At 38.8% G+C, this 96,500-nt stretch carries 86 protein-coding genes and 5 tRNA genes (1 of these 91 only partly in view); 46 read left to right on the top strand and 45 right to left on the bottom strand.

Translation table 11 applies throughout. The features are described from left to right. Nucleotides 1-111 precede the first annotated feature (111 nt). Nucleotides 112-1,857, top strand: a complete 1,746-nt coding sequence (locus B4Z47_RS08435; RefSeq protein WP_115046822.1) for a M61 family metallopeptidase — start codon at nucleotides 112-114, stop codon at nucleotides 1,855-1,857. Between the two features lie 58 nt (nucleotides 1,858-1,915). On the opposite strand, the gene B4Z47_RS08430 is transcribed toward B4Z47_RS08435, so the two are convergent. Next, a complete protein-coding gene (locus B4Z47_RS08430) occupies nucleotides 1,916-2,416 on the bottom strand; it encodes a hypothetical protein (protein WP_070566042.1) in 501 nt (166 codons plus the stop codon). 260 nt (nucleotides 2,417-2,676) lie between these two features. On the opposite strand from B4Z47_RS08430, the gene B4Z47_RS08425 reads away from it, so the two are divergent. Continuing rightward, nucleotides 2,677-4,443 (top strand): AMP-dependent synthetase/ligase, encoded by a 1,767-nt coding sequence (locus B4Z47_RS08425; RefSeq protein WP_070566044.1) that lies wholly within the window; start codon nucleotides 2,677-2,679, stop codon nucleotides 4,441-4,443. A 35-nt stretch (nucleotides 4,444-4,478) separates the two neighbouring features. Beyond that, nucleotides 4,479-5,483 (top strand): YihY/virulence factor BrkB family protein, encoded by a 1,005-nt coding sequence (locus B4Z47_RS08420; RefSeq protein ID WP_070566046.1) that lies wholly within the window; start codon nucleotides 4,479-4,481, stop codon nucleotides 5,481-5,483. Between the two features lie 2 nt (nucleotides 5,484-5,485). Here B4Z47_RS08420 and B4Z47_RS08415 read toward each other — a convergent pair whose 3' ends face one another. Both B4Z47_RS08415 and B4Z47_RS08410 read right to left on the bottom strand, forming a co-directional pair. Beyond that, on the bottom strand, nucleotides 5,486-6,172 hold the full coding sequence (locus tag B4Z47_RS08415) for a hypothetical protein (RefSeq protein ID WP_070566050.1): 687 nt from the start codon (nucleotides 6,170-6,172) through the stop codon (nucleotides 5,486-5,488). A 63-nt stretch (nucleotides 6,173-6,235) separates the two neighbouring features. Next, nucleotides 6,236-6,847, bottom strand: coding sequence for a WbqC family protein (locus B4Z47_RS08410; protein ID WP_070566052.1), 612 nt, complete (start codon nucleotides 6,845-6,847; stop codon nucleotides 6,236-6,238). Between the two features lie 87 nt (nucleotides 6,848-6,934). Here B4Z47_RS08410 and B4Z47_RS08405 point away from each other — a divergent pair, with 87 nt between their 5' ends. From B4Z47_RS08405 to rplI, 7 genes are all read left to right on the top strand, one after another. Beyond that, nucleotides 6,935-7,801 carry a lysophospholipid acyltransferase family protein gene (locus B4Z47_RS08405; RefSeq protein ID WP_070566054.1) on the top strand — a complete coding sequence of 289 codons (867 nt, stop codon included), beginning with the start codon at nucleotides 6,935-6,937 and terminating at the stop codon, nucleotides 7,799-7,801. Next, the gene (locus B4Z47_RS08400) at nucleotides 7,798-8,829 is read left to right on the top strand and encodes a glycosyltransferase family 2 protein (RefSeq protein WP_070566056.1); all 1,032 of its coding nucleotides are present in this window, start codon (nucleotides 7,798-7,800) and stop codon (nucleotides 8,827-8,829) included. The genes B4Z47_RS08405 and B4Z47_RS08400 overlap by 4 nt, the downstream gene beginning before the upstream one ends. A 119-nt stretch (nucleotides 8,830-8,948) precedes the next feature. After that, nucleotides 8,949-10,973, top strand: a complete 2,025-nt coding sequence (ligA, locus tag B4Z47_RS08395) for an NAD-dependent DNA ligase LigA (protein ID WP_115046820.1) — start codon at nucleotides 8,949-8,951, stop codon at nucleotides 10,971-10,973. A 37-nt stretch (nucleotides 10,974-11,010) separates the two neighbouring features. After that, nucleotides 11,011-11,889: a 4-hydroxy-tetrahydrodipicolinate synthase gene (gene dapA / locus B4Z47_RS08390; protein ID WP_070566060.1), complete on the top strand. Its 879-nt coding sequence runs from the start codon at nucleotides 11,011-11,013 to the stop codon at nucleotides 11,887-11,889. Between the two features lie 148 nt (nucleotides 11,890-12,037). Next, nucleotides 12,038-12,406, top strand: a complete 369-nt coding sequence (gene rpsF, locus B4Z47_RS08385) for a 30S ribosomal protein S6 (protein WP_046671750.1) — start codon at nucleotides 12,038-12,040, stop codon at nucleotides 12,404-12,406. Then, the gene (gene rpsR, locus B4Z47_RS08380) at nucleotides 12,406-12,669 is read left to right on the top strand and encodes a 30S ribosomal protein S18 (protein ID WP_028071347.1); all 264 of its coding nucleotides are present in this window, start codon (nucleotides 12,406-12,408) and stop codon (nucleotides 12,667-12,669) included. The genes rpsF and rpsR overlap by 1 nt, the downstream gene beginning before the upstream one ends. Before the next feature lie 15 nt (nucleotides 12,670-12,684). Next, the gene (gene rplI / locus B4Z47_RS08375; protein WP_046671751.1) at nucleotides 12,685-13,128 is read left to right on the top strand and encodes a 50S ribosomal protein L9; all 444 of its coding nucleotides are present in this window, start codon (nucleotides 12,685-12,687) and stop codon (nucleotides 13,126-13,128) included. 539 nt (nucleotides 13,129-13,667) lie between these two features. Here the strand turns inward: rplI and trxA (B4Z47_RS08370) are convergent. Both trxA (B4Z47_RS08370) and dnaE read right to left on the bottom strand, forming a co-directional pair. Continuing rightward, on the bottom strand, nucleotides 13,668-13,988 hold the full coding sequence (gene trxA, locus B4Z47_RS08370; RefSeq protein ID WP_046671752.1) for a thioredoxin: 321 nt from the start codon (nucleotides 13,986-13,988) through the stop codon (nucleotides 13,668-13,670). 125 nt (nucleotides 13,989-14,113) lie between these two features. Beyond that, a complete protein-coding gene (gene dnaE, locus B4Z47_RS08365; RefSeq protein WP_115046818.1) occupies nucleotides 14,114-18,532 on the bottom strand; it encodes a DNA polymerase III subunit alpha in 4,419 nt (1,472 codons plus the stop codon). A gap of 649 nt (nucleotides 18,533-19,181) precedes the next feature. On the opposite strand from dnaE, the gene B4Z47_RS08360 reads away from it, so the two are divergent. After that, nucleotides 19,182-19,964, top strand: coding sequence for a Cof-type HAD-IIB family hydrolase (locus B4Z47_RS08360; protein WP_088162791.1), 783 nt, complete (start codon nucleotides 19,182-19,184; stop codon nucleotides 19,962-19,964). On the opposite strand, the gene B4Z47_RS08355 is transcribed toward B4Z47_RS08360, so the two are convergent. Continuing rightward, nucleotides 19,961-20,560, bottom strand: a complete 600-nt coding sequence (locus B4Z47_RS08355; protein ID WP_115046816.1) for a hypothetical protein — start codon at nucleotides 20,558-20,560, stop codon at nucleotides 19,961-19,963. The genes B4Z47_RS08360 and B4Z47_RS08355 overlap by 4 nt on opposite strands. Before the next feature lie 45 nt (nucleotides 20,561-20,605). On the opposite strand from B4Z47_RS08355, the gene B4Z47_RS08350 reads away from it, so the two are divergent. Then, nucleotides 20,606-21,508 (top strand): pirin family protein, encoded by a 903-nt coding sequence (locus tag B4Z47_RS08350; protein ID WP_088162793.1) that lies wholly within the window; start codon nucleotides 20,606-20,608, stop codon nucleotides 21,506-21,508. Nucleotides 21,509-21,647: 139 nt separating this feature from the next. Here the strand turns inward: B4Z47_RS08350 and B4Z47_RS08345 are convergent, their stop codons facing one another. Together B4Z47_RS08345 and B4Z47_RS08340 are read right to left on the bottom strand one after the other, a co-directional pair. Next, nucleotides 21,648-22,247, bottom strand: coding sequence for a DUF502 domain-containing protein (locus tag B4Z47_RS08345; RefSeq protein WP_088162794.1), 600 nt, complete (start codon nucleotides 22,245-22,247; stop codon nucleotides 21,648-21,650). Nucleotides 22,248-22,291: 44 nt separating this feature from the next. Further along, entirely contained in the window at nucleotides 22,292-24,733 is a 2,442-nt protein-coding gene (locus tag B4Z47_RS08340; RefSeq protein WP_088162795.1) for a bifunctional UDP-N-acetylmuramoyl-tripeptide:D-alanyl-D-alanine ligase/alanine racemase, read from the bottom strand. Between the two features lie 77 nt (nucleotides 24,734-24,810). On the opposite strand from B4Z47_RS08340, the gene B4Z47_RS08335 reads away from it, so the two are divergent. The 3 genes from B4Z47_RS08335 to B4Z47_RS08325 all read left to right on the top strand — a co-directional run bounded on the left by B4Z47_RS08335 (nucleotide 24,811) and on the right by B4Z47_RS08325 (nucleotide 25,574). Beyond that, nucleotides 24,811-25,299 carry a regulatory protein RecX gene (locus B4Z47_RS08335; protein WP_088162796.1) on the top strand — a complete coding sequence of 163 codons (489 nt, stop codon included), beginning with the start codon at nucleotides 24,811-24,813 and terminating at the stop codon, nucleotides 25,297-25,299. Between the two features lie 112 nt (nucleotides 25,300-25,411). Next, a tRNA-Gly gene (locus B4Z47_RS08330) sits at nucleotides 25,412-25,484 on the top strand. A gap of 5 nt (nucleotides 25,485-25,489) precedes the next feature. Beyond that, nucleotides 25,490-25,574 (top strand) — tRNA-Leu (locus B4Z47_RS08325). Between the two features lie 138 nt (nucleotides 25,575-25,712). On the opposite strand, the gene chrA is transcribed toward B4Z47_RS08325, so the two are convergent. The 3 genes from chrA to B4Z47_RS08310 form a co-directional block, all read right to left on the bottom strand. Further along, nucleotides 25,713-27,041: a chromate efflux transporter gene (gene chrA, locus B4Z47_RS08320; protein WP_115049411.1), complete on the bottom strand. Its 1,329-nt coding sequence runs from the start codon at nucleotides 27,039-27,041 to the stop codon at nucleotides 25,713-25,715. Nucleotides 27,042-27,244: 203 nt separating this feature from the next. Next, nucleotides 27,245-27,766: an OmpA family protein gene (locus tag B4Z47_RS08315; protein ID WP_075994015.1), complete on the bottom strand. Its 522-nt coding sequence runs from the start codon at nucleotides 27,764-27,766 to the stop codon at nucleotides 27,245-27,247. A gap of 97 nt (nucleotides 27,767-27,863) precedes the next feature. Further along, nucleotides 27,864-30,050, bottom strand: a complete 2,187-nt coding sequence (locus B4Z47_RS08310) for a glucoamylase family protein (RefSeq protein ID WP_088162797.1) — start codon at nucleotides 30,048-30,050, stop codon at nucleotides 27,864-27,866. 160 nt (nucleotides 30,051-30,210) lie between these two features. On the opposite strand from B4Z47_RS08310, the gene B4Z47_RS08305 reads away from it, so the two are divergent. Both B4Z47_RS08305 and B4Z47_RS08300 read left to right on the top strand, forming a co-directional pair. Further along, nucleotides 30,211-31,164, top strand: a complete 954-nt coding sequence (locus B4Z47_RS08305; protein ID WP_115046814.1) for an acetyl-CoA carboxylase carboxyltransferase subunit alpha — start codon at nucleotides 30,211-30,213, stop codon at nucleotides 31,162-31,164. A 266-nt stretch (nucleotides 31,165-31,430) separates the two neighbouring features. Continuing rightward, nucleotides 31,431-31,503: transfer RNA gene (locus B4Z47_RS08300), tRNA-Lys, on the top strand. Nucleotides 31,504-31,920: 417 nt separating this feature from the next. Here the strand turns inward: B4Z47_RS08300 and B4Z47_RS08295 are convergent. Beyond that, nucleotides 31,921-33,819, bottom strand: a complete 1,899-nt coding sequence (locus tag B4Z47_RS08295; RefSeq protein WP_088162798.1) for an alpha-L-fucosidase — start codon at nucleotides 33,817-33,819, stop codon at nucleotides 31,921-31,923. A gap of 381 nt (nucleotides 33,820-34,200) precedes the next feature. Here B4Z47_RS08295 and B4Z47_RS08290 point away from each other — a divergent pair, with 381 nt between their 5' ends. The 4 genes from B4Z47_RS08290 to B4Z47_RS08275 all read left to right on the top strand — a co-directional run bounded on the left by B4Z47_RS08290 (nucleotide 34,201) and on the right by B4Z47_RS08275 (nucleotide 36,976). Then, complete coding sequence (locus B4Z47_RS08290) at nucleotides 34,201-34,653, top strand: SRPBCC domain-containing protein (RefSeq protein ID WP_115046812.1); 453 nt, start codon at nucleotides 34,201-34,203, stop codon at nucleotides 34,651-34,653. A 108-nt stretch (nucleotides 34,654-34,761) separates the two neighbouring features. Continuing rightward, the gene (locus B4Z47_RS08285; protein ID WP_088162799.1) at nucleotides 34,762-35,190 is read left to right on the top strand and encodes a DUF1801 domain-containing protein; all 429 of its coding nucleotides are present in this window, start codon (nucleotides 34,762-34,764) and stop codon (nucleotides 35,188-35,190) included. Nucleotides 35,191-35,198: 8 nt separating this feature from the next. Then, entirely contained in the window at nucleotides 35,199-36,128 is a 930-nt protein-coding gene (locus tag B4Z47_RS08280) for a DUF1801 domain-containing protein (protein WP_115046810.1), read from the top strand. A gap of 23 nt (nucleotides 36,129-36,151) precedes the next feature. After that, nucleotides 36,152-36,976 (top strand): VOC family protein, encoded by an 825-nt coding sequence (locus B4Z47_RS08275; protein WP_115046808.1) that lies wholly within the window; start codon nucleotides 36,152-36,154, stop codon nucleotides 36,974-36,976. Between the two features lie 75 nt (nucleotides 36,977-37,051). Here the strand turns inward: B4Z47_RS08275 and B4Z47_RS08270 are convergent, their stop codons facing one another. Together B4Z47_RS08270 and B4Z47_RS08265 are read right to left on the bottom strand one after the other, a co-directional pair. Further along, on the bottom strand, nucleotides 37,052-37,471 hold the full coding sequence (locus tag B4Z47_RS08270) for a SufE family protein (RefSeq protein ID WP_075994020.1): 420 nt from the start codon (nucleotides 37,469-37,471) through the stop codon (nucleotides 37,052-37,054). Between the two features lie 12 nt (nucleotides 37,472-37,483). Further along, entirely contained in the window at nucleotides 37,484-38,707 is a 1,224-nt protein-coding gene (locus B4Z47_RS08265) for a cysteine desulfurase (RefSeq protein ID WP_115046806.1), read from the bottom strand. 190 nt (nucleotides 38,708-38,897) lie between these two features. Here B4Z47_RS08265 and B4Z47_RS08260 point away from each other — a divergent pair, with 190 nt between their 5' ends. Further along, complete coding sequence (locus tag B4Z47_RS08260; RefSeq protein WP_075994021.1) at nucleotides 38,898-39,890, top strand: acyl-ACP desaturase; 993 nt, start codon at nucleotides 38,898-38,900, stop codon at nucleotides 39,888-39,890. Nucleotides 39,891-39,968: 78 nt separating this feature from the next. On the opposite strand, the gene B4Z47_RS08255 is transcribed toward B4Z47_RS08260, so the two are convergent. From B4Z47_RS08255 to B4Z47_RS08220, 8 genes are all read right to left on the bottom strand, one after another. After that, nucleotides 39,969-41,498 (bottom strand): peptide MFS transporter, encoded by a 1,530-nt coding sequence (locus B4Z47_RS08255; protein ID WP_115046804.1) that lies wholly within the window; start codon nucleotides 41,496-41,498, stop codon nucleotides 39,969-39,971. A gap of 54 nt (nucleotides 41,499-41,552) precedes the next feature. Then, a complete protein-coding gene (locus tag B4Z47_RS08250; protein WP_115046802.1) occupies nucleotides 41,553-43,325 on the bottom strand; it encodes a peptide MFS transporter in 1,773 nt (590 codons plus the stop codon). 137 nt (nucleotides 43,326-43,462) lie between these two features. Continuing rightward, nucleotides 43,463-43,792 carry a helix-turn-helix domain-containing protein gene (locus B4Z47_RS08245; RefSeq protein ID WP_046671770.1) on the bottom strand — a complete coding sequence of 110 codons (330 nt, stop codon included), beginning with the start codon at nucleotides 43,790-43,792 and terminating at the stop codon, nucleotides 43,463-43,465. Nucleotides 43,793-43,858: 66 nt separating this feature from the next. After that, a complete protein-coding gene (locus B4Z47_RS08240; protein WP_088162804.1) occupies nucleotides 43,859-45,229 on the bottom strand; it encodes a Mur ligase domain-containing protein in 1,371 nt (456 codons plus the stop codon). Nucleotides 45,230-45,236: 7 nt separating this feature from the next. Beyond that, nucleotides 45,237-46,076 carry a 50S ribosomal protein L11 methyltransferase gene (gene prmA / locus B4Z47_RS08235; RefSeq protein WP_088162805.1) on the bottom strand — a complete coding sequence of 280 codons (840 nt, stop codon included), beginning with the start codon at nucleotides 46,074-46,076 and terminating at the stop codon, nucleotides 45,237-45,239. A 9-nt stretch (nucleotides 46,077-46,085) separates the two neighbouring features. After that, nucleotides 46,086-46,853 carry a triose-phosphate isomerase gene (tpiA, locus tag B4Z47_RS08230; RefSeq protein ID WP_115046800.1) on the bottom strand — a complete coding sequence of 256 codons (768 nt, stop codon included), beginning with the start codon at nucleotides 46,851-46,853 and terminating at the stop codon, nucleotides 46,086-46,088. 11 nt (nucleotides 46,854-46,864) lie between these two features. Then, complete coding sequence (locus tag B4Z47_RS08225; RefSeq protein WP_115046798.1) at nucleotides 46,865-48,031, bottom strand: putative sugar nucleotidyl transferase; 1,167 nt, start codon at nucleotides 48,029-48,031, stop codon at nucleotides 46,865-46,867. A 78-nt stretch (nucleotides 48,032-48,109) separates the two neighbouring features. Further along, entirely contained in the window at nucleotides 48,110-48,358 is a 249-nt protein-coding gene (locus B4Z47_RS08220) for a type B 50S ribosomal protein L31 (RefSeq protein WP_046671774.1), read from the bottom strand. Between the two features lie 225 nt (nucleotides 48,359-48,583). Here B4Z47_RS08220 and B4Z47_RS08215 point away from each other — a divergent pair, with 225 nt between their 5' ends. Further along, nucleotides 48,584-48,922, top strand: coding sequence for a DUF2853 family protein (locus B4Z47_RS08215; protein ID WP_075994026.1), 339 nt, complete (start codon nucleotides 48,584-48,586; stop codon nucleotides 48,920-48,922). 23 nt (nucleotides 48,923-48,945) lie between these two features. On the opposite strand, the gene B4Z47_RS08210 is transcribed toward B4Z47_RS08215, so the two are convergent. Both B4Z47_RS08210 and B4Z47_RS08205 read right to left on the bottom strand, forming a co-directional pair. Next, nucleotides 48,946-49,590 (bottom strand): carbohydrate-binding family 9-like protein, encoded by a 645-nt coding sequence (locus tag B4Z47_RS08210; protein WP_075994957.1) that lies wholly within the window; start codon nucleotides 49,588-49,590, stop codon nucleotides 48,946-48,948. 79 nt (nucleotides 49,591-49,669) lie between these two features. Then, nucleotides 49,670-50,776, bottom strand: coding sequence for a phosphotransferase enzyme family protein (locus B4Z47_RS08205; RefSeq protein ID WP_115046796.1), 1,107 nt, complete (start codon nucleotides 50,774-50,776; stop codon nucleotides 49,670-49,672). 230 nt (nucleotides 50,777-51,006) lie between these two features. On the opposite strand from B4Z47_RS08205, the gene B4Z47_RS08200 reads away from it, so the two are divergent. Both B4Z47_RS08200 and B4Z47_RS08195 read left to right on the top strand, forming a co-directional pair. Beyond that, the gene (locus tag B4Z47_RS08200; RefSeq protein ID WP_075994028.1) at nucleotides 51,007-52,353 is read left to right on the top strand and encodes a Gfo/Idh/MocA family protein; all 1,347 of its coding nucleotides are present in this window, start codon (nucleotides 51,007-51,009) and stop codon (nucleotides 52,351-52,353) included. Nucleotides 52,354-52,497: 144 nt separating this feature from the next. Beyond that, complete coding sequence (locus tag B4Z47_RS08195; RefSeq protein ID WP_075994029.1) at nucleotides 52,498-53,790, top strand: hemolysin family protein; 1,293 nt, start codon at nucleotides 52,498-52,500, stop codon at nucleotides 53,788-53,790. Between the two features lie 97 nt (nucleotides 53,791-53,887). Here the strand turns inward: B4Z47_RS08195 and B4Z47_RS08190 are convergent, their stop codons facing one another. From B4Z47_RS08190 to B4Z47_RS08155, 8 genes are all read right to left on the bottom strand, one after another. Beyond that, nucleotides 53,888-55,477 carry a peptide MFS transporter gene (locus B4Z47_RS08190; RefSeq protein WP_075994030.1) on the bottom strand — a complete coding sequence of 530 codons (1,590 nt, stop codon included), beginning with the start codon at nucleotides 55,475-55,477 and terminating at the stop codon, nucleotides 53,888-53,890. Between the two features lie 83 nt (nucleotides 55,478-55,560). Continuing rightward, nucleotides 55,561-57,135: a peptide MFS transporter gene (locus tag B4Z47_RS08185; RefSeq protein WP_083663750.1), complete on the bottom strand. Its 1,575-nt coding sequence runs from the start codon at nucleotides 57,133-57,135 to the stop codon at nucleotides 55,561-55,563. Between the two features lie 274 nt (nucleotides 57,136-57,409). After that, nucleotides 57,410-58,300, bottom strand: a complete 891-nt coding sequence (locus B4Z47_RS08180; protein WP_046672364.1) for a TIM barrel protein — start codon at nucleotides 58,298-58,300, stop codon at nucleotides 57,410-57,412. 22 nt (nucleotides 58,301-58,322) lie between these two features. Beyond that, nucleotides 58,323-59,051: a (Fe-S)-binding protein gene (locus B4Z47_RS08175; RefSeq protein WP_070566110.1), complete on the bottom strand. Its 729-nt coding sequence runs from the start codon at nucleotides 59,049-59,051 to the stop codon at nucleotides 58,323-58,325. Between the two features lie 20 nt (nucleotides 59,052-59,071). Then, nucleotides 59,072-60,370: an MFS transporter gene (locus B4Z47_RS08170; protein WP_075994031.1), complete on the bottom strand. Its 1,299-nt coding sequence runs from the start codon at nucleotides 60,368-60,370 to the stop codon at nucleotides 59,072-59,074. Between the two features lie 10 nt (nucleotides 60,371-60,380). After that, nucleotides 60,381-61,700 carry a D-alanyl-D-alanine carboxypeptidase gene (locus B4Z47_RS08165; RefSeq protein WP_159333289.1) on the bottom strand — a complete coding sequence of 440 codons (1,320 nt, stop codon included), beginning with the start codon at nucleotides 61,698-61,700 and terminating at the stop codon, nucleotides 60,381-60,383. A gap of 124 nt (nucleotides 61,701-61,824) precedes the next feature. Further along, on the bottom strand, nucleotides 61,825-63,540 hold the full coding sequence (locus B4Z47_RS08160; protein ID WP_075994033.1) for a RagB/SusD family nutrient uptake outer membrane protein: 1,716 nt from the start codon (nucleotides 63,538-63,540) through the stop codon (nucleotides 61,825-61,827). A 33-nt stretch (nucleotides 63,541-63,573) separates the two neighbouring features. Continuing rightward, the gene (locus B4Z47_RS08155; protein WP_236560272.1) at nucleotides 63,574-66,876 is read right to left on the bottom strand and encodes a SusC/RagA family TonB-linked outer membrane protein; all 3,303 of its coding nucleotides are present in this window, start codon (nucleotides 66,874-66,876) and stop codon (nucleotides 63,574-63,576) included. 431 nt (nucleotides 66,877-67,307) lie between these two features. Between B4Z47_RS08155 and mqnC the strand changes: the two genes are divergently transcribed. The 3 genes from mqnC (at nucleotide 67,308) to B4Z47_RS08140 (ending at nucleotide 69,317) form a co-directional block, all read left to right on the top strand. Then, entirely contained in the window at nucleotides 67,308-68,432 is a 1,125-nt protein-coding gene (gene mqnC / locus B4Z47_RS08150) for a cyclic dehypoxanthinyl futalosine synthase (RefSeq protein WP_075994034.1), read from the top strand. Between the two features lie 9 nt (nucleotides 68,433-68,441). Next, nucleotides 68,442-69,002: an SMC-Scp complex subunit ScpB gene (scpB, locus tag B4Z47_RS08145; RefSeq protein WP_075994035.1), complete on the top strand. Its 561-nt coding sequence runs from the start codon at nucleotides 68,442-68,444 to the stop codon at nucleotides 69,000-69,002. Nucleotides 69,003-69,155: 153 nt separating this feature from the next. Then, nucleotides 69,156-69,317: a hypothetical protein gene (locus B4Z47_RS08140; protein ID WP_167450446.1), complete on the top strand. Its 162-nt coding sequence runs from the start codon at nucleotides 69,156-69,158 to the stop codon at nucleotides 69,315-69,317. A gap of 87 nt (nucleotides 69,318-69,404) precedes the next feature. Here the strand turns inward: B4Z47_RS08140 and trxA (B4Z47_RS08135) are convergent, their stop codons facing one another. Genes trxA (B4Z47_RS08135) through B4Z47_RS08125 form a run of 3 tightly spaced genes read right to left on the bottom strand, consistent with a single transcriptional unit; the run spans nucleotide 69,405 to nucleotide 71,289 of the window. After that, the gene (gene trxA / locus B4Z47_RS08135; protein WP_088162818.1) at nucleotides 69,405-69,701 is read right to left on the bottom strand and encodes a thioredoxin; all 297 of its coding nucleotides are present in this window, start codon (nucleotides 69,699-69,701) and stop codon (nucleotides 69,405-69,407) included. Then, entirely contained in the window at nucleotides 69,701-70,432 is a 732-nt protein-coding gene (locus B4Z47_RS08130; protein WP_115046792.1) for a rhodanese-like domain-containing protein, read from the bottom strand. Before B4Z47_RS08130 ends, trxA (B4Z47_RS08135) begins: the two co-directional genes overlap by 1 nt. Before the next feature lie 8 nt (nucleotides 70,433-70,440). After that, complete coding sequence (locus tag B4Z47_RS08125) at nucleotides 70,441-71,289, bottom strand: glycoside hydrolase family 25 protein (protein WP_115046790.1); 849 nt, start codon at nucleotides 71,287-71,289, stop codon at nucleotides 70,441-70,443. A 67-nt stretch (nucleotides 71,290-71,356) separates the two neighbouring features. Between B4Z47_RS08125 and B4Z47_RS08120 the strand changes: the two genes are divergently transcribed. From B4Z47_RS08120 to B4Z47_RS08095, 6 genes are all read left to right on the top strand, one after another. Beyond that, nucleotides 71,357-72,241: a bestrophin family protein gene (locus B4Z47_RS08120; protein WP_115046788.1), complete on the top strand. Its 885-nt coding sequence runs from the start codon at nucleotides 71,357-71,359 to the stop codon at nucleotides 72,239-72,241. A 95-nt stretch (nucleotides 72,242-72,336) separates the two neighbouring features. Continuing rightward, nucleotides 72,337-72,421 (top strand) — tRNA-Ser (locus tag B4Z47_RS08115). Between the two features lie 264 nt (nucleotides 72,422-72,685). Beyond that, nucleotides 72,686-73,582: an alpha/beta fold hydrolase gene (locus B4Z47_RS08110; RefSeq protein WP_115046786.1), complete on the top strand. Its 897-nt coding sequence runs from the start codon at nucleotides 72,686-72,688 to the stop codon at nucleotides 73,580-73,582. A gap of 4 nt (nucleotides 73,583-73,586) precedes the next feature. Next, complete coding sequence (locus tag B4Z47_RS08105) at nucleotides 73,587-74,081, top strand: RNA polymerase sigma factor (RefSeq protein WP_088162822.1); 495 nt, start codon at nucleotides 73,587-73,589, stop codon at nucleotides 74,079-74,081. Further along, nucleotides 74,068-74,664: a hypothetical protein gene (locus tag B4Z47_RS08100; protein WP_115046784.1), complete on the top strand. Its 597-nt coding sequence runs from the start codon at nucleotides 74,068-74,070 to the stop codon at nucleotides 74,662-74,664. The genes B4Z47_RS08105 and B4Z47_RS08100 overlap by 14 nt, the downstream gene beginning before the upstream one ends. 277 nt (nucleotides 74,665-74,941) lie before the next feature. Next, nucleotides 74,942-75,026 (top strand) — tRNA-Ser (locus B4Z47_RS08095). Nucleotides 75,027-75,091: 65 nt separating this feature from the next. Here the strand turns inward: B4Z47_RS08095 and B4Z47_RS08090 are convergent. Beyond that, nucleotides 75,092-75,982, bottom strand: a complete 891-nt coding sequence (locus B4Z47_RS08090) for a winged helix-turn-helix domain-containing protein (protein ID WP_115046782.1) — start codon at nucleotides 75,980-75,982, stop codon at nucleotides 75,092-75,094. Nucleotides 75,983-76,154: 172 nt separating this feature from the next. On the opposite strand from B4Z47_RS08090, the gene B4Z47_RS08085 reads away from it, so the two are divergent. Beyond that, on the top strand, nucleotides 76,155-76,697 hold the full coding sequence (locus tag B4Z47_RS08085) for a hypothetical protein (RefSeq protein ID WP_115046780.1): 543 nt from the start codon (nucleotides 76,155-76,157) through the stop codon (nucleotides 76,695-76,697). A gap of 318 nt (nucleotides 76,698-77,015) precedes the next feature. Beyond that, nucleotides 77,016-77,552 (top strand): ExbD/TolR family protein, encoded by a 537-nt coding sequence (locus B4Z47_RS08080; RefSeq protein WP_115049407.1) that lies wholly within the window; start codon nucleotides 77,016-77,018, stop codon nucleotides 77,550-77,552. Between the two features lie 187 nt (nucleotides 77,553-77,739). Here the strand turns inward: B4Z47_RS08080 and B4Z47_RS08075 are convergent, their stop codons facing one another. After that, entirely contained in the window at nucleotides 77,740-78,306 is a 567-nt protein-coding gene (locus B4Z47_RS08075) for a hypothetical protein (protein ID WP_088162826.1), read from the bottom strand. A gap of 187 nt (nucleotides 78,307-78,493) precedes the next feature. Between B4Z47_RS08075 and B4Z47_RS08070 the strand changes: the two genes are divergently transcribed. Further along, entirely contained in the window at nucleotides 78,494-78,886 is a 393-nt protein-coding gene (locus B4Z47_RS08070) for a group III truncated hemoglobin (protein ID WP_115046778.1), read from the top strand. A gap of 100 nt (nucleotides 78,887-78,986) precedes the next feature. Here the strand turns inward: B4Z47_RS08070 and B4Z47_RS08065 are convergent, their stop codons facing one another. From B4Z47_RS08065 to fbaA, 3 genes are all read right to left on the bottom strand, one after another. Then, the gene (locus B4Z47_RS08065) at nucleotides 78,987-79,655 is read right to left on the bottom strand and encodes a sterol desaturase family protein (protein WP_232475606.1); all 669 of its coding nucleotides are present in this window, start codon (nucleotides 79,653-79,655) and stop codon (nucleotides 78,987-78,989) included. A gap of 234 nt (nucleotides 79,656-79,889) precedes the next feature. After that, nucleotides 79,890-80,564, bottom strand: a complete 675-nt coding sequence (locus tag B4Z47_RS08060) for a head GIN domain-containing protein (protein WP_088162828.1) — start codon at nucleotides 80,562-80,564, stop codon at nucleotides 79,890-79,892. A 135-nt stretch (nucleotides 80,565-80,699) separates the two neighbouring features. After that, on the bottom strand, nucleotides 80,700-81,779 hold the full coding sequence (fbaA, locus tag B4Z47_RS08055) for a class II fructose-bisphosphate aldolase (protein ID WP_046672381.1): 1,080 nt from the start codon (nucleotides 81,777-81,779) through the stop codon (nucleotides 80,700-80,702). A 315-nt stretch (nucleotides 81,780-82,094) separates the two neighbouring features. On the opposite strand from fbaA, the gene B4Z47_RS08050 reads away from it, so the two are divergent. The 6 genes from B4Z47_RS08050 to B4Z47_RS08025 all read left to right on the top strand — a co-directional run bounded on the left by B4Z47_RS08050 (nucleotide 82,095) and on the right by B4Z47_RS08025 (nucleotide 88,158). Continuing rightward, nucleotides 82,095-82,442, top strand: coding sequence for an ArsC family reductase (locus B4Z47_RS08050; RefSeq protein WP_088162829.1), 348 nt, complete (start codon nucleotides 82,095-82,097; stop codon nucleotides 82,440-82,442). 169 nt (nucleotides 82,443-82,611) lie between these two features. After that, the gene (locus B4Z47_RS08045) at nucleotides 82,612-84,558 is read left to right on the top strand and encodes a M1 family metallopeptidase (protein ID WP_236560273.1); all 1,947 of its coding nucleotides are present in this window, start codon (nucleotides 82,612-82,614) and stop codon (nucleotides 84,556-84,558) included. A gap of 166 nt (nucleotides 84,559-84,724) precedes the next feature. Further along, entirely contained in the window at nucleotides 84,725-85,366 is a 642-nt protein-coding gene (locus tag B4Z47_RS08040; RefSeq protein WP_201649534.1) for a carboxypeptidase-like regulatory domain-containing protein, read from the top strand. 115 nt (nucleotides 85,367-85,481) lie between these two features. Continuing rightward, the gene (locus tag B4Z47_RS08035; RefSeq protein ID WP_070566147.1) at nucleotides 85,482-85,895 is read left to right on the top strand and encodes an Rrf2 family transcriptional regulator; all 414 of its coding nucleotides are present in this window, start codon (nucleotides 85,482-85,484) and stop codon (nucleotides 85,893-85,895) included. Nucleotides 85,896-85,902: 7 nt separating this feature from the next. Then, nucleotides 85,903-86,550 (top strand): NAD(P)-dependent oxidoreductase, encoded by a 648-nt coding sequence (locus B4Z47_RS08030; protein ID WP_070566149.1) that lies wholly within the window; start codon nucleotides 85,903-85,905, stop codon nucleotides 86,548-86,550. Nucleotides 86,551-86,682: 132 nt separating this feature from the next. Continuing rightward, on the top strand, nucleotides 86,683-88,158 hold the full coding sequence (locus B4Z47_RS08025; RefSeq protein ID WP_070566151.1) for an amino acid permease: 1,476 nt from the start codon (nucleotides 86,683-86,685) through the stop codon (nucleotides 88,156-88,158). Nucleotides 88,159-88,233: 75 nt separating this feature from the next. Here the strand turns inward: B4Z47_RS08025 and B4Z47_RS08020 are convergent, their stop codons facing one another. Continuing rightward, nucleotides 88,234-88,776 carry a DUF1543 domain-containing protein gene (locus tag B4Z47_RS08020; RefSeq protein WP_046672388.1) on the bottom strand — a complete coding sequence of 181 codons (543 nt, stop codon included), beginning with the start codon at nucleotides 88,774-88,776 and terminating at the stop codon, nucleotides 88,234-88,236. Nucleotides 88,777-88,932: 156 nt separating this feature from the next. On the opposite strand from B4Z47_RS08020, the gene B4Z47_RS08015 reads away from it, so the two are divergent. Beyond that, a complete protein-coding gene (locus B4Z47_RS08015; protein ID WP_115046772.1) occupies nucleotides 88,933-89,802 on the top strand; it encodes a serine hydrolase in 870 nt (289 codons plus the stop codon). Nucleotides 89,803-89,897: 95 nt separating this feature from the next. Here B4Z47_RS08015 and B4Z47_RS08010 read toward each other — a convergent pair whose 3' ends face one another. The 4 genes from B4Z47_RS08010 to B4Z47_RS07995 form a co-directional block, all read right to left on the bottom strand. Further along, a complete protein-coding gene (locus B4Z47_RS08010; protein WP_115046770.1) occupies nucleotides 89,898-90,440 on the bottom strand; it encodes a hypothetical protein in 543 nt (180 codons plus the stop codon). 86 nt (nucleotides 90,441-90,526) lie between these two features. Then, nucleotides 90,527-91,414 (bottom strand): bifunctional 5,10-methylenetetrahydrofolate dehydrogenase/5,10-methenyltetrahydrofolate cyclohydrolase, encoded by an 888-nt coding sequence (locus tag B4Z47_RS08005; protein WP_115046768.1) that lies wholly within the window; start codon nucleotides 91,412-91,414, stop codon nucleotides 90,527-90,529. A gap of 64 nt (nucleotides 91,415-91,478) precedes the next feature. After that, nucleotides 91,479-93,269 (bottom strand): translation elongation factor 4, encoded by a 1,791-nt coding sequence (lepA, locus tag B4Z47_RS08000; RefSeq protein ID WP_046672392.1) that lies wholly within the window; start codon nucleotides 93,267-93,269, stop codon nucleotides 91,479-91,481. Nucleotides 93,270-93,414: 145 nt separating this feature from the next. Beyond that, on the bottom strand, nucleotides 93,415-94,404 hold the full coding sequence (locus B4Z47_RS07995; RefSeq protein WP_046672393.1) for a cation diffusion facilitator family transporter: 990 nt from the start codon (nucleotides 94,402-94,404) through the stop codon (nucleotides 93,415-93,417). Nucleotides 94,405-94,670: 266 nt separating this feature from the next. On the opposite strand from B4Z47_RS07995, the gene B4Z47_RS07990 reads away from it, so the two are divergent. Both B4Z47_RS07990 and B4Z47_RS07985 read left to right on the top strand, forming a co-directional pair. After that, nucleotides 94,671-95,876, top strand: coding sequence for a pyridoxal phosphate-dependent aminotransferase (locus B4Z47_RS07990; protein WP_236560274.1), 1,206 nt, complete (start codon nucleotides 94,671-94,673; stop codon nucleotides 95,874-95,876). 171 nt (nucleotides 95,877-96,047) lie between these two features. Then, a protein-coding gene (locus B4Z47_RS07985) for a M3 family metallopeptidase (protein ID WP_115046766.1) crosses the window boundary here: on the top strand, nucleotides 96,048-96,500 show its start. Its footprint extends 1,578 nt past the window's final position; the window shows 453 of its 2,031 coding nt (coding positions 1-453); it begins with the start codon at nucleotides 96,048-96,050; its stop codon lies beyond the right edge, outside the window.

Genomic DNA, 96,500 nt, shown 5'->3' with positions numbered 1-96,500 from the left:
ATGATGACAGGAAGCAGCTGATTCATAATTGTAGAACCAACAATCTTTTTTTTTGTTTGGTTAAGCGTACGATACTTGTAATTTTGTAAGCTCATACTAAAATCATCTTTCATGGACAGTGACCCTTTCAACATACCCGAAATACATTTTGAGGTATCATTTTCAGAAGCACAAGCTCATTACATCGAAGTAAAAATGAGCATCACAAAGCTCAACCAGCCTTATGTCGATCTAAAAATGCCAGTTTGGTCTCCTGGATCTTATTTAATTCGTGAATATGCTAAAAATGTAGAACGATTTCGATCATTTGACAAAACAGGAAATACGATTTCCTATCAGAAAATTTCAAAAAATACCTGGCGAATACCCACAGAATCTTTGGATCAAATCGAAGTAATCTACGCTGTATACGGTTTTGAAGTTTCTGTGCGTACCAACTTTTTCGATAGTGATCATGCTTTTATTGTGCCTACGGCAACTTTCTTTCATATCGATGGCCGTATAGACAGTCCTTCAACAGTCAGCATAGCACTAAAAGATTCTTGGGCAAGTATATCAACAGGACTCGAACAAATTGAAGAACATAAGTTTTATGCACCAAATTTTGACGTATTATACGATACGCCCATCGAAGCGGGTAACCAAGATGTCTGGAAATTCCAAGCTGCCGGTGTCGAGCATGAATGCGCCATGGTCGGAGGTGGTAGTTATGATAAAGACCGTCTGACGAAAGATATCACACGTATCGTCGAAGAGGAAACCCGCATCTGGGGTTCGAACCCCAATGAGCGATATGTCATTATTACCCACAATTACCAATCTGGAGGTGGAGGCCTAGAACATCTCAATTCAACAGTATTGGGAGCGTCGAGGAATGCGTATTTAAATGAGACAAGCTACAAAAACTATTTGAGTCTCGTTGCGCATGAATATTTTCACTTATGGAATGTCAAGCGCTTACGTCCAAAAGCATTAGGACCGTTTAATTACGATGGCGAGAACTATACCACAGGCCTCTGGATCATGGAAGGATTCACTTCGTATTATGATAATTTAATTATTAAACGCTGTGGATTTTATGATGAAAAAGAGTACCTCGCTTTGCTAGCTAACGATTTCAATATTGTACTGAACCGACCGGGTCATGCGATACAGTCTGCCGCAGCCTCAAGTTTCGATACCTGGATTAAATATTATAGGCCTGATGAAAATTCGATGAATTCAGGAATTTCCTATTACAACAAGGGGGCAATGCTGACAGCATTGTTGGATATTAAAATTATCGCTGCTACAGAAGGTCGACTAAAATTGGATGATGTTATCCGTGAGGCTTATGAGGAGTTCTACCTAAAACTTGATCGCGGATTTGAAGAAAATGAATTGAGAAGCCTTGCTGAACGCATCGCAGGCACGTCGTTAGACGACATTTTCAATGCTGCCCATCAGGACGGAGAACTGGATTATAACGATTATTTTAATCTCGTTGGTTACGAAATTGTGGATACCAATATTGATAACAACACATTGACATTCGGCATTACGACCAACAAAGTGGATGGGTTAATTTCGGTAGCAACAGTGGAAAAAGGCTCTGGTGCGTATGACGCCGGATTGAATGTAAAAGACGAACTGATTGCAATTAATAATAACAGGCTCGACGTGAAAGACAAGGAAATTGATTTCATTGTTCAACATGCCAAAGAGGGGGAAACATTAAACTTCCTGGTGGCACGAGATGGTTTAGTGCGTGAAATCCCTGTTCAGATCAGAAAGAGCAATAAAAAGATCTATGAAATCCGTCCGCTCAAAGAACAAACCTTTTTACAGGAATTGCTGGGTAAAATCTGGATGGCATAACACGAAAGTACTAGTATTAAAATTAAAAAAGAATAGCGGGGTCTCCCGCTATTCTTTTTTAAAATTTATATCTTACCGAAAAACCGATCGGATCAAATAATTTGATACTGGATTCGTTTAGAAAATCGAAATAAGGTTTTACATCCAATGAGATCTGAAATGGAGCTTGGGGAATATTATATTCAATACCAACAATACCGTCGATACTTAAATTGAGTTGTGAGTCAAACGAATGACGTTGACCATCTATAATTTTATCTTTCTCTTTATAAGAGCCTACGCTACCACCGAAACCATAATACCAATTGAATCCTCCAGTCAATGGTTTATAGATTTCATATAAACCAACAACGCGGAAACGGCGGAAATCAGAATTGCTCTGAATGCTCATGATAGCCTCCAATGCATGGTCCGAGTTAAGCGTATGACGATATGTAATTCCCTGAGCAGACCCAAAACGTCCACCAATAGCACCCTTATTGTCCAACTGAGCCATAGCTCTATTGGATAATGCTCCAAACATCAGCATTCCACCGACAGCCAAAAATATTTTTCTCATAAAAATCGTACGCTTTTTTGCTTTACATTTTTTTCAAACATAGATAAATTGCTTTTTATATGCAATATATTGCAGTGCACATAAAAACTATTTACCAGAACTTCCCCTATGAAGGACCTTTTCAATAGGGTAAATATCCACTACAGCTATAACGAAACAATGTTTAATTTGTTATGACAATAATCCCGAATTATCCAACTTTATTTCTGTATATTTAGATCAATACAGCATGTAGTAGTAACCAAATAAACTCAAGTGATATGGGCAGAATTTTTGACTTTATAACCTTATATAAAGAAAAATACGCAAAGGACATCATGGTGGCAGGTCGAGATGGAAACGGCCAGTGGAAAACGTATTCTACCAAAGAGTACACCGACGCGATTGACACCTTAAGCAGGGCGTTACTTAAACTAGGCCTCAAAAAAGGTGATCGGGTCGGAATCATGTCCGGCAACCGTCCCGAATGGAATTTAGTTGATTTTGCCTGCAATCAAATCGGTCTCGCAACTGTTCCCCTCTATCCCACATTATCTGCACAGGATCTTTCATTTATCGTGAATGACTCGGATGTCAATGTACTCTTTGTCAGCAACAGCGAATTGACAGACCGTATTGAACAAGCGATCAGGGAGCACGGTATACACCCACAACTGTATACTTTTGATGCCATTGAAAATTATACCCAGCTAAAAACATTCATCGAAACAGCAAAAGATGACTCAACTGATCTAGCTCCGCTTCGTGATGCAGTCACAGAAGATGATCTGCTAACCTTAATTTACACTTCAGGTACCACAGGACGCCCTAAAGGCGTATACTTGTCCCACAAAAATGTATACAGCAACGTCTTGGCCTGCAATCATCTCATCCGATCAGATTTCAAAACGGCGCTAAGCTTTCTTCCGCTATGCCATATCTTTGAACGCATGGTAGTATATATGTACTATTCGAAAGGAATCCAGATCTATTTTTCGGAAACCTTAGACAATGTCGTTGCCGATATCAACGATGTCAAACCGGATGTCTTCACCACAGTACCGCGTGTACTGGAAAAAGTATACGATAAGATTATTGAAAAAGGGAAAGCCTTAACGGGATTAAAAAAGAAAATTTTCTTCTGGGCTGTTGATCTCGGACTGAAATTTCAAGAACCTGAACGAAATGGACCGCTTTACAATCTCAAACTTGCGATTGCTAGAAAACTCATATTTTCCAAATGGCAAGAAGCTCTTGGCGGAAATATTAAAATTATCGTGTCAGGTGGCGCTGCCCTTCAAGAACGTTTAGCGCGTGTATTCTGGGCTGCTGGACTTAAAGTGCTCGAAGGTTATGGGTTAACTGAAACCTCCCCCGTAATTGCGGTAAACTCGTACTTACCCAATGGATTGAAATTTGGGACGGTAGGGAAACCCCTCAAAAACTTAGAAGTTAAAATTGCTTCAGATGGCGAAATCCTTGTCAAAGGTCCTAGTATCACGACTGGCTATTATAAAAATGAAGAAGCCACGAAAGAGGCTTTTGACGATCATGGATTCTTCAAAACAGGCGACATCGGAGAAATAACATCCGATGGTTTCCTTAAAATCACCGATCGAAAAAAGGAAATGTTTAAGACGGCAGGTGGTAAATATATTGCCCCCCAATCCATTGAAAACAAACTCATGGAATCTACATTAATCGGACAAGTCATGGTTTTCGGAGAAAATAGAAAATTTCCTGGAGCCTTGATTGTTCCTGCATTTGATGTGCTGTCAAAATGGGCAAGCCAAAAAGGTATTTCCAGTGGTTCAAACGAAGAAATCATCAAAAATCCAGAAGTAATCCAAAAATATCAGGAAGAAATTAACCGATTATCTACTAACTTTGGGCATTGGGAAATTGTCAAGAAATTTATTCTTCTTCCAAAGGAATGGACAATCAACGACGGTCAATTGACACCAAAATTGAGTTTAAAACGAAAAATTATTTTAAAAGAGAACGAAGCCGTAATCGACAAATTGTATCAGGAACAAAACCAAGAATAGCAATTTGCACGATTATTGGGGCTGATCATCTTATTATGAAGCACGTTACACTACGAGATTTATTTACACTCGCCTACTGGAAAAACATTTGGCATGTCTTAGTTGATGCCTTTAATGGATTCAATGATGACAAATGTATGAAGAAGAGTGCTTCATTGGCTTACTATACCGTCTTCTCCATCGGCCCACTTCTTATGATTGTGATCTGGTGTATCGGCTTCTTCTACGGAGAACATCTTCAGAGTGGATCTTCGGCGCAGGATCAGGTGTTGGAGGAAGTCATGGTTCTTTTTGGACAGGATGTAACAACGCAGATCCAGTCCTATCTTCAAAAGATAACTTTCGAGAATAAATCCAATATGGGGATCACGATAGGTATTGTTACATTGATTCTCTCCTCTACGACCTTATTCGTTGATATACAAGACTCCATAAACAATATCTGGAAAGTAAAACCGAAACCCAAAAAAGGCTGGTTAAAATTAATCATCAATAGATTGATTTCTTTTTCCATCGTGATCGCCTTGGGCTTTTTACTAATTGCTTCACTCATGATCAATGGAGTTATCGTTGCCGTGACCAATTTAGTTATGACCTATTTCCCCTTTATTCCCATTGCGCTTATCTCGTGGGTAAATACAGGCATCACTTTCTCGGTCATTGTCATTTTATTTGGCTTTATCTTTTCTTTCCTTCCCGATGCCAAAGTAAAATTCAGAGACATGCTCGGGGGAGCAATTTTTACAGGTTTACTTTTCATGTTAGGCCGGTACGGCATTTCAATCTATCTGAATCTCTCTTCCACAGCCAGCTTTTATGGAGCCGCAGGATCGATAATTGTCATGTTATTATGGATCTACTATTCGGCTGCGATATTGTATTTTGGGGCAGAATTCACCAAGTTTTATGCCATTAAATTTGGCGCGGGCATTGTGCCTTCCACATTTGCGGTAGCGGTTGAACAGACGGAAAAAGTTAAAAAAACAGGAAGCGACGCCGAAGCACATGTTGGAGACACCATTCAGGTCTTAAAACAATAAATTTATTTTTTGTCTTTTTTACCACTGATGGAACCGTCTATACCGATGACGTCAATGACTTTGTCTCCAATCTGCGTGATATCGGATTTTAACCCGATCATGACGGTAAAAATATTAACAGGCCTATCCTGTATCTTCCTAAAATTATGGAGATAACCAAGCTCGAGCCCTAAAAAGAAGCCATTAAATTTGTAATCTGCGCCAGCCCCCAATTTACTGGAAAAATTCAGATGATTTTTATTCTCCATCTTGACGAGCTTTTGATCTGCTAGCACACGCGCTCTCGGCTCACTCGCCAGACCAACGCCAGGCCCAGCAAAACCGTAGATATTCAGTCTACGCATCTGTTTCCTAATCCCGCCCGAGAATGAAAAAGTATAGAAATTCGTATTGGCATCTTCTATGCGGTATTCGAAATCGGGATCAATTAAGGGTTGTTTGTACTTAAATGAAAGTGTATAAAGCGTGGGGGATACAAAAAACATAGAATTTTTCAGGGATATATCTAAACCAATACTACCCGAAAACTTTGGCGAAAGTATATCTTTGGTTTTCCCGATCGGAAAACCCATTCCGGTTGTACCCCAATAGTAAACTTTTCGATAATGTATCGTATCAACGCCGCCCTGAGCCCGTATAGAGCTCCAACACAAAGAAAGAAGGAGAAAAGTAAAAAAGAATTGTTTCATTTAAATGCGTTCAATATTGAATAACAACAATATTAAACGCATTTTGTTCAAAAAATCGTCCGACTATAGATAACTTTTTGATTGCGGCCCTTGGTTGAACAACAAATCGATAATACTCAAATCTGGGTAAAATCCATTTTTATCAGAGAAAACCTGATAATATTCTTTTGGATCAGGCCATATACTTTCTTTTTTGGGATGTATAAGGTTGCGGAAATCGATCGCTTCTAACGGCTCGGCCACATACGCTTCTGTAAACCCTATTGTTCGTTTAAGTTTGATTGATTTTAGAATAAGCTCCAGCTGGGCCACATTAAAATCGACGAGATAGTCATATTTACCTTCGTAAAACCGTATAAAATCATCCTCATAATACTCAAAATATGCAGAACTCCGGTAAGCGGTCTGTATACTTAACCAGTGTAAACGTTGCCAGTTAAATTCATAACTTATCCGAATATCTTTCATGGGAACTCGTTCTTTATTGCCATGTTGAATGGGTACGATCAAATCCTGCACACCATTTGCTGAAGCAATGCGTGCCCGCGTACGATAGCTCTGCTTTTGAAAATGCTCGTATTTCTCGATGAACAAAGGAAGATTATGCTCTTGTATTGTATGAAAATAAGATATTGGTGGAAGATAACATGCCGGAAGTAATAACTGCGATTCCATAAAAACTGATGATTTTTGTTATAAGTGACGCAAAAATAACTTAAATTAAGGATATTTGTAAAGAACACTGGGAATTTTAGCTATAGCATGAAACAAAAAGCGTTAAACGCATTAATCTATATCATCTCTCTTCTCCCCTATTGGTTTCTATATTTGATCTCCGATGGGCTTTATTACATACTCTACTATATGATTGGATATAGGAAGAATATTGTATTTCAAAACTTAAAGAATGCTTTCCCAGAAAAAACGGATAAAGAACGCCTGGTTATCGCCAAAAAGTTTTACCGTTTTTTCCCGGATCTCCTTGTCGAATCGATCAAATTGAAAACGATTACGGCTGAGGAAGTCAAGAAAAAGATGACTTTGGAAGATGTAGAAGAATTGACGAGACACCTCGAGGAAGGCAAAAACGTAATCGGGGTGACTTCACATTATGCCAATTGGGAGCTTGGTATTCACCGTTTGAGTTTAATCACAAACTTCCCTACACTGATAGTATACAAACCACTCAACAACAAAGACATTGACACGGTGTACAATGACATGCGGGGACGGTTTGGCGCCGAAATGGTACCAATGAAACAAATACTCCGTCATATCGTCAAGTTGAAGGGCCAGCCCAATATCAGTATACTCGTTGCGGATCAAACACCGCTGTATTCGGATTCCGATTATTTTATTAATTGGCTAAATCAGGAAACATTGGTCTATACAGGAGCCGAAAGACTTTCTAGAATAAGTAAAGCACCTGTGGTCTATTGTTATATCGGAAGAAAGCCCAAAAGAGGGCAGTATTTCTGTAAATTCGTTACTTTAATCGAAGATCCAAGTGGCTTTGGCGAGCATGAAATTACCGATATACACAATCAATTTGCTGAACAGCTTATTCGTGAAAACCCAGAATATTGGTTATGGTCACATAATCGCTGGAAAAGAAAACGTAGAAAATGAGTAAATTACCCAAAGTAGCTGTCGTTATCCTCAATTGGAATGGTCGATTTTTCCTGGAAAAATTTTTGCCATCCGTATATAATAGTTCGTATCCGAATGTCGAATTTGTCATTGGAGACAATGCCTCCGATGATGATTCAATTTCATTTGTGAAACAGTACTATCCGACGATTACTATACTTGAAAATGATAAAAACTATGGCTTCGCAGGAGGTTATAACAAAATACTGCAGCGTGTAGATGCTGATTACTATGTACTCCTGAATTCGGATGTCGAAGTGAGCCAAAACTGGATTGAACCCGTGATTGAATACTTGGAAAGAAACCCTTCCCTGGCAGCAGCACAGCCCAAAATACGTTCATTTCATGACAAGCAGAAGTTTGAACATGCCGGAGCCGCCGGTGGCTATCTGGATTACTTTGGCTTTCCATTCTGCAAAGGGAGAATCCTACATGAAGTAGAAGATGATGCGGGACAGTACGATAAGGAATCTGAGATCTTTTGGGCATCTGGAGCTGCGCTTTTTATTCGCTCAAAAGCCTGGAAGGAAGCAGATGGCCTTGATGAAGATTTCTTTGCTCATATGGAGGAAATCGACCTGTGTTGGCGATTAAAGAAAATGGGCTACGGCATAGGTTATTGCCCTAAATCTGTTGTTTATCATGTTGGTGGAGGAACCCTCAATGCAAGTAATCCCAAAAAGACTTACCTCAATTTTAGGAATAATATGGTCATGCTGCAAAAAAACCTTCCGTTAGGCAAAGCCATATGGATTATTTTCATCAGGCTTTGGTTTGACTTTGCTGCCCTTGCTAAGTTTCTGATCGACAGAAAACCTAAGGATGCTTGGGCAATCAGTCGTGCGCATCAGTATTTCTTCTTGAATATTTTCAAAAATGCTAAAAAACGAAAAAAATACAAGGCGAAAGAAAATACAAAAGGGCATTACAGAAAATCAATTATCATTGATTTCTACACAAATAACAAACATAAATTTTCACAGCTAAATCCAGAGGATTTTAAATAGCATATTATTTTCCCAAAACACAAAATGCAGAAAACCGCATTTTAAAAATAAAGCAGTCATTACAACAAGATTCTTTATTTATTTTATTTAAACGTACTTTTTATTTGTAATTTTGCAAAATGTTGGTGATGGATATTGAAAAAAAGATAAAAGACTTAACGGCAGAGCTCAACCATTATAACTATCAATACTATGTATTGGCGAACAGTGTTATTTCGGACTACGACTTCGACCTCAAATTAAAGGAACTCGAAGCGCTGGAAGCTCAATATCCCAACTTTGCCGACCCCAACTCCCCTACACAGCGTATTGGTGGAGACATTACCTCCCGATTTCAAACGGAAAAACACCGCTGGCCAATGCTTTCATTGGGCAACACATACAATCAGGAGGAATTACTTGACTTCGACCAGCGTATCCGCAAAATCATCGGCGATCAGTTCGAGTATGTTTGTGAATTAAAATTTGACGGTTTATCCATCAGCTTGACTTATGAAAATGGCTTACTAAGTAAAGCTGTTACACGCGGGGATGGTACACAAGGCGATGTTGTCACCAACAACGTTAAAACGATTCGTTCTATCCCGATCAAACTCAAAGAAGGAGATTATCCAGATCAATTCGAAATACGAGGTGAAATATTTATACATAAATCAGCTTTTCTCCGCCTGAATAAGGAACGAGCCGATAATGAGGAGCAAACCTATGCCAACCCAAGAAATTTCGCTTCTGGAACCATCAAACTCCAAGATTCTGCTGAAGTTGCCAAGCGCCCATTGGACTGTTTCCTTTACTTTTTGTACTGCGACAACAGAACAAATCTATTTCACGATCATTGGAATAGCTTAAACCATGTCAAAGACTGGGGATTCCACGTCAGCGAGCATAGCAGAAAATGCAGTACATTAACCGATGTTTTTGCATTTATTGACTATTGGGATGTCGAACGTCACAACCTAGGATATGAAATTGATGGAATCGTTATTAAAGTAAATGATTACGCACAACAGGAAGAGCTTGGCTTTACGGCCAAAAATCCACGTTGGGCAATATCCTATAAATTCAAAGCCGAGCGTGTAGAAACCATTCTTAACTCGATTAGTTATCAAGTTGGACGTACCGGCGCTGTTACACCTGTTGCCAATCTTCAACCTGTACAGCTGGCAGGCACAACCGTAAAACGCGCTTCCTTACACAATGCAAATGAAATCGCACGTCTCGACCTACACGAAGATGACACTGTTTTTGTGGAAAAAGGGGGCGAAATTATCCCTAAAATAATTGGGGTAAACCTCGACAAAAGGTTATCGGGATCGACAAGTTTTGTCTACCCGACTTCCTGTCCGGAATGTGGCACAGTACTTATACGGCAAGAAGGGGAAGCAGTACACTACTGCCCGAATGAAACTGGATGTCCGCCGCAAATTGTTGGCAAAATGCAACATTTTATCGGACGAAAAATGATGGATATCGAAGGAATGGGAGATGAGACCGTGGATACTTTCTTCAAGAAAGGTTTGCTACACAACATCGTTGACATCTATGGCCTGAAAGACCATCAAGATGACCTACAACAACTGGAACGTTTCGGTCAAAAATCAATCGATAACATGCTCAATGGCATTGAAAAATCCAAAGAAAAACCCTTTGAAAAAGTTTTGTTTTCGCTTGGAATACGTCATGTCGGCGAGACAATTGCAAAAAAATTGGCGCAGCATTTCAAAAATATTGATGCGCTAGCCCAAGCCTCAACAGAAGAAATCGAAGGAGTACAAGATATTGGACGCCGTATCGCGGAGAGCGTCAAAGAATACTTAGACAATCCAATTCATCAACAACAGATTGTTGCACTGCGGAATTATGGCTTAAATTTCGAAATTGAGGAAAAGGAGATTATCCTGGCGAGCAATTCACTTGAAGGGAAAACTTTTCTGATTTCCGGTGTATTTGCAGAACATTCACGTGAAGAGCTGGCAGCTGTAATTGAAAGCAATGGCGGAAAGATGTTATCTTCCATTTCTGCCAAACTAAGCTATCTCGTGGCAGGAGATAAAATGGGACCGTCCAAACTAGCGAAGGCTGAAAAATTGGGTATCCCGATGATTAATGATCAAGAACTATTTGAACTCATTAATCCCAAGTAAGTTTTTTTAATTAAATTTATATAAATACAAAAACAAGATGAACGAGCTTCACGGCGCAGGAGTAGCATTAGTCACTCCTTTTAACTCAGATGAATCTGTTGATTTCGAAGCATTAGGTCAGCTAATTGACTTGCAAATCAACGAAGGTATGGATTATTTGGTTTCTTTAGGTACAACTGGAGAAGTTGCCACTTTAACCAATGATGAACGAAAGCGCATCTGGGATTTTACTGTCAAGCGCGTGAACGGTAGACTACCCTTGGTTGCTGGAATTGGTGGAAATAATACAGCCGAAATTGTGGAGCAAATTAAAAACTTTGATCCAACAGGTTTTTGCGCAATTCTATCGGTATCTCCTTACTACAACAAACCAACACAAGAAGGCATTTACCAGCATTATAAGGCTGTTGCAAGCGCCTCTCCACTTCCGGTTATTTTATACAATGTACCTGGACGTACGGGTAGCAATATAACAGCACAGACAACATTGCGACTGGCCAATGATTTTTCGAATATCGTAGCCATCAAAGAAGCTTCCGGCAATTTTGCACAATTCAGCGAAATTCTACGGGATAAACCAGCAGAATTTCTATTGATTTCCGGAGACGATCCGGTTACCTTGCCGATGATGTCGCTTGGCGCTGCTGGTATCATTTCAGTGATCGGAAATGCGTTACCGAAAAAGGTAGCCACATTAGCGAAGTTATGTGCTGAAGGCAATTATGCCGAAGCTAGATCAATACACAATGAACTTCTTAACATCACAGATCTATGTTTTATTGAAGGAAACCCAGCTGGTGTAAAATACATTCTGCAGGAATTGGGGATTGGAAAAGATCAATTAAGGCTTCCTTTAGTGCCTATTAGCGAAAAAATCCAGGCAGCTATCAAAGAAGAATTAAAGAAATTGAACTAAGATATAGTCGAATTTGTTTGAGAAAAAGTTTAGATTCCAGGAAAGGGTCTAAACTTTTTTATTTCAAAGCATTGCAACATAACAATATAATAACTACCTTTGCACTTCCACAAAAGTGGAATTTTAAATAACAAAATTAATTAACAAAATGCAACAGTACGAATCTGTAATCGTTCTTACCCCGTTGCTTTCTGATGATGCTGCGAAAGAAGTAATCGCAAAATTCAAAAACATCTTAACAGAAGGCGGAGCCGAGATTGTCGCTGAAGACAATTGGGGTTTGAAAAAATTAGCGTATCCAATCCAGAAAAAAACTACTGGATTTTATCACTTAACTGAATTCAAGGCTCCAGGTGAATTAATCAATAAATTAGAGGTTGAATACAAACGTGATGAGCGCATTATGCGTTTCTTGACTGTAAGCTTAGACAAACATGCCAAAGCATACAACGAGAAAAAACGTAGCGGTGCATTCAACAAAAAAGCTGAAACTAAAACTGAGGAGGGCGCAAACTAATGGCTAACGAAAATATCCAATACGTAACTGCTCCTAAAGTAGAGGACAACCGTAAAAAATACTGTCGTTTCAAAAAGAATGGTATCAAATATATCGATTATAAAGATGCTAACTTTTTGATGAAATTTGTAAATGATCAAGGTAAAATCTTACCTCGTCGTTTAACTGGTACATCTTTGAAATTTCAACGTAAAGTAGCTCAAGCTGTTAAACGTGCTCGTCACATCGGCTTATTACCTTACTTAGCTGATGCAATTAAATAAGGAGGACGATAGAGAATGGAAGTAATTTTAAAACAAGATATCAAAGGCTTAGGTGAGCAAAACGATATCGTTAATGTAAAACCAGGTTTCGGTCGTAACTACTTAATCCCGCAAGGATTTGCTATCCAAGCGACTGAATCTGCAAAGAAAGTTTTAGCTGAGAACATCAAACAAGCTCAGTTCAAACAAGAAAAAATCAAAAAAGACGCTACTGAATTAGCAGGTAAATTGGAAGCTATCAAACTTTCAATTGGTGCTAAAGCAGGTGAATCTGGTAAAATCTTTGGTAAAGTAAACAGCATCCAAATTGCTGATGCGTTGAAAGCAAAAGGTTTTGATGTAGATCGTCGTCGTATCACTTTCGAAGTTGAACCTAAAGAATTAGGTGAATACATCGCTAACTTAAACTTACACAAAGAAGTGAAAGTTCAAGTTCCTTTCGAAGTAATTGCTGAATAATTCAGTTTATTTAGTCAATAATATAAAGCGGCTATCCTTTCGGATAGCCGCTTTTGTTTTACCCCTACTTTACCCCCAAAAAAAACTCGCGTTACGGAGAGCAACGCGAGGCATAATCTAGGGTATTTGAAAGGGAAAATCTTTATCAATCTCTATTTTTTTCAAAAAAACAACTCTTAAACTATCGAATCATAAAAAAACTATCAAAATCAAGAAAATCGGAACAAATTATTTTCGAAACTCAATTTCAATACTCAAAAGAAGCAAAAAATATTCATTTTTACAAATTAAATTCATTTTTTTTTCTAAAAAAAACACAAATAACTTAAAAAAACAAAAATATCAATAGAAAAATCAGTAAAACTCAAAAAAAACATGAAATAACAAGTGTATAAAATCAAGAAAACACTATAAAAAAAATAAAATCAGTATAAAAACAAACAAAAAATTGTAAAAACAAGATAAAAACAGTAAAAAATTAAAAAAAATAGCCTGAAACACAATGTTTCAGGCTATTTTTTTTTAATTTTTTCGCTAAATTATGCTAATTGTTTTTCCAATTTCTCGTTCAATACTGATTTTGGAACAGCCCCAATTTGTTTATCAACGATTTCTCCATTTTTAAAGAACAATAAAGCTGGAATATTACGAATGCCATAACGAACAGAAATTTCTGGATTTTCATCTACATTCACTTTTCCTACAACAGCTTTACCTTCATAATCCTTAGCCAATTCTTCAACCACAGGACCTACCATACGGCAAGGACCACACCACTCTGCCCAAAAATCGATTAATACTGGTTTGTCTGCTTTTAAGACAACTTCTTCAAAGTTGCTATCTGTAATTTCTAATGCCATAATCTTTTAATTTTATAAACCGAAGTTATATCTATAATACTATTTAATTGCTAAAATCAATAAAACAAAGATAGTAACTACTACCAATGTATTTGTAATCTTAATTACACAAATTCTAATCCAAACTAATTCAATCGGTAATTTATCCCTTCAAACTTATCTATACAGTCCAAAAATTCATTTGTTAGGTTTATTTTCAGACTTTTAGCTGGCATTTCGACAGATATTTCATCTTGGGGATCCCAGATTTTAAACTTTAATTGACAATTTGGCACAACTCCCTCGATCTCATTTTGCGCCAGTATATCCTTGATACCATCAAGAAATGCTTCGTTCAACTTAGGTAAAGGAATATTGATCGTAAAACTCTTCGCCATCTTCTCACGAAGATCCGAAAGCAACTGCACACTGCGTAGCTCAAAGCCCCAATTTCCAACCTGTCTGAAACGCTCCTGTACCAAACCCCGCAATTGCACAAAATATCCCTCTTGCAAATATCCCTTCAACTTGACATATTCTTCACCGAAAACTGCCATATCATAAGAATCACTATAATCCTCGATGATAAATGACGCAAAAGGCTTACCCGTCTTCGTCAATCGATGGTTTGCCGATGCGATAATACCACCAATCACCAATTCTTTGTTCTTGATCCGATTAAACTCAAGCAAAGTCTCTTCATCGACCTCTGCCGCCTTAACCTTATTGATCAAGGCCAAATCTGACACCGAATTCTGACAAAAATGTTCAATCTCAAACCGGTAGGTATCCAAGGGGTGACTGGTCAGATAAATACCGATAACATCTTTTTCATATTTAAGCTTTTCAATCAATCCCCATTGCGGACATGGCGCCAAAACCGGCTCAGGCAATTCTGCAGCCCCTCCTACACCAAACAAGCTCGCTTGGGCCGAACTTTCATTTTCCTTAAAGCGCTGGCCAAATCGGATCGCCTTTTCCATTCCTGTTGAATTTTCATCCGAATGAAAATATTGTGCACGGTGCGTATTCTCAAAACTATCAAAGCCTCCAGCATAAGCCAGACTCTCAAAAGCTTTCTTGTTGACCGCACGAAGATCGATTCGTTTAGCCATATCAAAAACAGATTTATACAATCCTGATTGCCGTGTTTGCACGATAGCGTCTACCGCTCCTGCCCCAACACCTTTCACCGCACCTATTCCAAAACGAATAGCTCCAGATTCATTTACCGTAAACTTATAATAGGATTCATTCACATCTGGCCCCAATACCTGCAAGCCCATTCGTTTACATTCCTCCATAAAGAATGTCACCTGCTTGATATCATTCATGTTATTGGAAAGTACCGCAGCCATGTATTCCGCAGGAAAATGCGCTTTTAAATAAGCGGTCTGATAAGCAACCCAAGCATAACAGGTCGAGTGGGATTTATTAAATGCATAACTCGCAAAAGCTTCCCAGTCGGTCCAAATCTTCTCCAGAACTTTTGCATTATGCCCTTTCTCCTCTGCCTGCGAAACAAACTTCGGCTTCATCTTATCGAGTACAGCCTTTTGCTTCTTACCCATAGCCTTACGCAAGACATCGGCATCACCTTTTGAAAATCCCGCAAGCTTCTGGGACAAGAGCATAACCTGCTCCTGGTAGACTGTAATACCGTAGGTTTCCTTGAGGTATTCCTCACAAGCATCCAAATCGTAAACAATGGGGTCTATACCGTGCTTACGCTTAATAAAACTTGGAATATATTCGATTGGTCCCGGACGATAGAGTGCATTCATCGCAATCAAATCGGCAAATACTGTCGGCTTAAGGTCGCGCATGTATTTCTGCATTCCAGGAGATTCATACTGGAACACCCCTATGGTTTCTCCACGCTGAAAGAGCTCATACGTAAGCTCATCGTCGATCGGAAACTGATCCGGATCCAGCACAATACCATGACTTAATTTGACATTTTCTACCGTATCTTTAATCAGTGTCAGTGTCTTTAAACCCAAAAAGTCCATTTTCAGCAAACCGGCACTTTCAACAACGTGGTTATCGAACTGCGTCACATAAAGATCAGAGTCTTTTGCCAAAGAAACAGGAACGAAATTAGTAATATCGTCTGGTGTAATAATAACACCACAGGCATGGATACCTGTATTTCGTACAGAACCCTCCAAAACCCGGGCCTGTCTGATCGTTTCCGCTTCCAATCCAGCACCATCCGCAATAGATTTCAATCTATTGACGGCTTCAATTTCCTCAGTCCTTAGCTTTTCCCTTAAACCGGCATCATCTAAAGTAAAAATCTTGGATAATTTAAGGTTCGGAATCAGCTTGGCAATTTCATTGGCATCACCCAAAGGTAAGTCCAATACACGCGCTGTATCTTTGATGGATGACTTTGCTGCCATTGTACCATAGGTAATAATCTGGGCAACTTGACTAGCACCATATTTATTGATTACATATTGCATGACACGTCCACGTCCCTCGTCATCAAAATCGATATCAATATCAGGCATGGACACACGGTCGGGATTTAAGAAACGCTCAAAAAGCAAGTCATATTTAATCGGATCGATATTGGTAATTCCCAAACAATAAGCTACTGCCGAACCAGCAGCAGATCCCCGTCCTGGCCCCACGGAAACTCCCATATCCCGGGCCGCCGCAATAAAATCCTGAACAATCAAAAAGTACCCCGGATACCCCGTTTTCTCAATGGTAGCCAACTCAAAGTCAAGACGTTCGCGAATATCATCTGTTATTTCCTCATAACGCTTCTCAGCCCCCACATAACAAAGATGCGCCAGGTATTTATTTTCACCACGTTTTCCCCCATCTTCAAGATCGGCTTCCACCTGAAATTCCTCAGGAATATCAAATTTAGGTAATAGGACATCGCGGTTTAACTTAAATATCTCTACCTTATCGACAATCTCCTGAATATTTAGAATCGCTTCGGGCAAATCTTTAAAAAGGGCCTTCATTTCATCTGAAGATTTGAAATAATATTCCTGATTGGGTAAACCAAAACGGAATCCACGTCCCCTACCTTTTGGAGTCGATAGCTTTTCACCATCTTTCACACAGAGCAAAATATCATGCGCATGTGCATCGCCTTTCTTCTCGTAATATGTATTATTGGTCGCAACAACTTTGACCTGATATTTGCGGGAAAACTTCAGCAAGGTTTGATTCACACGATCCTCATCTTCCTGACCATGACGCATCAATTCCAGGTAAAAATCATCCCCAAATTGTTCTTTCCACCACAGCAAAGCTTCTTCGGCCTGGCTCTCACCAATATTCAGTATTTTATTCGGCACCTCCCCCTGTAAGTTACCTGACAGCGCAATAACATCTTCCTTGTATTGAAGAATAAGATCTTTATCAATCCGCGGAACATAATAGAACCCAGACGTATAAGCAAAAGAAGCCAGTTTAGCCAGATTATGGTACCCGCGTTTATTTTTCGCCAATAACACAATCTGATAACCATTATCCTTCCTGGACTTATCTTTGTGGTTTTCACAAACAAAAAACTCACAACCAACAATTGGCTTTAAAAGCTGACCAGTAGGCTCCTCTCCATTCTCAACTGCCTCCGCATTTTGTGCTTCAACTTCTTTATTATGGCCTATAACACGAGAAACAAACTCAAAAGCCCCCATCATATTTCCGTGATCCGTTAACGCAACAGCAGGCATATTATCCTTGACCGCTGCCGAAACTAACTTATCGTACGACATCGTCGACTGCAGGATCGAAAACTGAGAGTGGTTATGTAAATGGGCAAATTTGGCATCCTTTAAAGCTGCTAACGCGTCCGCATCAACGACAACCTTGACTTCATCTGGCTGAGACCGTTTTCTAATTTCATCAGAAGCTGCTTTTAGGTTGATATGTTTCAGTCCAACAGTGGGTATAGGCCCCGGGTTGTTGGTTTTAAAATCGACAAAGTAGCCCGTATCGACCTGAAGTTCTTCGGCAGTGAATACCTCTCTTCTGACAAGCTCCAGAAAACAACGTGTTGTCGCCTCAACGTCGGCTGTTGCATTATGTGCCTCAGCAAACGGCACCCCGAATAAATAAGAATGCAGCTCGGTCAAATTGGGTAATTTAAAACGCCCACCGCGACCGCCTGGAATTTTCAGCAGTTCAGCTGTTACTTCCGTACAGGTATCCAATACAGGCATATTAGCCATATTGGACGCAACACCATAACGGTAAAATTCACAGCCCATGATATTCAAATCAAAACCAATATTTTGTCCAACAACAAACTTGGCTTTATTCAATGCCACATTAAATTTCTCTAGGACCTCCTGAAGCGGCAATCCCTGTTCTTCGGCCAATGCAGTCGATATGCCGTGTATTTTTTCAGAGTCATAGGGTATATCAAATCCATCTGGCTTAATCAAGAAATCGTGATGTTCGACCAAATTTCCCATCTCATCATGGATCTGCCAAGCCAATTGAATACAGCGAGGCCAATTGTCCGTATCGGTAATTGGTGCGTCCCAACGCTTAGGCAAACCCGTCGTTTCCGTATCGAAAATAATATACATAAAATTCTAACCCTCTTTAATACAATACATTAAATGCAAGACAATTTACATTTTTTTGAACTTGAAATTTACGAAATTATTAGAGAAGATTGTGTCAGATTTTTGCGAAAATCCACTAAAGAAAATCTGGCGTTACACGATATCTTGCAGTTGTTTCGCTTTAACAAGAAACAGTATCATAAACTCCTTTATCTTTCTCTTTTTATTTGCATCGAAAAAGTCAATATCAGGCCAAATCATCAAGCCCTCGAGCTCTTTTTTATCATGTATATCAAAAGATCTAACAGTATACCAACTTCAAATTACCAGTTTTTTTAACACGTACTTCATAGGGACTTTATAGGGACCTCATTCGGACCTCATTCGGATGAACCCCTATAATCTCCCTATTAATCCCCTTGTATCTCCGATTTTATTTCCTTCTAATTATGCGGTTGATATTTATTGCTCTCTCCCCAGTGTGGTAAAAATTCTCATCTAAAACCGCAACTTAGCATCTACAGACCGACTGTTTTCCATTTGGGCATACTTATCCTCAATACAATTAAAAACGAGATAAGCCTATGGGCGATAAAACACCTCAAATTTAATATTGTAATAGTTACACTATCCCAAGTATTTAGTATATTTGATTTTGACCCAAAAATCCATGATTAAAGCTATCTTTTTTGACATCGATGGAACTTTGCTAAGTTTCAAAACACATCAAGTTCCCGAATCTACTCAACAAGCATTTCAATTATTAAAAGAAAAAAACATCAAGGTATTTGTTTCAACAGGAAGATCCTACAATCAGCTGGGGCATATTCGTTACCTCGATTTTGATGGATATATCACCTTCAATGGCGGGTATTGCGTCACGAAGGAACAGGACGTAATTTATAAAAATAACATTCCTCAAAAAGACATTCGCTCCTTATTGGATTATGCTAAAAAGCGTGAAGACCTGACTTTTTCATTCATGTCTGAAAAAGAAATTTCCTTGAACCAGGTTACACCGGAGGTATTCCAAATGTACCAGCAGGTCAATGTCCCCACCCCACCAGTTCGGGATTACGAAAAGGATTTTGATCTTGACTCAGTTATGCAGGTCAATGTTTTCATCAATCCTGAAGAAGAAGCTGAATTTATGGAAAATGTGATGCCAAATTCAGTTGCGTCGAGATGGACGCCCGTTTTTGCTGATGTCAATCCGATGGGGCAAAGCAAAAAAATTGGAATAGATGTTTTTTTAGATCATTTCAACTTCAGCTTGGAAGAAACCATGTCATTTGGCGACGGCGGAAATGATATTACAATGCTAGCGCACACCCATATTGGAATTGCTATGGGTAATGCAAATCCCGAGGTAAAAGAAATTGCAGATTATATAACAGACAGCGTTGATGAAAATGGTATCTGGAATGCATTAAAACACTTCAATATCATCTAAAGTTGGATAGTTAAAGTTATTCGAGAAGTATTGCTGTTGCTATTCATCAGCAAATTATGTTTTTCCGGAAAAAGATAGTCCAATCGGTATCGAAAATCACGTATCAATGTGCTACTAAACTGACTTTCCAGGTAATGGTTCACGCGATAGCTAACTTCCAGCATAATCAGTTTGGATGAGCCCGATAACCGGATCCGAACTGGATGAGAAGACATCGTATTATAACCATTTTCAACAGCATGCTGTACCACAGGAAAAAGAATAAGCGACGGCAACATAATTTCATCCTGAAACTGTAGCTTATTTTCCCATTTGACTGAAAAACCTGCTGGAAGAAAACGCTCAGCCAACTGCAAATATTGGTTCAACAAGTTAAGCTCCACCTGCATAGCCTCAAATCGGTCAACATGAAGCTTAAGCAACTGCTCTTGAAAAGCAAAATAGTCCGCTGAATCTATTTTGTCACGTTGTATAAAATGCCCTATCAAAAAACTGTCCAGCTGACTGTTCCTAAAAGACAACCTATCCGCCAGTGCTAAAAGCTCTTCATTTCTTACACTCTTTTTACCCAAAAAACGATTGATTATACTCGACATTTCTTAAATTGCTGTAGATTAGAAACACAAAAATAAGGAAACATTATGTCAAATATTGCAATAGTTATTGAAGAAAGAGCCGCTGACATAGGCAATTTCTTAGTTGGGCGACTTCTTCCTTTCAGGCAGAAACGTATGGTCGGCCCTTTTATTTTTATCGACCACATGGGACCTGATAACATTGCCGAACCGCACTTTATGGATATTGCTCCACATCCGCATATCGGGTTATCCACATTGACTTATCTATTCGAAGGTAGCATTATGCACCGTGACAGCTTAGGAAATGCCGTGGAGATCAAACCTGGAGCAGTCAATTGGATGACGGCAGGTAAGGGTGTCACACATTCCGAAAGAACTCCCGAACAGCTGAGATCTACCCCGCACGACCTACATGGGCTGCAGATTTGGGTGGCCCTACCAAAAGAACTCGAAAAAATGGAACCTAATTTTGTTCACATAGAAGAACCACAGCTTCCACATTGGACCGAAGAGGGTGTATCTTATCGTTTAATTGCAGGTGAAATTAAAAACCATCGTTCCGAGGTTCCGGTATATAGTCCATTATATCTTATTGAAATCAAAGCAGAACAAGATGCGACCATCAAACTGGGCGATTACCTATATGGCGAAAGTGGATTATATATCCTTCATGGAACTGTTCATGCGGAAGGCCAGGAATTCGGTCCAAAACAGATTTTAGTTGCCAAGGATGCAAAACTATGTGAATTCGAAATGAAGGCGGGTACTTCAGTTTACATTTTTGGTGGTGAACCTTTTCCTGAACAACGATATATCGACTGGAACTTCGTCGCTTCAGACATTGAAACTTTAAAAATAGCGCGCGAAAAATGGGAAAATCACGAATTTCCAAAAGTACCTGGCGATGACGGCTATATTCCAATCCCACCAGTAAATCCGACTTTAGGACAGAAAAAAAATCAATAACAATATCCTGAACCGATAACAACGTGGACGTATAAATTGAAAAAGTCGCACACGTTGAAAGACACAATAGGCAAAAATAAAAATGCTGGAAATCATACAACGACTTCCAGCATTTTTACTTAAGCGATATGAAAGCCGACTAATGGGCTATCCCGCTCACACCACCGGAAACAACGAGTTTCATGGCATCTGTTGGAGACATATCTAATTTTTTCACCTTATCTGCACTGATAATGACAACCTGCCCTGCAAAAGAGTAGGAATATGGAAAATACACCATAACTTCTTCTTCAAGCCCAATGCTTTTTAAATCATGCTGCGTTAAGAAACCTATCTTTTTCAGACCAAACTCATTCACCGTCACGAGGACAGGTTCATTAAATTTCTTTGCATCACCAACAAAGGCCTCCGTAAAATCTTTAATCGAAGAATATAATGTATTTAAAAGTGGAATCCGCTGGATCTGATGATTAATCCACACTTTAATGGGGTCTGTCACAAAATTTGTAAAAATAAGCCCCGCCAGAACCAATACCAAAATAACGGTCAGAATACCTATTCCTGGAATATACAAGGGGTGCCCCCTATCATCCTCCAAAAAATGTTCAGTTAGATTCAATGCCGAATCAACTGATGCAACAATCCAAACTATTAAAAAAATTGCACCAGCTAGAGGAACCACTACCAGGACACCTCGTATCAAATAATTAATAAATCCTCTGATTAATTTGCTAAACATGAATTGAAAATCAAATTTTATTCAAAAATGCAGAATATCCTTTATTATTCATAAAAATATACTCTTTTTACGCGTTGGGAAATACTCGTCAGCAGTTCATAGGGAATCGTCCCTATAGTCTTCGCCGCTGACTTTATATCAGGGTAAACGATAACTTCATCTTCCTCTCCAACTTCCACATCCGTTACGTCCAACATACACATATCCATACATATATCACCTATAGTAGGGACTAAAAAACCGTTTATCAACATTTTACCGACACCGTTACCAAAACGCCTATCGTAACCGTCTGCATAACCAATTTTAATTGTCGCAATCTTACTGTCTCTATACAGGACGCCGTGCCTATTATAACCTACGGTTTCACCTGCTGGGAGGTATTTAATTTGTGTCACATTCGTTTTCAAGGTACTCGCCTCCCTAATGGGTAAATCATGGCGCTCAATATCGATACCATAGAGACCTATCCCCAACCTCACCATATCAAAATACGCATTCGGCCACAATTCAATACCCGATGTTGCTGCAATATGACGTAGAAAAGAATATCCTATACCACTTTCGAGACGCTTTGTAAACTCATCCAGCAGATCAATTTGTCGCTGTGTAAATTCCCGATCCTTTTCATTACCTGCAGACGCTAAGTGGGAAAATGCAGATTTAACCTCTAAAACCGCTTCCGCACCTAACACAGCTATTAAACGATCGACCTCGTCAGGCATAAAACCCAACCGATGCATACCTGTATCTATCTTAATATGAATCGGAAAAGAAGCTATTTGTTTCGTTTTCAGAAAATTCAAAAAGGAGAACAATATTCTAAAGCTATAAATTTCCGGTTCAAGGTTATACTGAACAATGGACTCAAAAGAACTTTCATCAGGACTCATCACTACAATAGGTAATTTTATGCCTGCACCACGCAAATCAACTCCCTCATCCGCAAAAGCAACCGTCAGATAATCCACCCGATTGAATTGCAAAAGATTTGCGATCTCGAAGCTTCCACTACCATAAGAAAAAGCTTTGACCATGGTCATCAGTTTCACTTGTTTCGGCAGGAGCTGTCGATATACGTTCAAATTATTCTCGAGTGCATTCAAATTGATTTCAAGCACGGTATCATGCGATTTTGCAACTAAAAGCTGACTGATACGTTCAAAATGAAACTCACGTCCTCCTTTCAATAATACCGTGGCATTTTCAAAAGAAAGCGACCTAATATCGGCCAAGAAAGCAGTTGTATCGCTATATGAAATAGAAGGCACTTCAAATTGTGCTGCCACTTTAGGCAACACTTCACCTATCAATATCAATTTATCCAAACGATACTCACGAAGCAAACGTTTCAGCTTGGACAAACTTTTTTCATCTTCGATATGGACACCAGGGATATCCGACAATATCAACATCTTGAACGGATGCTGTCCTTGCTGATTTAAAAACTCCAGGGCTATCTGCAGCGCATCTAGATCATTACTATACGAGTCATCGATAATTGAGCTATTCTTTTTTCCTTTTTTTAACTCAAGACGCATCGCCACTGGCTGCAACTCTTTAATCCTCGATGCGATCACTTCATTTTCATAACCAAAACGTAGCATCACCGCTACACAATTTATCGCGTTCTCAACATTTCCTTTATCCACAAACGGCACTTCAACAGCAAAGGTGCGACCGGTATAATAGAACGTGACCATAGTAAATCGGTCGTTAACCTGTTTGATGGAATACACTTCCAAAGAAAGGCCCTCATCAAGCCCCCAAGAAAATTTTCGTGGCCTATAAGGCAATTGAATATTTTCGAGGTAACTGTTTGGAAAAATCATGGTTTCAACATTTTTAAAAAGCTCGAGCTTTTCATAAATCTTTTCCTCCTTAGATTTAAAACCAGCTTTATGGGCAACACCGATGTTGGTCAATAGTCCTATAGTTGGTTTTATCATCTGCTCAAGGCGCAGCATTTCCCCCTTTTCTGAAATCCCCGCTTCGATTAGCGCAAGATTATACTGATCGGATAACCCCCACAAGGACAACGCCACACCAAGTTGAGAATTATAGCTCTTAGGACTTCGGTAAATCTTATATTCAGGAGACATAAGCTGGAAAAGCCACTCTTTTACAATCGTTTTGCCATTGCTCCCAGTAATTCCAATGACAGGAGAATCAAATTTCTGACGATGAAAAGTTGCCAGCTCCTGCATAGCAACTAAACTATCCGCTACCCAAAGAATATTAGCTTCCAAAAGCTCCATTTCCTGTCCCTCATCGGCCTGAAGCACAAAATTACGAACTCCTTTTTCGTAGGCTTCCCGGATATACCGATGACCATCTCTGTTCTTCTGAAGTGCAAAAAAAATCCCGTTGTCCGCCTGAGCAATTTTACGGCTGTCATAAAATAAATGCTGGACAAAAGAATTGGGATCCGTGATAAATGTGCGATTGGGATGTAAAATCTGGGCGATTTCCGATATTTTGTACATTCTCCTGATATATTTTGATTGTGTCAAAACTGAACATTTTTTTAGTTATTTCATATTATTTTTGAAATTTTGACAATATGTTTGACGAAGAAAAAAGAAACAAGAAGATATTAACGCAGCATCAGGCGCAGTTGAAAGCGGAAAGCTATTGCGTCTATCAAGAACGCGCACAGCAAGAAGTACGCGATAAGCTCTACAGCTGGGGACTGAATGAAGTAGAAGTCGAAAATGTATTGGCCAATTTGATCAGCGATAATTTTTTAAATGAAGAACGCTTTGCTATTGCCTACTGTAACGGAAAACTCCGCATGAAAGGCTGGGGTAAAGTAAAAATCAAGCAGGCACTCAAAGCAAAAAGGGTATCCGAACAATTGATAAAAATTGCATTTAAGCAAATCGATCCAGATGAATATGAACAAATCTTAAATCATATCATTGACAAAAAACTCCGTGAAATTAGTGGTAAGAACCACTATGCAGTTAAAAACAAAGTTTATCAGTTTGCACTATCCCGCGGATTTGAAAGTGATTTAATTTTTTCTACACTGAATTCAAAGGAGTTATAAAAAACACAGAAAGAAAGTAAATAAATATTTTGCAATATTGAATTTTCGCTCTATATTTGCATCACCAAAAAGGAACGCAAGGTTCTTTTAAAAATTGAAATAAAATTCCAATGCGAAAATAGCTCAGCTGGTAGAGCACAACCTTGCCAAGGTTGGGGTCGCGAGTTCGAATCTCGTTTTTCGCTCACCTGCCTAGGTGGTGGAACTGGTAGACACGCAGGACTTAAAATCCTGTTCCCGTTAAGGGAGTGCGGGTTCGATTCCCGCCCTAGGTACAAGAAAGCTCATCTAACGATGGGCTTTTCTTGTTTATGCGCGTATATTACCTCGAATGGCCCTATCAAATTCACAAAACGCCCTTCAATCTTTAATAAACTTGCTTGCGAAGCTCATCAGCCAATGGACATTTTATTTTATCGCCATAAAAATAAGAGAAAGCCGTAGGCCAAACTCAACAATATAAGTTTCAACATGCCTATTTTATACTTGAATAAAAGAAAAAGTGAAAATAGCACCCAAACCAGAGCCATCGGCTCAATGGCATACCAAGAACTGACACCACTTGGAAATAGAATCCCTATACCTAAATAACAGGCTAAATTAACGATTACACCAACTACGGATGCAGTCACTAAAGATAGGATAAATTGTATACATGTATTTTTTTGGGTCCGTTCAATCAGTGGTGCCCCAACAAAAATCAAGGCAAAGTTTGGCAAAAAGGTAAAATATGCTGTAGTGATCAAACCTATTGCGGCCATGGAATAGGACTGATGAAAATGATTGAAGCCAGCCATAAAACCAACATAGGCCAAAACAACCACTAAAGGCCCCGGGGTCGTCTCTGCAAGAGCAAATCCATCTATCATCTGGCTCTTCGAAAGCCAAAACAATTTCTCTGTCACAAGAGCTGCAACATAGGGAATGACTGTATAAGAACCTCCAATCGTCAAATACGCAGACTTTGTAAATAAAAAAGAAAGTGTCTTCCAAAATTCCGTGTCGATGGTAAAAAACAGCAAAATGCTCAACGGAATCAACCATAGTAAGAAAAACAGCAACACCTGAAGAGAAATACGACGGTAGGATACCGAAGGAAGTGTTTCGAGCGTATTGACATAATAAGTAGATTCGAACTGCTTGTCTTCATTTTCACGATTAGCATCAATTTTGGAAGTTTTTGACAAGATTGCATATAGTAATAGACCAACAGCGATCACACCCATAATAATCCAGGGCATTGGAACCCCAGCAAAATACGATAGAAGAAAAGCGGCCAATGCTACCAAATAATGCCATGTACTGACAAGAGATTTCTGCCCCACCCGAAAGGTTGCAAATATAATGATCGCAAGAACTGCAGGTTTTAAACCCGAAAATAAAGCAATAAACAATGCGGTGTTGCCATAGTGCGCATATAGTGTACTGAGTCCGCATATAATAAGAAGTGAGGGAACAATAAAAAATACCCCGGCCAACACAGCACCTTTTATGCCGTGCAACTTCCATCCTAAATAAATCGTCAATTGATGCGCTTCCGGTCCCGGCAACAACATACATGCATTAAGTGCCTGAAAAAACTTCCTGTTACTTACCCATCTTTTCTTTTCGACCAAAAAATCGTGCATAATGGTCACATGGCCGGTTGTTCCACCAAAACTTATCCAACCTAACTCAAACCAAAACCACATGGCTTCCCGAAAAATTGGCTTCTGTCTATTATTTTCTTCCTCTAAATTCATCTTTTTCAACGCTATTTGTCTTAGGCCCGGATTTTATCGAAAACAATTTCTGCAGAACAGGCCCCATTCCGATGTCTCCTGTTTTAAAACACCTTGTTTCGGGAGACCATATACAGCGGTGTAAAACCGCCATATAACTGCATAAAAAAAGCGAGATATCTTAAATATCTCGCTTTTTTTATATTAAGAATTGGTCTGATAAACTATTTTTTATCTAAAATAGTAACTTCCACTCTTCTATTTTTTTGACGTCCTTCCGGACTTTTATTATCTCCAACTGGATTTGACTGACCGAAACCTTTTGCCGTAATGCGTGATTCAGCAACCCCTGAATCTACCAAGAACTTCTTAACAGACGCCGCTCTTTTATCGGAAAGCCACTGATTATACTCAACAGTACCCGTAGCATCAGTATACCCATCAACTTTGATCTTATTATTACTTTCCTTCAAGATCAACGCCAATTTACTAACTTCAGTTTTTGCCTTCTCAGATAGGTAAGAAGAGTTTGTTGGAAACAATAAATCAGACGATATACTAAACTTAATCCCTTCATCAGTTCTTTTCGCGTCATTAAAATCCTTCTTCACATTTTTCAAACCATCATCAGTTCCATCTTTTGTTACAACTGCACCTGGATTGACTACAATAGCTTGTTGTTTACAGGAAAATAACGATAAACTTGCACATAAGGTTAAAATTCCCAAATTAATTTTTCTAAGCATGTCGTTTCTAACGTATTTAATATCGATTTAAGCAAGTAAATATAGCGAAAAAAGTCCAATATGACATCCCTTCTACGTCATATCTAACGTAACAAATCTATTTCTTGGTATATACTTTTTCTAAAGTCTTTTTTACCTCAGGAATATTTTCATACAATTTCCAAATCATGCCTGAATTTGCATTCTCGATCATCACAGCAATCGTTGCCTGATTCCTCGCACGATAACTTTCAGAAACATCGTTGTTTTTAATATCAATCCAGCTTCTGAAACCATATTGTGTAAATAACACATCAGCGTATTCTTCGTAAAATTTACGTAATGCTTTTAGACCAATCTCCTTTTCAAATGGGTAAGCTGCAATAGCTATTGCAGGATTCACCAAATACCCCTGATAGGTATCTTCCACATTTTCCACTCCCCAAATATCGGTAAATCGTGTCCCTATACTCATTTCATTATCTCTCCGTTTATAGGCAAGAATATAATTCGATAAATATTTTTTGTAATCTACAAAGTCATCTACTTTCCCTTTAGGATCCATAATCAAAAAGGGACGATAGACAGACATCAATGATTCATTTAAACTGCCGCCTGCAATACTCTTGGCAAAAATAACTTTGTCGTCGGAGTAGATCGAAATTCCGGCATTTCCCCTATCGCCAATTAAAGGGTTTGCACTTATTGAAAGCGCCAAAGAATCATTTAATTTCATTTTGAGTTCAGGAGCCAAATCACTGGAGTCATCCCCAAAATACAATTCGTTGCCTTGATGTTTGGTTGCAAATCCATTGATATAAGCTGAAATAGCTAAAGGGTGGGTAGGTGAAGACATCGCTAGTAAATAGGTACCCAAACTCTCGTTAAATCCCCCCAAAGGCCTCGATCTAGCTGTACTGTCTACAGGCGACCACTTATTCCAGAGTACATCAGGATTCTGTGCGTCGGTAAAATAGTTCCAATTTATGCGTTCCCAGAGCTTCGTAATATTATTTCTCAACGTCTGTTCCTCGGGATCTTCTTTAGAAAAATATTGCCGGGCGATTAAAAGCGATTCCATGATATGGGAGGTTCCGCGCAAATCGTACGTTGGAATTGAATCGCGATAATAAGGCACCCCCGACCGGCCATCGTAAAGCGCTGTAAAGACCCCTTGATGTTGTTGTGCACTGCTCAAAAATTTTACAATCCGTGTTAACCTGACTAAAAGAGCTTGTCGCGAGATCAAGTTATTCTCTCCTGCCACAAGTAGGCCCAAGATCGCATAGCCAGTTTCATTTGTAGATACAATAGCCTGCCTATTGCCTCGATCAGGCAGAAACATACCACTATTCACATCATAGTTGTCTATAAAATAATTCACATGAGCATTCCGGATAAAATTCAACATCTCCGTATCCGTACCTTTTTTTGTCTGTACCTCCCTAACCTCAGAAAAAGGAGATTCAACATAATTATAGTCTACCCAAGCGATCTTATAATAATAAGATTTGTTATATTCATTTACCCTATCTAGCGACTTCTGTACATAGATGGGTAAAATTGCTATCGGCTGAAAATTGAGTTTATCTTCCGAACGATAGATTTTCACGTAGCGAATACTTGGTGTTAGCGGCAATTGCCAGACCAACTCGACTTGTTTATCCACGGAACTGATCTTAGATAAGATAGCTGCTGATGACAGTCTTACCTTTGGATAGTTTTTGGGCAAAAACTCTATTTGATCGATAAATAATTGATTTGTCTGCAGTGCAGTTCCATTCTGTTCAAGAATTAAAGCCGAAACAGGCTTCCCTAATGAAATTCCTACACATTTGGCGACTGGAATGGAAACATTAAGCCAGGTATCATAAGCAAAATCATCGATATAATTTGCGATATCCACAGCATTTGTCCTTGTATCATTTTGCTGTAAGGTGACTTTTGGCAATTGTCCCTTTTCAGTATTGCTTTGAATAAAAAGCTTAAAAGTTAGCTGATCATCCTTAGCAATTAAATAGGGAAATTTCTGTTTATCGTTTAAAATACTTGCCTCCCATTTACCATTAGGAGAAGAAACGTACCGCAAAGAAAGCGAATTGCCTGGCGTAAAAAACAAACTATCGGAAACCGGTAGGCTATAGCTCACATTTTGGATCCATGATTCACCAGTATAATGAGCGATACTCTTAGCATAACTCCCGTTGATAACACTATTGTCAAATAAAACCTCAGGATAACTTTCTGATCGAACAAGTGTAGGTAAGATCAGTAACAAAAGAAAGTAAAAATATTTTTTCAGCATAAGTCAACATTTTTCACAGGCCTACAATCAAAAACTAAGCCACCAGTACGATTATAACGCAAATGTAACAAAGGAATTCCAATGATATTATCCTCCCTAATTTTAATTTCAGAAAAAATGCGCTAAATTAGCCCTCTGAATATTTTCATAAAATAGATATATGAAAACCACGTTTGATTTTGAAAAGCCAATTGCAGACTTGCAATTGCAAATTGAAAAGGTAACTCAAGTTGCCGAAAAAACTCAAGTTGACATGAGCGCAACCGTTCGTGAGCTTGAAGAAAAGCTTGCTTCTACTGAAAAAGAAATATACGGCAATTTAACAGGCTGGCAGAACGTTCAAATGTCACGCCATCCGGATCGCCCTCAGACTTATGATTATATAGAAGCTATCTGCGACGAATTTATCGAGTTGCATGGTGACAGAACCGTTAAGGATGATAAAGCGATTGTCGGTGGTATGGCTTCTATTGATGGTAATGCCGTTATGATCATCGGTCATCAAAAAGGTAAAAACACCAAAGAGCGTCAATACCACAACTTTGGAATGGCCAATCCTGAAGGCTACCGAAAGGCCCTACGTTTAATGAAAATGGCTGAAAAGTTCAATAAACCTGTGATCACTTTAATTGATACGATGGGTGCTTATCCAGGACTTGAAGCTGAAGAACGCGGACAGGGTGAAGCGATTGCACGCAACCTCATGGAGATGGCTGTATTGAAAGTTCCAATCATTTGCATTGTTATTGGTGAAGGAGCTTCAGGTGGAGCTTTGGGTATTGGCGTTGGAAACAGAGTCTACATGATGGAACATACCTGGTATTCGGTCATATCGCCTGAATCTTGTTCTTCTATCCTATGGAGAAGCTGGGATCATAAAGAAAAAGCCGCTGAGGCATTAAAATTGACTTCAGAAGACATGTTGGGCAACGGCTTGATTGATGGTATTATCCCTGAACCGCTAGGTGGTGCTCACCAAGATCCCGCGGCAGCAGCGGCTAATCTAAAAAGCCAGCTGTTGAAAGATCTTGCTGAATTGACGGCTAAAGATAGCGATACATTAGTTACTGAAAGAATTGATAAGTTTAGCAAAATGGGTGTGGTAACTGAATAATGTTAGCAATACAACCCTAAAAAATAAAAAAGTCAGCAGTTAGCTGACTTTTTTTATGGTTATCCTGCATTAAAAATACACCTCCTCGTTCCAAAAAACAGCCTCCATACAAATCAATCCTATCCACAAGTTTCTAAAAGACTTTTTTAATAAAAAATAATTCGGTAATTTTTAAATAGTTACAACTTTAATCAATAAAAAAGACAAAAACATTTTGCGCAAATAACTTATTTTTCTACCTTTGCATCACTTTCAAAAACAGAAAGGATTCCGTAGCTCAGCTGGTAGAGCAATACACTTTTAATGTATGGGTCCTGGGTTCGAATCCCAGCGGGATCACAAAAGAAAAGCTAATCTTACGATTAGCTTTTTTTGCTTTATCGGTATTTGAACCCGAAAGAAGTGTAGACAGGGTTTGATCGGAACATGTTAATCTACATCCCAAAATGTTCTATTACCCCACAATAACGATCGTTTTGTTATCTAAGCGTAGTCCTTTTCTTTTTTAATTTTTAGCTGCACAAATTAGGATCAAGTAGGGACGAAATTCGCTTTTATTACAGTGCTTGTTCAGTGCTCGTTCAGTGATTGCTCAGTGATAGTTCAGTATAGACTGAATAATCACTGAGCAATCACTGTCTAAAAATTGATTGAAAATTGTTATTAGGTATAAGTTGGTATGCGAGACTTAGAGGAAATTAAACCGAGATAGATTTAAACAAAGGATCGACAGATGCTCACCGATCTCAATACAAATTATTCGGGCAGTAATATGACTTCCAAAAACTTCACCATTTCGCCCCCCGCTATAGTATGGGCACGTAATTCAATCACTTGCTTGCCCTTTGGTAATAGCACCGTACCCAATTCAAGTTGATTGTCATGCAAACTGACAGCAGACGACGGATCTATTGTAAAATCCGTATTCTTCCCCCCTAAATTTAAGCCGAGCTTCCCTCCCGTACCTGCAACATCTTTCACATACCGGATAGCCACCTTGAAGCGTCCGCCATTTAACACATTCGTTTCCCATCTCAAACCCTGATTTAAACTAGTCCACCCCGTCACATAGTAGCGATTCCTTTTACCATCTCCAAACTTCATCGGACTACCTATCTGTTTTGCATAAAAGGTCAGTAGCCGGTTTTTATTGATATTATGATCCACATACATTAAATCAGGATTTATTGGATTCGTTATCGTATCCTTCAATTGCACCACCACAACCAGGTCATCCTCCTGAGACGTAATTTGATCTATAGGAATATGCAGTCCATCTTTTTCGGATCTGTATTTTCTGATCGTTTCTCCCGACAGTAACGAAACAGAATTAACCTTAGCAATCAGTCCGCCGACAATAAGATCATTCCGTAGAGGACGTTCGAAAACGTGTAAATACAGGGTATTTTTACGCTGTGTAATGACTCCCCAGGGCTGACGAGGTAAACGAGATGGTCCAACAGCAATGACACTTTCACTACTCCCCCGCATCCAGTGACCTAACCTCTTTAAAATTGCGACGTCAGCACTGTCGATGCTTCCGTCACCTTTTGGGCCAATATTCATTAGAATATTCCCACCCATGGCCCTAGCCTTCGCTAAGAGTTTGATAAAATGAGCGGTCGGTTTATGGCTCTTATCGGTCGACGAATAGCCATAAGATTCATTTGTAGTTGGTATGGCCTCCCAATAAGCGCCAGAAGCAACTGGATAATACTCCTCAGGTCGATCTGCCGTATTCAGATAATCGCCATAATTCTTTTCCTCTGTACGGGCCAATCGACCATTGACTATGATATTCGGATCTGCTGTTCGAATAGCTTTTAAAATTCTCAGGTTTTCAGATAGCGGCAACTTATGAGGTGTATCAAACCACAACAAATCCGGATGATAGCGCTGAATAAGCTCCTCAATCTGTGGAATCGCCTTTTGATCCACATAATGCCTGGCCTTTGTCAACCATTCGGGATGTTTGTCAAACCAATTTGTACCACCCAACAATTTATCCCCACCTGGATTACTGTAATCCCAGTCATTGCCCGGAGCATCCGGATGCTCCCAATCAAAAGCATGCGAGTAATAGAATCCAAACAAAAGCCCATGTTTATGGCAGGCTACTGCTAATTCCGCCAATGGGTCCCTTTTAAATGCGGTGCTTGACAATGAATAATCACTTGAAAATGCGGAAGGGTACATCGCAAAGCCATCATGATGCTTAGCCGTGATGATAAAATATCTCATCCCTGCATTTTTTGCCAACAATACCCATTCCTCTGCATCAAACTTTAAAGGATTAAATCTACGTGCAGAATCAAGGTATTCAGTACGTGGGATTTTCATCACACGCATCAGATGCTCCGCATAGCCCCCTCCCGGCCTCCCCTTCCAAATATTTCCATATTGAGAATAAACACCCCAATGAACAAACATCCCAAATGAGGCTACCTTCCATTTTTCTAGGCGTTGTTCACGAGTTAATGCAGCTTGTTTCCACCAACCAGTTTCTGCTTCAACAATCGCATTTTTATCACGTGCTGTCGCATCATTAAACATATTTGAAGCCTCATTGCCCTCATTTACATTTTTAATCTGTGCGCTCGAAAACAATATTCCCGAAGAAAGTATAAAAAGAAAAAAACACTTGATTTTAAACATAACTTTGGTTTTATGAAGATGGCAAATCCAACCTGAAAGATTTCAGACAGACACCCTTTCTAAATTTATTGAATTATCGTTCCTGGCGACCTAATGGAAGGAATATAGGATCGATTTTAACTATAATCAAAAATAATCTAAAACTACATTTTATAAGTGTACAATTCGTTCGTTTTAGGGGAAATATTGATCCGAGTCCCAAAAAAGAAAACCTATTCTTTAATAGGATGTTTATATCGTATATACATCTTAAAATAAATAAACAGTGATCTAAGCAATAGATTGCTCCATGGTCACCAAAAGATCTTTTAAATATTTTTAACATAATCAGATACAAGCTATCTGTATTTATTGAATATTTGTCTAAAACTTTAAATTAATATGGAAAAACTAACCGCCAAAGCCAGCATCCAAATTCAGAGACCAATCAACGAAGTTTTTGAGGCTATTGTAGATCCTAATAGAATGAATCACTATTTTATAAAATCTTCAACTGGACGTCTAGAGACAGATAAAACGGTAGAATGGACATTTCCAGAATTTCCCGACAGTTTTCCCGTGACAGGAAAAACCATCAGCCCCAATTCTTATATCTCTTTTGACTGGAGCGGGGGACTTCCCAATCAACTGGTAGAAATCACACTATCCACATTCGGAGAAAGCGCGACGGTCATAAAGATTACAGAACACGAAATGAACAACGATGCAGATGGAATTCTGATTATGATGCGACAAACAGAAGGTTGGGCCAACTTTTTAGCGTGTATGAAAGCCTATCTAGAATACGATATCAATCTGAGAACTGGAGCTTTCGATTTTATGTTCCAAAAATAGTGCTATCTAAAAATAGCTGCTCATCGAATTACTTCAAACACAATATATTCAATTAAAGATATTCAATTAAAGTTATCCGAATATCCGGCAAAAGACTTCAACTAATACATGGCAAAAAATAAAACGGCATATACCGAAGCATCTGTCCAAGACTTTATAAAAACAGTTGACGACCCACAAAAACAAATCGATAGTGCAACACTGATACAACTTATGGAAACCACAACGGGTGAGCCGGCTAAAATGTACGGACCAACTATCATCGGATTTGGAAACTATCATTATACCTATGCAAGTGGGCATGAAGGCTATGCTCCTTTGATCGGATTTAGTCCCCGAAAATCAGCAATCTCCCTTTATGTATTTACCGGTGCCGATGAGCACCGACATTTGGTCGATCAGCTAGGGAAATTCAAAATAGGCAAAGCTTGCATATACATCAAGAAATTAAGCGACATCAATATAGAGATACTCCATCAGCTTATGTCCGAAACGATACAGTTTATTGAGAATAAGTATACGAGAATCAAAGAATAGCACAAATTATGGCAACGAGCATCGCAACAATAGACGAATATATCAATCAATTTGAAGAGGAAAAAAAAGAATATCTGATCAAGGTGAGACAGCTTATTGCTGGCCTAGTCCCTCCTTCTGCAGATGAAACGATCTCCTATCAAATGCCGACCTTCAGATACAAGGGTAATATCATCCATTTTGCGATGAACAAAAACCATTTGGGCCTCTATCCAGGACCAGCTGCTATTGCGCACTTCGCTACAGAACTCAAAAATTTTAAAACCACAAAAGGTGCGATACAAATCCCTTTAGATCAACCGATTCCAATACCAATAATTACCGATATTGTCAATTTTAATATTGATAAGCTTAAAGACAAACAAGGCCCTAATTGGTACCAAAGCCGAGGGAACTGGCAGGAGGCCGAAGAACTCATGCAGCAAATCATCCTGCGAACTTCCTTAAAAAAGGAATTCAAATGGGGGAGTTACATCTATACTCATAAAGGAAAAAATGTCATCGGTTGGGGCGGCTTTAAAAATTTCTTTTCCCTTTGGTTTTATAATGGTGTATTCTTAGCCGATCCGGATAAACATCTCATCAGTGCCTCCGAAGGAAAAACGAAAGCATTACGACAATGGCGCTTTGAAAACGTTATGGATATGGATGTCGAAAAAATAGCCGCCTATATCCAAGAATCCATCCAAACCATTGACGAGGGAAAAGAGCTCAAACCAACGAAATCTCCAACGAAGCCCCCCACTGGTCTATTATTAGAAGCGCTACAGGCAGATCCGACCTTCGAGGAAAGTTTCCGGGCTTTAACACCAAGAAAACAGAAAGAATACATCGAGTACATCGATGAGGCCAAGCAAGAAAAAACGAAACAATCCCGTCTTGAAAAAATTAAGCCGTTGGTCCTCGCTAAAAAGGGCTTAAACGACAAATACAAATAGGTGAATGCTAAAACAAAAAGAAAATGATGAATAATTCAATTATCCCATCCATTTGGTTCGATCAAAACGCGCAGGAAGCTTTTGATCTTTACTGTCGCATCTTCCCCGAAAGCCATATTAGTAATAGCTCTCCCATCGTTATTGAAGCTGTCCTAAACGGTGTAAAATTTATTGGAATAAATGGAGGTCCCATATTCAAACCCAACCCCTCCATATCATTTATGGCCATTTGCGAAAGCAAAGAGGAAATTGATCGTATCTGGAATTCACTTTCTGTGGGCGGCAATACCTTAATGCCACTAAACTCCTACCCTTGGAGCCCTTACTACGGCTGGCTGGCCGACAAGTTTGGTGTCAATTGGCAATTATACCTCGGTAAACTAAGCGACACCAACCAACAGGCAATTGTACCAACCTTAATGTATTGCGGAGAGCAACAGGGAAATTGTGAACAGGCTTTAGCATTTTATGCAGAATTATTTCATGATTTTCGAAGCAATGGGATCATGAAATACACAGCAGGTGAATATATCGGATCAATCCAACATACCCAATTTTTAGTCCGGGATTTTACGCTCATGGCAATGGATAGCGGAGTTCCTCAAACTTTCACGTTTAACGAAGGTATTTCACTCACCATCCTCTGTAAAGATCAGCAGGAAATTGATTATTTCTGGAATAATATCACGAAAAAAGGTAAAGAGAGCATGTGTGGCTGGTGTAAAGACGAATTCGGCGTAAGCTGGCAGATCGTACCCGAACAAATTGCAACATTACTACAGCGACCGGAGGCGAATGAAGCGCTCATGAAAATGAAAAAAATCATTATCGAGGAGCTCATAGGATAATTTCAAGAGGAACCTCAAGCTGAGGATAAGAGCTATGTAAAATAGTATTAAGAAAAGGGGATAAATAATCCCCTTTTAAGCTTTCACTTGCAAGGCCAATGCGTACAATTTCATCTGTTTAATCATGGATAGCAAGCCATTTGCCCTTGTCGGTGACAAATGTTCTTTTAACCCTATTTTATCTACAAAATATAAATCGGCATCAACGATCTCCTTGGCGCTATGTCCAGATAGCACTTTGACCATTAAGCTCACCAAGCCTTTTGTGATAATCGCATCGCTATCTGCCGTAAAATACACTTTTCCATCTTTTATTTCCGGGAAAAGCCATACTTTGGACTGACATCCTTTGATGATATATTCATCTGTTTTGTATTGTTCATCAATTAGAGGCACTTCTTTTCCCAGCTGGATGATGTACTCATATTTTTCCATCCAATCCGTAAAGAAAGCAAAATCCTCAATTAATTCATCCTGTATTTCATTAATGGTCATACCTATTTTTTATTAAACCAACATATTGACCGCGCGTTGGATACCAGCGACCAAAATATCTATTTCCTCTTTTGTATTATATACGGCTAAAGAAGCACGAATAGTTCCCGGGATGCCAAACCTATCCATGACAGGTTGGGCACAATGGTGGCCTGTACGCACAGCGATTCCTAATTTATCCAAGATCACACCAACGTCATAAGGATGCGTGCCGTCGATTACAAATGAAATAACGGAACATTTCTTCTCGGCCGTTCCAAAAAACCGCATACCTGGAATTTCAGCCAACTTCTCCGTAGCGTACTGCAACAAATCGTGCTCGTAGGCCTCGATATTTTCCAGACCTATTGAATTGATATAATCGATAGCCTCGTTCAGACAGATACCGGCCTCAATATTGGGCGTACCCGCCTCAAATTTAAAGGGCAGTTCGTTATAGGTCGTTTTTTCAAAAGTAACCTCTTTAATCATATCTCCACCACCTTGATAAGGCGGCATCGCGTTCAATAAGTCCTCTTTACCGTATAACACCCCAACTCCAGTAGGGCCGTACATTTTATGCCCGGAGAATACCAGAAAATCTACATCAAGCTTTTGAACATCAATCTGTATATGTTGAACCGCTTGTGCAGCATCAACTAATACAACTGCACCATGTCGGTGAGCAATTGAAATCATCTCGCTCACAGGATTGATTGTCCCGAGGGAGTTTGAAACATAGGTTACAGCAACTAATTTGGTTTTCTCATTAAACAAATTGCTATAGGCATCCATATCGAGCTCACCTTTATCATTCATCGGAATAACCCGAATTTTACAGCCCTTTTCATCACAAAGCATCTGCCAAGGCACAATATTAGAATGGTGTTCCATCGCTGAGATAATAATCTCATCACCTTCGTGGATAAAAGCTCTGCCATAACAAGTTGCAATCAGATTTATTCCATCTGTTGTTCCTTTGGTGATAATGATTTCCTTATCTTCAGCAGCATTGATGAAAGCCTGAACTTTTTTCCGAGTCACCTCAAAAGCGTCCGTCGATATCTGACTAAGATAATGTACGCCCCGATGCACATTACTATTCATATCTGTATAATAATGTACAATCGAATTGATAACAGAACTCGGCTTCTGTGTTGTCGCGCCGTTATCCAAATAAACCAATGGTTTACCATTGACCTCTCTCTTCAGAATCGGAAAATCGGCACGTATTTTATCTATATTAAATTTTTCCAACGTCGTCTAAATAATTTATACAAAGTTAATAGTATTTTATCGAATACAGGCTGACCAATCTGTTTTTTATGTCATTATCAATGTCGGTTTTCCAAGGTATCCTCAGCCAAAAAAGTAATTTTTGGCATTTTAAACAATTATAGTTCGCTTTTATAATTTATTGATGCTATTTAGTTACCTTTGTAATGATATGCAAGAATTACCTCTAAATTTACCAGAAGGCTCACGTAAAGAAGTGATGGCCTATTTGGAACCGTTCATGCTCAATGAGATGAGCGAATACCTGAAGCCTGTTGAAGACATGTGGCAACCTGCCGATTTTCTTCCAGATTCTTCCAGGGACACTTTTTTTGAGGAAGTAAAAGAGTTGCAGGAAAGTGCAAAAGAACTCTCTTATGATTTAGTCGCAGTATTAGTTGGTGACACCATCACCGAAGAGGCCCTTCCAACGTACGAATCATGGTTGACCATGGTAGAAGATGTTGACAAAAACGAACAGGGTGGATGGATGAAATGGGTACGCGCTTGGACAGCTGAAGAAAACCGCCACGGTGACCTGTTGAACAAATACCTTTATTTGTCAGGCAGAATAGACATGCGCCAATTTGAAATGTCTACACAATATCTTATTCAAGACGGTTTTGATATCGGTACTGGTGCAGACCCTTACCGGAATTTTATTTATACTTCATTTCAGGAATTGGCAACCAACGTTTCCCACCGTCGTGTATCTGGGCTTTCTAAAAAAAGCGGAGATAAACTTTTGGCAAAAATGTGTGGTGTCATCGCATCTGATGAAGCACGCCATGCCAAAGCCTATATGTCTTTTATTTCAAAAGCAATCACAGTAGACCCGAGTGAAGTCATGATTGCATTTGAGGATATGATGCGTAAAAAAATCGTTATGCCAGCCCAGTTCTTAAGAGAAGCAGGCGAGCCCCAAGGAGAAGCATTTGCACATTTCTCGGACGCGGCCCAACGATTGGGAGTATATACTGCTTTGGACTACGTGGATATCTTGAAAGAGCTGAATAGTGAGTGGAAAATAGATCAAGTTACTGGCCTGAATGATAAAGGTGAGAAAGCGAGAGATTATCTACTAAAACTACCCGATCGTTTGGCTAGACTGGCTGATCGGATGAAGGTTCCAGAAAAAGATTATAAATTCAAATGGATTTATTGATATAAAAAAAGCTTGATTATTAAATCAAGCTTTTTTTATATTGAAAGAATAACTTTACTGTGTCAAAATTATTACCGCTTATTTCACGTTACCCATCAATTTACGCACAACAGGCGACAAGGCTATAAGCACCACACCAGCAATCAAAGAATATAAGCCTAATTGTTTATAACTCTCTGTATAAGTCACCAGTTTATCCGCCAATGAACTTCCTTCCTTAGCTTCGGCCATACTAGCACCGATCAAACCTGCTACATACTGACCGTAAGCACTCGCCAAGAACCACATTCCCATCATGATACCTTGCAATCTCGCCGGAGACAATTTCGTCATAATGGAAAGACCAATTGGTGATAGACAAAGCTCCCCAACGGTAATAACAAGCAGCGCAAGGGTAAAGACATCCAATGAGGTCATACCATCGTGAGCGAATAAACGCGTAGCAAATAGAACATAATAACCTAATCCCAAGAAAACAAAACCAAGACCAAACTTAATAATGGTATTTGGCTCAAGTTTACGCTTGCCCAGCCAAATCCAAAAAAGGCCAAAAAGAGGTGCTAATGCAATAATAAATAACGCTCCACCTGAATTGTTAACACCATTTGGATCGAGCGTCATAACGCCCAATAAAGAATCATTCAAATGCTTAGCAGCAAAGATGCTTAAGGAACCGCCACTTTGCTCATATATTCCCCAAAAGATAATCGAGAAAAGAATAAACACCAGGGCAGCAATTAATTTCTTCCGCTCTTCAGCAGTCACTTTAGACATTTCATAGAAAAGATACAACAGCGTCAATGGGCCAATTGTGTACATAAAATAGTCTGTATACTGCGTTTTTGACACCATGATCTGAATAATAGGGATAAAAATCAACGTGGCAATATATACAGCATATTCTACCCATTTTGGTAATGCCTTCGTCTTTACTATGGCCTCAGGATCCCCTGGTTGAAGTCCTATTGGTCCTAAATGCCTTTTGGTAAAGTGAAAATTCACTAAACTAACCAACATTCCTACCGCCGCCAAGCCAAAAGCAACATTCCAACGATGTCCCTCAGAAATAATTGACGTCAGCATATATCCTTTACCGATCGCAACACAGATATATCCGCCTAAGAATGCACCTAAATTTATTCCCGCATAAAACAACGAAAAACCACCATCACGACGAACATCACCTTTTTTATACAGCTCGCCTACCATCGTCGATATGTTGGGTTTAAAAAAACCGGTACCTATTATGATAAATGATAAACCAAAAAAGAAATACTTATGCGGATCTGCAGCAAGAAATAAGCTCCCTACGATCATCAATAAGCCACCCCAAAATAAAGATTTTCTAAAACCAAGAATTTTGTCTGCAAACAGCCCACCTATGAATGTAAACGCATAAACAAATGCCTGTGTCGCTCCATATTGTAAATTGGCATCCTTTTCAGCAAAGTTTAATTGTGTGATCATAAAGAACACCAACATACCGCGCATACCATAGAAACAGAATCTTTCCCACATCTCGGAAAAAAACAAACTCCAGATTTGCTTTGGGTACTTTCCGTCAAAATTTTGAATCTCTTCTAGCGATTCCCTTGTACTAACCTCCATACTAATTTATATTAATCAAAAAAGCTTCTTTCGTAAAAGAAGCTTATATATTTGTTATTTAATTCCGTGCATCAATCGTTTAATCAATGGATTAAACAGCATTACTAACAGGCCTGCTAAGGCAGGAATTGCTGTAAATAAGAAGAAGAAGTAACTCAAGGAGTGTTCCTCTTGAATGGTCTCCACTTGTCCCCCCAATACCGCTGCAACCTTCTGTGCAATAGCAATCGCCAAATACCAGATTCCAAACATAAATGCGAGCATGCGAGCCGGCACCAATTTCGATACATAAGAGAGGCCTACAGGTGAAATAAATAATTCACCCAATGTATGGAACAAATAGGTCAACACCAAAAATACCATCGAGATTTTAGCACCCTGGCTTATTCCTATTGATCCTAATCCAATAATGAAAAATCCTATCGCAACCAAAATCAGACCAAAGCCATATTTAAAGGCTGCCGATGGATTATACTTCGACTCCCAAATTTTGGATACCGAAGAGGCAAGTGCAATAATAAAAAATGAGTTTAAGATAGAGAACCAAGAAACTTTGATTTCTGATGCTTCTTTATTGAACTCATTGTACAACATCCAGATTACTGCTCCCCAAATCAACCCAAAACAGATAAATAATACGATATTTGAAATGGCAATTTTGTGCCAGGTTACTTTTGCCAATTTAATCAGAACCCAAGAAATAATCGAAAGCGGTACAATCGTCAATAAACCATTTACCACATTAAAGGTTGTTAATGCAGCACCAGTAAGTGATCTGTCAATATTATCTCTAGCCACAAGAACTAATGAAGTTGCCCCCTGCTCAAAGCTCATAAAAAAGAAGACCAAGAAAAAAGCCAACAGCACAACTGCGAACATCCGATCCCTTACAACCTTATCATAACGCATAATCCGTGTAACAATAAGATATATGAAAAGAATCAACGCCACAATGACCATTATATACTGCCCTCTTAGAAATGGCGTATCCAAACGAGAAAATACATCAACAATACCATTCTTCGATAAAGGGTCATTAAAAGCGTATACAAAACCAATAATAGAAACTATCGCGATCAATACATAATCCCGTATGGTAAATGGATTTCTTGTATCCGTATCCTCAGCGATAACTTTATGCTCCCCAGAGGTGGACTTATTTAAAACACCAAGATTTCCCATGAGTGGTTTTGCAAAAACAAACTGCAGTGTTCCCAAAAGCATAAAGATACCAGCCAAACCGAATCCCCAATGCCAGCCATAAGTTTCGGCAATATATCCACATAGCATCATACCAAAGAAAGCGCCAGCATTGACCCCCATATAAAATATGGTATAAGCGCCGTCCTTTTTTTCTGGCAGATCTTTATACATCTCACCTAAGATAGATGGCATGTTAGGCTTGAAGAAACCCGTTCCGATAACTAGACACACTAAACCAAGGAAAAACATAATCGAAGTATCAAAGGCCATTGCAGCATGGCCAAGCGTCATAATCGCCGAACCGATGATCACAGCTTTACGTGATCCAATATATTTATCCGCTATAATCCCTCCTATAATAGGAGTTAAATAGAGCATCATGGCATAGGTCCCATAAAGTGCTCCAGCTTGTTGTGCAGTCCAGGACCATCCCGAGAAAGGACTACCTTGAATAACTGCAGCAGTTAAAAACTGCATTAAGAGTACACGCATCCCGTAGAACGAAAAACGTTCCCACATTTCCGTAAAGAAAAGGACAAAGAGCCCTGAACGCTGCCCCAATACATTTGACTTAAAAAAATCAGTCGACGGGCTAGTCGTAATATCCCCGTTTAATCTCCCCATAAATAATCAACCTTTATTTTTTTGATAAAATACTTACAAAGAAACAAAAACAAAATCACTTTTGACCAAAATAAAGTTGCATAAACAAAAAAAGGCAACCCTTTGGATTGCCTTTTCGGTAACAATTTTAATATGCCTTATCTTTTGTGCAATTGCTCATAAAGATCAATAACCTTTTTCTGCAATTCAATTACTTCGCTATCGCGTTGTTGTAATTTTTGCGTCAAAGCATTCACCTCATTTACATACTCTTTGTCTTCTTCAGAATCAGAAGTAGATAAAAGTTGAACAACTGTCAAATTGAATAATTTTGAGATTTGATTCAGGCGAGACAAATTCACATCTGTAATCCCTGTTTCAATTTTAGAAAATGCTGGGATTGAGATATCCAATCGTTTTGCAACATCCTCTTGACTCCACCCCTTTTGGTGTCTAAGTAATCTGATTTTTTTTCCTAATGCATTCATCTGGTAGATATTTTAAACAAAAATAATAAATTACAATTTAATTTACATTAAATTATAATTTTTTCTCTAAAAATCTCTAAAAAACCGATCAGCCAGCACGGACAAATTAACCCCATTATAATTATTTAAACTCATAAGAAGTAAATTGTACCCCTTTGATTTGACACCATCTAAAAATGAATAGAGTCCGTCTAAACTTACAACAACCTCTAAATCAGGATTATTAAAATTATCCTTAATATTATTTGGGACACTTTCAATATCTTTATTAAGTTCTTTACAAGAATTTATATTCACGTAGACCACAGAGACATCCGACTCTTTCATCGAGTTTGCATATTGTAACAAAAAGGAAGAATCTAAACTATCATACGAGTTTAATTCGATAATTGTGACCAATTTCTGATTAGGAAATTGCTCTTTCACGGCGTGAATACTTGACTTCACTTTATCCGCATTACAGGCATAATCCTGATAAACCACCGATCCTTCCGAGCTTGCAACAAACTCCAAATAACGAATCGAAGTATTAAAACTTTTTATAGCCTCAAAGAACTCTTTCTTTTTGATCCCCAACCATTCGCAGATCGTATAGGCCCCAGCAATATTAGATAGGTTGTGCTTACCAAACACTTGCAAAGGAACATCTCCATCCGGTGTATTGATATAGGTTACCCCCTTATTAATTGTATAATCAGGAATCTTATAGCCATGTCTATTGATCTTACAATCTTTCGTATCTTGGAGAACCTTCTGTAACACAACATCTTCCTTATTATAAATTAAGGTACCTTTAGGCGGAATTGAGTCAATAAAATCTTCAAATTGTTTAATATATTCCTCTTGTGATATTTTCGAGTTAAACTCATTCCATACAATACCCGAAATTAAGGCTATATTCGGTTTATAATACAAAAACTTAGACTTCGGATCAATCTTGGATGAAACATATTCATCTCCTTCGATAATAATAATCTTATTATGCTTAGTAATATCGACCAACTTATCAAATCCTCTTAATTGGGCCCCTACCAAATAGTCAAATTCTTTTCCTAGAAATCGCATAACGTGCATCACCATGCTCGTTATGGTTGTCTTACCGTAACTTCCAGCGATAACCACCCGGATTTTATCCTGTGAAAGCTCTTGTATAAATTCCGGAAAAGAATAAATTTTAAGACCTAATTCCTGCGCCCGCCTTAATTCAGGATTATCTACCTGAGCATGAGCACCCAAGATCACAGCATCAATATCCTCCGTCACTTTTTCCTCAAACCAGCCCAATTGATTAGGAAGCAAGCCTGCTTCAATCAAATGAGAACGGGAAGGTTCTACGATCTGATCGTCAGAACCTGTCACTTGATGCCCTTGTTTTGCCAATGAAATAGCAAGGTTATGCATCACACTACCACCTATTGCTATAAAATGAATCCGCATAGCTAAATTATCGCTTCACAAACTTGGCTGCACACCAATTATTTAAAACTTTATTGGAGATAAACTCAAAACCTAATGACGTCGCCGCATCGCTTAAGATTGCTAAATCTTCCTGCTCATAGAAACCACTTAGGTACAGCTCACCCCCTGTACGAATGCTCGATGCATACTGAGGTAATTGTTCTAAAAGAATGTTACGATTAATATTTGCCAAAATCACATCAAAGCCCCGACCTGTTAACACTTCATAAGATCCACAGAGCGTCTCAATATGCTCAACATGATTGAGCACTCTATTTTCGATCACACTTTCGACACATATTTCATCATAATCCACAGCCAACACAGTATTCGCACGTTTTTTTGATGCCAAAATGGCTAGAATCCCTGTACCGCAGCCCATGTCTAAAACCTGCTTGCCATTAAAATCATTCTCCAAGATATACTGAAGCATCATCGAAGTTGTTTGATGATGGCCAGTGCCAAAAGACATCTTCGGATCTATAATGATTTCATAGGGAAACTCAGGTTTTGCCTCATGAAAAGTTGCACGCACATAGCATTGCCCCCCCACCTCAATTGGGTTGAAATTACTTTCCCACAATTTATTCCAATTCTGGTTTTCTATTTCCTGTATCTTATAATCGACCTCTAGGCCTTCATAAGGTTGAAGCATCAAAGTTTCTAATGCTTGCAAGTCAAGATTTGCAGCTGAAATATAAGCTGCAAATCCAGATTCGGTATCCTCAAAAGTATCAAAGCCAATATCAGCCAAATCAGATATCAACAAATCCTTCTGCCATTCTTCACCTGATCGCATTTGAAAGATAACCTCTACGTATTTCATTTCTAAAAATTAGCCGTTAAATACTTTAGCGATATCAATAAAATCTCTCGATTTTAAAGAAGCCCCTCCTATCAAACCACCATCAATGTCGGCTTGAGCAAACAAATCTTTTGCATTACCTGGATTACAAGACCCTCCATACAGAATACTTGTATTATCAGCAATCTCCTGACCATATTGATCAGCTAGCACCTCGCGGATAAATTTATGAACCTCCTGTGCTTGCTCAGGACTAGCTGTCAAGCCAGTACCAATTGCCCAAACTGGCTCATATGCCAATACCACAGATGCAAAAGCTTCTTTAGACAAGTGGAACAATCCATCTGTCAATTGTGTTTTGATCACATCAAAGAAAGCTCCAGATTCGCGTTCTTCTCTTGTTTCTCCAATACAGAATATTGGTATTAAATCATGTTTTAATGCAATATCCACTTTAGACGCCAACAATGCATCAGTCTCACCAAAATAAGCACGTCTTTCAGAGTGCCCCAAAATAACATGTGAAGCGCCTACTGATTTTACCTGTGAAGCTGAAATCTCACCTGTATAGGCTCCGGACTCAGCTTGGTGAATATTCTGTGCACCGATATTTACATTTGCAACATTTTTCGACAATTGCCCAAGGCTTGACAAATGAATAAATGGGCTACAAACAACCAATTCTTGGTTTCCAATCACTTCATCTTTGGCCATATTGATAATTTCAGAAAACAAGCTCAATCCTGATTGATAGTCTAAATTCATTTTCCAATTACCAGCTACGATTTTTTTACGCATGATTTTACGATTTAATTATATTTTTTGTTAAGTTGATTCAATTTATCTTTAATCTGCTCCGTAAGTTCTTCCCCTTTTGATGCATACAGCGTCTCCAAATATGCCATAAACTTATCAAATTCATAAGTTTGCACACCTCCGTCGAACACCCAAGCAAATGACGGTACAAATTTAGCATAAAAACTTGTATCTGCTAGCATGCTTGCAATTCCAATTACCGTACCTGTATTTAAAGCCGAATTGATACCAAGGCGCGTATAGTCTCCAATAAAGGCTCCGCATTTTAACAGACCTGTATCCCGAACACCGTCCAATGCATAATCATAAATTGAAACGGTCTTTAAGTTATTCTTCAAATTGGAATTAGAGGTACCAGCCCCTAAGTTACACCAATCCCCTATCACCGAGCAACCTAGATAGCCATGATGCCCCTTGGCCGAAAAATCACCTATGACCGAATTCCCGATCTCTCCCCCAATGACACTCTGCTTCCCTATCGAAACATTGCCATAAATCGTGGCGCCCATTTTCACAACAGCTCCTTTACCAAGGTACAATGGACCACGCAAATGCGCTCCCTCCATAATTGTAACATCTTCATCGATATATATGGGGCCTTGGAGGGTATTGATCGTAGCACACTCCACGCTAACACGATCTGCTACATAAAGGTCATTTCCTAACAATTGATTCGTCACAGCTATACTGGACGACTGAACATCTTGTACCAGCAGATTGAAATCACGTGTTATTTCAGTTCCTGCAAGCAAAAACAGATCTTCTACCCCCTTTAGTAGATCCACTGACGTATCAATCTCTTGTACACGATAAGAACCCATATGTGCATAACAACAAGCGATAACGTATCCGCCCTGTACAAGGACCTCTCCTACACCCAAGCGCTGTATAGCCTGCAATAATACTACTGACGGGATAACGTTCTCAGACAGCCAAATAATCCCCTCTTCGTTCGAATGAGCGGCAATATAGTGTACATCAAATGCTAAAGCTAATTTTTGCCATTTCTCCCGTAAAGTCAGTATACCAACCCGAAGGTCCAAGCAAGATTTTACGAAAGTAAATGGATAAAGACTCTTTCTATCAAAAGTAGTTAATGGGGGGCTAAGCTTATCCAACAATTGGATCGAATCAAAGCAATCTGTAAAGAAGATTTTCACAAATTAAAAATAACAAAAAAAACTCGACAAATTATATTTATCGAGTTCTTAATATTGTAATATACAGATCTGCTACAATTATTTTTTGTTGTAACGGTTACGGAATTTGTCGATACGACCAGCAGTATCAACCAATTTCATTTTACCTGTATAGAAAGGGTGTGATGTATGAGAGATCTCTAGTTTTACAACTGGATACTCATTACCATCTTCCCATGTGATAGTTTCTTTAGTATCAACACAAGATTTTGTAATAAAAGCATAGTCATTTGACATATCTTTAAATACAACTAATCTGTAATTTGAAGGATGCAAATCTTTTTTCATTATTATTATGATTACGTATATTCAATTATTGAGGTGCAAAGATAACTTATAAAAATGTAACTTACAACAATTACCAAGAATAATTAGCTGAATTTTTCCACATTTTAATTAACGGCACTTATCAAGACTGCAAATGTAACATTCTTTCCCTGAACAAAAGAATAATTTTGTTTATCGACTTTTTTACCTAACTTAACTATCTACAATTAAATCACTTACATAATTATGAGCAAATTAGATGAAAAAATTGCTGCATATGTTGCAGAATCAAAAAAGCTAGGCTTATCATTAGATGAAGCATTTATTGCAAAAGTAACAAAAGGAATAGGACCTTCCATTTACAATGCAGACTCCGAAACCATCGCTGCATCAGATCCCGAAGAACTGAACCGTGTCAAACAAAATTTTTTGATCAAAAAATTAGGCCTAAAAGATGGCCCTGAGCTAGACAAAGCATTAGAGGAGGTTATTACCGCTATTGGCAAATCCAATAAAAATAAATACCGTGTATTAGTATATGCTTTATTGGCAAAGAAATTCAAAAAAGAATCTGTTTACCAATAAGCATCAACTTTTTTACTCAACTCCTAACCAAAGACCATTTCTCCAAAAAACTCGGGGAGATGGAAGTTAGGAGTTGGGTTTTCTATTTTATTCCAAGATATAAAATGTGGTTGTTTGAGATGATCACCACATTTGTAAAAATTCCCATGTATCCGTTTACCTTTCAGGTCTACAAGATCGTCAAACTGAAATACAGCAAATGGAATTACCTCAATCATACTCCATCGCTTATCGGAACCATTACGCTCAATTAAAGAGTAAGTACGCACCTGTTCTATTGTTGTACTATCCAATCGATTTCTACTCGCCTTTTCGGCCGGACCATAACCGATCAAACCCGTTCCAATTAGATTAAATTCAAGGTTATAATAATGTTTGCGTCCATCAAATGAAATAAAGAACTCCACACAACTATCTTCCCATACATTTTGATTTGTATCGGAATAATTACCCCGAAGTTGTTCTTCGACGACATCGTACTGCAACACTAGATATTCCCGGGTGTAGCCAATCTTAAATTGTACCTCAGGTTTATACGGGAAAGATTCGCTCCAATTATTAAACTCCAAAGAATGCGATTCAAGATTGCTTAAGAGCTTCGACAAAGTATGATAATCTAGTGTATTGGTCAGCTCCGCTGCGATAGGCAAAATGGTTAGTTTTTTCATTCGAATATTTTTTTTACAGAAAAAAGAAGCTTCATCTACGCGATGGAAGCTTCTCAATATGATTAAAGGTATAAAATTGTTAAATGCAATCAAAAACTACCTTACGCATAAATGCTTCATTCTTTTCCATCTCTTCAACCAATTTCAGTTGCGTATTTGTACGAACCAGATTATGGTCCTCATATTTAGTCTTGTAGTAATGATCTCCTTCCAAATAGTCCGTTAAGAAACGTACTCCTTGCATATAGGGCAATAAGAAGGCTCCATCTACTAATGTTTCTTTCTCCAAAGTTGTCAAGAAGTCATTAGCTTCCTCCAAATATCCTTCGGCATATGCCTTATATAAAGCAAGATTTAGCAGAATTTTCGATACATCCTTCTCATCCTCGGCAACGGGGTTAATAATCGTCCGAATAGCATCCCCAAAATCATATGCCACATAGCCCGGCATGACGGTATCTAAATCGATGACACATTGCATCTTATCGTGGCGATCTAAGAGCACATTATTAAACTTTGTATCATTATGTGTAATACGCAGCGGAAGCTCACCCTTACTACCAAGTTCAAGAATGGTTTTCATTCGATCTTCACGACTAAAGATAAAATCCAATTTGTGTTTCACCGACGCTACGCGTTGACAGACATCTTTAGCGATCGCTTTTCTAAGATTTTCGAGTCTAAACTCTATATTATGAAAGTTAGGAAGTACCTCAACGATCGATGAAGCATCTAAATCCGAGAGCTGCTTTTGAAACAAACCAAAAGCACGCCCCCCCTCAGCTGCCTGTACCTCAGTCTCTACAATATCATAGCTTTTGGTATCCTCTATGAGGATAAACATGCGCCAATAATTACCCTGACTATCTTTTATATATAATTTCCCATCTTTTGTAGGAACAATTGTCAATACATGATCGCTGATTCTTTTTCCTTCAGCGACTTTAACTTTCTTACTAAGATGCTTGGTGACAATCTCAATATTATGCATTAATCCATCCACGTTCGGAAAAACATGGTGGTTAATACGTTGTAATAAATGCGATATACCGCTATCTACAGTAGTAACTACACGATAAGTATCATTGATATGACCAGAACCAAACGGTTGCACTGAAATGATATCTCCTTCTAATGTGAATTGTTTTGCTGCGCTCTCTACTACTAATTGGTTAAAATCAGACATTAAACTATGTTTTTTAAATCATCAATGTGCTTGCAATATCACAAATTGAATTAATAAATGATAATTTTTATTTCAATCAAACGTTTGCATGAAATTTAATAAAATTAAGCAAACGTTTGCACTTTCATTTATCCCAAATGAAATAATATATTTGTTAATAGTAGCCAGTCTTAAGGACTGTTTTCAAACAAGTAAATAACTAATATACAAACTCCTTATATCTCAAAACAATGGATAGAAGAAATTTCATAAAATCGACTGCCATCACTACAGCTGGAATCGGTGTCCTTTCAAGTACAGAATTATTTGCTCAAACAAATGGGAAAATAAAAATCGGTTTTATTGGCGTAGGCCTTAGAGGACGTAATCACGTTCAAATTGCCCTAAACAGAGATGATCTAGAAATTGTGGCTGTCTGTGACACCCAAGAAGAATCTCTAGCACAATGCCGTAAACAATTCAACGCAAAAGGCACCAAACTTCCAAAAGAGTATACTGGTGGGGTTGATGCTTACAAAAAGATGTTAAGCAATGAAAAATTAGATGCTGTCATTATTGCAACGCCTTGGCAATTCCACAAAAACCAAGCTATTGATGCAATGAAAGCTGGTCTATACGTGGGTTGCGAGGTTATTGCAGGTTTAACGCTACAAGATCACTGGGATATTGTGAAAGCATCCGAAGAAACTGGAAAACCTTACATGACCCTAGAAAATGTTGCATTCCGTCGTGATGTACTTGCTGTATTGAATATGCACAGACAAGGACTATTTGGTGAATTGTTGCACCTAGAAGGCGGTTATCAACACGATTTACGCGAGGTATTATTCAATGACGGAAAAGCCTATTATGGCCATGGCGTTGAATATGGCCCGAAAGCGATTTCTGAGGCACAATGGCGTACACAGTTCAATATCGACCAAGATGGTGATCTATACCCGACACACGGTTTAGGTCCAATTATGCAATTTGCAGATATCAACAAGGGGAACAGATTCACTCATATCACTTCGTACTCAAGTAAAGCCCGTGGATTGGCAGCCTATGTCAATAAAGTTTCCCCGGGACATCCTAACGGTAAGATCAATTACAAAAATGGTGATATTACACAAACGATGTTACAATGTGCGAATGGAGAAACCATGTTATTAACGCATGATACACACTTGCCAAGACCTTACTCTATCGGTTTCCGCGTACAGGGAACAGACGGTATTTGGATGGATGTTGCCAAAGGTATTCACATCGAGGGTAAATCCAAACCACACACTTGGGATTCAGCAGACGAGTGGGTAAAGAAATACGATCACCCAATCTGGCAAAAATATGAAGAGGTAGCAAACGGTTCTGGTCATGGTGGCATGGACTGGTTTGTATTCAATGCGTTCATTCAGGCGGTAAAACAAAAAGTACAGACTCCAATTGACGTGTATGATTCAGTAACCATGAGTGCTGTATTCCCACTATCTACCGAGTCAATTGCAAAAGGAAATAAAACGTTGGAATTCCCTGATTTCACAAAAGGAAAATGGAAAACCAAGAAAAATACCTTTATGTTAGATGATAGTGGAATGTAATTGAAAAAACATGCTTATTATCATAAAAGCCGTATTGAAAGATATACGGCTTTTTTTATGAATGCTTGACATAATCATAATAATCCTACTATTTGGCCGGTCTTTTCCGTAAATTAGCCTAGCAAACAACTTTTTCAACTCATTATGCTTACCGAAGCAATTATTATTTTAGTCCTGATTATTCTAAACGGAATACTATCGGCATCAGAAATATCCATCGTGTCCAGCAGAAAGGCAAGGCTACAGGCTGAAAGCGATAAAAACAATGCCGCTGCAAAAATAGCGCTAAACCTAAAAGAATCGCCCAACAGCTTTTTATCCACTGTACAAATAGGCATTACCCTTATTGGCATCCTAACCGGATTCTTTTCTGGCGGCAGTATTTCATCTTACCTCGTAGAGATCTTTAATAAATCCAGTATCATAGCCCCCTATAGCGAACAGCTCGCTGTAATCATTGTCGTCTTTATCATCACCTACTTTTCGTTGGTGCTTGGTGAATTAGTCCCCAAACGTATCGGTATGGCTATTCCGGAGAAGTATGCCATGCTAATCGCTTACCCGATGAACCTGCTCAGCAAAATCGTTCGGCCATTTGTATGGCTACTCAGTATGTCGACGGAGTTTATTGTCAAAATACTCAATATCAAGAGCAGCGGCAATAGTGTCACGGAAGAAGAAATTAAGGCATTAGTAGACGAAGGTGTCGACAGTGGTGTCATCGAAGGTATTGAGCACGATATCGTCGACCGTCTATTGAGTTTAGGGGACAAAAAGGCGGTCAACCTAATGACTCACCGCAAAAACATTGTTTTTTTGGATCTGGAAGATTCTTTTGAAGAAAATAGAAAGATCATACTGGACAACGATCATTCCATCTACCCGGTCTGTGAAGGTGGACTCGACAATATTAAAGGTGTTGTTCATGTAAAGTCCTTACTACGACAATGCCTCCAGAACGAAGCATTTGATCTCAGAACACTTATGTTACCGATCAAGTTTGTTAACGAATTCAGTTCATCGTATAGCATTATGAATACCTTGCGTACCTCCAGTATCCATCAAGCGGTTGTCATTGATGAGTATGGGTCACCACAGGGAATTATTACCTTACGGGATATCGTTGGCGATTTGGTTGGCAACATCACAGAAAGCGACCTAAGTGCCCGTCCGACAATACGTCAATTGGAAAACGGCGATTATGTTGTCGACGGACAATATCAGATTGAGGATCTTTTGGATGAATTTGAAATCGGTCTTTCCGAAGAAGACGAAGATGAGATCAATAACGTAACCACCGTAGGAGGCCTCGTGTTTCTAAGATTAGATCACGTACCCGAAGAAGGCGAACGTGTCCGATTTAAAAATCTAATTTTCGAAGTGCTTGATATGGATGGACACCGCATCGATAAACTGCTTTTAAAAGTGGAAGAATAAACATAAATAAGCATCAACAGAAAAGTAAAAAGAGATAAAAAAAAGGGCCAATCAGTGTATTGATTAGCCCTTTTTTTTGTGATGCTATCGATCCTGATTAATTGATCCCATGCATCATTTTTTTCAATATTGGATTGAAGACAATTAATAGCAATGCCGTAACCCCAGGAACTATTGCAAATATCATAAAGAAATAGGACATCGAATGTTCTTCTGTAATGCGATCAATGTATGAGCCTAAAAATCCACCGATAAAATTGGCAATTGCCGAAGCACAGAACCAGCAACCGAAAAGAAGCCCTAAAAATTTCTTTGGGGAAAGCTTACTAACATAAGACAAGCCAACAGGTGAAAGACAAAGCTCCCCTGCTGAATGAAAGAAATAGGCGATCACCAACCAAATCATACTCACAGACGCTGTCTTTGCTCCTTGAGGAATCTCGCTCGCTCCATAAGCTAATGCTGCAAATCCAATTCCCACCAATATTAAACCTAGCGCAAACTTAACTGGTCCCGAAGGATTCCAGACCTTCTCCCAGAATTTGCTAAATGACGATGCAAGTGAAATAATAAAAAATGCATTCAATATTTGAAACCATGAGGCTCCAACTTCCGATCCGGTTATTCCAATTTCTCGAAATACTTTCCATAAGCCCAAGCACCAAATGATACCAAATGAGACAGCGGTAAATAAAATAGTCAATGGATACTGTTTATATATTTTTCTAGCCAATGCTGTTAAAACGATCGTCACAATAACGATAGGCACAATAGTCAAAATAGTATCAATCCATTTAAATGTCACTGCTGAACTTCCAGACAGGACCCTCTGTGTATAATCCTTTGCAAAGATAGACATGGATCCGCCCGCCTGTTCAAAAGACAGAAAGAAAACTACACTAGCCAACATAAATATGGTGACAACTATTAACCTATCACGGACAACATGTGCAGGAATGACCTCTTCCTCCTCTTCGTGATTTTTGATCTTTTTCTCATGGTAAGCCTGAAGTGCTTTGGGTGAATCTCCGATAATTCCAAATATCTTTTGTCCAAAATAGAATTGCAACATACCAAAGAACATAAATACTCCAGCAAGCCCGAAACCATAATGCCAACCAATTTTTTCGCCGATATACCCACATAGAAGCATTCCCAAAAATGACCCGGCATTGATGCCCATGTAGAATATGGTATACCCTGCATCTTTTTTAGGACTTTGATCTGGATAAAGATTTCCCACCATAGAAGAAATATTAGGCTTAAACATCCCGTTACCCAAAATCATTAACACAAGACCCAGATAAAAGAAATTGGAATTCACGCCCTCAAATGCCATAGACAGGTGCCCCAATGTCATTACCAAAGCGCCTATCAAAATCGCCTTCTTAAAACCGGTTAGCTTATCCGCAATCATTCCACCGATCAATGGTGTTAAATAGACAAAACCAGTATACAAACCGTAAAGTTTCATGGCACGTTCGTTACTCCATTCCCATCCCCCATCAGCAAGGGAACTTATTAAAAATAAGGTCAACAATGCCCGCATACCGTAGTAACTAAACCGCTCCCACATCTCTGTAAAGAATAGCACAAATAATCCGGCAGGATGCCCATTTACCATCTTGTCATCGATCCCCTGCTTAGCAAGATGTGCTACAAGAACTTGATCTTTTTCTTGATTCATATAATTTCAATAATTGTTTTATAACTCAGGTTTTGTTTTTATTTTGATAAAAATCGCTTGAAGATACACTATTTTTCTATGAATTAATCAATTCCATGCATCATCTTTTTTATTTTTTTGTTACCCAGAATAAGAAATACAGCAGCCACCATAGGAATTACTGTAAATACAGCAAAGAAATATGACATGGAATGAGATTCTGTAATCTTATCAATATATGACCCAATAAAGCCCCCTATAAAATTAGCTATGGCATTGGCACAAAACCAAAAACCAAACAATAAGCCCAGGAATTTTTTTGGCGATAGTTTACTGACATAAGAAAGTCCGACCGGACCAATACATAATTCGCCCACTGTATGAAAAAAGTACGCCAACACCAACCAGATCATACTAACAGAGGCCGTCTTTGCACCGGTAGGAATCTCAGAGCTTCCAATAGATAAAGCTGCAAAACCAACTCCAACCAATGTCAGTCCCATTGCAAACTTAATTGGACCAGAAGGATTCCATACTTTCTCCCATATCTTACTAAACGATGTGGCCAACGTAATGATAAAGAAAGAATTTAACATCGGAAACCAGGATACAGTAACTTCGGAATTCATACCATAATATTCCCGATAAACTTTCCAAAGACACAAAGACCAAATGATCACAAAAGAAATACTCGAAAAAAGTATGATCATAGGGTATTTACGTACGATTTTCTTTGCTAAAACAAACAGTACTCCGGTAATTACCACAATCGGCAAAACCGTCAATGCAGCATCCAACCATTTAAATAAAACCGCCACTTCACCACTCAATACCCGTTGTGTATAATTTTTCGCAAAGATCGTCATCGAACCACCTGCTTGCTCAAAAGCTAAATGGAAAACAATACTTGACAACATAAAAATGGCTATTACCAGCAAACGATCACGAACAATATGCTTTGGATTTTCTTCTTGACCACCCGCAATATCGGTTAACTCGTCTTGTTTCTCGGGTGTATTTCCAATTTTTCCGAAAATGGGTTGTGCAAAATAGAACTGCAACATTCCCAAAAACATAAATACTCCGGCTAGCCCAAAGCCATAATGCCAGCCGATCTTCTCACCAATATAACCGCATAGCATCATTCCTAAAAACGCTCCCCCGTTGATGCCCATATAAAAGATGGTATAACCCGCATCTTTTTTACCTCCTTTATCCGGATATAATTTCCCTACCATCGAAGAAATATTGGGTTTGAACAATCCATTTCCCAAAACAATCAGCACCAAACCCGCCAAAAAGAAGCTTTTATTAAATCCCTCTAAAGCCATAGCGATATGTCCCAGCGTCATAATTATAGCTCCGACCATAATGGATTTTTTATATCCTGTCAGGCGATCGGCTATAATCCCACCGAACAGTGGCGTTAAAAACACCATCCCGGTGTACAAACCATAAAGCTTCATGGCCTCGGAGTTGGTCCAACCCCATCCTTGTTGTGCAATGGTAGAAACCAGAAAATTGACCAACAGCGCCCGCATACCATAATAGCTAAAACGCTCCCACATCTCTGTGAAGAATAATACAAACAAGCCGGCAGGATGCCCTTGTACCAATACATGTTCAGCCCCTACTTTTTGCAAATGGGTCTCAAGAACAGCATTTTTTTCAAAATTCATGTTTTTTTAGTCGTTATTTTTCAAAATAAGGTAGTGCGATTTCCATTTATAAAATATACCATCGGTAAACGGAAAAATCCGATGATCCTCTACACAAAGAAAGAGGTTGTTCACCCGTCTTCATATGCTCAAGCAAGATAGTGAAGATTTTAATAGGTTTCTAACGAATGGACGGCAGTTTTTTTCGTTGTTGCATCCAAGCAACACTTCAATTAAAACCTATCAACGAGTCGAGTTCTTTCCATTTCCTGAAAAGAACTCGACTCGTTAAATATTAAATCAAAGGGCGCAAACGTTCCAGTAATTTTTTAGTAGCAAAAATACCCTCTTCTTCGCTCAACTTACTTCCCTCATATTCAATCCCCACATAACCTTTGAATTTTGCTTTTTTAACAATCTTCAACATACGCTCATAGTCAATTTGCGTTTCATTTCCATTGGCATCAAAATCATGTGTTTTGGCACTCACACCATGCGCATAAGGCATTAGATCAGTCACGCCTTGATAACGATCATACTCATAGAAATTACCAAGATCAGGTAAACTTCCACAATATTTACTACCCACTGCTTTTAATGTATTGGCCAACCAGTCACCATGTGAAGAGATACCACCATGGTTTTCTACAATAATGCTAATCCCCGCTTTTTTACCAATATCAGATAGCGTTGTTAAACTTTCAACAACACGTTTACTCACTTCCTCAGGAGTTCCTTTTCCAGCCGCATTGACACGGATTGCATGACAACCTAAGAAATTAGCAGCAGAAATCCACTTATAATGGTTTTGCACGGCTTGTTTTCTCTTTGTTTCATCTTCATCACCGAGATTTCCCTCACCATCAATCATAATGAGTACATTACGTACACCATTATCTTTTGCACGCATATTCAGCTCAGTAAGGTAGTTATTATCATTAGCCTTATCCTTAAAAAACTGATTCACATATTCCACCCCGTAGATACCGTATTTTTTGGCAGCTAATACCGGAAAATCCAAATTGTTCAAATCTCCCTTGAACAAGGATTTATGCAATGACCATTCAGCCAAGGAAATGTCAAACCAATCTTTCTTTGCTGCCGCAAAACTCTCCAAAGAGGGAGCTAATGCTATACCAGCAGACGCTAGCGCAAGGTTTTTAAGAAAATCTCTTCTTGAATTCATGTGTTTAGATTTAATGTGTTATTTAAATATTTCCCCAGCCAGTAGTCAACACATCAACAAGGTGCATCGTCTGAATGGGTAATTTATGTTTATCGATATAAGATTGAAGCTGTAGCAAACAAGATGAATCAGTGGAAATAATATAATCCGCATTCAGATCAAGTGCGTTGCGCACTTTTTGCTCAGCCATTGCTGCGGATATTCCTTCGAATTTAACGGCAAAACTCCCCCCAAACCCACAACATGTCTCGCTATCTTTCACCTCCACCATCTCCAAACCTAAGACCTTACTCAATAATTTCCGTGGTTCCTCTTTAATCTTGCACTCTCGCAAAGCCGAACAAGAATCGTGGTACACCGCAACACCCTCAAGCTCTGCTCCAAAATACTCTTTTTTTAGCACGTTTACTAAAAAATCAGAGATTTCCATAACCTGTTGCTGTATTTTATGGCATTGATGGGAATCTGCCGAATTTGCGAATAAATCATTATAAGCATGTCGTACCATACCGGTACAAGACGCAGAAGGAGAAATAATCACATGATCTCCTGAGAAATCACCTAAAAACTTCCGTCCGACCTGTTTTGCATCATCCCAAAATCCAGCATTATAGGCAGGCTGGCCACAGCATGTCTGCTCAGGATTATAGACAACCTCGCAGCCGACCTTTTCTAATAAACGAACCGTATTAAAAGCGGTCTCAGGGTAAAGCTGATCTATAAAACAAGGAACAAAAAGTTCTACTTTCATATGCAATTCAATCAATAAAATTAAGATTTATTGGATACTAATATCCGGATCAAAAGTAACAATCCAATTACAAAAAATAAAGAAAGAACCAATGCCGAATATCGAATATTATGTGTAACCTGTTCTATAAACCCGAATGAGAATAATCCTATGACAATGGCAACTTTTTCTGTGACGTCATAGAAAGAGAAGAAAGCAGTCGTATCTTTGATATCCGTCGGAATTAATTTAGAATAGGTTGAACGCGATAAGGACTGAATCCCGCCCATAACTAAACCGACCAATGCAGCAATGATATAAAACTGAAGTGGGGTAGATAAATAAAAGGCCGAAATACAGATTCCGATCCAGATCATTACCACAACGATCAACACCTTGATATTCCCAAAAAGCGTAGATAAATAAGACATTAAAAATGCACCTAAGATAGCTACAAGTTGAATGAGAAGAATGGTAGCAATCAACCTTTCCGCGCCTAAATGCAAAATTTTCTCCCCAAAAGAAGAGGCGACAATCATCAAAGTCTGAACACCAATTGCATAAAAGAAAAAAGCCGGCAAAAACTGTTTTATTTCAGGAATACCTTTGATCTTTTGGATAACATGGCCGAATTCATTCCGTACATTCTGAACAAAACTCTTACCTGTGTTATTCTCGGTTGCATCGATTTTAGGCAGGTATTTAAAAGGAATCATTGAAAACCCAAGCCACCACAATCCGACCATTAAAAATGATATACGAGCCGGTAGTGAAGCATCTGTAATACCAAACCATTCAGGTTTAAGCACCACTATAAAACAAAGAATCTGTAAAGTGACACAGCCAATATAACCATAAGCAAAACCTTGCGCACTCACCTTATCTTGCTGATCGACTGTCGCCAAAAGCGGCAAATAGGAATTATTAAACAAAACACCGCCAATATACCCCATCGCTGCAAGCACAAAACAGATGATACCAATTTCCAAAGTTTCAAGCTTGAAGAAAAATAAGCACATACATGCAACTGCTCCAACATAAGTGAAGAATTTCATAATCTGTTTCTTTTTTCCTTTTGCATCAGCGTACGAAGAAATAAAGGGCAAAGAAAACGACATCAACAGATAGGCAAAAGCCAAAGAAAAATTAGAAAGTGCGGTATTGACGACTTCAATCCCAAAGAAACTAACAACATCACCATGCTCTTTTGTTGTAGTAATTGCGGTATAGTAAACAGGGAATATCGTGGAAGTAATAACAAGGTTGTAAGCAGAATTGGCCCAATCGAACATGGCCCAAGAACGAATCAATTTTTTATTGTTTTTTACAATTGCTTCCATTTAAATTGGCTTAATAAGTTTGACGAATATAAGTAATTATTTTAGCCATTTCTTTACGAATTGCACTTGCTCGATCATCTATATAATTATTGTTCATAAAAGAAAATGCCAAGCGCCTTCCTGTCCGTGTGATCAAATAACCACTTTGATTATAGACAGATGTAATCGTTCCCGTTTTAGCAAAAACAAACGGTTCTCCGAGATCTTTGCTATAGGTACGTTTCAGGGTACCATCTACACCTCCGGCCGGAAAAAGACGAAAACGTTCCTTCTCATCCGGCAACTTATTTTTCAAGACGACCAATAGATCGACATTATTTTGCGGTGTCACCTTGTTATAGGACGACAAGCCCGATCCATCAAAAATGGCAACCTCAGCTGAAAAGTATTTATAAACGTTATTCTTCATCCAGTCCCGCACCAAGTAAGTATCAAATTGGCCGAATTGTTTCCACGAACACATCATTAAAAACTGTTCAGCAATAAAATTATCACTTGGCAACATCATTTCACGTATTAAATTTTTGGTACTGCCGGAATAGAGTATCTTGGTATTGCTTGGTTTTTGATAAGACAATAAGGTCACGGATTTACCTAGACTATCCGACAATAATTTAATAAATAAGCTATCAGAATAGATAAATGGGACTTCATTGACATAACCGCTCGGAACGGGACGTTTGGACATCCAAAAGGAATTTGCACGAAATGAACGGGAAAGTTCAAAATCACCTACCTTAGGTTCCGGCAAAAAATCCAGTGAATTTTGAAAACTCGTTGGAGAGGTTGATAAATAATTATAACCTTTTTGTCGAAAAGTGACCACATTGCCATAAATAGGAAATGTACTGATTTCAGGCTGATAGTAAGCTTCAAAATCTTCCATAGCCCAACCATGTGCAAAGAACTTATTCTTCATTGTCCCTGGTACAACAAAAATGCGTTTATTCGTATTTTTCAAAAAGTTATACACTACCCGGGTATCTAACCGATTATGCAAAAACGTCGGATCGCCTGTCCCCCAGATAAGCAGCGAGTCTCCTCGTTCCACATACTCCAAACCGGGTATTGAATCGCCCAGCAGGGCCAAAGCGGCATAGGTTGTATACATTTTTGTATTGGAAGCCGGTGTAAAATGCTTATTGCCGTTTATGTCCATCACATATTTATTGGCATTTAGGTCATACAAAGAAAAACCAACAAAATGATCATTTAATATTTTAGATTCTTGAAATAGCTGATAAACATCCTCAAAGCTCTGAGCCTTCGCTACAAAAGTAGCCGCCAGCACAAACCAAAGCAGCAACAATGCACTTAAAATTTTTTTCATCAGTTCAAACATACAAAAAACTGCAAGAACTCTCTTTCGCCTATTGCCAAAATTCAGATACAAATCCTTTAAAAAGGAAAGGGGAAGACATTGCCTCCCCCTTTCCTTTTTAAAATATCAAAAATTAATATCCTTGATTTTGTGTCAGAGCTCCACCACTTCTGTCAATCTGCGATTGTGGAATTGGGAAGTAATCATTTTGAGGTTTATAGTTTAAGCCTTTATAGCGAGCCATAAAACCGCCTTCAAACGTTGCGTAGCTTTCCAATACAGTTTTCGCCTCCCCCCAACGCACAAGGTCATAGAAACGATGTCCTTCCATCGCTAATTCTAAACGACGTTCAAAACGAACAGCTTTGCGCGCATAATTTTGGTCTGGGAAAGAAGTATAAGGTTTAACAACATATACCGCCGCTGCTACATTATCGCCTGTCGTTTTAGGAGGTAATTTTGCCGCACGCTCACGAACTGCATTTACCAGATTCATTGCTGCACCTAAATCGCCTAATTCAACCTGACATTCAGCTGCCATTAAAACAACATCAGCTAAACGAATAATATTAACATCCAAGTCAGTAATATATGCCGCTCCTGACGCAGTATGTGTTGCATGCAAACTCTTCGGAATCATTGTTTTTATACCAACAAATGGTCCACCTGAGCTCACCTCACGAATCCATGCATCACCTGGCATGACACCATAATCATAGAAATTCACACCTCTACGGCCAACCGTATAATCTAAACGTGGGTCAAAACGAAGCGTAACATCAAGTTTATATGTTTTCTTTGCGTCATCGGACAAACCGAAATCTGATTTATATGGATTATTTCGATAAGAACCATCTAACAATGGTAATCCATTTGCATCGACTTTATAGGCATTAACCAAATCAATGGTCGGCTGATAGAAACCACAACAACCTACAGGATTACTTCCATTTAATCCAGACAACATATCACCAACATTGGCATTATCACCAGATCCATCTGGATTAATCACATGCTTCGATACCAATAATGCCTCTGGGCCGTCTTTTGTAAGTACATCAAAGTTATTTTGGTACGGCATCGTACGTAGATCCTTTGCACCTATAACTTCCTTAAACAAAACTAACGCATCCGCATATTTTTTCTGATAGAGGTAAACTTTACCCAGATAAGCTTTCGCGATATTCTGATCCATACGTCCGGCCTGGCTATTGATTTTTGTCGCTGGCAAATTCGCTATTCCTGCTTTTAAATCGTCAATAATCTTCGGAAGTACATCATCCTTATTCGGTTTCGTTTTAGCCTCATCATCTGTTGTGTTCTCATCAACATACGCTAGATTTTTGAAAACACGCCATAAATAAAAATAATAATGCGCTCGCAATACTCGGGCCTCACCTTCTATTTCCTTCGCACGTGCAGCCGTTACCGTTTTTTCACCTGCTTGGTCAGCCTTCAGAATACGCAACGTATTATTTGCCCTTAATACGCCCTCATAATAAACTTCCCACATTTGACTCAGGTTGTCGTTCGAACTATTTGGCGTATGAAATTCGATCATATTCATGTTCGGTTGATCGGTTGCCTCAGATCCTTTATGTGCATTATCTCCAGCAACTTCACCAAACAACCATTGGCTAGGCGCCGAAGAGTAATTCCCCCAGGTACCGTTGACATTGCCGTTTAATATTCCATACGCCCCGATAAGAGAGGCCTCTATACCTTTTGAATTTACAATCTGAGACTCGGGCAATTCTGCTTGCGGATCACGCTCCAAAAAAGATTTCCCACAAGAGGCTAATAAAGTCAATGATATACCTAAAACTGTAATTATATTTCTTTTTTTCATTTCAATCAAATTTTAACTTAAATCACTAAACCCTTAAAATCCTAGACTAACACCCAACATATATTGACGAGCCTGTGGATACACACCAAAGTCTACACCCAAGGCTGGGTAAGTCGACGGAGTAGCCGTAACTTCTGGATCAAGTCCCTCATATTTAGTAATCGTAAACAGATTTGTTACCCCCACATAAGCACGGAGTTTCTTGATACCGGTATTATTACCAAAAACACGATTGGTATCGAAGTTATAGCCAACTTGAAGATTTTTCAATTTCAAGAAACTTGCATCCTGTACATAATAGCTCGAAGAAGCATATTCATAGGGTGAAGCATTTCTCACTTGGGAAGGGATCATGCTACCGCTATTCGTTGGACTCCATTCATCCAATACGCGCGTACTTTTTTGACCTCTAAACACACCAAAATCTGTAAAGTATCTCGTAGCTTCATAGTTTTGATTACCCTTTGAGCCATAGAAGTAAGCCATAAAATCAAAGTTTTTATAAGCCGCATTGATATTGAATGAATACACAAAATCAGGATGTGGGCTACCTATAATGGTACGGTCACTTGCATCAATTTTGCCATCACCATTGACATCCTCAAATTTAAGTCCACCAGCTCTCGACTTTCCATCCTCATATTTAGCGACACTCGCATTGTTCATATCCGCTTCCGAATAAATACCAATTACTTTATAGCCATAGAAAGCACCAAGAGGTTCTCCAGGTTTTAAGATGGAGGTTTCCATACTTCTAAAACTACCGTACACTTGTTGGGTTACTGATGGTGCCAAAGAAACGATCTTGTTCACGTTACGTGAAATTGTAGCGGACAGATCCAATTTAAATGCACTTTCTTGACGTCTACCGTAATGATAATTCAATGAAAACTCGATACCTTTATTTTGCATATCACCAATATTTACATAAGGCGATCCGGCCCGACCTGCGGCAACAGCAGGTAAAGGTAACAGGTACAACATGTCTTTCGTCTTTTTATTGTACCAATCGAAAGATCCATCAAAATCACCTTGTGCCAGGGTAAAATCCACCCCAACGTTTAATGCAGATACTTGTTCCCATTTCACGTCCGGATTACTATAGGCATTGTGCCACATACCGGAAGTCAAGCTTCCGTCAATAGGATATGAAGATGAATTAATAGCGACCTGATAGCGATTCAGATATTGATTGGCTGGAATACGTTGGTTCCCCGTCACACCATAACCCGCTCTGATTTTTAGGTCCGAGATCCATGAAACACCTTTCATGAATTCTTCCTCCGACAAACGCCAGGCAGCACTCGCTCCAGGGAATGTTCCATATTTATTGTTCGGCCCAAAATTAGAAGAACCGTCACGACGCACTGTTGCACTTAAGATATACCGATCTTTGTAGGAATAATCAACCTTTCCAAACACCGAAAACAAGGAACCTACAGAACCGCTACCTTCACTGACGCGACCAGTTGAAGCGGCATCCAAGTAAAGGTAATCAAGCGATGACATTGTAAAAAAGCCATTTCCTTTTCCCCTTATCTGCCTATTTCTATTCTGAATAGCTTCCGTACCAGCGAGAATGCTCAACGTATGCGCCTCATTAAATGTTTTTTTATAATTTAAAGTATTTGTCCAAGTCCATTCTTTATTCAGTCCAAAAAATTCATTAATTCCGTTGTTAAAACTTCCTTCTGTAAACTCAGGGTTTGGATAGGTATAAGATACACCATTGTAGTTTTCATACTTCATACCAAAACTGCTACGGAAGGTTAATCCTGAGACAATATCAAATTCTCCAAAGACATTCCCGAAAAACATATTGCTCTTATTTTTATTATCCTTGGCACGATAGGCGATAGCAACAGGGTTTTCGCCATTACCATACTGTCCGCCAACAGATCCCGCAAAATTTCCACCCTCATCATATACAGGAATGATATTATGAATACGATACGCAAAACCTAAAGCACTACCTTCACCGATATAGTCCCCGGCAGTATTGGTATTTACTCCCATACCAAATCCTTCCGTAAAACTATATTGCATATTTTCGCCGAAACGTAGTTTATTATTAAAGGCAGAGAAGCGTGTGTTTGAACGAAGATTATATTTTTCAAAACCGGTATGAATAATCGTTCCTTTTTGTTTCAGATAACCACCCGAAATCGCATAGGAAGCATCTTCACCACCTCCTAAAACGCTAAGTTGGTGCGACTGAGTAGGGGCATTTTGGGATAAAGCATCAAACCAGTTGGTTCCGGCCTTATTTGCTTTGGTAATTTGATAAAAATCGCTTCGGCTACTCGCATCGTACTTATATTTTGACATATCCACGTCTGCAGCTGTAATCACATCTTTCCCGCCCACTTTAGGTCCAGCGATAAGGTAATCAGGCATCACATTGTTTGTGCCGTCCAATCTGTTTTCAATATCCAATGTTTGTTGCGGAGACAACATTTTTGGAAAACGCCCACTGTTTGGAACCTGCACACCATAATAAGAGTCAAGGCTAAATTGAGGTTTTCCGCTTTTACCTATTTTTGTGGTAATGATGACAACACCATTATTTGCACGTGAACCATAAATTGAAGCAGCTGATGCATCTTTTAAGACCTGCATCGTCTCAATATCATTTTGATTCAACCAGCTTAACTTTCCTTCATAAGGCACTCCATCAATGATGTAAAGCGGCTCGTTGTTGTTGATCGTACTGTAACCACGAATTTTGATCTGTGGTGTAGAACCAGGGGCACCATCTACTACGATCTGAACCCCTGTTGCCCGCCCTTGCAACGCCTCAACAGCACTCGCCGCCGGGGTAGTTTTCAATTCCTTCACATTGACAACGGCAACAGCACCAGTTAAATCTTTCTTACGCTGCGCCGAATAACCTGTGACAACAACCTCTTCCAAGGCATCTTCTGAACCGCTTAAGGAAATTGCAAGATCAGCTTTCGAAGAAACAGCAACTTCAGTACTTTTGTACCCAATATAACTGATAATCAACACATCGCCCACTTTTGCTTGAATGGTAAATGCACCATTCTCGCCGGTCGACGTCCCGTTACTGCTCCCTTTGACTTTCACAGATACACCAGTAATACCTTGACCTGTAGCAGCATCCTTCACAACCCCTTTGATAGGCGTCTGTTGTACGCTCCTTGTTTTGATTAATGAAACGACTTCAACTTTGCCATGGCTAGTTAATCCACTGGCAAATCCATGAGTGGTCATTCCTCCTCCAATGAGAAGAGAACTCATAATCAGAAACCTCTTATTGAACTTTTGGCCCAATATGAGATCAAAACAGCAATTTTTGTCCGTTTTTTTCATCATAATTTTACTAAATAGGTGGTTTAAAAAAATTTATGTTTATGCTTTAGTTGTTTTAGTTGATATTGGTTGTTATTTAAGTTTTTGGTCATTTTTTTAGGTCTGACGACAACAATGCTATATTATTGGCAGGTTCAGGCCCCTTGGTTATTCATTTTTTTCTAATTTGGTTATTTTTCCAGAAATGTTAAAATCTGTTAAATAAATGTAAAGAATAATAAATGTAAAAAAAAAGGAAAAATCTTAATTAATTCACAAAGCGCTATAAATCAAGTTATTGTATTTTATACACTAAGCTAAAATGCAATACTATTGTTACACGAGCAAATCCTTTTGTTTTCTATCTCTCGAACCTTTCCCAAAATTCAATGTGCATTGTCAAATATTCCACAAATAAGTCCAAATAAGCTAAAAGCTCCTTATATTTGTTGTTGATGAATGTAAGTAATTTATTAGAACGGGCGCTCCGATTTGAGTTCCTATCCAAGGAAGAGGGTGTTTTTTTATATCAAAACGCACCTACAGCTGATTTGACTTTCGTAGCCAATGAATTGCGTAAGATACAAGTGCCACACGGTAAAGTAACCTGGCAAATCGACAGAAATGTCAATACCACCAATGTATGTATTGCAAATTGCAAATTTTGCAACTTTTTCCGTCGCCCTGGTCATGAAGATAGCTACATTACCGATATTGAAAGCTACAAACAAAAGATAGAGGAAACTTTTAAATACGGTGGCGATCAACTGCTGCTGCAAGGTGGCCATCACCCGGATTTAGGTATTGAGTTTTACAAAAACCTTTACAAGCAATTAAAGGAACTTTATCCTACGCTAAAACTACATTCTCTCGGTCCACCTGAAATTGCGCATATTTCCAAATTGGAGAACATGAGCCATATTGAAGTTTTGACGCAATTGAAAGAAGCAGGACTAGACTCGCTACCTGGAGCGGGAGCTGAAATTCTCAATGATCGTGTGAGACGTCTTATATCAAAAGGAAAATGCGGTGGTAAAGAATGGCTAGATGTTATGCGGGCAGCCCATAAAATTAATTTACCAACTTCTGCCACCATGATGTTTGGCCATATCGAAACGATAGAAGAACGTTTTGAACATTTGGTATGGATTCGCGAAGTACAGGATGAAAAACCTCAGGAATCCCATGGATTTATTGCGTTTATCCCTTGGCCTTTCCAAGATGATGGTACCTTATTGAAAAGACTGCGCGGTATTACCAATAATGTAACGAGCGAAGAATATATTCGCATGATTGCCTTAAGTCGCATCATGCTTCCTAATATTAAAAATATACAAGCTTCCTGGCTCACCGTCGGAAAGCGGACAGCGCAATTATGTCTGCACGCTGGAGCGAACGACTTCGGCTCAATTATGATTGAAGAAAATGTCGTTTCGGCAGCTGGTGCACCACATCGGTTTACATCAAAATCTATACAGGAAGCTATTTTGGAAGCTGGATTCAGCCCACAACTGCGAACACAAAAGTATGAGTTCCGCGAGCTACCAGCCCATATGGTCGAACAGGTCATTAACTATTAATACGATACATTGAAAGACGTCATAAGAAATATTGAAGCAATTATATTTGCTTCTGCGGAAGGAATAGATCTTGCCGATATTAAACAGATTTTGCAGGAATCCTTAGCCATCGAAGTATCCAGGGAAGAGCTACGTGAGTTGATTAAAAAAATTGAAACGAAGTACCAGGACGAAGACTATGTACTCGAATTACGCTATATCAACAACGCCTATCAGTTTTTGACAAAAGCTGTTTACCATGAATCGATACAACAGCTCCAAAATCACAATAACAAGCGAAAACTAAGTCAATCAGCGCTAGAAACCCTCGCAATCATTGCCTACAGACAACCGATAACAAAATTAGAAGTGGAGCAGATTAGAGGTGTCAGCTGCGATTACTCTATTCAACGGTTACTGGAAAAGAAGCTGATCAAAATTGCGGGAAAAGCAGATAGTATCGGAAAACCATTACTTTATGCAACAAGCCAGCAGTTCATGGATCACTTCGGAATCAATGGTGTGAGAGATCTCCCTCAATTGAAAGACATCGTTACCGAGGACAATGCGATTGGTGAAACAAATGAATAAATAAAATAAAATAAATTTTTATTTTCAAAATACAATTCAACATACTGATTAACAGAAAAATAAAGCTTAATATTTTTTTTAAAAAAAGTTTTAAAAAATAGTTTTCTTCTCTAATTTTACAACATTGAATAAGAAACAATAAAGTATTATTTTATGAACACGGCAACTTTAGCTAACGAAGATCTTGAAGAAGTAAAATTCGCATCTTTCAACGGTCCTGATGACGATGATGATGATTTCGATGATGATTTCGATTTACCTGAAATCGACTCGATTGGAGGATTGGATGACTTCGATGATGACGATGAATTTTAATATTTTAGTGCGATATAACACTACCTATTAAAACACCAGAGTATCATTAAAAAATAAGGCGTTCAATTTGATTGAACGCCTTATTTTTTACTTTACTTGATCGATCAATTTATGTAATTCCATCTTGGGAATCATGCCGCTTTGTCGCCATACCTGTTGGCCATTTTTGAACAACACGAAAGTAGGCACGCCACTTACCTTATAAATCGAAGCAATTTTTGGATTCTTATCCACGTCAATCTTAATGATAGACAAATCTTCTTGATAAAATTCCTTTACATCCTGTAAAATCGGTGCCATAGTCTGGCAGGGACCGCACCACGTCGCAAAAAAATCCACCAAAACCAGCGAATTTGATTGAATAATCTGGTCAAAAGTAGCCATTATTGATTCTCCTTTACTTCTTCTTGCAATGCCTTATACCCACCTTGGATATTGCATATATGTTTAAATCCTTTAGCACTCAAAATAGATACAGCTACTGCACTCCTATAACCTGATTGACAGTGTACATACAGCAGTTGATTGTCTTTTTTAAGCGTAGAACCAAAATTAACGAAATCTGTTAGTGGAATATTCATTGCATTGTCAATATGTCCATTACCAAATTCTTTATCTGTTCTTACATCCACAATATGACCTTGATCTGATCTTTTCCTGAATTCTCCTGCACTGATATTACGCAACGAGACTACATCTTCACTAGCTTTCCAAGTTTCAATGCCGCCTTCCAAAACCCCAATGACATGGGTATAACCCAGCTTTAATAAATGATGATAAACCGTATCTTGACTATCTATATCTGTAATCAATAAAAGCTTTTGGGCTTTATTGGGAAACACTTGCGCCAAAAAGTGATCAAAAGGACCTTTAAAGCCTATATTTATTGATTTAGGTACAAATCCTTGTACGAATATATCGCCAGATCGCGTATCAAGAACTTGAATAGCTGTTTCACGACGCAATTTTTTAAATTCTTTCAATGTTAATCGTGGTAAATCTGAAGCGGGTTGCGACATCTCGACCCGATGACTCTTCGATGCTGCATACAATTGCATTTGACCATTGAACAGAGCAATACAGACTCCACATAATGTGATAAAAACTCTACGCATATATTTTACTATTTAAAAGGAATAAGCAGCTTCTCCAATTCCTCAATTTTACCATTGTATATATTCAAATCCACATTACCCTGAATCCCTCTAACAGTACCTTTTTCAGAAAATTGCCAGAAGGCCCAATGCTCTTTTGGGTTCTCAACCCAAAAGTTATAATTTGCAATCCACAACGTATAAGCGGCAAATTCCTTTTCCAAAAAGTCACTATAAAACTTATCTCCGGAGTAAAGAATGGGTTTTACCTTGTAATGAGCTTCGACTTCTTCAAGCCAACGTTTTAGCCCGACTTTCAAGCTATCCATCGATTGTTGTTTTGGATGCTCCTCAATATCCAAGACCGGTGGAAGATCGCCAGACTGTAGTTTAACCTTCCGAATAAAATTCTTCGCTTGCTTTACCGAGTTCTCATTGGGTCTAAAATAATGGTAGGCCCCTCTCAAAACCGCCCTATTTTCCGTTTTACTCCAATTTCGACTAAACTTATCATCAATTCCTTTCTCACCCATTGTCGCCCTGATAAACACAAAATCTATTGGAAAATGATCATTGATTGTGCTAACTTTCTGCCAATCTATTTCTTCCTGATAGGTAGACACATCTATGCCAAACACCTTATCATCGTGCTTGCTCATAATCTCAATATTACGAATATCATATTTAGCTTCCTTCGTCAGAGACTTGTCTTTGGAGGTAGCCACGCGAAAATAGTATATAATTCCAGCCCGATAATGCCACACAACAAGACAGAGGAAAAACACCAGCATTCCTGCTATCATCCAAATCCACTTTGTTCCACGAACCTGACTTCCTTTTGTACTCGTTTTCTTTCTTTTTGATTGCTGTAGTGCCATAGCACGATGAAGTTACGGCAATAGCAATTAACTCGCAAAATTTTCGCAACAATTTATATTTTTGTGTATGATCGTATACAACCCCAAAGACTGGCTTTCGGCAACTTTCAAATTGCATAAATCAGATACCTTCAAAAAGTTACTGCCATTTCTTGTTTTGATAGCGTTTTATTCCTGGATGATTGCCTTTCTAGAATTGGAATACCTCAAACTAAATGAAAAGAGCTGGGTCAAAAACATTACCATTGTCCACAATCTTCTCGGTTTTGTTATATCGCTTTTACTGGTGTTCCGAACAAACACGGCCTATGACCGCTGGTGGGAAGCCCGAAAACAATGGGGTACATTGACCAATGTTAGTAGAGCCTTTTCGTACAAACTAAATGCCATGCTGGATGGGGATGACAAAGTGAATCGTAGTTTTTTCAGAAAGGCAATCCCCCTGTTCGCAGAGACACTATACGATTTTCTAAGATCGGATTACACCAAGTTTATGCTCGACGAAAACGAACACCCTGAGTTAAAGGCTTTGGACAATAAAAAACATGGTCCGAACCAAGTTTCCACCATGATCTTCCAAAAAATCAATGATCTATATAAAGAAGGCACTATAAGTGGCGATCAGCTTATTATCCTTAATGAGGAAATTATTACCATGACACATGTTTGTGGAGCTTGTGAGCGTATTAAAAACACCCCAATACCATTAGCATATAGTGCATTTATCAAGAAGTTCATTATATTCTATACCATGACCCTTCCAGTAGGTTACGTTTTTTCCATCGGTTACTTTGTTGTGATTGCTGTACCATTTATCTTATATGTTTTAGCATCTCTTGAATTAATTGGTGAGTCCATTGAAGAGCCATTTGGTATCGACCAGGACGATTTACCGATCGACAAAATTGCGGCCAACATCAGGAAACACTGCCATGAGATTATCCCTGCATAGACTTTTTTAAAAACAATCTAACTCATTTTCAAACGCTAAGACTAGCTATAGAAAATAAGTTTTGTAAATCTATTCGAAATTTCTACTTTTGTCGCGGAGAGTTGGCAGAGTGGTCGAATGCGGCGGTCTTGAAAACCGTTAACTGTCACAGGTTCGGGGGTTCGAATCCCTCACTCTCCGCAGAAAAAGCCTTTCAGAAATGAAAGGCTTTTTGCTTTTGCCCCTTTATTCTCCCCCATCAAAAGATCAATTTTCTTATAGTACCATTCCATTCGAATTATCAGAGCGTTACCTACAAGAAAACAACATTTCCCTCAAATCTTCCTGGTCACATGTACTCTTTTTCACTTTTTTCATTCTTTTATGTAATAATCTGTAATTCATAACATCTAATAGGCAGAATATTCTAGAAAACCATAATTACTAATTTTAAATTCAATTCTTATGAAAACTATTGTTCTTCGTATCAATAAAGATCTACCGAACTATTTATGCCATTTCACCAAAGTCGGTATTTCAATACTTTTACTTATGATTTACGGATCGGCATTTGCACAAAAAAAATATGATTTTCAGGTCAGTATCTATGGAAAAGGAACACCGATCATTCTTATTCCAGGATATAGTTGTAGTGGAACCGTATGGACAGAAACTGTAAATCACTTAAAAGACAAATACGAATGTCACGTGCTTACACTTCCTGGCTTCGCAGGACAAGCAGCTATTAAAGAAGCATTGCTTGAGACTATGCGCAATGAAATCATAGCATATACAGAGGCAAAAAAATTGCAAAATCCGATTCTTCTAGGCCATAGTTTAGGAGGCTTTTTGAGTCTCTGGATCGCAAGCACCGCACCTTCGCTATTTCAAAAAGTTATCGTTGTGGACGGAGGACCGTTCTACCCGGGCATGCAGAACCCAAATACAAGTGTAGAGGAAGTGAAAAAGTTTGTCGATAAAGATGCACTTATCGCACAATTTACTTCGATGGGAAACCAACAACTTAGTGTGTATGCTGAAAATATAGCACGACAGCTGGTAACTGATTCTATAAAAGCCAAAACAATAGCCGAATGGCAAGTACAAAGCGATAGAGTTACATTAGCATCTGCGTTTTATGAAATGATGACGACGGATATCCGCCAGGATCTTGCTAAAATTACGATACCCGTTTTGGTGCTAGGTAGTAAGTACGAAACGTTGGAAAAATCACAACAGATTCTTTCCGAGCAATATAAGTATGTAAAAAAGCTAACTTTACACAATACCAACAGTAAGCATTTTATTATGTATGATCAGCCAATTTGGTTTTTTAAAGAACTAGACACATTTTTAAAATAACCCGATGACCAACAAAGAAAACTTTGAGATTATTTACAAAGAATATGCGCCGGCCATCCGCAAGTTATGCCTCAGTTATACCGGAGACCGAGATAATGCAGAAGATTTAATCCAAGAGACCTTCATTACTGTATGGAAAAAACTCGACAGTTTTCGCAACGATGCCAAATTAAGCACCTGGATCTACAGAATAGCGATCAATAATTGCTTGACGAGTATGCGAAAAAAACATCAGCATTTAAAAAAAATGACCGACACAAGCTGCATCGATATACCAGAGGATTCATCGAATGAAAAAATACAGCAGATTGATCTGCTGTACAAATGTATCAGCAAGCTGAAAGAAGCTGATAGAGTACTGATCACATTGGTATTAGATGAAAAACCTTATGAGCAAATAGCAGAAATTACGGGAATTACAGAGAATAATCTCCGTGTAAAAATCCATAGAATTAAAAAGGAATTAACCGAAATTTTCCATAAATATGCAAGACTTTAACGATTTACAACATCTTTGGAAACAGGATAGCAAACAAAATATCTTGCCCCCAAAACACCTGAATAAGGCCAAAAACTTTCGTCAAGAATTAATAAGGAAAGAAATAGCCGGTGCTGTTTTATTGCTTGCAACAGGATTAATTATTCTTGCTCTGGCATATTTCCTTGATTTTAGGCATAAAACGCTCACATTGTACACAGCGATGTTTATCGTATCGTTCCTTTGTTTTATACAGGCATACTTAATGTTGACCACTGCACGTAAAGTCAAACAGATCAACGAAGCAGCTTTACCTACCGAGCATTTACAACAGTGGCAAGAGTTTGACTCCTTTCGAAAGAAAAGAATGCATTGGAATATGCCGATTTATCATCTACTTCTCGGTATAGCGATCTCGATCTATCTTCGGGAAATCCTAGCGGGTGCTAGTTTCCACTATTATTTACTGACTTACCTTCCAACCTATAGCTGGATTCTATTTTCCTACTTTTATCTGGGTAAAAGACAACTCGCTAAAATTGACCGATCAATCAACGAAGTTATTTTTGAATTACAGGAGTTAGAACGACAGTTCGGGAATTGAAAAATCGGATCATGTTTGCTCCTTAAGAATACATTCATGATTACATTTTTAATTGCAATAAATAACCTAAAACAAGATTATGATCCCATCTAAAGCGGACATATCGTCCAGGGCAGAGTCCGCTATCTCCAATATGACATCGGAAGGTGGTCAACCCCTAAAAATAACCAACTGGTATTCAGCTACATTTCTATTTAAGAGTGCTAAAACTGCTTTTAAACAAAGAAAAATGTAAAATAAGTTTTGTAATTCTACACAAAATTTCTACTTTTGTCGCGGAGAGTTGGCAGAGTGGTCGAATGCGGCGGTCTTGAAAACCGTTAACTGTCACAGGTTCGGGGGTTCGAATCCCTCACTCTCCGCAGAAAAAGCCTTTCAGAAATGAAAGGCTTTTTGCATTTTAGCCCAATTTATCCCCTTACTCTTCTTAAGAACTTACCTCAAGTTTATATCCTTTGCCACGTATAACCGTAATTTTGATATTCGGATCAAACTCCAATTTTTTTCTAAGTTTTGATATAAACATATCTAAACTGCGTCCAACAATAATTCCCTCATCTTCCCAAATTTCTTTTTGCAGCCGTGTTCGCGCTATCGTTTGGTTAGGAGACAAGGCGAAAATATGTAACAAACGGGTTTCCGTTCCAGTGAGATCTATGGTGTTTTCATTAATGACCATTTCTCGCTCCTGCGGATTAAACAAAACGGCCCCAAAGGTTAAAATACTGTTATTTTGATCGTCTAACACAGTGCTTCGCCTCCGATCCGATTTCAAAAAAAAGAATCCAGCAAATGCTAAAAACAACAGGATACCAAGAAAATAGTTATTCGCTGCTGTATTTATCCCGCTAGGTTTAAATTTAATATTGATCATGTAACATCCTTTAGGTTGTACTCTACCTCTACAAGCAATAATATCATCTTTTTTATTATGGGAAATAGCATATCCATAAGCTACACTCGAATTGCCACAGTTGAGGACGTTAACGACATAATCACGGGCAAGAGGATCATTGACCAACAGGCGCTGAATAGCACTCACCAGTGAGTCTGGTTTAAAGGTGATTTCATTCTCAAACCTGATCTGATATTCATTTTCTTGAATCTTTTCTATCGGAAGTACCCTTGATCTACTGTCTCCAGACTGCGTAAGCAGTTCATCTCCTATCCTCCTAAGCAAAACTTCCCTCCTAGCGCTATCAAAATCGTCTGTGCCAGTCATATCAAAAGCAACAAAGGCCATCGCAATAAACAAGAGTATTATGCCGCCATACAAGTACTTGCGGTTCCCTGAGAAAATATTTCGGCTTTCAGACATACGATTTACAATTTATTTACAAAGATTACATCACTATTTACAATCTAAATCCCTCTATATAAGTATCATCAAAGTAATTTTGTTACATCACTCTAAAACAGATGCGCGAAAAAAAGTTTGAACGGATCTAATTTACTGGGATAAATCTAATGTTCATTAAACTTTTAAAAATATGAAAAAAATTATCTACGTATTGGTTTTACCGCTCGCTATAGGAAGCGGCTTGGCCTTTGCCAATCGCGAAATCAAAAATGAAACCTTAAACAAAACGGCGCCGAATTCACGCACTCCTACTGAAATGACCACCGAAAGGAATAAATGGGAAGCGAGCCCCAATGGTATAAAGTTCAAAAAATGGAAAGAATCTCCCGAAGGTATAAAAGTACTTGACAATGCTGCGAAAATAAAGAATGAAATAAAGAATTCTGCCAACATAGAGGCGGTTGTAACTTCTCTTTATCTTCCTCTTGGTGCACAGTTAGGTTTTGGAGTGATGGTTAGGATTAATCGTGAAGACTATATTCTAAGTTTTGGTCTGGAAAATTCTAATGAATTTCAACAATTGAAAAGTCTGAAAGTAAACGACAAAATAACGATAAGGGGTCGTAGTGTCATGTACGCGCCTAAGTATTCGTATCCAATAGTAGCGGGCGATTATGTACAAAGAGATAACAAAATAATTTATAAACGCATCCCTAACCAAGGCGGTTGCTAAGTAACTTACCCACCACTCCGCAAGAAAAGCCTTTCAGCATAGAAGGGCTTTTTTGCAAACCACTAGAAAAACTTCGACAGCCTAGCAAGCGCCCTAAATTGATTGAAAGGACAAAATGACAAGTGAATTGGTCAAATCGGATCAACAACGAACAAACTAAAACATAGCATAAAAAAACTGATTATCAACAATTAAGAAAAAAAACACAGAAAGTACTTGAGAAAAACCCCAGTTTTAAAAAAAAATACTGTGGAATCCGTTCTTCTCTGACATCATAATAGTGAGTAACAAAAACGTGTTAACCTAAAGATGACGATCATGGCAGAATTAAACCAAAAAACGCAAGAAACGGGAAAGAAAAAAATAAGAAGCAGAAAAATGGCTCCTAAAGTAGATTTAACAGCCATGGTAGACCTCGCATTTCTTCTCATTACATTCTTTATGTTGACCACAACATTAAATAAACCATCTGCAATGGATATCGCCATGCCGGACAAAAGTAAATCAGATGTAGAAAGTTCGGTTCTTATTGATGAAAACCGCACGGCGACGCTCATTCTTGGCGAAGGAAAATTCATGTGGTATCATGGGGATTTCAAAAAACCGATCAGCTCTTCAAAAGTACCGGTAGATATCGAGAAAGGGCTCTCAGGCGTTATTGCACAGTTAAAAGCTAAGATAAGCACTATGCCCAATACAAAGGACATGATTGTACTGATCAAGCCTAGCAAAGAAGCGCGCACAAAAGATATTATTCAGACGATAGATCAATTGAAGGGCCAGCATATCGCACGTTATGTGATCAGTAAAATGCAAATCGAAGAAGAAAAGCAATTGCTCGCTATAATCCAGTAACATTGATTTGAGCGATGTCCTATCCATACATTGTAACAACCTATTGAACGAGCTTTTCATAGGTAAAATCAATTATTGTCATCAAAAAACATGGGAATGATTTCTATCTGATGAAAATAGACAGTAACAAGTTTACCGAAAGGTCGTATGATCGATCTTTCGGTAGGTTCCAGCCCAGTACGGTAAATTATCTTTTATCCAGATTGTTCCAATAACGTTCCACATTTTCTTTTACCTCAACCGGTAGGGACGCATAATTATCGGAAAACGTTGTTTGACTATAACCATCTACTTCCTCCGCACGGAGACGGTAAAACTTATTCTTATAAAGAACTAGACCAATACAGCTAAGCTGCTTTTTTAGGTCATCCTTGGGATGCCTTGAATAGATAAATAATGCATCCAATTTACCATCCTTATCGGCATCAAAAAATGCCTTTCGAGATTCCCAAATCGACGTAACGATCCCTTCTTCGGATATCAATTCATCAGCCACAAGCTGCCACATTCCTTCGATCTGCTGAAATTGTTGTACATAAAGTTTGTCGGGATCGGCACCCCGTTCCTCTTTTGAAAACACTATATAATTATCTTCTTTTGGAGTTTGAATGCGTTCCACTTGTAACACACGCTTCCCCTTAAATGGAAAACCAGAAGATTGAAAATTTTCCTTATTGATCGAAATTGTTGTAACCTGCGCCTCAACAGCATAAAATCCCATCGATAATAGGATTAAAAGAACGTATTTTCCCATATGTTTTTCCCTTAGTATTGAGTCAATTTACTGACAATAAAAGAGAATTACAATATTTCAACGAGACATCTTTACATCCAAGTGATGCGATTCTCCATAAATGTCACTACATTTAATCTAGATAAACATCATGAAGAAGCTTTTGATTCAGCTATAGGTCTTTATTCATGAGCTTAGATCATACGCGATGAAACAAGATATTCAAACATTCGATGACATTAAAGTATTAGTAGATCAATTTTATACGACGATACGTAACGATACTTTGCTCGGACCTATTTTTAAAGAAAGAATCCAAGACAATTGGGCAATGCATCTTGAAAAGATGTATAGTTTCTGGCAGACTATCCTACTGAATGAACATCGTTATTTTGGCAGCCCCTTTCCACCTCATATTAACTTGCCCATTGATGCGCAACATTTTGGTCAATGGCTCAAATTATTCGAAGCAACAGTAGATGGCTTATACAGTGGACAAAAGGCCGAAGAAGCCAAATGGCGTGCGCAGAAAATGGCCCAAATGTTTCAGTTCAAACTGGAATATCTGCACGCCAACCCCAACAAGAAACCATTGATCTAAAGTTAGCCTACTTGATGGCATTGTTAAATAAAAAGAAAAATTAATCCATAAAAAAAGCCCTTGGAAACTTCCAGGGCTTTTTTAGTTGATGTGATTCAATTTATGCTTTTTCTTCCTTTAAGGAAGTAGAATCTTTTTTGGATTCCTTTTCTTCGAAACCTGAGCGTAAAATTTCATCCCATAAGGAAGAACTCACTCCAAAACCCTTTTCTGGATCAGAATAATGGTGCAACATATGGTGCTGCTTGATCCGTTTGAAAATACCGCTTTTAAAATTAGCATGGTGCATCGCATAATGACATTCGTCATAGATCAAATACCCCACCATAAAACCTGAGAAAAAACAGGCTAAGATAAACTCATTCGAAAAAAACAATGTAAAACCAAGATAGACCAAAAGAGCTAGTGGAATACTCGCTGACAACGGCATCACCAAACGCATACGGTCTCTTGGGTAATCATGATGCACACCATGGAAAATAAAAGCGATTCGCTTTCCCCATTCCGATGTCGGATGAAAATGAAACACCCAACGATGTAACGCATATTCAAAAGCAGTCCAAAAAGCTAAACCAAAAATAAAATACCCAATGTAGGTTAAAAAGGAAATGTCTCCCCAAACTAGCGCTTTATACGAAAAGAAAACAACCACGGGTACATAGAAAATCAAAGGTACACTCCAATGCACTTTCGTCAAAGACTCTAAAAAGTCATTCTTGAACATGCGCGTAGATTCCGTAGAATTTGAAACATAATTACGCTTTGCCATAATACTATTTTTATTATTCCCTCACAAAAATAAGTATTTTAAGCACAAATGAAGAAGGTTTCTGATGAGAAAAACAAAATAACTGACCTTTTTAATAAAAAGGTTAAACAACAATCATTACCCCAATCAAGCTAAACCCTTTTTATTTCATCTATTACCTCAAATTTCCACTCTTTTCTATAAAATCAACTAAAATGAACTCGCACTAAAATTGACAAATCCAAGACAGTTTACTTATTTAAAGTTGACTGTTCCTCCGGCCATTTTCTTTTCTACACGTTGTTCTGGTTTTCCATAGACATCAATGACACCGCCACCACGTGTTTTGGTTTCGATGGAATCAGTAACATAAACATCTGCTTTACCGCCACCATTCACAGTGACCGTCGTGATACTCGTCTTAAAATCTTTTCCTTCATATTTGCCGCCAAAGTTTGAAATGATCTCCTGTTTATTTGCCTTTCCATACAAAGCGATTGTAGCCCCTGAGGTCACTTTAATTTCAGCTGTTTTTACCGCTGTATAGAGATCGACCAGACCACCTTCTGAAGCATAAACTTTTAAGTGGTCAGCAGCAACTGGATTATTTGTAGTTGCAAATACCTTGGCTCCTTTTTTTGCTTCTACATTGTTCAAACTCTTGTAATATACCTTCACAGAGATATTCCCCCCTTGCAGCATATTCAACGTATTCATTTTCAAAACCAACGATCCATTTGTGTTGACGACCTTAACATTCTCATGGTTCTGTCCTTCAAACGTCACCAAGGACTCGTCGGATTTAATCAGCTCCACCTGAATCTTGTCCGTCGCTACAACCGAAGAAAAATCGCCAACATTTTGCTTCACCTGCCCAAACCCCATTTGGGCAATTAATAAAAGAATTACACTGACTCCTAAAAATTTCATATTTACTTGACTTTTTATTGTAGTTCGTCAAAAAATAAGCCAATTCCTATTAAGAACAATATTTTTAACCTATTTTGACATAAAAAAGGCGCCCTATCTAAGGGCGCCTTTATGATCTATTTTTTCAACCTATGCTTATAGTTTGCTATTAACGTCTACTGCATTCAAATCAGCGAATGCTTCTTTCAGACGAGCAACAAACGTTTCTTCACCTTTACGTAACCAAACGCGTGGATCGTAATATTTTTTATTTGGAGAATCAGCTCCTTCTGGATTACCGATCTGACCTTGCAAATAATCATGGTTTTTCGCTTCATAAGCTCTTACACCATCCCAGAAAGCCCATTGCATATCCGTATCAATGTTCATTTTGATCGCACCGTATGAAATCGCTTCTGCAATTTCTTCCGGAGAAGAACCAGAACCACCGTGGAATACGAAGTTTACGGGCTTCTCAGCAGTAAGATTATATTTCTCACGAATATATTCTTGAGAATTATGTAATATAACTGGTTGCAATTTCACATTACCTGGTTTGTAAACACCATGAACATTACCAAATGCAGCTGCCACTGTAAATTTGTCAGATACTTTAGACAATTCTTCAAAAGCGTAGGCAACCTCTTCTGGTTGGGTATACAGTTTTGAGCTATCCACATCCGAGTTGTCAACACCGTCTTCTTCACCACCTGTAACACCCAGCTCGATCTCCACTGTCATACCAAGTGGTTTCATACGCGCTAAGTATTTAGCGGAAATCTCAATATTTTCTTCAATTGGCTCTTCCGATAAATCCAACATGTGAGAAGAGAACAATGGTTTTCCATGTTGCGCAAAGAATTTCTCGCCAGCGTCCAACAAACCGTCGATCCAAGGTAAAAGTTTCTTAGCTGCGTGATCTGTATGCAGAATAACTGCTACACCATAATGCTCAGCTAATAAATGAACATGTTGTGCTGCAGATACCGCTCCCAATACGCAAGCTTGTAAATTATCGTTGTTCAAGGTTTTACCAGCGTAGAATTGCGCTCCACCATTTGACAATTGAATAATTACAGGAGAATTTACTGCTTTCGCAGTTTCCATAACCGCATTGATAGAGTTTGTTCCGATAATGTTTACCGCAGGCAAAGCAAACTTATGTTTCTTCGCAACCTCAAACAACTCTTGTACTTGATCTCCTGTCAATACACCTTTAAAATCTTTTAGGCTCATATTTCTGTTATTGATTTATTTTAATCTTTCATTAAACTTGAAGCTACTAAATTATTAAAAATTATTATTACTTCCTAATTTTTATAGTGTACTAAATACACTATCATTTCACATGGGATATAGAATGTTAACAAATCATAAAACCCTGATTGTCCAATTGAATAGGAACTTCCGGTTACTCCTTTTTTCAATGGCATTGACAACAAAATATCCACAATTATCCTTAAATCACAGATAAGACACCATAGAAATATGAATTATTTTAAAAATTGTATCGGGATTGATTAAATTTGAATTCACCAAATTGTCACTATTATGCTACAGGTATACGGTATCAAAAATTGTAACACAGTAAAAAAAGCACTTACATGGTTGGAAGACAATAATGTTCCCTTTCAATTTCATGACTTCAAAAAAGAAGGCGTCAGTGTGGATAAATTAAAAGAATGGGAAAAACAAGTAGACTGGCAGGCTCTAGTGAATAAAAAGGGAACTACATGGAAAAAGTTATCTCCGGAAACTCAAGAGCAAGTCATTGACAGTGATAGTGCCAATAAAGTACTTCAGGAAAATACAAGTATGATTAAACGTCCTGTTATTGAATACAACAAAGGTATATTACTCGGTTTTAATGAAGCAGAGTACGTAACAAATTTAAAATAGTTCCACAATGCTTCCCGGAATGGAGGTTCTAAAAAGCCTCCAATTATCCAAAATAAACCTTTAAGGTCACTTTCTATCCCTTTTATTATAAAACGTCGTTTGCGTTTTTTTTGGCTCAATGTACTTTTCATTGTATATTGGAGCAAATAAACATAATTTAAGTAGACGTATGATGAAAAGAATTGCACTGGCTTCTTTAAGCCTTGTTGCGTTGAGCTATGCTTACCCAGCCTTTGCACAGGAGAAAACATCCAATTACAGCTATACAGAGGCCTTTGCACCCTTGTTTTTTAAAAATAATGGCAATGAATATCGTTCCGCAGCCGGAAAACCGGGCCCTGCCTACTGGCAAAATGCAGCCGACTATAAAATTCAGGCTTCCCTGAACGATCAAAATGATCAAATTACAGGATCTGTCGAGATTACCTATAGCAACAATAGTCCAGACAATATGAACTATCTGTGGTTACAATTAGATCAAAATATGTTTTCACAACATGGCCGCGGTCAATTGATCTCCCCCTTGACCAACAGCCGTTACGGTGATGGCAACTCAACTTTTGATGGTGGATATCAGATACAATCTGTTACGGATGTAAACGGAAATACGATCGAACATATTATTAACGATACCCGCATGCAGCTTCGACTTCCTGCTGCGTTAAAGAGCAAGGGCGGAAAAATAACTTTTAAGATTAAATACCAATACACCGTTCCTAAATACGGTGCGGACCGTACAGGTATACTTGACACAAAAAACGGAAAAATCTATGCCATTGCACAATGGTTCCCAAGACTGTGTGTCTATGACGACATTAGAGGTTGGAATACCCTTCCTTATACAGGACCGGGAGAGTTCTATCGTGAATTCGGAAATTACCAGGTTGAGATCACTACCCCGGCAAACCACATGGTTGTCTTGGGTGGCGAATTGTTAAACCCACAGGAAGTATTTACAGCTGAGCAACTCAAACGATACCAACAGGCACAACGTAGCGATGAAACCGTAATCATCCGCTCCGCCGAAGAAGTTACCGCAAAAAACTCCAGACCTGACAAGAAAACCTTAACCTGGAAATATCAACTTAATAATGCGCAAGACATTGCCTGGGCCTCCTCTACGGCATTTATATTAGATGGCGCGAAGATCAATCTACCGAGTGGAAAAAAATCCCTCGCTTTGTCTGCCTATCCAATTGAAAGTAACAGTAACAATGCCTGGGAACGCTCGACAGAATACACCAAAGCCGCAATTGAAATCTATTCAAAAAGCTGGTTTGAGTATCCTTACCCTGTAGCGGTCAATGTAGCCTCCAATGTCGGTGGAATGGAATATCCAGCCTTGTCGTTCTGTGGCAATCAGGCCAAAGCAGGATCTCTTTGGGGTGTTACCAACCACGAGTTTGGTCACAATTGGTTCCCAATGATTGTCGCATCCAACGAACGTGAACATGGATGGATGGATGAAGGGTTCAATACATTTATTAACGAACTCGCAACAAAAGAATTCAACAATGGCGAATATTACCGTAATCAGGCGAGCAGATCGTACATCTTTACTGCCCGTAATCTTGAACCGATCATGAGTACCCCGCAAAACATGAAAGAACGTAATATTGGTGCTTTGGTCTACTATAAGCCAGCTTATGGACTGAAATTATTGCGAAACGAAATCATCGGTCCTGAGCGCTTCGATTACGCTTTTAAAAAATATATCCAAGAATGGGCTTACAAACACCCTACTCCGGAGGATTTCTTCAAAGCTATTGAAAATGGTGCTGGTGAAAACCTAAACTGGTTCTGGCGCGGGTGGTTTGTCAACAACTGGCAAATGGACCAAGGTATAAAATCAGTATCCTATGTCAACAACGAGCCAAAATTTGGCGCACTTGTCACCGTGGAAAATCTCGAAAAATTACCGATGCCAGTTGTTATTGAAGCGACAACCGTATCGGGCAAGAAGATCCGAAAAAAACTACCGGTGGAAATCTGGGAAAGAAATGACGTATGGCAATTTAAAATACCCACCACAGAGTCATTGCAATCTGTACAGTTAGATCCTGACATGGTCATGCCGGACAAAAACCCAGACAATAATTCGTGGAAAGCAAATTAGCAGATTTTCAAAATCTATTCGTTATTTTTGGCTAGAGAACGATCATGAACGTACGGCCTAAACAAAACGGCAAATACCCTGTTCATTCATAGATTGAAAATACATAACTATATTTATTCAAATGAAAATCTTACAAACGATTCTAAGCTGCTTACTTATAACGCTAATGGGTGGACATCTTGTTGCACAGGAAAAAACCAAGGGGATTATTATGGAACTTGTCAGCGGTGAGAAAATTGAGGCTGCACAAATTCAAAATTTAAGAACCAAGGCTGAAGTAAAGACCAATGGAGATGGCTCCTTTGCAATTGATGCCAATATTAACGACCACTTGTTAATCAAAGCTGTGGGATATGAACAAGATACTGTTTTCATTTATGATACGAGCTTACGCAGAATCTATTTGAACAGAATGAATAATGTTATCGAACTCAGTGAAGTTGTCGTAGAAAGGATGACAGACAGTAGACTTGCTGCTGAAATCCAGCGCGAGAAGACTTTAGGAAAGTATTCCGACGCAAGTCAAAACCGCGGCGGAGTACGAATTTCTCCAAGCCGTATATTTAGCAAAGAGGGAAAACAAGCACGTTCAAATTATAAACTCTTAGTCGATGAACGTGAGAAAAGAGCAGTTGATCGCAAATTCACCGAAAATCTGATCAAAGAATTGACTCCGCTCAATGGTTCGGATCTAGCCCTGTTTAAGGAAAGATTTAGACCTTCCTATAAATTTATTCAAAACAGCAGCCAAGAGACTCTGAAAGTCTATATCATGGATAGCTATAAAAAATTTAACGAGAAAAAATAAAAAACAAACACTTTTATCACGTGATTGTCAGAAGGTTTTAAACTGTAATAATTTTTATTTCAGTTTAAAACCTTTTCTGTTACTTTGTGTTATAATTTAGAAAAATCAGCAGAGGATGTTACACAACTTGAGGTTCGCAACAGCATTACACATTATGGTTCTGGCACAGTTAGAAGAGTCAAATCAATGGCTTTCTTCTGAATATATCGCGTCAAGCATCCAAGTCAATGCAAGTGTGGTTCGCAAAGAAATTGCATCTCTCAAAACAGCATCTTTACTAACGAGTAAAGAAGGTAAGGGCGGCGGTATTCGCATAAATCCCGAGAATCCAACGATTACCTTGGCTGATATTTATATTAGCTCCAAGCAAAGCGATTTCGGCGGGAAATTTAACAATCCCAATCCGGCCTGTGTTGTTGGCAAAAATATCAACTCCAAACTCCAGGATCTGTATCAGGAAGTCGACACTGATATTGTACAGCGTTTGGAAAAGATAACCCTAGCTGATTTTAGCAAAACATTTAATTAAAGGAAACATGAAAGTAGCAGTAATTGGATCCACAGGATACGTAGGATCTCATCTCGTAAAAGAATTGGTAGACCGCAACTATGACGTCGTTGCAATCGCCCGCCACACCGAAAATATTCCATCGACTGAAAAAGTAACCAAACTCCAAGTAGATATCAATGATAATAATCAATTGGTTTCTGCTCTAAAAGGTGTTGATGTTGTTGTTTCGGCTTTCAATGCCGGATGGACCAACCCTAATCTTTATGAGGATTTTACAAAAGGTGCATTGGCAATCCAACAGGCTGTTAAGGATGCCGGTATCAATCGTTTCATTGTTATTGGTGGTGCAGGAAGTTTATTGATTGATGGAAATAGACTGGTCGATTCACCGGATTTTCCAAAAGAAATTAAACCTGGGGCTTTAGCTGCAGCAGATTACCTGAAAACCATCCAAAAAGAAGATCAACTTACCTGGACCATGTTTAGTCCTGCTATAGAAATGAATTCCCATGCTGGTGGAACCCGTACAGGAAAATACCGTACAGGCCTTGATGCTCCTGTATTTGACCAGGAAGGTCGATCTAGGTTATCAGTAGAGGATCTTGCTGTAGCAATAGCAGACGAAATTGAGAACAAACAATTCCTCAATAAACGCTTTACAGCAGCATATTAGTACCCAAACAAGCATTTGATTCAGATTTTATTACAAAAGGGAGGAGCAATCTTCCCTTTTTTCATTGAGATCATTTATATTTGACATTAATTAAACAATTAAAAAGCTAAATAATCGTAAAGAATTAATCCTATGCTATTTAAAAAATCGATTCCTCAACTCATTGCTGAAGCAAATGAAAATGGTGAACACACGCTAAAGAGGACACTGTCCAGCTCGGGCCTTATCGCCCTCGGTGTTGGGGCCATCATTGGGGCAGGACTTTTCTCCCTAACAGGAATTGCCGCTGCTGAAAATGCAGGGCCAGCTGTTATCCTATCTTTCATTATCGCAGCAGTAGGCTGTGGGTTCGCAGGTCTTTGTTATGCCGAATTTGCCTCTATGATTCCTGTTGCAGGAAGTGCTTACACGTATTCCTATGCCACAATGGGTGAATTTGTCGCCTGGATTATCGGCTGGGATCTCGTCCTCGAATATGCACTAGCAGGAGCTACAGTAGCCGTCAGCTGGTCCCAATATTTCAACCAGCTCCTGATGATATTCCACATCCAACTCCCCGATATCCTACTCAAAGGCCCTTGGGAAGGTGGCGTGGTTAACTTACCTGCGATCATTATTGTTTGTTTACTCTCGCTATTGCTGATGCGTGGCACACAGGAATCATCCCGTGTAAACAATATTTTGGTAATTCTAAAAGTCGGCGTCGTATTGATTTTTATCGCCTTGGGTTGGAGTTTTATCAATCCTGCAAACCACGATCCATTTATTCCTGTAAATGCAGGTGAAGAGCTTGTAAAAAGTGGGCAACAAAGCTTCTGGTCATTTCTAAAGAGTGATGACTTTGGCCACTTTGGCATCAGCGGTGTATTGCGTGCTGCAGGCGTTGTATTTTTTGCATTCATCGGTTTTGACGCGGTGAGTACAGCTGCCCAAGAAGCAAAAAATCCAAAAAAAGGTATGCCTATAGGTATCATCGGTTCATTAATAATCTGTACACTTTTGTATGTTTTATTCTCCTACGTAATGACCGGAATCGAACATTACACGATGTTTAAGGGGGACGCTAAGCCAGTTGCGACAGCTTTTGCCAGAACAGGCTACCATTTCTTAAATACAGCGTTGATTATTACGATTATTGCAGGATACACTTCAGTTATTCTCGTGATGTTACTTGGTCAGAGCCGCGTATTTTATTCGATGAGTAAGGATGGTTTGCTTCCAAAGATATTCTCAGACTTATCCAAAAGACAGACTCCTTGGAAAACAAACGCTATTTTCATGGTATTCGTCAGTATATTCGCAGGTTTCGTTCCAGTTTCAGACCTTGGCCATATGGTAAGTATCGGTACCTTATTTGCCTTCACCCTCGTATGTGTGGGTATTTTAGTACTACGTAAAACAGACCCCAATTTGGAGCGCCCATTTAAAACACCACTGGTTCCTTTCGTTCCGATCATGGGAATCTTGGTCTGTATTTTAATGATGGCTTCATTGCCAATAGAAAGCTGGGAGCGTTTGGCCGTCTGGCTTGGTATAGGCTTATTGATTTATTTTGTATACGGCAAAAAACATAGTGTCATTAGAAAACAACATCAGAACCAACAATAAGCTGGTTAAACATAAAAAAGGCTTCTTTATAGAGAAGCCTTTTTTATGTTTAAGAAATCGAATAGCGCATTCCCTCTATAACGCGCTCAGTTTAAAATAGCCATTCGCAATGGTATCTTCTTCCAAACCGGTCTTTGGGGTAATTTGAATACTATACTGCTCTTTATCACGAGGTAATAGCAAATCTTCGATCTCATAAATATCATCAACATCCAAACCATACTTATCATCGATGTGTGCCGAACTGTGGTGCTTCCAAAAAACAGTCCGTTTTGCCTTTTCAGTAGCCTTGGCCAAACTCGATGCAACAATAAGCTCTTTGTAATGGAACTCATCAAATTCATTCGGTTTGTATCCCCCTAAATTAACAAAAAACAATTTCACTTCCGAATCAACAGCCTGTCCATTCCCCCTTTCAGTAACCTTAATTTCATATTCCCCGATCTTATGGACAATACGGTAGGCATCAATATGGATTTTACCATCAGCCTCAGGCCAAAAATCTTTAATGGGATCAACAAAATCCTTGAGCTCATTCCCTATGCCAAAGAAAATGTCATGCTGTTCTGTCCGTCTATTTTTCGGCTTACAACCGATCAAAATCATAAATAACTTCATAGTCAAAAACCAGTCTTTCAATGTCCATACTAGAATATCCAGTTTATTTTTCAGCGATGTTTATGCGTACGAATCATGGATATTTCATAACTTAAGCCCTATAAAAAATAAAAATAACTATTATCCACCACATTTAACATACATTATAACTTCACAATGCACAAAATATTCCTATCATTTACGTTACTATTCTTATCATTACTGTCCTTTGGACAAAAAGCCGCTACCGATAAAAAACTCGAATCACAGATAAAACAGCTCATTCAGGGTTTTCAAGGCGATGTTGGCATTTATGTACACCATCTTAAAAAAAATAAAGAAGTCAACATTCAGGGCGACAGCATTTTCCCTACAGCAAGCATTGTCAAAATCCCCATTTTAGTCGGTATCTTTGATAAAATTGAAAAAGGTGAACTACAACTTGATCAGCAACTGCTCTACCGTGCTAGTCAACGATATGGCGGTTCAGGGCTGATGCAATTTTTTAAGGACAGTACACAAGTTGATCTGAAAACCTTGGTTGCGCTTATGCTATCTTATAGTGATAATGTAACCAGCATTTGGAATCAAAAACTTGCGGGCGGAGGTGTCGCGATCAATAAATTAATGAGCGATCTTCAACTGGCCCACACACGTGTCAACTCACAGACAGAGGGACGGAAGCCAGATTGGGAAAGATATGGTTGGGGCCAGACTACACCGAAAGAGATGGCCGACTTGGTCACACTGATCCGACAAGGCAAAGTTGTATCCCCAAAATCTTCGGATCAGATGTATCGTTTTATGGGCAACATGTTCTATGATGAAAGAGGGCTATCGCAAATCCCATCCACTGTTAAAACAGCTTCAAAAACAGGCTCTTTAGATGACGTACGCAATGAGGTCATTTTGGTCAATGCACCGAAAGGAGATTACGTTTTCAGTATTTTCACCAAGAACAATACAGATAAAAGCTGGGGAAAAACAAATGAAGCAGAGGTACTTACCCGTAAACTTTCCAAATTGTTATGGGATTACTACCAATAAGCCTATTTAAGTCAATGTTATAAAGATGTGATATAAAAAGGGGAGGCACTCAAAAAAGTGCCCCCCTTCCCTATAGTTCAAATGAAATACGTCAACTAATTTTTCAACGCTTCACCTACATTTTTAGCTTTCCGACTAATATCGTCACCTACTTTTTTGGAAGCATCTTTTACATCTTTAGCGGCCTCCTTGGTTCCGGTAGCAACATCATTTGCAACTTTCTTCGTACCGTCAGCGACATCTTTTGCAGCATCTTTTGTTTTATCAACAGCTGTATTTGTCGCATCTACTGTCGCATCTTTTGCATCTTTCAATCCCTCTTTTACATCCTCTCCAGCATTACGCAAAGCATCCTTGGTTTTCTCCCAAGCTGTGTTAGCTTCTTCAGAAGCAGCTCGAGCCTTTTCCTCGGCGGCTTTATCGCCTTTCGCGATAGCTTCATCCAAATCCTTTTTCGCCTGCTCTGCTTTCAAACGGGCATTTTCCTCCGCATTTTTTAAATCTGCGATTGCCGCATCTACATGCTCACCGACTGTTTTTGCCGAATCTGTCGCTGTAGTGTCTTTTTTCTCCGAATTGTTGCAAGAAGACATGACCAATGCTCCTGCTACGACTGCTAAAAGTGCAATTTTTTTCATTATAAATTGATTTATGAGTGTAGTTTTCAACGGCTCATCAGAGCACGTATACATCAATTTACAACTTCTATGCCAATTAGACAAAATTATTGCTTCGGATAGATTGTTCCTTTCGCAGCTTCTAACGTATTTTTCAATAAACCCACGATTGTCATTAACCCAACTCCGCCCGGTACCGGTGTAATCCAGGATGCTTTAGGAGCAACATTTTCAAAATCGACATCACCAAATAGCTTAAAACCAGATTTTGTAGCTGTAGAAGTTTCTCTATTAATACCGACATCAATCACAACCGCACCGTCTTTAACCATATCTGCTGTAACAAAATTTTTCTTACCAATTGCTGCAACAACGATGTCGCCTCTCAGAACCTCCGTTTTAAGATCTTTTGTACGACTATGTGTTAATGTCACTGTACAATTACCTGGATTGGAATTACGTGCTAGTAAGATACTCATTGGCGATCCTACGATATTGCTTCTTCCAACCACAACGGCGTGCTTGCCTGCAGTATCGATCTTATAATATTCCAACATCAGCATAATACCATATGGTGTTGCTGGAATAAAACAAGGAAGATTACGTTGCATGCGCCCGAGGTTGATTGGGTGGAAACCATCCACATCTTTGCGGTAATCAATTGCTTCGGTAACTTTATCCGGATCAATATGTTTTGGTAAAGGCAGCTGAACAATCAAACCGTCAATAGACTCATCCTGATTGATTTCTTTGACCTTAGCGATCAATTCATCCTCGGTAATGTTTTCATCATAACGAATGTTTGTTGATTCAAAACCGACCAGTTGACAGTTGCGCATTTTGCTGGCCACATAGGTTTCGCTACCACCATCATTCCCCACAAGGATAGCAACCAGATGAGGTTTGCGGCCAGTCTGTGTCGTAAATTCAGCCGCATCTAACGCAATTTGCTCTTTAATTTTTTCGGAAACTAGTTTACCATCTAATAGATTCATGTTTAGGAGATTTTATTGTATTTAAAAGGAGCCCAAGAGCTCCTTTATTATAGTGTTATTTTGATTAATCTAATTTCAATACCGCCATAAATGCAGATTGCGGAATCTCTACGTTCCCAACCTGACGCATGCGTTTCTTACCTTTCTTCTGTTTCTCCAAAAGCTTACGCTTCCGGGAGATGTCACCACCATAACATTTTGCTGTAACATCTTTACGTAAAGCGGAGATCGTCTCACGTGCGATGATCTTTGCGCCGATTGACGCTTGAATACGAATTTCAAATTGTTGACGTGGTAACAGTTCTTTTAGTTTTTCACAGATCTTTTTACCAAAATCATAGGCGTTACTTCTGTGAATTAACGACGACAGGGCATCTACAGGTTCATCGTTCAATCGGATATCCAATTTGACCAAGTCTGACTTGCGATAACCAATCTGGTGGTAATCAAATGAAGCATAACCTTTAGAGATTGTTTTCAACTTATCATAAAAGTCAAATACAATTTCTCCCATTGGCATTTCAAAAACCAATTCAACACGATCTGACGTCAAATAATGCTGATTCATGATCGTACCACGTTTCTGGATACAAAGAGACATAATTGGTCCTACGAAATCCGATTTCGTAATAATATTAGCTTTGATATAGGGCTCTTCGATTGAATCCAATTTACTTGGATCCGGTAGATCTGAAGGATTATGTACGATCACTTCCTCTTTATCTTTGGTCATATAGGCCTTATAAGATACGTTGGGAACTGTCGTGATAACCGTCATATCAAACTCGCGCTCGAGGCGCTCCTGAATAATCTCCATGTGAAGCATACCCAAGAACCCACAACGGAAGCCGAACCCCAGGGCTGCTGACGACTCTGGTTCAAACACCAAAGAAGCATCGTTCAGCTGCAAACGGTGCATAGATTCACGCAACTCCTCGTAATCTTCCGTATCTACAGGATAAATACCCGCAAAGACCATCGGTTTCACCTCTTCAAACCCTTGGATAGCCTCAGAACAAGGACGATCTTTATGCGTAATGGTATCCCCCACTTTCACTTCACGTGCCTCCTTAATTCCAGAGATAATATAACCAACATCACCGGTCTTAATGACTTCTTTGGGTACTTGATTCAACTTCAGCGTCCCAATTTCATCGGCAAAATATTCTTTCCCAGTGGCAACAAATTTCACGCGGTCGCCTTTACGGATTTCACCATTTTCAACTTTAAAATAAGCCATGATACCACGGAATGAGTTGAAAACAGAGTCAAAAATCAAGGCTTGCAAAGGTCCGTCAGGATCACCCACAGGATGTGGAATACGGTCTACAATAGCTTCCAAAATATCCGGAACCCCAAGACCTGTTTTACCGGATGCAGGAATAATCGCATCACGGTCACCACCGATCAAATCCACAATCTGATCTTTGACTTCTTCTGGCATAGCACCTGGAAGATCCATTTTGTTGAGGATCGGGATAATTTCCAAATCATGTTCCAACGCCAGATATAAATTTGAAATCGTTTGGGCCTGAATACCTTGAGATGCATCAACGATCAATAAAGCGCCCTCGCAGGCAGCAATTGAACGCGACACCTCATAAGAAAAATCCACGTGTCCCGGGGTATCGATCAGGTTCAAGATATATTCCTGACCATCTCTTTTATAATTCATTTGGATGGCGTGACTCTTGATCGTAATACCACGTTCACGTTCCAAATCCATATTATCAAGTAATTGTGCCTGTGCCTCACGCTGACTGATGGTATTGGTATACTCTAAAAGGCGGTCTGCCAAAGTACTTTTGCCATGGTCAATATGCGCAATAATACAGAAATTACGAATGTGCTTCATATAGGATTTTTAAACTCTTTTGCTAAAAGGCAAAGATACCTTTTTTTATATATATTTATATAACCTAGCTTTTTTTTAGTTTACTATACATGAAGAAATCAGAGATACCGTATGCCTGTTAATTAGGAGAAAGAAACAGTATTCCCTATTCGGCAATAGCATATAAAAAATGTTTTTGATTCCGCGTAACATTTTCCGTATCCCAAGAAATTCTTACCCGAAATTGCTCCGTACGAATTGGGCAATTGTTGACCTGACAATACTGGCAGCACTGTGGAAGACAAGGATCCGCATGAACAAAAAATTCGGTTCGTACCGACATCTCCTTATTGACAATCTTATCCACAGCAGAAATTTCATCGTGCACCTGGGTAAGGTCAAGGTAACGGGGAAGTGTGAGATGGCAATCTACATGGAGTTCGTTCCCATAGCGCTGTACACGAAGATTATGGACATCAATCCATTCATCTTTCCGATTGCGCTCCAAGATTTCAACAACATCCTGCACGAGTGCTGTATCCGATTCATCCATCAATCCACCGATCGATTGGCGAAGTAGCTTATAACCATTGAAGAGAATAAAAAGCCCCAATACAATGGAGATGACTACATCGATCCACAGGAAACCGGTCAGTTTCATCAACAATAACCCCAGTATCAATCCGACCGTACTATAGGCATCGACCTGCAGATGTTTTCCATCTGCCACCAAGGTAATGGAGCCCAATGCACGCCCGCGCTTCATGATATAGAATCCGACAGCAAAATTTAGCACAGATGTAATACCAATCAGATAAATCCCTTGTTCGAGGTGTGTTAACGCTGCAGGAAAGAAAAGATTGTAACAAGCCTTGGCTAAGATAATGGCTCCAGCGATGAAAATAAGTCCACCTTCCAAAAACACCGAAAAGAACTCCACTTTACCATGCCCGTAAGGATGATTCTCATCCTTAGGCTGTGCCGAAAGATAAATACTATAAAATGCAAAACCCGAAGCAATCACATTAACAATACTCTCTGCCGCATCTGTAAAGATTGCACTGGAGTCCGTTAAGAAGTAGGCAAAAAACTTCACAATCATCAGACCTATTCCCGTAAAAAGCGATAATAAAACCAATCTTCTTTGTCTTGACATGATGCTTATCTTTTATATGAACCGTTTATGAGCAAATGATGAAATGAGGACTAGTCAACATTTTTGTGAGCGCAAAGGTAAAGATATAACGACAAATCAGAACGATTAGTTTTGAACATCCAACGTCGGGGATCAATTAAATAACTGTGCTAAATCGCTTCAATAGCCCTTTTGTTAAAAAAGCCCAATAAAAGAGCTACTTTTCTTTGTAAATTCTCAAAAATAAAGAAGATTATTTGCAACGTATGTAATATCTTTGTCTTACCATGAGCACATCATCATACTTATCAGACAGGATAAATAATTTGTCCGAATCGGCTACACTTAAAATGACCAAGTTGGGCCGCGAATTAGCAGCAAAAGGCGTTAATGTAATTAGTCTTAGCGTAGGTGAACCTGATTTCAACACCCCTGAGCATGTAAAGGATGCAGCGAAGAAAGCCCTAGATGAAAACTGGACGCGTTATTCGCCGGTACCGGGATACCCTGAATTGCGCCAGGCAATTGTAAACAAGTTGAAGACAGAAAACAATTTAGATTATGATATCTCTCAAATTGTTGTTTCTACAGGTGCAAAACAATCCCTGTCTAATGTAATTTTGACTTTGATCAACCCCGGTGATGAGGTAATTATCCCAACACCTTATTGGGTATCATACTCCGAAATGGTCGTTTTAGCAGAAGGAAAATCGGTATTTATCAATACAGAGATCGACAATAACTTTAAGATTACACCAGCACAATTGGAAGCGGCAATTACACCAAAAACCAAATTGTTCATGTTCTCTTCACCAAACAACCCTACTGGAACAGTTTACAGCAAAGATGAATTGGCTGCATTAGCTGAAGTTTTCGAAAAACATCCGCAGGTATTTATCCTATCCGATGAGATCTACGAACATATCAACTTTGTAGACAAACACGAATCCATCGCACAATTTGAAAGCATCAAAGATAGAGTGATCATCATCAATGGTTTTTCAAAAGCATTTGCAATGACGGGATGGCGTTTAGGTTATATCGCTGCTAACAAAACCATTGCCGCCGCAAATGATAAATTACAAGGACAGACAACCTCAGGTACCTGTTCAATTTCTCAACGTGCGGGTATCGTCGCTTATGAACAAGGATTAGAATCTGTCAACAAAATGAAAGAAGCTTTCGCTCGTCGTCGCCAATTGGTATACGATCTATTGAGTGAAATCCCAGGTGTAAGAACAAATCTACCAGAGGGTGCATTCTATTTCTTCCCTGAAATCTCTTCGTTCTTTGGTAAAAAAGACCAAGATGGTAATGTCATTAAAAACTCATCTGATTTGGCATTGTACTTATTGAATGTTGGTCACGTAGCCACTGTAGGTGGAGATTCATTCGGTAACGACAACTACATCCGTTTGTCCTATGCAGCTTCAGATGAAAGTTTGATCGAAGCTTTAAAAAGAATCAAGGAAGCATTAGGAAAACTAGCCTAGTCGCTTATCCCAATATAAAAAAAGAGCTCATAGGAGCTCTTTTTTTATGCAGTGCCAATTCCCCATACGTTTTCGACACAGCTTAAACGCCGATTCGGTCAAATATCATCTCAGCTCCATAATTTAAGTAGATGCTATCGCTTGAAATAAATATTTATTACATTTACTCCTATGAGTATTTTAACAGAGAAATTTAAAACGCAGCACGACACGGCTCCGTTTTCACAGATAAAAAACGAAGATTATATTCCCGCATTTGATGAAGCTATTCAGCAGACAAAAGATGAAGTCGATGCAATCGTCAACAATCCCGAAACGGCAACGTTCGACAATACGATCGCTGCGATGTCTTACTCAGGACAAACACTAGACCGCTTGTCCAACATCTTTTTCAATCTTCATTCCGCTGAAACCAACGCCGATCTTGAAAAAATCGCACAGGATGTAGCCCCAAAATTATCTGCTTTAGGAAATGATATCACCTTAAATTTCGATCTTTTCAAACGAGTTAAGGCTGTATACGATCAGAAAGATCAACTGACATTGACGGCAGAACAAACGACTCTATTGGAAAAATCCTATAAGGATTTTGTACGCAACGGAGCTCTTTTGAATGATGAACAA

This window comes from Sphingobacterium sp. UBA2610 (assembly GCF_002339225.1).
GTDB lineage: Bacteria > Bacteroidota > Bacteroidia > Sphingobacteriales > Sphingobacteriaceae > Sphingobacterium > Sphingobacterium multivorum.
Note: the sequence above shows the minus strand (reverse complement) of the source record. Positions and strands in the feature narration are given on the sequence as shown.

What these genes read in the sequence shown, in the direction of transcription:
- rpsF (WP_046671750.1), top strand. Translation starts at nt 12,038, where the DNA reads ATGCAACAGTACGAATCTGTAATCGTTCTTACCCCGTTGCTTTCTGAT.
- B4Z47_RS08270 (WP_075994020.1), bottom strand. Translation starts at nt 37,471, where the DNA reads ATGACCATTAATGAAATACAGGATGAATTAATTGAGGATTTTGCTTTC.
- B4Z47_RS08005 (WP_115046768.1), bottom strand. Translation starts at nt 91,414, where the DNA reads ATGAATCTATTAGATGGTAAACTAGTTTCCGAAAAAATTAAAGAGCAA.
- B4Z47_RS08220 (WP_046671774.1), bottom strand. Translation starts at nt 48,358, where the DNA reads ATGAAAAAAGATTTGCATCCTTCAAATTACAGATTAGTTGTATTTAAA.
- B4Z47_RS08175 (WP_070566110.1), bottom strand. Translation starts at nt 59,051, where the DNA reads ATGAAAGTAGAACTTTTTGTTCCTTGTTTTATAGATCAGCTTTACCCT.
- B4Z47_RS08180 (WP_046672364.1), bottom strand. Translation starts at nt 58,300, where the DNA reads ATGAATTCAAGAAGAGATTTTCTTAAAAACCTTGCGCTAGCGTCTGCT.
- B4Z47_RS08205 (WP_115046796.1), bottom strand. Translation starts at nt 50,776, where the DNA reads ATGTCTGATTTTAACCAATTAGTAGTAGAGAGCGCAGCAAAACAATTC.
- B4Z47_RS08070 (WP_115046778.1), top strand. Translation starts at nt 78,494, where the DNA reads ATGAAACAAGATATTCAAACATTCGATGACATTAAAGTATTAGTAGAT.
- B4Z47_RS08260 (WP_075994021.1), top strand. Translation starts at nt 38,898, where the DNA reads ATGCAAGAATTACCTCTAAATTTACCAGAAGGCTCACGTAAAGAAGTG.
- B4Z47_RS08165 (WP_159333289.1), bottom strand. Translation starts at nt 61,700, where the DNA reads ATGAAAAAAATTTTAAGTGCATTGTTGCTGCTTTGGTTTGTGCTGGCG.
- B4Z47_RS08170 (WP_075994031.1), bottom strand. Translation starts at nt 60,370, where the DNA reads ATGGAAGCAATTGTAAAAAACAATAAAAAATTGATTCGTTCTTGGGCC.
- B4Z47_RS08015 (WP_115046772.1), top strand. Translation starts at nt 88,933, where the DNA reads ATGCACAAAATATTCCTATCATTTACGTTACTATTCTTATCATTACTG.
- B4Z47_RS08080 (WP_115049407.1), top strand. Translation starts at nt 77,016, where the DNA reads ATGGCAGAATTAAACCAAAAAACGCAAGAAACGGGAAAGAAAAAAATA.
- B4Z47_RS08295 (WP_088162798.1), bottom strand. Translation starts at nt 33,819, where the DNA reads ATGTTTAAAATCAAGTGTTTTTTTCTTTTTATACTTTCTTCGGGAATA.
- tpiA (WP_115046800.1), bottom strand. Translation starts at nt 46,853, where the DNA reads ATGCGTAAAAAAATCGTAGCTGGTAATTGGAAAATGAATTTAGACTAT.
- B4Z47_RS08065 (WP_232475606.1), bottom strand. Translation starts at nt 79,655, where the DNA reads ATGGCAAAGCGTAATTATGTTTCAAATTCTACGGAATCTACGCGCATG.
- B4Z47_RS08210 (WP_075994957.1), bottom strand. Translation starts at nt 49,590, where the DNA reads ATGAAAAAACTAACCATTTTGCCTATCGCAGCGGAGCTGACCAATACA.
- dnaE (WP_115046818.1), bottom strand. Translation starts at nt 18,532, where the DNA reads ATGTATATTATTTTCGATACGGAAACGACGGGTTTGCCTAAGCGTTGG.
- B4Z47_RS08275 (WP_115046808.1), top strand. Translation starts at nt 36,152, where the DNA reads ATGATGAATAATTCAATTATCCCATCCATTTGGTTCGATCAAAACGCG.
- dapA (WP_070566060.1), top strand. Translation starts at nt 11,011, where the DNA reads ATGAACGAGCTTCACGGCGCAGGAGTAGCATTAGTCACTCCTTTTAAC.
- B4Z47_RS08045 (WP_236560273.1), top strand. Translation starts at nt 82,612, where the DNA reads ATGATGAAAAGAATTGCACTGGCTTCTTTAAGCCTTGTTGCGTTGAGC.
- B4Z47_RS08400 (WP_070566056.1), top strand. Translation starts at nt 7,798, where the DNA reads ATGAGTAAATTACCCAAAGTAGCTGTCGTTATCCTCAATTGGAATGGT.
- trxA (WP_088162818.1), bottom strand. Translation starts at nt 69,701, where the DNA reads ATGGCTACTTTTGACCAGATTATTCAATCAAATTCGCTGGTTTTGGTG.
- ligA (WP_115046820.1), top strand. Translation starts at nt 8,949, where the DNA reads ATGTTGGTGATGGATATTGAAAAAAAGATAAAAGACTTAACGGCAGAG.
- B4Z47_RS08190 (WP_075994030.1), bottom strand. Translation starts at nt 55,477, where the DNA reads ATGAATCAAGAAAAAGATCAAGTTCTTGTAGCACATCTTGCTAAGCAG.
- B4Z47_RS07990 (WP_236560274.1), top strand. Translation starts at nt 94,671, where the DNA reads ATGAGCACATCATCATACTTATCAGACAGGATAAATAATTTGTCCGAA.
- B4Z47_RS08360 (WP_088162791.1), top strand. Translation starts at nt 19,182, where the DNA reads ATGATTAAAGCTATCTTTTTTGACATCGATGGAACTTTGCTAAGTTTC.
- B4Z47_RS08155 (WP_236560272.1), bottom strand. Translation starts at nt 66,876, where the DNA reads ATGATGAAAAAAACGGACAAAAATTGCTGTTTTGATCTCATATTGGGC.
- B4Z47_RS08110 (WP_115046786.1), top strand. Translation starts at nt 72,686, where the DNA reads ATGAAAACTATTGTTCTTCGTATCAATAAAGATCTACCGAACTATTTA.
- lepA (WP_046672392.1), bottom strand. Translation starts at nt 93,269, where the DNA reads ATGAAGCACATTCGTAATTTCTGTATTATTGCGCATATTGACCATGGC.
- B4Z47_RS08280 (WP_115046810.1), top strand. Translation starts at nt 35,199, where the DNA reads ATGGCAACGAGCATCGCAACAATAGACGAATATATCAATCAATTTGAA.
- B4Z47_RS08430 (WP_070566042.1), bottom strand. Translation starts at nt 2,416, where the DNA reads ATGAGAAAAATATTTTTGGCTGTCGGTGGAATGCTGATGTTTGGAGCA.
- B4Z47_RS08255 (WP_115046804.1), bottom strand. Translation starts at nt 41,498, where the DNA reads ATGGAGGTTAGTACAAGGGAATCGCTAGAAGAGATTCAAAATTTTGAC.
- B4Z47_RS08195 (WP_075994029.1), top strand. Translation starts at nt 52,498, where the DNA reads ATGCTTACCGAAGCAATTATTATTTTAGTCCTGATTATTCTAAACGGA.
- prmA (WP_088162805.1), bottom strand. Translation starts at nt 46,076, where the DNA reads ATGAAATACGTAGAGGTTATCTTTCAAATGCGATCAGGTGAAGAATGG.
- rplI (WP_046671751.1), top strand. Translation starts at nt 12,685, where the DNA reads ATGGAAGTAATTTTAAAACAAGATATCAAAGGCTTAGGTGAGCAAAAC.
- B4Z47_RS08410 (WP_070566052.1), bottom strand. Translation starts at nt 6,847, where the DNA reads ATGGAATCGCAGTTATTACTTCCGGCATGTTATCTTCCACCAATATCT.
- B4Z47_RS08420 (WP_070566046.1), top strand. Translation starts at nt 4,479, where the DNA reads ATGAAGCACGTTACACTACGAGATTTATTTACACTCGCCTACTGGAAA.
- B4Z47_RS08340 (WP_088162795.1), bottom strand. Translation starts at nt 24,733, where the DNA reads ATGTACAAAATATCGGAAATCGCCCAGATTTTACATCCCAATCGCACA.
- B4Z47_RS08285 (WP_088162799.1), top strand. Translation starts at nt 34,762, where the DNA reads ATGGCAAAAAATAAAACGGCATATACCGAAGCATCTGTCCAAGACTTT.
- B4Z47_RS08315 (WP_075994015.1), bottom strand. Translation starts at nt 27,766, where the DNA reads ATGCTTAGAAAAATTAATTTGGGAATTTTAACCTTATGTGCAAGTTTA.
- B4Z47_RS08290 (WP_115046812.1), top strand. Translation starts at nt 34,201, where the DNA reads ATGGAAAAACTAACCGCCAAAGCCAGCATCCAAATTCAGAGACCAATC.
- B4Z47_RS08120 (WP_115046788.1), top strand. Translation starts at nt 71,357, where the DNA reads ATGATCGTATACAACCCCAAAGACTGGCTTTCGGCAACTTTCAAATTG.
- B4Z47_RS08130 (WP_115046792.1), bottom strand. Translation starts at nt 70,432, where the DNA reads ATGCGTAGAGTTTTTATCACATTATGTGGAGTCTGTATTGCTCTGTTC.
- B4Z47_RS08310 (WP_088162797.1), bottom strand. Translation starts at nt 30,050, where the DNA reads ATGCTGAAAAAATATTTTTACTTTCTTTTGTTACTGATCTTACCTACA.
- B4Z47_RS08415 (WP_070566050.1), bottom strand. Translation starts at nt 6,172, where the DNA reads ATGAAACAATTCTTTTTTACTTTTCTCCTTCTTTCTTTGTGTTGGAGC.
- B4Z47_RS08335 (WP_088162796.1), top strand. Translation starts at nt 24,811, where the DNA reads ATGTTTGACGAAGAAAAAAGAAACAAGAAGATATTAACGCAGCATCAG.
- B4Z47_RS08090 (WP_115046782.1), bottom strand. Translation starts at nt 75,982, where the DNA reads ATGTCTGAAAGCCGAAATATTTTCTCAGGGAACCGCAAGTACTTGTAT.
- B4Z47_RS08245 (WP_046671770.1), bottom strand. Translation starts at nt 43,792, where the DNA reads ATGAATGCATTAGGAAAAAAAATCAGATTACTTAGACACCAAAAGGGG.
- B4Z47_RS08435 (WP_115046822.1), top strand. Translation starts at nt 112, where the DNA reads ATGGACAGTGACCCTTTCAACATACCCGAAATACATTTTGAGGTATCA.
- B4Z47_RS08100 (WP_115046784.1), top strand. Translation starts at nt 74,068, where the DNA reads ATGCAAGACTTTAACGATTTACAACATCTTTGGAAACAGGATAGCAAA.
- B4Z47_RS08305 (WP_115046814.1), top strand. Translation starts at nt 30,211, where the DNA reads ATGAAAACCACGTTTGATTTTGAAAAGCCAATTGCAGACTTGCAATTG.
- B4Z47_RS08425 (WP_070566044.1), top strand. Translation starts at nt 2,677, where the DNA reads ATGGGCAGAATTTTTGACTTTATAACCTTATATAAAGAAAAATACGCA.
- B4Z47_RS08010 (WP_115046770.1), bottom strand. Translation starts at nt 90,440, where the DNA reads ATGAAAAAAATTGCACTTTTAGCAGTCGTAGCAGGAGCATTGGTCATG.
- B4Z47_RS08345 (WP_088162794.1), bottom strand. Translation starts at nt 22,247, where the DNA reads ATGTTTAGCAAATTAATCAGAGGATTTATTAATTATTTGATACGAGGT.
- B4Z47_RS08030 (WP_070566149.1), top strand. Translation starts at nt 85,903, where the DNA reads ATGAAAGTAGCAGTAATTGGATCCACAGGATACGTAGGATCTCATCTC.
- B4Z47_RS08050 (WP_088162829.1), top strand. Translation starts at nt 82,095, where the DNA reads ATGCTACAGGTATACGGTATCAAAAATTGTAACACAGTAAAAAAAGCA.
- B4Z47_RS08020 (WP_046672388.1), bottom strand. Translation starts at nt 88,776, where the DNA reads ATGAAGTTATTTATGATTTTGATCGGTTGTAAGCCGAAAAATAGACGG.
- B4Z47_RS08405 (WP_070566054.1), top strand. Translation starts at nt 6,935, where the DNA reads ATGAAACAAAAAGCGTTAAACGCATTAATCTATATCATCTCTCTTCTC.
- B4Z47_RS07995 (WP_046672393.1), bottom strand. Translation starts at nt 94,404, where the DNA reads ATGTCAAGACAAAGAAGATTGGTTTTATTATCGCTTTTTACGGGAATA.
- chrA (WP_115049411.1), bottom strand. Translation starts at nt 27,041, where the DNA reads ATGAATTTAGAGGAAGAAAATAATAGACAGAAGCCAATTTTTCGGGAA.
- B4Z47_RS08105 (WP_088162822.1), top strand. Translation starts at nt 73,587, where the DNA reads ATGACCAACAAAGAAAACTTTGAGATTATTTACAAAGAATATGCGCCG.
- B4Z47_RS08350 (WP_088162793.1), top strand. Translation starts at nt 20,606, where the DNA reads ATGTCAAATATTGCAATAGTTATTGAAGAAAGAGCCGCTGACATAGGC.
- B4Z47_RS08240 (WP_088162804.1), bottom strand. Translation starts at nt 45,229, where the DNA reads ATGCGGATTCATTTTATAGCAATAGGTGGTAGTGTGATGCATAACCTT.
- B4Z47_RS08215 (WP_075994026.1), top strand. Translation starts at nt 48,584, where the DNA reads ATGAGCAAATTAGATGAAAAAATTGCTGCATATGTTGCAGAATCAAAA.
- B4Z47_RS08075 (WP_088162826.1), bottom strand. Translation starts at nt 78,306, where the DNA reads ATGGGAAAATACGTTCTTTTAATCCTATTATCGATGGGATTTTATGCT.
- B4Z47_RS08125 (WP_115046790.1), bottom strand. Translation starts at nt 71,289, where the DNA reads ATGGCACTACAGCAATCAAAAAGAAAGAAAACGAGTACAAAAGGAAGT.
- B4Z47_RS08250 (WP_115046802.1), bottom strand. Translation starts at nt 43,325, where the DNA reads ATGGGGAGATTAAACGGGGATATTACGACTAGCCCGTCGACTGATTTT.
- mqnC (WP_075994034.1), top strand. Translation starts at nt 67,308, where the DNA reads ATGAATGTAAGTAATTTATTAGAACGGGCGCTCCGATTTGAGTTCCTA.
- B4Z47_RS08025 (WP_070566151.1), top strand. Translation starts at nt 86,683, where the DNA reads ATGCTATTTAAAAAATCGATTCCTCAACTCATTGCTGAAGCAAATGAA.
- B4Z47_RS08160 (WP_075994033.1), bottom strand. Translation starts at nt 63,540, where the DNA reads ATGAAAAAAAGAAATATAATTACAGTTTTAGGTATATCATTGACTTTA.
- B4Z47_RS08060 (WP_088162828.1), bottom strand. Translation starts at nt 80,564, where the DNA reads ATGAAATTTTTAGGAGTCAGTGTAATTCTTTTATTAATTGCCCAAATG.
- B4Z47_RS08355 (WP_115046816.1), bottom strand. Translation starts at nt 20,560, where the DNA reads ATGTCGAGTATAATCAATCGTTTTTTGGGTAAAAAGAGTGTAAGAAAT.
- B4Z47_RS08085 (WP_115046780.1), top strand. Translation starts at nt 76,155, where the DNA reads ATGAAAAAAATTATCTACGTATTGGTTTTACCGCTCGCTATAGGAAGC.
- B4Z47_RS08035 (WP_070566147.1), top strand. Translation starts at nt 85,482, where the DNA reads ATGTTACACAACTTGAGGTTCGCAACAGCATTACACATTATGGTTCTG.
- B4Z47_RS08185 (WP_083663750.1), bottom strand. Translation starts at nt 57,135, where the DNA reads ATGAATTTTGAAAAAAATGCTGTTCTTGAGACCCATTTGCAAAAAGTA.
- B4Z47_RS08140 (WP_167450446.1), top strand. Translation starts at nt 69,156, where the DNA reads ATGAACACGGCAACTTTAGCTAACGAAGATCTTGAAGAAGTAAAATTC.
- rpsR (WP_028071347.1), top strand. Translation starts at nt 12,406, where the DNA reads ATGGCTAACGAAAATATCCAATACGTAACTGCTCCTAAAGTAGAGGAC.
- fbaA (WP_046672381.1), bottom strand. Translation starts at nt 81,779, where the DNA reads ATGAGCCTAAAAGATTTTAAAGGTGTATTGACAGGAGATCAAGTACAA.
- trxA (WP_046671752.1), bottom strand. Translation starts at nt 13,988, where the DNA reads ATGGCATTAGAAATTACAGATAGCAACTTTGAAGAAGTTGTCTTAAAA.
- B4Z47_RS08040 (WP_201649534.1), top strand. Translation starts at nt 84,725, where the DNA reads ATGGGTGGACATCTTGTTGCACAGGAAAAAACCAAGGGGATTATTATG.
- B4Z47_RS08200 (WP_075994028.1), top strand. Translation starts at nt 51,007, where the DNA reads ATGGATAGAAGAAATTTCATAAAATCGACTGCCATCACTACAGCTGGA.